The organism is Variovorax sp. P1_G12 (genome assembly GCF_056405555.1).
Genome location: NZ_JBFUBW010000022.1, coordinates 1 through 111,587, shown reverse-complemented (window position 1 = coordinate 111,587; position 111,587 = coordinate 1). Strand labels below are relative to the sequence as shown.

At 65.7% G+C, this 111,587-nt stretch carries 109 protein-coding genes and 2 pseudogenes (1 of these 111 running past the window's edge); 44 read left to right on the top strand and 67 right to left on the bottom strand.

Going from position 1 to position 111,587, the window contains the following annotated elements:
* From ppc to AC1D2O_RS23790, 12 genes are all read right to left on the bottom strand, one after another.
* On the bottom strand, positions 1-1,280 hold the beginning of the coding sequence (gene ppc / locus AC1D2O_RS23845; RefSeq protein WP_478091032.1) for a phosphoenolpyruvate carboxylase. Its footprint begins 1,513 nt before the window's first position; 1,280 of the gene's 2,793 nt are visible here — the first part of the coding sequence; its start codon is at positions 1,278-1,280; the stop codon falls past the left edge of the window.
* An 87-nt stretch (positions 1,281-1,367) separates the two neighbouring features.
* Entirely contained in the window at positions 1,368-2,948 is a 1,581-nt protein-coding gene (locus AC1D2O_RS23840) for a GMC family oxidoreductase (protein WP_478158009.1), read from the bottom strand.
* A gap of 64 nt (positions 2,949-3,012) precedes the next feature.
* Positions 3,013-4,008: a substrate-binding domain-containing protein gene (locus AC1D2O_RS23835; protein ID WP_478158008.1), complete on the bottom strand. Its 996-nt coding sequence runs from the start codon at positions 4,006-4,008 to the stop codon at positions 3,013-3,015.
* Positions 4,009-4,114: 106 nt separating this feature from the next.
* Entirely contained in the window at positions 4,115-5,149 is a 1,035-nt protein-coding gene (locus AC1D2O_RS23830) for an ABC transporter permease (protein ID WP_477650120.1), read from the bottom strand.
* A 28-nt stretch (positions 5,150-5,177) separates the two neighbouring features.
* The gene (locus AC1D2O_RS23825; RefSeq protein WP_478158007.1) at positions 5,178-6,749 is read right to left on the bottom strand and encodes a sugar ABC transporter ATP-binding protein; all 1,572 of its coding nucleotides are present in this window, start codon (positions 6,747-6,749) and stop codon (positions 5,178-5,180) included.
* Positions 6,746-7,069, bottom strand: a complete 324-nt coding sequence (locus tag AC1D2O_RS23820; protein ID WP_478158006.1) for a hypothetical protein — start codon at positions 7,067-7,069, stop codon at positions 6,746-6,748. Before AC1D2O_RS23820 ends, AC1D2O_RS23825 begins: the two co-directional genes overlap by 4 nt.
* A 1-nt stretch (position 7,070) precedes the next feature.
* The gene (locus AC1D2O_RS23815) at positions 7,071-8,570 is read right to left on the bottom strand and encodes an aldehyde dehydrogenase family protein (RefSeq protein WP_478158005.1); all 1,500 of its coding nucleotides are present in this window, start codon (positions 8,568-8,570) and stop codon (positions 7,071-7,073) included.
* 70 nt (positions 8,571-8,640) lie between these two features.
* Positions 8,641-9,633: a Bug family tripartite tricarboxylate transporter substrate binding protein gene (locus tag AC1D2O_RS23810; protein WP_477650116.1), complete on the bottom strand. Its 993-nt coding sequence runs from the start codon at positions 9,631-9,633 to the stop codon at positions 8,641-8,643.
* Positions 9,634-9,693: 60 nt separating this feature from the next.
* Positions 9,694-10,623 carry a dihydrodipicolinate synthase family protein gene (locus tag AC1D2O_RS23805; RefSeq protein ID WP_477650115.1) on the bottom strand — a complete coding sequence of 310 codons (930 nt, stop codon included), beginning with the start codon at positions 10,621-10,623 and terminating at the stop codon, positions 9,694-9,696.
* Positions 10,624-10,676: 53 nt separating this feature from the next.
* Positions 10,677-11,459: a 3-ketoacyl-ACP reductase gene (locus tag AC1D2O_RS23800; RefSeq protein WP_478158004.1), complete on the bottom strand. Its 783-nt coding sequence runs from the start codon at positions 11,457-11,459 to the stop codon at positions 10,677-10,679.
* An 11-nt stretch (positions 11,460-11,470) separates the two neighbouring features.
* Positions 11,471-12,247, bottom strand: coding sequence for an enoyl-CoA hydratase/isomerase family protein (locus AC1D2O_RS23795; RefSeq protein WP_478158003.1), 777 nt, complete (start codon positions 12,245-12,247; stop codon positions 11,471-11,473).
* Position 12,248: 1 nt separating this feature from the next.
* The gene (locus tag AC1D2O_RS23790; protein WP_478158002.1) at positions 12,249-13,817 is read right to left on the bottom strand and encodes an acyl CoA:acetate/3-ketoacid CoA transferase; all 1,569 of its coding nucleotides are present in this window, start codon (positions 13,815-13,817) and stop codon (positions 12,249-12,251) included.
* Between the two features lie 152 nt (positions 13,818-13,969).
* Between AC1D2O_RS23790 and AC1D2O_RS23785 the strand changes: the two genes are divergently transcribed.
* Positions 13,970-14,782, top strand: a complete 813-nt coding sequence (locus AC1D2O_RS23785; protein WP_477650396.1) for a GntR family transcriptional regulator — start codon at positions 13,970-13,972, stop codon at positions 14,780-14,782.
* Positions 14,783-14,921: 139 nt separating this feature from the next.
* The gene (locus AC1D2O_RS23780; RefSeq protein ID WP_477650395.1) at positions 14,922-15,563 is read left to right on the top strand and encodes a LysE family translocator; all 642 of its coding nucleotides are present in this window, start codon (positions 14,922-14,924) and stop codon (positions 15,561-15,563) included.
* 153 nt (positions 15,564-15,716) lie between these two features.
* On the opposite strand, the gene AC1D2O_RS23775 is transcribed toward AC1D2O_RS23780, so the two are convergent.
* Positions 15,717-17,054 carry an MFS transporter gene (locus AC1D2O_RS23775; protein ID WP_477650394.1) on the bottom strand — a complete coding sequence of 446 codons (1,338 nt, stop codon included), beginning with the start codon at positions 17,052-17,054 and terminating at the stop codon, positions 15,717-15,719.
* A 169-nt stretch (positions 17,055-17,223) separates the two neighbouring features.
* Positions 17,224-18,108, bottom strand: a complete 885-nt coding sequence (locus AC1D2O_RS23770; RefSeq protein WP_478093176.1) for a LysR family transcriptional regulator — start codon at positions 18,106-18,108, stop codon at positions 17,224-17,226.
* A 101-nt stretch (positions 18,109-18,209) separates the two neighbouring features.
* On the opposite strand from AC1D2O_RS23770, the gene AC1D2O_RS23765 reads away from it, so the two are divergent.
* From AC1D2O_RS23765 to AC1D2O_RS23735, 7 genes are all read left to right on the top strand, one after another.
* Positions 18,210-19,577 carry a dihydroorotase gene (locus tag AC1D2O_RS23765; RefSeq protein ID WP_478093173.1) on the top strand — a complete coding sequence of 456 codons (1,368 nt, stop codon included), beginning with the start codon at positions 18,210-18,212 and terminating at the stop codon, positions 19,575-19,577.
* 8 nt (positions 19,578-19,585) lie between these two features.
* Positions 19,586-20,857 (top strand): allantoate amidohydrolase, encoded by a 1,272-nt coding sequence (locus AC1D2O_RS23760; RefSeq protein ID WP_478158001.1) that lies wholly within the window; start codon positions 19,586-19,588, stop codon positions 20,855-20,857.
* Positions 20,854-22,224, top strand: a complete 1,371-nt coding sequence (locus tag AC1D2O_RS23755; protein ID WP_478158000.1) for a UbiD family decarboxylase — start codon at positions 20,854-20,856, stop codon at positions 22,222-22,224. The genes AC1D2O_RS23760 and AC1D2O_RS23755 overlap by 4 nt, the downstream gene beginning before the upstream one ends.
* Entirely contained in the window at positions 22,224-22,820 is a 597-nt protein-coding gene (locus AC1D2O_RS23750; protein ID WP_478158018.1) for a UbiX family flavin prenyltransferase, read from the top strand. The genes AC1D2O_RS23755 and AC1D2O_RS23750 overlap by 1 nt, the downstream gene beginning before the upstream one ends.
* A gap of 241 nt (positions 22,821-23,061) precedes the next feature.
* Positions 23,062-24,342 carry an amidohydrolase gene (locus tag AC1D2O_RS23745; protein ID WP_478093690.1) on the top strand — a complete coding sequence of 427 codons (1,281 nt, stop codon included), beginning with the start codon at positions 23,062-23,064 and terminating at the stop codon, positions 24,340-24,342.
* 229 nt (positions 24,343-24,571) lie between these two features.
* Entirely contained in the window at positions 24,572-25,852 is a 1,281-nt protein-coding gene (locus tag AC1D2O_RS23740) for a bifunctional O-acetylhomoserine aminocarboxypropyltransferase/cysteine synthase (protein WP_478093686.1), read from the top strand.
* Between the two features lie 86 nt (positions 25,853-25,938).
* Entirely contained in the window at positions 25,939-26,082 is a 144-nt protein-coding gene (locus AC1D2O_RS23735; RefSeq protein WP_478093684.1) for a hypothetical protein, read from the top strand.
* 19 nt (positions 26,083-26,101) lie between these two features.
* On the opposite strand, the gene AC1D2O_RS23730 is transcribed toward AC1D2O_RS23735, so the two are convergent.
* Positions 26,102-27,031 carry a LysR substrate-binding domain-containing protein gene (locus AC1D2O_RS23730; RefSeq protein ID WP_478157999.1) on the bottom strand — a complete coding sequence of 310 codons (930 nt, stop codon included), beginning with the start codon at positions 27,029-27,031 and terminating at the stop codon, positions 26,102-26,104.
* 113 nt (positions 27,032-27,144) lie between these two features.
* Here AC1D2O_RS23730 and AC1D2O_RS23725 point away from each other — a divergent pair, with 113 nt between their 5' ends.
* The 7 genes from AC1D2O_RS23725 to AC1D2O_RS23695 all read left to right on the top strand — a co-directional run bounded on the left by AC1D2O_RS23725 (position 27,145) and on the right by AC1D2O_RS23695 (position 35,197).
* Positions 27,145-28,233, top strand: coding sequence for a tartrate dehydrogenase (locus AC1D2O_RS23725; RefSeq protein WP_478089351.1), 1,089 nt, complete (start codon positions 27,145-27,147; stop codon positions 28,231-28,233).
* 148 nt (positions 28,234-28,381) lie between these two features.
* Entirely contained in the window at positions 28,382-29,749 is a 1,368-nt protein-coding gene (gene dctA / locus AC1D2O_RS23720; RefSeq protein WP_478089352.1) for a C4-dicarboxylate transporter DctA, read from the top strand.
* Positions 29,750-29,757: 8 nt separating this feature from the next.
* The gene (locus AC1D2O_RS23715; RefSeq protein ID WP_478089353.1) at positions 29,758-31,062 is read left to right on the top strand and encodes a glycerate kinase type-2 family protein; all 1,305 of its coding nucleotides are present in this window, start codon (positions 29,758-29,760) and stop codon (positions 31,060-31,062) included.
* 1 nt (position 31,063) lies between these two features.
* Entirely contained in the window at positions 31,064-32,479 is a 1,416-nt protein-coding gene (gene pyk, locus AC1D2O_RS23710; RefSeq protein WP_478089354.1) for a pyruvate kinase, read from the top strand.
* 120 nt (positions 32,480-32,599) lie between these two features.
* Positions 32,600-33,577 (top strand): Bug family tripartite tricarboxylate transporter substrate binding protein, encoded by a 978-nt coding sequence (locus AC1D2O_RS23705; RefSeq protein ID WP_478089355.1) that lies wholly within the window; start codon positions 32,600-32,602, stop codon positions 33,575-33,577.
* Between the two features lie 226 nt (positions 33,578-33,803).
* Positions 33,804-34,127 carry a cell envelope biogenesis protein TolA gene (locus AC1D2O_RS23700; RefSeq protein WP_478157998.1) on the top strand — a complete coding sequence of 108 codons (324 nt, stop codon included), beginning with the start codon at positions 33,804-33,806 and terminating at the stop codon, positions 34,125-34,127.
* Positions 34,128-34,432: 305 nt separating this feature from the next.
* Positions 34,433-35,197, top strand: coding sequence for a P-loop NTPase family protein (locus tag AC1D2O_RS23695; protein ID WP_478089357.1), 765 nt, complete (start codon positions 34,433-34,435; stop codon positions 35,195-35,197).
* A gap of 44 nt (positions 35,198-35,241) precedes the next feature.
* On the opposite strand, the gene AC1D2O_RS23690 is transcribed toward AC1D2O_RS23695, so the two are convergent.
* From AC1D2O_RS23690 to AC1D2O_RS23650, 9 genes are all read right to left on the bottom strand, one after another.
* A complete protein-coding gene (locus AC1D2O_RS23690; RefSeq protein ID WP_478089358.1) occupies positions 35,242-36,171 on the bottom strand; it encodes a polysaccharide deacetylase family protein in 930 nt (309 codons plus the stop codon).
* A 4-nt stretch (positions 36,172-36,175) separates the two neighbouring features.
* Positions 36,176-37,219: a bifunctional UDP-4-keto-pentose/UDP-xylose synthase gene (locus tag AC1D2O_RS23685; RefSeq protein WP_478089359.1), complete on the bottom strand. Its 1,044-nt coding sequence runs from the start codon at positions 37,217-37,219 to the stop codon at positions 36,176-36,178.
* A gap of 27 nt (positions 37,220-37,246) precedes the next feature.
* Positions 37,247-38,191, bottom strand: a complete 945-nt coding sequence (locus AC1D2O_RS23680; RefSeq protein ID WP_478089360.1) for a formyltransferase — start codon at positions 38,189-38,191, stop codon at positions 37,247-37,249.
* Positions 38,188-39,180 (bottom strand): glycosyltransferase, encoded by a 993-nt coding sequence (locus AC1D2O_RS23675; RefSeq protein WP_478089361.1) that lies wholly within the window; start codon positions 39,178-39,180, stop codon positions 38,188-38,190. The genes AC1D2O_RS23680 and AC1D2O_RS23675 overlap by 4 nt, the downstream gene beginning before the upstream one ends.
* The gene (locus AC1D2O_RS23670) at positions 39,177-40,325 is read right to left on the bottom strand and encodes a DegT/DnrJ/EryC1/StrS family aminotransferase (RefSeq protein WP_478089362.1); all 1,149 of its coding nucleotides are present in this window, start codon (positions 40,323-40,325) and stop codon (positions 39,177-39,179) included. Before AC1D2O_RS23670 ends, AC1D2O_RS23675 begins: the two co-directional genes overlap by 4 nt.
* Positions 40,322-40,711: a DMT family transporter gene (locus AC1D2O_RS23665; protein ID WP_478089363.1), complete on the bottom strand. Its 390-nt coding sequence runs from the start codon at positions 40,709-40,711 to the stop codon at positions 40,322-40,324. The genes AC1D2O_RS23670 and AC1D2O_RS23665 overlap by 4 nt, the downstream gene beginning before the upstream one ends.
* A complete protein-coding gene (locus tag AC1D2O_RS23660) occupies positions 40,708-42,339 on the bottom strand; it encodes a phospholipid carrier-dependent glycosyltransferase (RefSeq protein ID WP_478157997.1) in 1,632 nt (543 codons plus the stop codon). The genes AC1D2O_RS23665 and AC1D2O_RS23660 overlap by 4 nt, the downstream gene beginning before the upstream one ends.
* Positions 42,340-42,511: 172 nt before the next feature.
* Positions 42,512-44,269 carry a phosphoethanolamine transferase gene (locus AC1D2O_RS23655; RefSeq protein WP_477650462.1) on the bottom strand — a complete coding sequence of 586 codons (1,758 nt, stop codon included), beginning with the start codon at positions 44,267-44,269 and terminating at the stop codon, positions 42,512-42,514.
* A gap of 151 nt (positions 44,270-44,420) precedes the next feature.
* On the bottom strand, positions 44,421-45,293 hold the full coding sequence (locus AC1D2O_RS23650) for a hypothetical protein (RefSeq protein ID WP_478157996.1): 873 nt from the start codon (positions 45,291-45,293) through the stop codon (positions 44,421-44,423).
* A gap of 249 nt (positions 45,294-45,542) precedes the next feature.
* On the opposite strand from AC1D2O_RS23650, the gene AC1D2O_RS23645 reads away from it, so the two are divergent.
* On the top strand, positions 45,543-46,103 hold the full coding sequence (locus tag AC1D2O_RS23645) for a cupin domain-containing protein (RefSeq protein WP_478157995.1): 561 nt from the start codon (positions 45,543-45,545) through the stop codon (positions 46,101-46,103).
* Here the strand turns inward: AC1D2O_RS23645 and AC1D2O_RS23640 are convergent.
* Positions 46,088-46,765, bottom strand: coding sequence for a hypothetical protein (locus AC1D2O_RS23640; protein ID WP_478157994.1), 678 nt, complete (start codon positions 46,763-46,765; stop codon positions 46,088-46,090). The two genes, AC1D2O_RS23645 and AC1D2O_RS23640, sit on opposite strands and share 16 nt — an antisense overlap.
* Positions 46,766-47,954: 1,189 nt before the next feature.
* Positions 47,955-48,299: a hypothetical protein gene (locus tag AC1D2O_RS23635; protein ID WP_478093481.1), complete on the bottom strand. Its 345-nt coding sequence runs from the start codon at positions 48,297-48,299 to the stop codon at positions 47,955-47,957.
* A 220-nt stretch (positions 48,300-48,519) separates the two neighbouring features.
* Between AC1D2O_RS23635 and AC1D2O_RS23630 the strand changes: the two genes are divergently transcribed.
* Entirely contained in the window at positions 48,520-49,443 is a 924-nt protein-coding gene (locus tag AC1D2O_RS23630; protein ID WP_478157993.1) for a DUF6502 family protein, read from the top strand.
* A complete protein-coding gene (locus AC1D2O_RS23625) occupies positions 49,443-50,789 on the top strand; it encodes a DUF5666 domain-containing protein (RefSeq protein ID WP_478093477.1) in 1,347 nt (448 codons plus the stop codon). Before AC1D2O_RS23630 ends, AC1D2O_RS23625 begins: the two co-directional genes overlap by 1 nt.
* A 15-nt stretch (positions 50,790-50,804) precedes the next feature.
* Here the strand turns inward: AC1D2O_RS23625 and AC1D2O_RS23620 are convergent, their stop codons facing one another.
* Entirely contained in the window at positions 50,805-51,089 is a 285-nt protein-coding gene (locus AC1D2O_RS23620) for a hypothetical protein (protein WP_478093476.1), read from the bottom strand.
* Between the two features lie 126 nt (positions 51,090-51,215).
* Between AC1D2O_RS23620 and AC1D2O_RS23615 the strand changes: the two genes are divergently transcribed.
* Positions 51,216-51,377, top strand: a complete 162-nt coding sequence (locus AC1D2O_RS23615; RefSeq protein ID WP_478157992.1) for a hypothetical protein — start codon at positions 51,216-51,218, stop codon at positions 51,375-51,377.
* A gap of 167 nt (positions 51,378-51,544) precedes the next feature.
* Positions 51,545-51,799: a DUF3606 domain-containing protein gene (locus AC1D2O_RS23610; protein WP_478157991.1), complete on the top strand. Its 255-nt coding sequence runs from the start codon at positions 51,545-51,547 to the stop codon at positions 51,797-51,799.
* A 72-nt stretch (positions 51,800-51,871) separates the two neighbouring features.
* Here AC1D2O_RS23610 and AC1D2O_RS23605 read toward each other — a convergent pair whose 3' ends face one another.
* The 4 genes from AC1D2O_RS23605 to AC1D2O_RS23590 form a co-directional block, all read right to left on the bottom strand.
* Positions 51,872-52,612, bottom strand: coding sequence for a hypothetical protein (locus AC1D2O_RS23605; RefSeq protein ID WP_478157990.1), 741 nt, complete (start codon positions 52,610-52,612; stop codon positions 51,872-51,874).
* Positions 52,613-52,694: 82 nt separating this feature from the next.
* On the bottom strand, positions 52,695-53,366 hold the full coding sequence (locus tag AC1D2O_RS23600; protein WP_478094941.1) for an alpha/beta hydrolase family protein: 672 nt from the start codon (positions 53,364-53,366) through the stop codon (positions 52,695-52,697).
* Between the two features lie 140 nt (positions 53,367-53,506).
* Positions 53,507-55,270, bottom strand: coding sequence for an AsmA family protein (locus AC1D2O_RS23595; protein WP_478157989.1), 1,764 nt, complete (start codon positions 55,268-55,270; stop codon positions 53,507-53,509).
* Between the two features lie 55 nt (positions 55,271-55,325).
* On the bottom strand, positions 55,326-56,252 hold the full coding sequence (locus tag AC1D2O_RS23590; protein ID WP_478092034.1) for a LysR family transcriptional regulator: 927 nt from the start codon (positions 56,250-56,252) through the stop codon (positions 55,326-55,328).
* 225 nt (positions 56,253-56,477) lie between these two features.
* On the opposite strand from AC1D2O_RS23590, the gene AC1D2O_RS23585 reads away from it, so the two are divergent.
* The 3 genes from AC1D2O_RS23585 (at position 56,478) to AC1D2O_RS23575 (ending at position 59,543) form a co-directional block, all read left to right on the top strand.
* The gene (locus tag AC1D2O_RS23585; protein ID WP_478092032.1) at positions 56,478-57,419 is read left to right on the top strand and encodes a YeiH family protein; all 942 of its coding nucleotides are present in this window, start codon (positions 56,478-56,480) and stop codon (positions 57,417-57,419) included.
* 60 nt (positions 57,420-57,479) lie between these two features.
* Entirely contained in the window at positions 57,480-59,036 is a 1,557-nt protein-coding gene (locus tag AC1D2O_RS23580) for an acetolactate synthase large subunit (RefSeq protein ID WP_478092029.1), read from the top strand.
* 216 nt (positions 59,037-59,252) lie between these two features.
* Positions 59,253-59,543: a hypothetical protein gene (locus AC1D2O_RS23575; protein ID WP_478092027.1), complete on the top strand. Its 291-nt coding sequence runs from the start codon at positions 59,253-59,255 to the stop codon at positions 59,541-59,543.
* Between the two features lie 40 nt (positions 59,544-59,583).
* On the opposite strand, the gene AC1D2O_RS23570 is transcribed toward AC1D2O_RS23575, so the two are convergent.
* Entirely contained in the window at positions 59,584-60,600 is a 1,017-nt protein-coding gene (locus tag AC1D2O_RS23570; RefSeq protein ID WP_478157988.1) for an AraC family transcriptional regulator, read from the bottom strand.
* Between the two features lie 375 nt (positions 60,601-60,975).
* Here AC1D2O_RS23570 and AC1D2O_RS23565 point away from each other — a divergent pair, with 375 nt between their 5' ends.
* Genes AC1D2O_RS23565 through AC1D2O_RS23555 form a run of 3 tightly spaced genes read left to right on the top strand, consistent with a single transcriptional unit; the run spans position 60,976 to position 63,835 of the window.
* Positions 60,976-61,956: a quinone oxidoreductase family protein gene (locus AC1D2O_RS23565; RefSeq protein WP_478157987.1), complete on the top strand. Its 981-nt coding sequence runs from the start codon at positions 60,976-60,978 to the stop codon at positions 61,954-61,956.
* A gap of 10 nt (positions 61,957-61,966) precedes the next feature.
* Complete coding sequence (locus AC1D2O_RS23560) at positions 61,967-62,809, top strand: TauD/TfdA dioxygenase family protein (protein WP_478094688.1); 843 nt, start codon at positions 61,967-61,969, stop codon at positions 62,807-62,809.
* Between the two features lie 33 nt (positions 62,810-62,842).
* A complete protein-coding gene (locus AC1D2O_RS23555; protein WP_478157986.1) occupies positions 62,843-63,835 on the top strand; it encodes a Bug family tripartite tricarboxylate transporter substrate binding protein in 993 nt (330 codons plus the stop codon).
* 20 nt (positions 63,836-63,855) lie between these two features.
* Here the strand turns inward: AC1D2O_RS23555 and AC1D2O_RS23550 are convergent, their stop codons facing one another.
* Complete coding sequence (locus tag AC1D2O_RS23550) at positions 63,856-64,758, bottom strand: LysR substrate-binding domain-containing protein (protein WP_478086053.1); 903 nt, start codon at positions 64,756-64,758, stop codon at positions 63,856-63,858.
* Between the two features lie 146 nt (positions 64,759-64,904).
* Here AC1D2O_RS23550 and AC1D2O_RS23545 point away from each other — a divergent pair, with 146 nt between their 5' ends.
* Together AC1D2O_RS23545 and AC1D2O_RS23540 are read left to right on the top strand one after the other, a co-directional pair.
* On the top strand, positions 64,905-65,897 hold the full coding sequence (locus AC1D2O_RS23545; protein ID WP_478086052.1) for a Bug family tripartite tricarboxylate transporter substrate binding protein: 993 nt from the start codon (positions 64,905-64,907) through the stop codon (positions 65,895-65,897).
* A gap of 12 nt (positions 65,898-65,909) precedes the next feature.
* Positions 65,910-67,010, top strand: a complete 1,101-nt coding sequence (locus AC1D2O_RS23540) for a M14 family metallopeptidase (RefSeq protein WP_478086050.1) — start codon at positions 65,910-65,912, stop codon at positions 67,008-67,010.
* Positions 67,011-67,025: 15 nt separating this feature from the next.
* On the opposite strand, the gene AC1D2O_RS23535 is transcribed toward AC1D2O_RS23540, so the two are convergent.
* From AC1D2O_RS23535 to AC1D2O_RS23525, 3 genes are all read right to left on the bottom strand, one after another.
* The gene (locus tag AC1D2O_RS23535) at positions 67,026-68,084 is read right to left on the bottom strand and encodes a beta-keto acid cleavage family enzyme (protein ID WP_478086048.1); all 1,059 of its coding nucleotides are present in this window, start codon (positions 68,082-68,084) and stop codon (positions 67,026-67,028) included.
* Positions 68,085-68,260: 176 nt separating this feature from the next.
* Entirely contained in the window at positions 68,261-68,821 is a 561-nt protein-coding gene (locus AC1D2O_RS23530; RefSeq protein WP_478086047.1) for an RBBP9/YdeN family alpha/beta hydrolase, read from the bottom strand.
* 9 nt (positions 68,822-68,830) lie between these two features.
* Positions 68,831-69,406 carry a TauD/TfdA dioxygenase family protein gene (locus tag AC1D2O_RS23525; RefSeq protein ID WP_478157985.1) on the bottom strand — a complete coding sequence of 192 codons (576 nt, stop codon included), beginning with the start codon at positions 69,404-69,406 and terminating at the stop codon, positions 68,831-68,833.
* Positions 69,407-69,533: 127 nt separating this feature from the next.
* Between AC1D2O_RS23525 and AC1D2O_RS23520 the strand changes: the two are divergent.
* From AC1D2O_RS23520 to AC1D2O_RS23510, 3 genes and pseudogenes are all read left to right on the top strand, one after another.
* Positions 69,534-70,362, top strand: a pseudogene (locus AC1D2O_RS23520) (AraC family transcriptional regulator); the annotation flags it as partial.
* 46 nt (positions 70,363-70,408) lie between these two features.
* Positions 70,409-70,581, top strand: a pseudogene (locus tag AC1D2O_RS23515) (quinone oxidoreductase); the annotation flags it as partial.
* Between the two features lie 115 nt (positions 70,582-70,696).
* Positions 70,697-70,843 carry a hypothetical protein gene (locus tag AC1D2O_RS23510; protein ID WP_478086046.1) on the top strand — a complete coding sequence of 49 codons (147 nt, stop codon included), beginning with the start codon at positions 70,697-70,699 and terminating at the stop codon, positions 70,841-70,843.
* Positions 70,844-70,924: 81 nt separating this feature from the next.
* Here AC1D2O_RS23510 and AC1D2O_RS23505 read toward each other — a convergent pair whose 3' ends face one another.
* The 4 genes from AC1D2O_RS23505 to AC1D2O_RS23490 are packed head-to-tail and all read right to left on the bottom strand — an operon-like array spanning position 70,925 to position 75,370.
* Complete coding sequence (locus tag AC1D2O_RS23505; protein WP_478157984.1) at positions 70,925-73,333, bottom strand: xanthine dehydrogenase family protein molybdopterin-binding subunit; 2,409 nt, start codon at positions 73,331-73,333, stop codon at positions 70,925-70,927.
* 15 nt (positions 73,334-73,348) lie between these two features.
* Positions 73,349-73,840 carry a (2Fe-2S)-binding protein gene (locus AC1D2O_RS23500; RefSeq protein WP_478086043.1) on the bottom strand — a complete coding sequence of 164 codons (492 nt, stop codon included), beginning with the start codon at positions 73,838-73,840 and terminating at the stop codon, positions 73,349-73,351.
* Between the two features lie 28 nt (positions 73,841-73,868).
* The gene (locus AC1D2O_RS23495; protein WP_478086042.1) at positions 73,869-74,723 is read right to left on the bottom strand and encodes an FAD binding domain-containing protein; all 855 of its coding nucleotides are present in this window, start codon (positions 74,721-74,723) and stop codon (positions 73,869-73,871) included.
* Positions 74,724-74,743: 20 nt separating this feature from the next.
* Positions 74,744-75,370 carry a CoxG family protein gene (locus tag AC1D2O_RS23490; protein ID WP_478086041.1) on the bottom strand — a complete coding sequence of 209 codons (627 nt, stop codon included), beginning with the start codon at positions 75,368-75,370 and terminating at the stop codon, positions 74,744-74,746.
* A 217-nt stretch (positions 75,371-75,587) separates the two neighbouring features.
* Here AC1D2O_RS23490 and AC1D2O_RS23485 point away from each other — a divergent pair, with 217 nt between their 5' ends.
* A complete protein-coding gene (locus AC1D2O_RS23485; protein WP_478086039.1) occupies positions 75,588-76,253 on the top strand; it encodes a TetR/AcrR family transcriptional regulator in 666 nt (221 codons plus the stop codon).
* A 9-nt stretch (positions 76,254-76,262) separates the two neighbouring features.
* On the opposite strand, the gene AC1D2O_RS23480 is transcribed toward AC1D2O_RS23485, so the two are convergent.
* The 6 genes from AC1D2O_RS23480 to AC1D2O_RS23455 all read right to left on the bottom strand — a co-directional run bounded on the left by AC1D2O_RS23480 (position 76,263) and on the right by AC1D2O_RS23455 (position 81,396).
* Complete coding sequence (locus AC1D2O_RS23480) at positions 76,263-76,727, bottom strand: VOC family protein (protein WP_478086038.1); 465 nt, start codon at positions 76,725-76,727, stop codon at positions 76,263-76,265.
* Between the two features lie 6 nt (positions 76,728-76,733).
* Positions 76,734-77,453, bottom strand: a complete 720-nt coding sequence (locus tag AC1D2O_RS23475; protein WP_478086037.1) for an ABC transporter ATP-binding protein — start codon at positions 77,451-77,453, stop codon at positions 76,734-76,736.
* A complete protein-coding gene (locus AC1D2O_RS23470) occupies positions 77,453-78,205 on the bottom strand; it encodes an ABC transporter ATP-binding protein (protein ID WP_478086035.1) in 753 nt (250 codons plus the stop codon). Before AC1D2O_RS23470 ends, AC1D2O_RS23475 begins: the two co-directional genes overlap by 1 nt.
* Entirely contained in the window at positions 78,202-79,176 is a 975-nt protein-coding gene (locus AC1D2O_RS23465) for a branched-chain amino acid ABC transporter permease (protein ID WP_478086033.1), read from the bottom strand. Before AC1D2O_RS23465 ends, AC1D2O_RS23470 begins: the two co-directional genes overlap by 4 nt.
* 3 nt (positions 79,177-79,179) lie before the next feature.
* On the bottom strand, positions 79,180-80,061 hold the full coding sequence (locus AC1D2O_RS23460; protein WP_478086031.1) for a branched-chain amino acid ABC transporter permease: 882 nt from the start codon (positions 80,059-80,061) through the stop codon (positions 79,180-79,182).
* A 90-nt stretch (positions 80,062-80,151) separates the two neighbouring features.
* Positions 80,152-81,396 carry an ABC transporter substrate-binding protein gene (locus AC1D2O_RS23455; RefSeq protein WP_478157983.1) on the bottom strand — a complete coding sequence of 415 codons (1,245 nt, stop codon included), beginning with the start codon at positions 81,394-81,396 and terminating at the stop codon, positions 80,152-80,154.
* Between the two features lie 318 nt (positions 81,397-81,714).
* On the opposite strand from AC1D2O_RS23455, the gene AC1D2O_RS23450 reads away from it, so the two are divergent.
* The gene (locus AC1D2O_RS23450; RefSeq protein WP_478157982.1) at positions 81,715-82,221 is read left to right on the top strand and encodes a CinA family protein; all 507 of its coding nucleotides are present in this window, start codon (positions 81,715-81,717) and stop codon (positions 82,219-82,221) included.
* Between the two features lie 74 nt (positions 82,222-82,295).
* Here the strand turns inward: AC1D2O_RS23450 and AC1D2O_RS23445 are convergent, their stop codons facing one another.
* From AC1D2O_RS23445 to AC1D2O_RS23430, 4 genes are all read right to left on the bottom strand, one after another.
* Entirely contained in the window at positions 82,296-82,886 is a 591-nt protein-coding gene (locus tag AC1D2O_RS23445) for an NADPH-dependent FMN reductase (protein WP_478157981.1), read from the bottom strand.
* A 104-nt stretch (positions 82,887-82,990) separates the two neighbouring features.
* Positions 82,991-83,509 (bottom strand): O-acetyl-ADP-ribose deacetylase, encoded by a 519-nt coding sequence (locus AC1D2O_RS23440; RefSeq protein ID WP_478086024.1) that lies wholly within the window; start codon positions 83,507-83,509, stop codon positions 82,991-82,993.
* 19 nt (positions 83,510-83,528) lie between these two features.
* Positions 83,529-84,326: a class I SAM-dependent methyltransferase gene (locus AC1D2O_RS23435; RefSeq protein WP_478157980.1), complete on the bottom strand. Its 798-nt coding sequence runs from the start codon at positions 84,324-84,326 to the stop codon at positions 83,529-83,531.
* Between the two features lie 564 nt (positions 84,327-84,890).
* On the bottom strand, positions 84,891-85,577 hold the full coding sequence (locus tag AC1D2O_RS23430; RefSeq protein WP_478157979.1) for an RraA family protein: 687 nt from the start codon (positions 85,575-85,577) through the stop codon (positions 84,891-84,893).
* Between the two features lie 99 nt (positions 85,578-85,676).
* Between AC1D2O_RS23430 and AC1D2O_RS23425 the strand changes: the two genes are divergently transcribed.
* The 3 genes from AC1D2O_RS23425 (at position 85,677) to AC1D2O_RS23415 (ending at position 87,644) form a co-directional block, all read left to right on the top strand.
* Positions 85,677-86,441, top strand: a complete 765-nt coding sequence (locus tag AC1D2O_RS23425) for a FadR/GntR family transcriptional regulator (RefSeq protein ID WP_478086020.1) — start codon at positions 85,677-85,679, stop codon at positions 86,439-86,441.
* Between the two features lie 61 nt (positions 86,442-86,502).
* A complete protein-coding gene (locus tag AC1D2O_RS23420) occupies positions 86,503-87,114 on the top strand; it encodes a LysE family translocator (RefSeq protein ID WP_478086018.1) in 612 nt (203 codons plus the stop codon).
* Between the two features lie 14 nt (positions 87,115-87,128).
* Entirely contained in the window at positions 87,129-87,644 is a 516-nt protein-coding gene (locus tag AC1D2O_RS23415) for a DUF1697 domain-containing protein (RefSeq protein ID WP_478086017.1), read from the top strand.
* Positions 87,645-87,710: 66 nt separating this feature from the next.
* On the opposite strand, the gene AC1D2O_RS23410 is transcribed toward AC1D2O_RS23415, so the two are convergent.
* The 4 genes from AC1D2O_RS23410 to AC1D2O_RS23395 all read right to left on the bottom strand — a co-directional run bounded on the left by AC1D2O_RS23410 (position 87,711) and on the right by AC1D2O_RS23395 (position 90,787).
* The gene (locus AC1D2O_RS23410; RefSeq protein ID WP_478157978.1) at positions 87,711-88,745 is read right to left on the bottom strand and encodes an L-idonate 5-dehydrogenase; all 1,035 of its coding nucleotides are present in this window, start codon (positions 88,743-88,745) and stop codon (positions 87,711-87,713) included.
* A gap of 22 nt (positions 88,746-88,767) precedes the next feature.
* Complete coding sequence (locus tag AC1D2O_RS23405; protein WP_478086014.1) at positions 88,768-89,259, bottom strand: cupin domain-containing protein; 492 nt, start codon at positions 89,257-89,259, stop codon at positions 88,768-88,770.
* Complete coding sequence (locus AC1D2O_RS23400; protein WP_478086013.1) at positions 89,256-89,777, bottom strand: hypothetical protein; 522 nt, start codon at positions 89,775-89,777, stop codon at positions 89,256-89,258. Before AC1D2O_RS23400 ends, AC1D2O_RS23405 begins: the two co-directional genes overlap by 4 nt.
* Before the next feature lie 80 nt (positions 89,778-89,857).
* On the bottom strand, positions 89,858-90,787 hold the full coding sequence (locus tag AC1D2O_RS23395) for a LysR family transcriptional regulator (protein WP_478086012.1): 930 nt from the start codon (positions 90,785-90,787) through the stop codon (positions 89,858-89,860).
* Positions 90,788-90,884: 97 nt separating this feature from the next.
* Here AC1D2O_RS23395 and AC1D2O_RS23390 point away from each other — a divergent pair, with 97 nt between their 5' ends.
* From AC1D2O_RS23390 to AC1D2O_RS23370, 5 genes are all read left to right on the top strand, one after another.
* Complete coding sequence (locus AC1D2O_RS23390; protein ID WP_478086010.1) at positions 90,885-92,438, top strand: AMP-binding protein; 1,554 nt, start codon at positions 90,885-90,887, stop codon at positions 92,436-92,438.
* A gap of 18 nt (positions 92,439-92,456) precedes the next feature.
* Entirely contained in the window at positions 92,457-93,620 is a 1,164-nt protein-coding gene (locus AC1D2O_RS23385) for an acyl-CoA dehydrogenase family protein (RefSeq protein WP_478157977.1), read from the top strand.
* A 55-nt stretch (positions 93,621-93,675) separates the two neighbouring features.
* Positions 93,676-94,662, top strand: a complete 987-nt coding sequence (locus AC1D2O_RS23380) for a Bug family tripartite tricarboxylate transporter substrate binding protein (RefSeq protein ID WP_478086006.1) — start codon at positions 93,676-93,678, stop codon at positions 94,660-94,662.
* Positions 94,659-95,774 carry a CaiB/BaiF CoA transferase family protein gene (locus tag AC1D2O_RS23375; protein WP_478086004.1) on the top strand — a complete coding sequence of 372 codons (1,116 nt, stop codon included), beginning with the start codon at positions 94,659-94,661 and terminating at the stop codon, positions 95,772-95,774. The genes AC1D2O_RS23380 and AC1D2O_RS23375 overlap by 4 nt, the downstream gene beginning before the upstream one ends.
* A gap of 189 nt (positions 95,775-95,963) precedes the next feature.
* On the top strand, positions 95,964-96,545 hold the full coding sequence (locus AC1D2O_RS23370; RefSeq protein ID WP_478086002.1) for a hemerythrin domain-containing protein: 582 nt from the start codon (positions 95,964-95,966) through the stop codon (positions 96,543-96,545).
* 136 nt (positions 96,546-96,681) lie between these two features.
* Here AC1D2O_RS23370 and AC1D2O_RS23365 read toward each other — a convergent pair whose 3' ends face one another.
* Positions 96,682-97,584: a LysR family transcriptional regulator gene (locus tag AC1D2O_RS23365; RefSeq protein WP_478086000.1), complete on the bottom strand. Its 903-nt coding sequence runs from the start codon at positions 97,582-97,584 to the stop codon at positions 96,682-96,684.
* 97 nt (positions 97,585-97,681) lie between these two features.
* Between AC1D2O_RS23365 and AC1D2O_RS23360 the strand changes: the two genes are divergently transcribed.
* On the top strand, positions 97,682-98,569 hold the full coding sequence (locus AC1D2O_RS23360; protein ID WP_478085999.1) for a TauD/TfdA dioxygenase family protein: 888 nt from the start codon (positions 97,682-97,684) through the stop codon (positions 98,567-98,569).
* Positions 98,570-98,633: 64 nt separating this feature from the next.
* Here the strand turns inward: AC1D2O_RS23360 and hppD are convergent, their stop codons facing one another.
* The 8 genes from hppD to AC1D2O_RS23320 all read right to left on the bottom strand — a co-directional run bounded on the left by hppD (position 98,634) and on the right by AC1D2O_RS23320 (position 105,932).
* Complete coding sequence (gene hppD / locus AC1D2O_RS23355) at positions 98,634-99,743, bottom strand: 4-hydroxyphenylpyruvate dioxygenase (protein ID WP_478085997.1); 1,110 nt, start codon at positions 99,741-99,743, stop codon at positions 98,634-98,636.
* 22 nt (positions 99,744-99,765) lie between these two features.
* Positions 99,766-99,978 carry a hypothetical protein gene (locus AC1D2O_RS23350; protein WP_478085996.1) on the bottom strand — a complete coding sequence of 71 codons (213 nt, stop codon included), beginning with the start codon at positions 99,976-99,978 and terminating at the stop codon, positions 99,766-99,768.
* Complete coding sequence (locus AC1D2O_RS23345; RefSeq protein WP_478085995.1) at positions 99,975-101,105, bottom strand: site-specific integrase; 1,131 nt, start codon at positions 101,103-101,105, stop codon at positions 99,975-99,977. The genes AC1D2O_RS23350 and AC1D2O_RS23345 overlap by 4 nt, the downstream gene beginning before the upstream one ends.
* 84 nt (positions 101,106-101,189) lie before the next feature.
* Positions 101,190-101,576 carry a response regulator transcription factor gene (locus AC1D2O_RS23340; RefSeq protein WP_478157976.1) on the bottom strand — a complete coding sequence of 129 codons (387 nt, stop codon included), beginning with the start codon at positions 101,574-101,576 and terminating at the stop codon, positions 101,190-101,192.
* A 210-nt stretch (positions 101,577-101,786) separates the two neighbouring features.
* Positions 101,787-102,371, bottom strand: a complete 585-nt coding sequence (locus AC1D2O_RS23335) for a hypothetical protein (protein WP_478092080.1) — start codon at positions 102,369-102,371, stop codon at positions 101,787-101,789.
* Positions 102,372-102,383: 12 nt separating this feature from the next.
* Positions 102,384-103,229: a DUF2092 domain-containing protein gene (locus tag AC1D2O_RS23330; RefSeq protein WP_478092082.1), complete on the bottom strand. Its 846-nt coding sequence runs from the start codon at positions 103,227-103,229 to the stop codon at positions 102,384-102,386.
* Between the two features lie 49 nt (positions 103,230-103,278).
* The gene (locus AC1D2O_RS23325; protein WP_478092083.1) at positions 103,279-103,983 is read right to left on the bottom strand and encodes a response regulator transcription factor; all 705 of its coding nucleotides are present in this window, start codon (positions 103,981-103,983) and stop codon (positions 103,279-103,281) included.
* On the bottom strand, positions 103,980-105,932 hold the full coding sequence (locus AC1D2O_RS23320; RefSeq protein ID WP_478092085.1) for a sensor histidine kinase: 1,953 nt from the start codon (positions 105,930-105,932) through the stop codon (positions 103,980-103,982). The genes AC1D2O_RS23325 and AC1D2O_RS23320 overlap by 4 nt, the downstream gene beginning before the upstream one ends.
* A gap of 288 nt (positions 105,933-106,220) precedes the next feature.
* On the opposite strand from AC1D2O_RS23320, the gene AC1D2O_RS23315 reads away from it, so the two are divergent.
* Positions 106,221-107,285 (top strand): AraC family transcriptional regulator, encoded by a 1,065-nt coding sequence (locus AC1D2O_RS23315; protein ID WP_478157975.1) that lies wholly within the window; start codon positions 106,221-106,223, stop codon positions 107,283-107,285.
* Positions 107,286-107,353: 68 nt separating this feature from the next.
* On the opposite strand, the gene AC1D2O_RS23310 is transcribed toward AC1D2O_RS23315, so the two are convergent.
* The 4 genes from AC1D2O_RS23310 to AC1D2O_RS23295 all read right to left on the bottom strand — a co-directional run.
* Positions 107,354-109,168 (bottom strand): tetratricopeptide repeat protein, encoded by a 1,815-nt coding sequence (locus tag AC1D2O_RS23310; RefSeq protein WP_478157974.1) that lies wholly within the window; start codon positions 109,166-109,168, stop codon positions 107,354-107,356.
* A gap of 197 nt (positions 109,169-109,365) precedes the next feature.
* Positions 109,366-110,256 (bottom strand): phenylalanine 4-monooxygenase, encoded by an 891-nt coding sequence (phhA, locus tag AC1D2O_RS23305; RefSeq protein ID WP_478088739.1) that lies wholly within the window; start codon positions 110,254-110,256, stop codon positions 109,366-109,368.
* A 325-nt stretch (positions 110,257-110,581) separates the two neighbouring features.
* Positions 110,582-111,271 (bottom strand): two-component system response regulator KdpE, encoded by a 690-nt coding sequence (kdpE, locus tag AC1D2O_RS23300; protein WP_478088737.1) that lies wholly within the window; start codon positions 111,269-111,271, stop codon positions 110,582-110,584.
* 4 nt (positions 111,272-111,275) lie between these two features.
* On the bottom strand, positions 111,276-111,587 hold a 312-nt coding region (locus AC1D2O_RS23295; protein WP_478157973.1), incomplete at its 5' end, for an ATP-binding protein.

The following is a 111,587-nucleotide window of genomic DNA, read 5'->3' as shown; positions in this document are numbered from 1 at the left end:
TCGGTCACCACAGCCTCGTGCTTGTCGGAGCTCTGCCGCAAATCAACGGTCGCGAGGTGGAAACCGAACACCTCCACCGCCCGGATCAATGGCCGGAGGCGATGGTAAACGAGTGCACTGCCATGCCTTTCCCGCAGCGATTTCTCGATCGTTCGCAATTCAGCCAGAAACGCTTCGGCATTCGGATATGGATTCTGCGGCTCAACAGCATGACGGGCCGCTACGCCGCCCGTCAGTTCGCGTAGCGAGGACGCTAGGCGCGCATACATGCCAGTTAGCGCCCGGCGGTAGGGCTCATCGAGGCGATGCTCGCTCGAGTCGGGCGACCCATCAGACAGCGCCTGCATCTCGGGCGACACATCGACCAAGGCGGCCGACAACGACAACTCTCCACCCAGGTAGTGCAGCTCGGTAAGGTAGTGACGAAGGGCCAGCTCGCACTGGCGGCGCAGCGCGTACTCCAGGGTTTCGGCAGTGACGTTCGGGTTTCCGTCGCGGTCGCCACCGATCCATTGGCCCATGCGGAAGAAGGAAGCGATGTCCTCGCGACCCAGGGCCCTCTCCAGGTCCGCATAGACGCGGGGAATCTCACGCAGGAAAGTCGCCTCGTAGTAAGCGAGCGCGTTCTCGATCTCATCGGCTACCGTGAGCTTTGCAAAGCGCAGCAGACGCGTCTGCCAAAGCTGGGTGACGTGGGCACGGATCCGCAGTTCATTCTCAGCGAGCTCGCGCGGGGTAAGCGCGTCCTTCTGGCCTGCGAACATCCTTTGTCGCGCGCGAATCTCATCGCGCGTGGTCAGCAGAGCTGCAATGCGGCGCTCGGCATCGAGGATGCTCTTGCGTTGCACTTCGGTCGGATGGGCAGTGAGTACGGGCGAGAGGTAGCTGTACGCAAGCGAGGCGGTCACTTCTTCCGAGCTGACGCCAGCGTTGCGAATACGCGCCAGCGCGAGATCGAGGCTTCCTTCTATCGCGACGTCTGCACGCTCAGCCGCCGCGCGGCGACGGATCTGGTAACGATCCTCCGCGAGATTGGCGAGGTGGCTGAAGTAGGTGAAGGCTCGGATTACGAGAACCGTCTCTGCGGCCGAAAGGTCTTCAAGCAAATCCTTCAGCGCTCGATCGGCGGAATGGTCGGCGTCTCGGCGGAAGGTGACGGAGAGTGTGCGGATCCTCTCGACAAGGTCAAAGGTTTCCCCACCCTCCTGATCGCGGATGACATCACCGAGGATGCGACCCAGCAAACGAATGTCTTCGACCAAAACCCGTGTGGTACTCAAGGGAATTATCCTATTCAGGCCGAGGCTCGTTCCGAGCCTCGGGTTTCTGTGTGAAGTGCGCGAAGAGGCGCATCGGCGCTATGCGAACTACCGGCTCGTCTTTATGAGGTCAGCGGCCTTTTCCGCGATCATCATCGTCGGGCCGTTCGTGTTGCCGCTGATAAGCACCGGCATGATCGAAGAGTCCACCACGCGCAGTCGATCGATACCTCTGACTCGTAGCTGCGGGTCGACGACAGCCGAATCGTCTGTACCCATCTTGCAGGTGCCAACTGGGTGGTAGTCGCAGCACGCATACTGACGGACATAGCTCGCGATCTGGTCGTCAGTCTTGGCATCAGGCCCCGGCAGCCGTTCCACCTTCGCATACTGCGCGATCTCACGGTGTGCCAGAACCTCTCTGATGGTCCTGATGGCCACTATCGACTGGCGACGATCATGAGGATCACTGTGGTAGTTTGGATCGATGAGCGGTTCCGCTCGTGGATCAGCTGAGCTCAATGTGACCGAGCCAACGCTCCGCGGCCTGAGAAAGGTTGAGTTGATCGTGAATCCATGCCCTTCGAGCTGGGTCTGGCCGCCCCTGACCACCATCGCCGGCGCGATGTGAATCTGAAGGTCCGGCCGGGTCGCGCCCTCACTCTTGAAGAAGCCGCCACCTTCGACGATTACCGACGCTGCGGGCCCACTTCGGGATAGCAGCCAGCGCATGCCATGGAGGATCGCTTTCGGATAGCGGTCCTGACCGTCGTAGCTGATCGGGTCCTTCAAGCTCACGACGACATTGGTGTTCAAATGATCTTGCAGGTTCTTTCCCACGCCCACGAGGTCATGCACTGGCTTGATGCCCAATGCCGAGAGTTCCTCTGAGGGCCCGATCCCAGACAGAAGGAGCATTCGAGGGCTATTGATTGCACCACTGGAGACGATCACCTCGACGTCGGCGCGCAATGTCTCGACGGACCTGCCTCGCGCAATCTCCACGCCCACTGCCCGGCCGTTCTCGGTGACGACCCGCAGCACTCTTGCGCCGGTCAGGACCTTGAGATTCGGTCGATTGCGGGCGCTGCCCAGGTAGGACACTGCGGAAGAACGCCGACGCCCGTTGCGACAGGTCACCTGGTACAGCCCCGAGCCATACATCGTCTCGCCGTTGAAGTCGGCGTTAGGTGGCAGGCCGTAGGCCTGAATCGCCTGAATGAACGCCCTGCTGAGGACGTGGGGCGAGACCTGGTCGGATACCCATAGCGGCCCGCCCTGGCCATGAAACCTGTCGTTCAGACGCGCGTTGTCTTCCGACTTCCGAAAGTAGGGAAGCACCTCCTCGTACGACCATCCCTCGTTTCCAAGAGACGCCCAGTTGTCGTAGTCCTCCTTCTGACCTCGGATGTAGATCATCGCGTTGATCGAACTGGATCCGCCCAGCGTCTTTCCCTGCGGATACCAGATTCGTCGGTTGTCGAGATACCTCTGCGGCGTCGTGTGAAATCGCCAGTTCACGCGCGGGCCGAACAGTTTCCCAAGTCCCCCCGGAATGTGGATCATGGGATTCAGATCGCGGCTGCCAGCTTCGAGCAGCAGCACTCTGACCCGCGGGTCATCGCTGAGCCGATTGGCGAGCACGCACCCCGCCGAACCGGCCCCCACAATGATGTAGTCGTAGCTCATGATCGAGTCCATTGAGGTAGGGGAGGGGTTTCTCGCCCCTCACGCTGACTGCTGCTCCCGCGCATCAGTTCGCCGTGCAACCGTACTTCTTGCACATCTCGTTGGCGTTGGACGGATTGATCTCGTCCGTTCCGAGCGTGACCTTCTTGGTCGGATTTTCCTTCTTGGCCAGGATGCGATGCGCCCAGGCCACCGCCTCGGCGCCGCCGGTGGGATAGACGAAGCTCGCTCCCTGACGTCCCTGCATGACGCTGACAATCGAGCCTGTCGGGTCCGGCAGACCGTCGATGCCGACGAACAGCATCTTCTTCAGATCGAGCCCCGCATTCTTGGCTGCGATATAGGCGCCTGCCGCGGAGTCGTCGTTGTGGCCGTAGACCACATCGATGCTGCGGTTTGCCTGGAAGGCGGCTGCTGCGGCAGGAAGGGCCTTCTCCTTCTGCCATTCACTGGTCGGGCTGGCCACGATCTTGGCAGCCGGATTCTTCTTGATGCCTTCGGCGAAGCCGGAAGAGCGATCCTGCGCCGGTGGCGAACCCGAGAGGCCCGTGATCTCGAGAATGTTGCAGGGCTTGCGGTTCTGATCGGCACACCACTTGGCGACGTACTCACCCGCCTTCACGCCAATGAGTTTGTTGTCGCCGCCGATGAACATCGTGTAGCCATCGCCGAGGAGGGCGCGATCCAGAACGATCACGGGGACGCCGGCATCGTAGACCTTCTTCACGACCGCGGTCAGCGGAGCTGCTTCGTTGGGCGAAATGATCAGCAGGTCGACCCTCTGCTGAAGAAGGTTCTCTACATCCGCCACCTGCTTGGCGTTGTCATTCTGTCCGTTGGTGATCACGACCTTGAGATCGGGATGCTTCTTGGCCTCTGCCTGGATCTGCTCGTTCATGGCGACACGCCAAGGATGATCAAAGCCCAACTGCGAGAAGCCGATGACGTACTGCTTGTCGGCGGCGACGGCTTGGGAGAAGCCGGTTAGGACAGCGATGCCGGCAAGAATGAAGGGCGCGGCGCGGCGGATTCCATGGGTGTTCATGCTGTTTGTCTCCAAGTGAGGGTGTCGAAAAGAGCCTATGAATTGCATCTCGCGATGCACGGGTGGGGAAACACTTCCTTCGTGAGGCCGGAGCGCCTCGATGTTCGTGATGTGAGGCGTCTCAGGCGCGACGCTGAAGTCGCTGCAGCGCGACGGCCACGACGATCAGGGCTCCCTTGATGAGGAGCTGGACATCGGACCCGACGTTGTTCAGGTTGAGAATGTTGTCGATCATTCCCAGCATCCATGCGCCGGCGATCGTGCCGGCGATCGTGCCGATGCCACCCATGAGGCTCGTACCTCCGATGACGACGGCGGCGATCGCATTTAGCTCATACCCAACCCCGTCGTTGGGGGCGCCTTGGTTCAACTGCAATGCGTGCAGGTAGGAAGCGAGCGCCGTGCAGACGCCTGCGATCACGAAGACGATGATCTTGGTCAGCTTGACCCGAACTCCCGACAGGCGGGCCGCGATCGGATTGCCCCCGATGGCGTAGATGTGTCGGCCAAAGGGCGTGTACTTCAGGCACAGCGATGCAACGAGAGCAACGGCGAACATGATCACGGCAGGCGCGGGAAGAATGCCCCCGATGCGTTCGGTCACCAGGAACGTCGTCTCCGACACCTTGCCGCCCATCGAGCTAGGAAGGAGCGGAATCGCTTTGCCGCCGAAAGAGAGTCGAGCCAAGCCTCGTGCGACGCTCATCATGGCCAACGTTGCGACGAACGACGGGATTGACATGAGCGTGGTCACGGCGCCGTTCACGCCGCCGAGCAATGCGCCCGCTGCGATCACTATCACGAATGCAAGCGGCGCCGGCAGCTGGACGATCATCAACAGGTAGGCGGTCAATGTCGCCGTGAACGCCAGCATCGCGCCCACTGAGAGGTCGATCTCTGCGATGAGGATGACCAGTGTCATGCCCACCGCCATGATGCCAGTCACCGAAACATAGCGCAGGATGTTCATCTGGTTGAAGAGATCCAGGAACAGGTTCTCGCCGGATTGCGTTGGAGAGAAGATGGCCCCGGCAATGAACACAATGACCAGTCCCAGATACCCCTGGAACTTCAAAATGGTCTTGAGGAAGGACTTGCCAGCCAGGTGCTTCGAGGGTGCTGGAATCGAGCCCAGCTGGATGGATTCGGTGCTCATGATGAATGTCTCCTTACTGTCGTTGCCGTCAATGCCCGAGTGCGGCGGCGTTCATTTCGCTTGTGCGGAAGCGAGTTGCAAGATCAAGTATTCGGTCCTGTGTGGCTTCGCTGCGCGTCAGTTCGCCGGACACTCTTCCTTCGCAGAGGACGACGATGCGGTCACTCATGGCGAGCAGTTCTTGCATGTCGCTCGACGCCATCAGCACCGCCGTGCCCCGCGAAGCAAGCTCATTGATCAATGCGTAGATCTCAGCCTTGGCGCCGACGTCAATGCCTTGGGTGGGCTCGTCGAGCAAGTAGAGGCCAGGCGCATTGAGAAGGTATTTGGCCAGCACGACTTTCTGTTGATTTCCCCCTGAGAGGCTTCCTACCGGGGTGGAGAGGCTTGGCGTCTTGATGCGCAGCGCCCGCACTTCCGCCTCGAGTGCCGCGCGTTCGCGTGAGAGGTTTAGGAAGCCGCCGCGTGTGAATCTTTTCAACGCAACCAGGCTGGCGTTTTCGCCGACTGGCCGAACCAGCGACAGGCTCTGCCCTTTTCTGTCTTCCGTCACAAAACCGATGCCGGCCTGAATTGCGTCTCGTGGAGACTTGAACGCGAGTCGTTTGCCGCCAACCCAGATTTCGCCGCTGATGCGCGACGCTACGGCAACACCGTAGATGCCTTCGAGCAACTCGGTGCGCCCCGCACCCATTAGACCGGCCAAGCCGACGATCTCGCCGGCTTTCACTTCCAGGGAAACACCTTCAACTCGGCATCGACCCGGCGATGGCAAGATCCCAAAGTTGCGCAACTTGAGCACTTCGGCACCGAGTCCCTTCCCAAGCCCTGGAGGGAACAGCTGCGTGAGCTCTCGTCCCACCATTTTTGCAATCAGCTTGTCGCGCGTCATCTCTTGAATCGGCGCGCTGGTGACGAAGGTCCCGTCTCGTAGCACAGTGACACGATCGCAAAGGTCGAACACCTCCTCCATGCGGTGCGAGATGTACACGACTGCCACGCCGTCAGATCTGAGCTGGCGAACGACGGCGAATAGCTGTTTGACCTCATCGGAGCTAAGCGCCGTAGTCGGTTCATCCATGACCAGGACCCGGGTGCTGTTGCTGATCGCCTTGGCGATCTCAAGCATCTGGCGTGCCGCCACCGACAGTTCGCACAGCTTGCTGCGCGCGGAGATGTTCATGCCGAGCTGCCGTGTCCAACGCTCGGTCTCTGCGTCCATGTGGCCGCGCCGAAGCAATCCGAATTGCTTGAATCTCTCGCGACCGAGAAAGAAGTTCTCGGCAACGGTCATCTCCAGGACCTGGTTCAGTTCCTGGTGGATGATGGTGATGCCGAGTTCGGTCGCCTCCAGAGGGTTGCGCGGCTGCACGTCCTTTCCATCGATCAGGATCTGGCCCTCATCGGCCCGGTATACGCCCGTCAGGATCTTCATCAGCGTGCTCTTGCCCGCTCCGTTCTCTCCCATCAAGGCGTGGACTTCTCCGCCTCTCAGTTCGAATTGGACGTTGTCCAACGCTTTCACACCGGGGAAGAACTTGCAGATCCCCTTCATGCTCAGCACGGGATCACCCGCACGGTTTTTCTCGATTTCGCTCATTGCGCGTCCTCCAGGTTGGGAGTGGGAAATAGGCGCTGCAGCAGCCAGTACTTCTGAAGTGCCACCGAGACGCCGTCTTCAGCGTTGCCGAGGGTGACCCAGTCAGCTGCGGCTCCGACTTCGCTCAATTGCGCGATGGCCTCGGTCAATTCAATGGGGAGGCGATACTCAAACAGAATGTCGAAAACCGCCTTCGGAGCGCACGCGCGCCGCTGCACCGCCGGGGAACGCCACGAACAGGCCCTCGATGCCGAGTTCGCCCAGGATCCAAATCTGGACGGTAGCCAGGGAGCGATCGCGCGTGCGCGCAGCTTGGACATCTCAGACCTCTTTGGAGACGAAGTAGGGCTGGCGCTTTCCGAGGTGGTACATCACGCTCTTGGTTTGCGTGAACTCTTCCAGGCCCAGCTTGCCCATCTCGCGCCCGAAGCCGCTTCCCTTGTAGCCGCCGAACGGGAGTTGCACCGCACCATCGATTTGGGTATTGACGTAGACAGTGCCGCTCTTCAGGCGGCGAGGCACCGTGATGGCGCGGTCGACGTCGCGCGTCCACACCGCGTTGGCCAAACCGTAGCTGCTCGCATTGGCGAGCCGGATCGCCTCTTCTTCGTCTGTGAAGCGCGTGATGACGAGAACGGGCCCAAAAATTTCCTGCTGGAACACGTTCATGTCCTCGTGCACCTGGTCCAGGATGGTCAGCTGCATGAACGCGCCATCGGGAAAGCCAACGACCTCCTGGGGCCCACCGCCGATCAGGAGTTGCGCACCAGCGCTCTGACCTTCTGCGACGTGCTTGAGGACATTCACCATGTGATCGCGATGAATCAAGGCGCCAATGTCGGTCTTTTCGTCACGGGGGTTTCCGACGCGCAGCGCTTTGGTTCTTGCAACCAGGGCCGTGACGAACTCGTCGGCGATCGAGTCCTGCACAAGGAGACGCGCGCCGGAGACGCAGCACTCGCCTTGATTGAAGAAGACGCCGAAAAGGGTGCCGTCGAGGGCATCCTCCAGGTCAGCGTCAGCGAAGACAATGTTTGCCGCCTTGCTGCCGAGCTCGACATGCACGCGCTTGGGCGCTGCGGCCGCCTGTTCGAGCACTTTCCTACCTACGGCAGTGCTCCCCGTGAAGCTGATCATGTCCACATCAGGATGCGCCACAAGGCTTTGTCCAACCACCGGGCCAGCGCCTGTCACAACGTTGATGACGCCAGCGGGCACGCCAGCCTCTTCAGCGAGACGAGTCAGGTACAGCGCGGTACCCGATGTGAACTCGCTGGGCTTCACGATCACCGAATTCCCTGCCGCCAACGCAAACGGGACCTTCTGGCAGTAGATCAATCCCGGGAAGTTCCACGGAACGATCAGCCCGACGACGCCGATGGCTTCCCGATGCACCACTGCCGAATGGCGCTCACCCAGGTTCGAGAACGAGTCACCGTGCATTTCGTAGGCCAGCGACGCTGCATACGCAGTGAGTTCGGCCATGCCGATGGCGTCTTCGCGCGCAAACCGAATCGTCTTTCCGGTTTCTTCGACTTCCAGCGCGGCGAGCGCTTCCTGATTGTCACGGATGAGGGAAGCCCAGCGCAACAGAATCTGTGCCCGCTCGGATCCGCGCATGCGAGGCCATTGCCCTTCGTCGAACGCGACTCGGGCCGCGTTGCTCGCCAAGTCAACGTCCGAAGACGTCCCATTTGCATAGACCGATACGACGTCGGCGGACATTGGAGAATTCCGGACGAACGTCTCGTTCGACGGACCCGTGGTACTGCGGCCGTAGATGTGGTGGCCGTAGGTGATGGGCGGGCGTGCGATGGTCATGGGCGTACTTGGTGGAGTGGGTATCAGGTGCTCTTTTTTCGCGTTCAGCGGTCGGACGTTGAGACAGGCCTCAATCGAGCGTGATCCCAAGTGAACGGACGATGGGATGCCACACTTGCTCTTCGCGGCGGGTCAACGTGCCCAATTCACCCGGGGTACTTGGCGTGGGTTCGATGCCGAGACCATCCAGGCGATCGGCGACTGCCTTCGACTTGAGAGACGCGTTGAGCGCGGCATTCAGCTTGGCAACAATAGGGTCCGGTGTGTTTGCCGGCACGACCAGGCCTTGCCATGCGTAGACTTCGAAGCCGGGGAAGCCCTTTTCAGCGACGGTAGGAACATCCGGCAATGGCGCGATGCGCTTGTCCGATGCAACAGCCAGTGGTCGCATCTTGCCCGCCTTGATGTACTGAGCTGCGGTGCTGTAATCGACGCAGATGACTTTCACCACGCCGGCAAGGAAGTCTGAAATTGCCGGTGCTGCGCCCTTGTAGGGAATATGCGTCGTGTCCAGCTTGCTTTCCTTCGTGAGGCGAACCATCGCGAGGTGCAGTGGCGAGCCGATGCTCGACGCCGCATACTGAACGGGCTCCTTGCTGGTGCGCAACATGTCAAGCAGCGCATCAAACGACTTTGCAGGGTGATCCGGAGGCACGGCAATCACGAGATGGAGCCGACCAATCTTCCCGACCGGCTTCATATCCTTCGATGGATTGAAGCCCATCTTCTGATACAGGATTGGATTGAAGATCAGCAATCCGTTGTCGGGATTCATGATCGTGTAGCCGTCGGCCGGGGCATTCGCCAGGGCGAATCCGCCGAGGTTTGCCGACGCACCGGGACGGTTGTCGATCACGACAGGCTGGCCCAACGAAGAGACCATGCCCTCCCCAACGATGCGCGCGATGGTGTCGCTGCCCCCGCCTGGCGGGTAACCGACGATCCAACGGACGGGCTTCGTCGGATAGGCCACTGGTTGAGCGGGTGCCAGGCTTGGCAAGGCGACTGCGCCGGTGGCCACCATTGCAATCAGGGTTCTACGGCGGATCTTTGGAAAGTTCATGGCTCTACTGGTTGTCTCGTTGTTGGGCGTCTCTGCGACGAGGATGTGAGGCTCGCGGATTCAGGCCGCCAGCAGGCCGGCGAGAACGAGGGCGCGGCGGATGCGTTCCTTCTCTGCGGAATTCAATGGCATGAGCGGCGGCCGCACCGTCGCGCTCGGCAGCTTGCCAAGCATTACCAGGGCTTCCTTCATGCGGTTGTGCATGTCGACCCACGGGGTGCAATAGAACACGGAGGCCAATGGGTAGATGCACTCGTTCACGGCACGCGCACGCTTCAGATCGTTCTGCTCGAAGGCTTCCAGCAGGTCTGCCTGCAAACCAGCGATCACGCTGCCGGCTCCAGAGAGCAGCCCTTTGCAGCCAAGGGCGAGCGAGGAGAACAGCCACGCGCTATGCGTCGACAGCACATTGACCGGACGGGTGCGACCTTGCAGCGTGCGGATGTGGTGCTCGTGAAGCTGAGGGTCGGCACACCAGTCTTTGATGGCGACAATGGAAGGGATTTCGTCGCACAGCTTCGTTAGGAGGTCCAAACGGTAGCCCTGCCCCGGACCCAGTGGATACTGGAAGAGGACGATCGGAAGGGACGACGCCTCCGCGATGTGCTTGAAGTGCCCGAGGACCATTTCATCCCTTTGTCCAGCAGTCAGCAAGGCCGGAGGAAAGACCAAAAGGGCCGACGCTCCTTCGCGCTCCGACATCTTCGCAATGCGCTTGGCCTCGAGCGTGCTTTCGGTGTGGACGCCAGCGACCAGGGGCGTAGTTGACCCGACGGCTTCGGCAGCCAAGGCCATGACACGGGTTTGTTCCTCGAAGGTGCACGACGTCACCTCCGAAGCATGGCCATTGACCGTGATCGCCGTCACACCCTTTGTGTCCGCCAGATCGCGAAGGTGAGAGCAAAAGGACGATTCGTCGATGCTGAAGTCGGGATGGAACGGAAGGAGCGCGGCGGGAATCGAGCCGACAGGCTTGAAGATGACGGGCATTGTTGGTCCTTTGGTGAGTGGAGTGGACGGGTTGGAAGGCGATTCGGACTCGATCAAAGTCGAGGCAGTTGGAGGCCGCCGTCAATCTGGAAGGCCTGTCCGGTGGTGAAGGGCATGGCTTGCGTGGCCAGAGTCTCCACCGCGCGGCCAATGTCCATCGGCTGACCCCAGTGCTGAATGGGTGTGAGGCCCTGTCCGATCCGCTCTCCGTACATCTCTCGCACCGGCGCGGTCATGTCCGTCGCGATCAGACCAGGCTGAATTTCATGGCAGCAGATGCCATGCGGCGCCAACCGGACTGCAAACAGCTTGTTCATCATCGACAGGCCACTCTTTGCGATGCAGTACTCACCCTTTTCTACGGACGCCATGACAGCATTCGATGAGGAAATCGTCACGATGGAGCGACCCTGTCGTTGGTCGGATTCCTCGAGCATTTGGGCGGCGACAGCCTGCGTTAGAAAGAACGTTCCGCGCAGGTTGACTCGCAGCAGCCGGTCGAAGTCGTCGGGCTGGATGAGCATGAGGTCTTCCCGTCGACGCACCTGGATGCCGGCGTTGTTGACCAGGCAATCGATGCTTCCGAAGGCGCCCCAGGCAGTACCGACGATGTCTTGATGCGTCTTTGCTTCGGCGATGTCACCGACCGCCGTCACGACGTTGCAGCCGCCACGACGCAGCTCGGCGCAGGTTTCTTCCAGCGCCTCGTCGTCGACGAGGTCGTTGAGGCAAAGGTCGAAGTTGGCGTCGGCCAGGCAGTAGGCAATAGCCCTACCGATGCCACGGCGCGCGCCGGTGACGATTGCCGCCTTGCGGGTTTTGTTTCGGGTTTCCATGTTGTCTCTGCTCAGGTGTTGGAAGACGTGCGCTTGGAGAAGAACTTCTCCTGAGCGGCCTTTTGGTCGGCGGATCCCCAAAGGCGCGCAACTGCCCGCGCTTCCGCCTCCATGCCGGCGCCGACGCTGCTTTGCAGACCGTCGTCGATCACTTGCTTGATGGCGCGAAGCGAGTCCGGCGAACGCGACGCGATGGTTTCCGCCAGCTTCATGGTTTCCTGCAGCAGGTCGGCCGGTGCATGGATCGCGTTCACGAGACCGAGATCGAAACTGCGTTGAGCAGCGACGCGAAGCCCGGACATTGCGATCTGCTTGGCATGCGAAGCGCCGATGAGGCGCGGGAGCCGCTGGGTGCCTCCGAAACCTGGCAGGTTGGCCAGCGTCACCTCGGGCAAGCCGAGCTGTGCGGTCGCGCTGGCGGTTCGGATGTCACAGGCCAGCGCCAACTCGAGTCCGCCACCCAGCGCGAAGCCGTTGATCGCCGCAATCGTGGGCTTGTCGAGGCGCTCCAACCTCGTGAACAGGTCCTGACCCCATCTCATGTGGGCATAGGCGTCTTCGGGCGTAAACCCGATCTGTTCGCTGATGTCGGCTCCCGCGCTGAACGCGCGGTCGCCGGACCCCGTGATCACGACGCATCCCACTTCTTTGTCTCGCGCCGCAGCGCTCAAGGCTTCGTCGAGTTCTTGTAGAAGGGGCTTGCTCAGCGCGTTGTGCCGCTCAACCCGGTTCAGGGTCAGCAGGAGAACGCGACTTTGCGTCGCGTGTTCCTTCAGTACGAGAGGCATGTCAGATCTCCTTCGCAGTTTGGGTAGCCAGGCGCAATCCCATTTGGCGATCCACGAACAGACGCGGGTCCATCGATTTCAGGTTTGCAGAGACGCGCGGCCGGAAGCCCATCTGCTGAATGACGTCTCGTTCCAGATCGAGTCCAGGTGCGACTTCGGTCAAGATGAGACCTTCGTCGTCAAGAGCAAAGACCGCACGCTCGGTGACGTAGGTCACCGGAACCTTCCAGCGGCTTGCGTATTCGCCGCTGAAGGAGATCTGTTCCAGTTCGGGCACGAACTTGGCCGACTTTGCTTCGTGCAGGACCTGTGCGCCCGCTTCCGAGAACGCCAGGTTCTGGCGGCCCGCCTTGAGCGTCCCGACAAACACCACGCGCTTCGCACCTTGGGAGATGTTGACGAACCCCCCAATGCCGGCGATGCGGCCGCCGAACTTGCTCACGTTGACGTTGCCTTTCGCGTCCACCTGCGCGAACGATAGGATGGCGACGTCCAGACCGCCGCCGTCATACCAGTCGAACTGATAGCCGGCGTCGATCATGGCCATCTGATTGCGTGCCAGCCCGAAGTCCGCACCGGATGCCGGAACGCCGCCGATGTGGCCCTGTTCGAGCGTGAAGGCGACCTGATCGCCGAGGCCCTCCTCGGCGAGGATGGTGGCAACGCCGTCCGGCATTCCGAATCCGAGGTTCGCCACATCGTTGCGCCGCAGTTCGAAGCTCGCGCGGCGCGCAATGACCTTGCGCTCGTTGAATGGAAGCGTGGGCAGGTCATCGATTGCCACCCTCAGGGCGCCCGTGAGGCTGGGATCGCGTTCGGTCTGAAAGGAAAGCCGTTGCTGCGGCTCAACGACTACCGCATCGACCATCACGCCAGGCACCTTGACGATGCGAGGATCCAGCGTGCCACTTGGCACCATGCGTTTGACCTGCGCGATGACGATTCCGCCAGAGTTCTTTGCGGCTTGCGCCGAAGACAGTGTCTCGGCGTAGAGCCCTTCATCTTCCATCGTGATGTTTCCGAACTCGTCGGCGCTGCTGCCACGAATGATCGCGACGTCGATGCGGAAGGAAGGATAGAAGAGGTACTCGCGGTCCTTGATGGTGATCAGCTCGACCAGGTCGTCCGCTGCTTTCGCATTCAAGCGGCCGCCATCGATGCGTGGGTCCACGAAGGTTCCAAGTCCCACATGGGTGAACACGCCGGGGGCGTGGCCCGCGATCGCACGCAACAAGTGGGAGAGGACGCCCTGCGGCAAGCAGTAGGCCTCAATTTGCTCGTCGGTCGCGAGCTGCTGCATGCCCGGGCACCAGTTCCAGTGGCCTCCGATCGAGCGCTTGACCAGGCCGGGGTGGGCCAGCCGGTCGATGCCTCCGCCTTGGGCGTCGCCCATCCCGCTGGGGTGAACAACCGTAAGGCCCGTTGGCAAGCCTTCGGAGAGGTAGCGCTGCTCCAGCGCTTGGAGGACGCGTCCCGGTTCGTTTACGCCGCCGCCGGAGCCGTCAACTAGAACGGTGGCCCCGGTGCGGATCAACGCCACGGCGGCCTCGGCCGTCACTATCTTGGTCACGATCTTGTCCCGTAGTTCGAATTCAATGACTCTATGTTATGACATAGAGACATGCATCAGGATTTCCCTGCTTTCCCTCGTATAGGATGTGTGATAGAGGCGTCGGCTGGGTCGAACTGGTTTAGACTGATGTCATAACATTGACGATTCCTATGCTGCAGCCAGCCCTTGATGCCCCTTCCGACGCCTTGGATCAGACCGGGCCGCTACCCCTCTATCACCAGCTTCGCCAAGCACTGGAAAAGTCTTGGCACGGTGTGTACGGCCCTGACGATGACTTGCCCACGGAGCAGGAAATCATGGATCGCTTCAAGGTCAGTCGAATCACGGTTCGACGAGCCCTCGACGAAATGATGGCCGACGGTGCTATCTACAGGCCGCGGGCGAGGGGCCGCCTTCGTTGGGCGCCGGCGAAGGTCAGGCAGCAACTCAGCCGGCTTCGCGGCTTCTTCAGTTACGACGCGCTGGCGGCAGGACTCCACCCGAGCACGAGGGTGTTGGAGTTTGCGCAGGGAACATGGCCCGAGGCGAACCGATTGTTGGCTTTGGACAGCCAAGCTGCCTGCTACCGCGTTGCCCGCCTGCACGAGAGTGATGGCAAGCCCTTGAGCTATCAGGTTTCGTTCATTCCTCGTGATGCAGGGCCTGATCCCACGCTGGGCGATCTTTCCGGCTCATTGCTACGGGTGATTGAAGCGAAGACGGGGCGTCGGGCGGATCACGCAGAGCAGCGCCTGGTTGCGCGCGAGGCGACCGCGCAAGAGGTGGCGCTTCTGAACTTGCCACCCCGAAGTCATGTCTTTCAGCTCGAATGGATCGTCTATGACAAGCTCGGCGAGCCGTTGGAGTACTTCATCGCGTCGCTGGATATTTCGCGCTACGAGTTTCTTTCGACGATAGAAGCGACCCTCGAAGGAGCGGAGGCGGCGCAAAAGAGCGCTCGCCATTCCCCTTGGGCAGCATGATTCTCGATCGCGCCTTGTCTCGGGCTGGGCCGACCAGCTCGTCCTCGATCGTGCGCCAAAGCCTAGCGCACCACTGATGTGCCGACGTTAGCCATGCCGTCATTTCCCTCACAATGTCTGCCACCCGTTAGGAGTAATCATGTCCCTGGAAACCTGGTTGCTGTACATCGTCGCTGTCTTCGTGCTGACCGTAACGCCTGGCCCGAGTGTCCTGATGTGCGTTGCCAATGGAGTTAATCACGGGGTCCGACGCACTTTCTTTTCAGCGCTTGGCAGCGTCACCGCCGTCGTCGGCATCATGGCTTGCTCGGCTATCGGGGTCGGCGCAGTTCTCGCCGCGTCCGAAACGCTCTTCTACGCCATCAAGTGGTTCGGTGTAGGCTACCTGCTGTACATCGGCGTCGCGACGTTGCGCTCCACGACCTCCAGTTTCGAGCTTCCTTCCGGCACTGCCGGTCGCTCAAGCCGCAAGGTGCTCTACGCCAAGGGCTTTCTGGTGGGAGCAAGCAATCCGAAGGCATTGCTGTTCTTCACTGCGTTCTTTCCGCAGTTCATCAATCCAGCTTCACCTCAGCTGTACCAATTCGCCATACTTGGCGGCACCTTCGTCTGCTTCGAGTTGTTCTGGCTCATGTCCTACGCCACCTTCGCTTCACGTCTTTCGCCGTGGTTGCGAGTCAAAGGGCGGGCAAAGGCCTTCAACCGACTATCGGGGCTCACGTTCTTGGGCGCGGGCGCTCTACTGGCCACCGTCAAGCGTGCGGCGGCTAACCACGCGTAGGCCCCTGCCTAGGGTCGGCGGGAGGCCGGGAGTCGGCCAGGACCAGACGGTTGCATCGTGAAATCGGCACCACGCCATCCCCGAGCATTTGCGCGCGAGGTGTGGTGCAGCAGGACGTCGCGTATCACGCAGTGCCCGCCGCCCCACGGTCGCCTAGCCGTGCGCGTTCGCCGCAGGCGGCAAGTTGGCAATGGCAATCAGTGAGATCACCGCCGCGGCCATCACGTACAGGGCCGGTGCGAAGGCGACGCCCGTCGTGTACGTGATCCAAGTCAGGATGGCCGGCGCGAACCCGCCCAGGAGTGTGACTGCCGTGTTGTAGGAGAGGGACATGCCTGAGGCACGAACCGCCGTTGGGAAGATTTCCGAAAGAGCCGCCGGCGCCACGCCGACGAACAGCGAGACCAGTGTGCAGAACATGCACTGCACGATGATCAAGCTCAGGGTGGTGTGGGCATGCTGCAGCCACATCATCAGCGGATAGACGCAGACCAGAAGCGAGGCGGCGCCGATGCGCAGCATGGCGCGACGCCCGATCCGATCGGACAACGTGCCCGAGATCAGGCAGCCCCCGATCAGGAAGAAGTTGCCGATGAACGAAGCGAGGAACGCCTCGGAACTGCTGAAGCCCATCGTCTTCTGCTGGTAGATCGGCATGTAGATGATCAGCGAATAGGGGCCGGCTGCCCACAGCACGGACAGACCCACGCCCGTCAGCAGCTGTCTCGGGCATTCGCGCAACAGTTGCCTCAAGGGCGTCTTCTTGACGGCACCGGCGCGTTTCGCGCGGGCGGCCTCTTGCTTGAAATGCGGGGTTTCGTCGAGTGTCGCGCGCATCCAAAGACCCACCGGCGCGATCGCCAGACCGACGATGAAGGGAATGCGCCATGCCCACTCGCTGACCTGGTCCTCGGTGAACACGGTGGTCACGATGGTGGCCACCAGTGCGCCGAGCACGTTGCAGATGCCCATGCTGGCCTGCAGCCAGGAGGCGTACTGGCCCTTCTTCTCGGGCGGCGCGTGCTCAACCAGGAAGGCGGTCGCGCTACCGATCTCGCCGCCGGCGGAAAAGCCCTGCAGCAGGCGGCCGCAGACAATCAGCAGCGGCGCCCCGATGCCGATCGCGGCGTAGGGCGGGGCGATCGCGATCAGCAGCGTGCCCAGGGCCATCAGCATGATCGTCATGGTCAGTGCCGCCTTGCGGCCGGCGCGGTCGCCATAGGAGCCGATCAGCACGGCCCCCAGGGGACGCGCGACGTAGCCCAAGCCGAAGGCCATGAACGAGCCGATCAGCTGCACCGTCGGGTCGTCGTTCTTGAAGAAGTTCTGGCCGATGTAGACGGCGAACAAGGCATAGACGGTGAAGTCATACCACTCCAGGGCGTTGCCGGTCGCCGCGGCGATGACTGCCCGCTTGCGGCTGCCCTCGCTTGATGCAACGGGGCCGGGACCGATGGCATCGGCTCCCGATTGAACTGCCAGCTCTTTCATCCAGGTGTCTCCTCGTGGCTTGTTGGGACCGCTGCGAACCACCGCATTCGATCGATCACGGGATGCTAGGGATGAAGTTCAATAATGTCGCATTCCTTTTTATCGAGAGCCCATAGCATCATGTTAAGCGTGTGTGATCCAGGCCTCCTGGCCAGCGCGGCGGGATCCGCTACAGATCCAGCGATCCGAGCACTTCGATGAATTCCCTTGCGATGCGGGACAAGGGCTGCAGTTGGAGATGGAAGACATTCACCGGCGCGTAGGCCGCGGGCGTGATCGGAACCGCCTCGATGTTGGCCCATATCGGGCCCTTGAGAGTCAGCTCGTCGACCAGTGCCACGCCGACCCCGGCCTGCACCATGGCGCAGGCGACGTGGGCCTGGAGGACCTCGACCCGCGTGGCGGGTTGGTGCGCTTCGCTGCCAAAAATCTGGCGCACCAGCTGGCCGAAGGGGATGTCACTGCTGTAGCCGACGAACGGCTCTTTGGCCAGAGCGCGAACGCGCACGGTCTTGTGGCGCGCCAGGTCATGACCACGCGGGAGTGCGGCCATGATTCGGTTCTTGTAGAGGGGGCGCACCTCCAGGCTCGGGGGAGCCACCGGCATGTAGGTCACGCCGAACTCCACCTGTTGGGTCAGCAGCCCCTGCAACATGCCGCTCGGTATGAGCGTGTGGAGCTCGATCCGTACTTCCGGGTAGCGCGCGCAGAAGATTGCCACGGCTCGCGGCATCACCGACTGACCAATATTGGGGCTGCAGGCGATGCGCAGTTGTCCGATGCGGTTGCGTGCCAGATTGTCCGCAACGTCGCTGACCCGCTGCACGCCCTGGTAAACGCTGGCAATCTCCTCGAACAGCCGGCGCGCCTCCGGTGTCGGATACAGGCGTCCCTTGATCCGCTCGAACAGCTGCAAGTCCAGGCGCTGCTCCATGTGGGAAATCAGCCGGCTGACGGCCGGTTGCGAGACAAACAGCAGGTTGGAAGCGCCGCTGATCGAGCCGCTCACCATGACGGCGCGGAACACCTCGATCTGGCGCAGATTCAGCTTCATATCATTAACTTCATGTTATCCGCGGCCGACATTTAAGCATATGACTTTCTAGGAGGCGATTCCTAGACTTGACCGCATTCACGACGAAAGCGGAGCAACGGATGGGCAGTTTCGAACTGGTGGTTCACGGCGACATAGTCGATGCCGACGGGGTGGTCGAAGGCGGCTGGATTGGCGTGCAGGACGGCCGCGTGGCCGCGCGCGGAACCGGGAAACCGCCGGCCGGCGGCGAGATGGTCGATGCGGGCGGGCTATGGATCCTGCCGGGCGTGGTGGACGGGCAGGTGCATGCGGGCAGCCAGGCCGGCCAGGAAGGCCTGGGTCGGGCCTCGCGCGCCGCTGCCGCCGGCGGCGTGACCGTCATGGTGGACATGCCCTACGACGATCCCGAGCCTGTGGCGTCGCGACCGCAACTGGACGCCAAGATCGCCGAAGTGGAGCGCGACTGCCACGTCGACGTCGCCCTGTTCGGCACGCTCAACGACAGGCACGGCCTGCAGGCGGCGGCCGGGTTGATCGAGGGCGGCGTCTGCGCCTTCAAATTCTCGACCTTCGAAGCCACGCCCGGGCGCTTCCCGCGGGTGGACGAAGACGATCTCTACGAAGCCTTCCGGCTGATCGCACCTTCGGGCCTGGTCTGCGGCGTGCACAACCAGATGCAGGAACTCACGCGCAAGAACATCAAGCGCCTGAAGGAAGACAGCGACACCGGTTGGGACGCGTTCATGCGCGCCCACACACCGCTGATCGAGAACCTGGCGACCGCGCTGATCTACGAGATCGGTGCCGAAACCGGCGCCAGGGCGCACGCGGTCCACGTCTCGACGTCTCGCGGGTTTGAGCTGTGCGGGATGTACCAGCGCGCCGGTCACCAGGCCACGATCGAGACCTGCATCCAGTACCTGATGCTCAACCACGAGGAGCACAGCCGCAAGTTCGGGGCCAAGACCAAGCACTACCCGCCCATCCGTCCCAAGGCGGAGGTGGATCTGCTGTGGACGCACATCGCGCGCGATGGCTGCACCTTCGTCTCGTCCGACCACGTGAGCTGGGGACTGGAGCGAAAGGGCGACCCCGACATCTTTCGCAACGCGTCAGGGGGGCCGGGCCTGGAGACGCTGCTGCCGGCCTTCTGGACTGGCTGCGAAGAGCATGGCATCGCGCCCTCGATGGTGACGCGCCAGCTCTGCCGCAATCCGGCACGTCATTTCCTGCTCGACGACCGCAAGGGATCGCTCGATGTGGGCGCCGATGCCGACTTCGTGGTGCTTCGGCCGGAGCGTTACCGTTTTGACCCCTCCAGCAGTCTCTCGGCCGTGCAATGGAGCTCCTTCGAGGGCCGCGAGTTCACGGTGAAGGTCAATTCGACCTGGAGCCGCGGGCAGCTCGTCTATGACGGCCAGAAGGTCGTCAATCGCGCCGGCGATGGCCGTTTCCTGAAACCGCGCGCAGTGCGCCAGATCCACTGACAATGTCCATGCCTTCTTCATCTTTCCCTCCGATCAACGCAGAGCGCTTGTGGCGCCGCGTCGAAGCCCTGTCGACGTTCACCTTGCCGGAGGTTCCCTGGACCCGTCGGGCCTTCTCCCCCCAGTTCACGGCGGCGCGCGAATGGCTGCGCGCGCAGTTCGCCGAGGCGGGCCTGCAGGTCAGCCAGGATGAAGGCGGCAACCTCGTCGGCCGACTGGGCGCAGTGGATGGACGCAAGCCCATCATCACCGGCTCGCACTGCGACACCGTGCCGATGGGCGGCCGCTTCGACGGCATCATCGGCGTATTGGCCGGGCTCGAGGTCGCGCACACTTTGCGCGAGCAGGGCATCGTGTTGAATCACCCCTTCGAGGTCATCGACTTCCTCTCGGAGGAGCCGAGCGACTATGGCGTTTCGTGCATTGGCAGCCGGGCCTTCTCGGGCGCGCTGGATCCGGGCATGCTGCAGGCGCGCAACCCCGAGGGCGAGACGCTGGCCGAAGGCATGCGCCGCATCGGTGCGCGACCGGAGGCGCTCGACCGGGCGCTTCGTCCCGCCGACAGCACTGCCGCGTTTGTCGAACTGCACATCGAGCAGGGTCCGGTCCTGGAGCAGCGCAAGCTGCCGATCGGCGTTGTGACCGACATCGTGGGTATCCGGCGGGTGGCGATCACCGTACGCGGTCAGGCGGACCACGCCGGAACCACCCCGATGGACATTCGTCGCGACGCGCTCGTTGGCGCCGCGCGCCTGATCGACGCGGCCAATCAAAAGGCCAAAAGCCTCACGGGACAACCGCACTATGTGGTGGCGACGATCGGACGCCTGTCACTGACGCCGAATGCGTCCAACGCCGTGGCGGGCCAGGTCGAGATGACGATGGAGGTGCGCAGCGGCAGCTCCGCGGTGCTGGAGACGTTTCCGGAGGAGTTGTGGGCAAAGGTGTCGCCGGCCCTCGCCGAGTTGCGCGTCAGCGCGACCTTCCAGGACGTGAGTCGCTCCAAGCCGACGGCGTGTGCGGAGCTCGTGATGGCCGCCATCGAGCGGTCCTGCGCGGCGCTCGACTACGCCCACATGCGCATGCCCAGCGGCGCAGGGCACGACGCGGTCTATGTCGCACCCACGGGCCCGGTGGGGATGATCTTCATTCCCTGTCTGGATGGGCGCAGTCATTGTCCGGAGGAATGGATCGAGCCGGCGCAACTGCTGGACGGCACCCGCGTGCTCTATCAAACGGTGCTTGAACTGGACCGGCAGCTGCAGGGGGCGGGCGCATGAATGCCACTTCTTCCATGTCTCGGCAGTCCTGGCGTGCCTTCCTGTCTCGATTGGAGGCGCAAGGCGAACTGCTGCACGTGCGCGACGACGTCGATCCGTACTTCGAGATTTCCGCATGGCTGGATCAACTCGCCACCGGGCGGGCCGTGCAGTTCGACGCTGTGAAAGGTCACGCGTTGCGAGTCGTCGGCAACCTCCTGAACTCGCGCGAGCGCTTCGCGGCGGGTCTCGGGTTGTCCGCTCAGGCGCTGCAGCGGTGCATCATCGACGCGATCGCGAACGGGATCCCGCCCGTTCGGGTGGCCTCGGGCCCCTGTCAGGAGGTGAAGGTGGACGCGCCCGATCTGGTGCGCGAGCTTCCCGCACCGCATTTCTTTCCCCAGGAAACCGGCGCCTACATCACCGCGGGCGTCATCATCGCCCGCGACAGGGTCACGGAGCGCGGCAATGCCTCCTATGCACGCCTGAAGCTGCTGGGTGGCGACCGGGCCATGGTCGGTATCGCACCCAATCATCACCTGGCCGTGATGGCGCGTGCCGCCCACGCGCGCGGCGAGAAGCTCGAGATCGCCGTGACGATTGGCAATCATCCGGCCGTGCTGATCGCCGCCGCGCTGTATCTGCGCCTGGGTGACGACGAACTCGACGCCGCGGGTGCAATGCTCGGCGAGGCGCTGCAGATGGTGCGTTGCCAGACCCTCGCGCTGGACGTGCCGGCGCATTGCGAGATCGTGCTGGAGGGCTGCCTCGATCTCGATGAGCAGCACGAGGAGCAGTTCGTCTCCGAGTTCCATGGCATGTACGAACCCTATGGCAGCGGCCCGGTCGCCCGCTTCGACTGCCTCACCCGTCGCAGCGATGCATTGTTCCAGGTCATCCAGCCGGGCTACTACCCGGAGCACACGCTGATCGGCGGTGTCGCGATTGCCGCCGGGCTGGCGCAGACGTTGCGCGCGGCCGCGATCCCGGTGCGCGAGGTCGCAGTCGGCCACGGCGGGTGCGGCCGCCTGGACGCGGTCGTGAGCCTGCATGCGCATCGGCCGGGCGAGCCGCGCAAGGCCATGTTTTCGATCTGGGGCAGCGTGAACCTGATCAAGAACATCACGGTGGTGGACGAGGACGTCGACCCTTGGGACGCAGGTCAGGTGGCCTGGGCCGTCGCCACGCGCATGCGCGCCGACCGTGACCTGCTGGTCGTGCCCGGCGCACGCACCGATCGGTCCGAGCCCATCAAACACGAGGGCGTGATCGCAAAGATGGGCATGGACGCCACGCGACGAGCGGCCGACCGCCCGGACTGGACCCGTGCCTTGCCGCCGCCCGACGTGATGCAACGCGTCGCCTCGCGCCTGGAGACGCTCGGATGATGGCGTCCGCACCAGGGCGCCGGCGCCGGATCGTGATCGGTATCAGCGGCGCCTCTGGCGTCGTGTTCGGCATCCGCCTGCTCGAGATTCTGCGTGATTGCGGCGTCGAAACGCACTTGGTGATGAGCCGCTCTGCGCAACTCACGCTCGCGTATGAAACCGAGCTCAAGACCGCGGACGTCAGGGCACTGGCCGATGTCTGGCATGCCAACAGCGATGTCGGAGCGGCCATCTCCAGTGGCTCCTTTCGCGTTGACGGCATGATCGTGGCCCCATGCTCCGTCAAGACGCTGTCGGAGATCGCCACGGGATGTACCAGCACCTTGCTCGCGCGCGCGGCCGACGTCACGCTCAAGGAGCGCCGGCGCCTGGTCCTCATGGTGCGCGAGACGCCCCTGCACATCGGGCACATCCGCAGCATGGCCGCCGTCACCGAGGCCGGCGGGATCATCTGCCCGCCGGTGCCGGCGTTCTATACCCGTCCGCAGTCACTCGACGACGTCGTGAATCACACGGTCGGACGTGTGCTTGACCTGTTTGACATCGAGTTCGGTGGAATGCCTCGCTGGGGCGAGACTGGCGCCACGCCGCCTTGAGCCGTTCCACCAGGCAGCGCGTTCTTCGCGCGATCTGGAACGGCGCGGCTGCGGATCGCTTCGCCTGTCGGTCGCCAAGAGACGGACAGGCCGACGTGAGAGCTGTTCGCGTGTGGTCTCGGCAAGAGGCCGTGCCTGACACGGGAAGACATGCGTTTCGACAGCGCTTTTCAATTCATTCAACAAGAGGAAGACGATGCAAGAGACAAACTTTGGCTACCAGGTTCGACGCGTGGCGCTGATGGCCGCGTTGCTGACATCCGGGTGGGCGGCTGCGCAGGGGTCGGCGACCTCGATCGACCGCTCGTTGGCGGACGTGTACCCGCAATTGGAGAGCTTGTACAAGGACCTGCATGCCCATCCGGAACTGGGCTTCGCCGAAGTCCGAACGGCGGCTCGGCTGGCGGCGGAAATGCGCGCACTCGGCTTCGAGGTCACGGAAAAGGTCGGCAAGACCGGCGTGGTGGCGCTGCTGCGAAACGGCACCGGGCCGACAGTGATGGTGCGCACCGACATGGATGGCTTGCCCATGGAAGAGCAGACCGGCCTGTCCTATGCCAGCCGGACCAAGGCCGAATGGAATGGCCGCGAGACGTTCGTCGCCCACAGTTGCGGCCACGACGTGCACATGGCGACCTGGGTGGGCGTGGCGCGCACCCTGGCCGGACAGAAGGATCGCTGGCAGGGGACGCTGATGTTCGTGGCGCAGCCCGCGGAGGAATCGAGTACCGGCGCGCGGGCCATGCTGGCCGACGGCCTGTTCACCCGGTTCCCGAAGCCCGACATCGCGCTGGCGCTGCACACCGACCCGCGTCCCACGGGCACCGTGAGCTATGCCGTTGGTCCGATGACATCGGCGTCCGACGCGGTCGAAATCGTCTTCAAGGGTCGAGGTGGCCACGGGTCGGCGCCTCACAAGGCACTGGACCCGGTGCTGATCGCTGCCCGCTTCGTCGTCGACGTGCAGTCGCTGGTGAGCAGGGAGAAGGATCCCATGGAGTTCGGCGTGGTGACCATCGGTTCCGTGCAAGCCGGCAGTGCGGCCAACATCATCCCCGATCGGGCGGTGCTGCGGGGGACCATCCGTTCCTACGACGCGGCCGTGCGTGCCCAGCTGGTGGAGGGCGTACGTCGCGTCGCCTTGGCCGCCGCGGCCGCTGCCGGCGCCCCTGAACCCGAGATCTCGCTGACCCCGACCGGACCCGCTACCGTGAACGACGCGGCGCTGGCCGCACGGGTGGAGACCGCGCTGCAGGCGGGCTTGGGAGGGCAGAACGTCATGCGAACGCGCCCGCTGACCACCAGCGAGGATTTCGCGGAGTATGGCGTTCAAGGAGTACCGTCGATGATGTTCCTCATCGGGGTCACCGATCCCAAGGTCGTCGCCGATTCTTTGCGCCCAGGAGGAAAGCCGCTGGTTTTCAACCATTCGCCACAGTTCGCACCGCTGCCTGAGCCGTCGATCAAGACCGGCGTGAAGGCGATGAGCTTGGCAGTCCTCAGCGTGCTGGGTCGAAGCTGAGAACCGCGAATCGGCCGTGACCATGAGAACGACCTGCGCATTGACGCGCGCGGGCGCGCGCTGATGCCACAGGACGTCCTGGGCATCTGCCCCAGGAATGATGCGCCCCAGCATGTGGGTTTTGTTGCGCAAGTATGCCGGGCTGGACCGGTCCGAGGGTCGGCCAGCGCGGCTGGACCTTGCCCCTAATATCGGCGGCTTCCGACACGACAACGAAAGAAGAAAGCCAATGAAACTCGAGACCCTGGCCATCCATGCCGGCTACAGCCCCGACCCGACCACCAAGGCGGTCGCGGTCCCGATCTACCAGACCAGTTCCTACGCATTCGACGACACGCAGCACGGCGCGGACCTGTTCGACCTGAAGGTGGCGGGCAACATCTACACCCGCATCATGAATCCCACCAACGCCGTGCTCGAGCAGCGCGTGGCCGCGCTGGAGGGCGGGGTCGGCGGGCTGGCCGTGGCGTCGGGCATGGCGGCCATCACCTATGCGATCCAGACGGTGGCCGAGGCCGGCGACAACATCGTCTCCGTCGCCAAGCTCTATGGCGGCACCTACAACCTGCTGGCGCACACGCTGCCGCGCTTCGGCATCCAGACGCGCTTCGCCGCGCACGACGACATCGCCGCGCTGGAGGCGCTGATCGACGACAGGACCAAGGCGGTCTTCTGCGAGTCGATCGGGAACCCGGCGGGCAACATCGTCGATCTCCAGGCCCTGGCCGACGCGGCGCACCGCCACGGCGTTCCGCTGATCGTGGACAACACCGTCGCCACGCCCATCCTGTGCCGGCCGTTCGAGCACGGCGCGGACATCGTGGTGCACTCGCTGACCAAGTACATCGGCGGTCACGGCACGAGCATCGGCGGCATCGTCATCGACTCGGGGAAGTTTCCCTGGGCGCAGCACAAGGAGCGCTTTGCGCTGCTCAACACGCCCGACCCTTCCTACCATGGCGTCACCTACACCGAAGCCTTCGGGCCGGCGGCGTTCATCGGGCGCTGCCGCGTGGTGCCCCTGCGCAACACGGGCGCGGCGCTGTCGCCGTTCAACGCCTTCCTGATCCTCCAGGGCCTGGAGACGCTGGCGCTGCGCATGGAGCGCCATACGGAGAACGCGTTGAAGGTCGCCCGCTACCTGAGCACGCACCCTCAGGTGGCCTGGGTCAAGTACGCAGGCCTGCCCGACCATCCGGAACACGCGCTGGCGGTGCGCTACACCGACGGCCGGCCGGCGTCGATCCTCTCCTTCGGCATCCAGGGCGGACAGGAGGCGGGCGCGCGCTTCATCGATGCGCTCCAGCTGGTGGTGCGACTGGTGAACATCGGCGACGCCAAGTCGCTGGCATGCCACCCGGCCTCGACCACGCATCGCCAGCTCAACGATGAAGAGCTCGAGAAGGCCGGCGTGCCGCGCGACATGGTTCGCCTGTCGATCGGCATCGAGCACAGCGACGACATCCTCGCCGACCTCTCGCAGGCGCTGGAAGCGGCTGCTCGGGCGTAGGCCCGCGAGCCCGCGCGTGGCCCGCGCTTGCGCTCGCGACCCCATCTGCTACCCTGCCTCGACATCAACGACAGCGTGGAGCACGTATGGTCAGGATCGCAATCGCGACGCTGCTGTGCCTGGTGGCCGGCTGCGGGGGCACCGCGCCGCCGCGCCAGCCCTCGGTCTGTTCGACGCAGCCCGGCAGCTTCGCCTGTCAGGTCGAGCGCTACTCGAACGCGGGCATGTGAGGGCGGGGGGCCGCCCGCGCTACGATTTCGCCGAGGCCGCTTGCTGCGTGAACGATAGCGCCAGGAAATCCACGAAGGCCCGCACCCGCGCCGCGAGCTGGTGCCGCTGCGGATACACCGCGTAGATGTCGGCGTCCGGCGTGAAGTACTGCGGCAACACGTGCACAAGGCGGCCGTTGCCCAGGTAGCGTTCGATGTCCCACTCGGCCCGCATCAGGATGCCGTGGCCATCCAGGGCCCAGTTCACCGCGATCTCGCCGTCGTTGGTGCTCAGGTTTCCCCGCGTCTTCACCGCTTCGGTACTCGCATTCCGGCCCCTCCCGCTGGCAAGGCGCCACACGCCGTAAGCCTCTTCGCCTTGACGGATCCCGATGCAGTTGTGTCTGGCCAGGTCGCTGGGGACCTTCGGGATTCCGTGCTTGGCCAGGTACGCCGGCGCCGCGCACAGCAGGCGACGGTTGGCCGCGATGTTCCTGGCGATCACGCGACTGTCCGGTGGCGCGCCGAAGCGCACGCAGACGTCGAACAGATCCTCGGTCGGCGAGGGCGGGTTGACCGAGAGTTGCAGCTGAACCTCGACTTCGGGGTATTTGCGAACGAACCTCGAGATCAGCGGCGCCACGTGACTGCGCCCGAAACCCAGCGTCGCATTCACCCGCAGCAGGCCTTTGGGCATCGCCTTCGAAACCCCGAGAAGCTCCTCCATCCCGTCGATCTCGCCAAGGATCCGGCGGGCATGTTCCAGGTACAGCTCGCCTTCGGGCGTCAGGCTCATGCGGCGCGTCGACCGGTTGACCAGCAAGACCCCGACCCTCGACTCCATCAGGGCCAGGTGCTTGCTCACGGCAGGCGTGGTGACGCCGAGCTCGCGGGCGGCCGCGCTGAGGCTTCCGGCGCTCGCCAGCGTTGAAAAGAAGCCCAGATCGGCCGGCAGGATCGCGTGGGTCATGGTGGCTCCACTGTTGAACTCAAGTTAACAATGGATTCACTTTAGCGCCGAGCCAGCAGGCCGTCGAGTTTCTACATTCACCCCACCTACCCACCACCCCACGGAGACACCCCATGAAGACGTACAAGATCGCAACCATCCCTGGCGACGGCATCGGCAAGGAGGTCGTGCCCGCCGGCCAGCAGGTGCTGGAAGCCCTGGCTTCGGCCAGCAGCAGCTTCAAGTTCCAGTTCGAGAACTTCGATTGGGGCGGCGACTACTTCCGCGAGCACGGCGTGATGATGCCGGACGACGGCCTCAACGCCCTGCGCGACAAGGACGCGATCCTGTTCGGCTCGGCCGGCGACCCGCACATTCCCGACCACATCACCCTCTGGGGCCTGCGCCTGAAGATCTGCCAGGGCTTCGACCAGTACGCCAACGTCCGCCCCACGCGCATCCTGCCGGGCATCGACGGCCCCCTCAAGCGCTGCGGCCCGGACGACCTGAACTGGGTCATCGTGCGCGAGAACTCCGAAGGCGAATACTCCGGTGTCGGGGGCCGCGTGCACCAGGGCCACCCGATCGAAGCGGCCACGGACGTTTCCATCATGACCCGCGCCGGCGTGGAGCGCATCATGCGCTTCGCCTTCAAGCTGGCCCAGTCGCGTCCGCGCAAGCTGCTGACCGTCATCACGAAGAGCAACGCCCAGCGCCACGCGATGGTGATGTGGGACGAGATCGCGCTGCAGATCTCCAAGGAGTTCCCGGACGTGACCTGGGACAAGGAACTGGTCGACGCATCGACGGCGCGCATGATCAACCGCCCGGCTTCGCTGGACACCATCGTCGCGACCAACCTGCATGCCGACATCCTGAGCGACCTGGCCGCCGCACTGGCGGGCAGCCTCGGCATCGCCCCCACCGGCAACATCGATCCCGAGCACCGCTACCCGTCGATGTTCGAGCCGATCCACGGCTCGGCCTTCGACATCATGGGCAAGGGCCTGGCCAATCCGGTCGGCACCTTCTGGTCGGTCGCCATGCTGCTGGAGCACCTGGGCGAGACCGAAGCCGCCAGGCGCGTCATGCAGGCGGTCGAGGCCGTGACGGCCGACCGCTCGCTCCACACCCGCGACCTGGGCGGCAGCGCCACCACGGCACAGGTCACCCAGGCCGTGTGCGACCAGGTCACCGGCGCGGCCCAGCGCAAGGCGGCCTGAGCGTCGCTCCCCCGGCCGGCACGCAGCGGCCGGGCACTCTTCTTTCTGATCCGAGGGGCCGCGCGGCACGCGCCGCCCCTCATCCCGAAGCAGCCGCCAAGCGCTGCAGGGGTGAACTCGTGCCCGCACATCCACCAGGAGACAAACCATGCGCCGCTTCTTCGGAAAGCTGTACGTCCAAGTGCTCATCGGCGTGTTCGCCGGCGCTGCGCTCGGCTTCTTCGTTCCCCACATCGGGAGCGACTTCAAACCCATGGGCGACATCTTCATCAAGCTGATCAAGATGGTGTTCGCACCGATCATCTTCGCCACCGTGGTGCTTGGCATCGCCCGGATGGAGAACATGAAAGAGCTCGGCCGCGTCGGTGTCCGGGCCCTGATCTATTTCGAGATCCTGTCGACCTTCGCCCTGGCGCTCGGCCTGGTGGTCGTCAACGTGGTCGGCCCGGGTCGCGGCATGAACATCGATCCGACCCAGCTCGACACCCAGGCGATCGCCAGCTACACGGCCGCCGGCGCCAAGCCGGAGGGCTTCGTCGACTTCATCCTGCAACTGGTGCCGACCAGCATCGTGGATGCGCTGGCCCGCAACGACATCCTGCAGATCCTGGTCTTCGCGACCCTGTTCGGTGTCGCGCTCTCGCACATCGGGCCGCGCGCCCGGCCGGTGGTGGACTTCCTCGATTCCTTCACCCATGGCGTGTTCGCGGTGGTCGGAATGATCATGCGGCTGGCCCCGCTGGCCGCCTTCGGCGCCATGGCCTTCACGGTCGGCAAGTACGGCCTGGGCTCCGTCGTCTCGCTCGGCAAGCTGATGGGCACGATGTACATCACCTGCTTCCTGTTCGTGGTCGTCGTGCTCGGGATCATCTCGCGGATGTCCGGATTCAGCCTCTGGAAGTTCCTGAAGTACATCAAGGACGAGCTCTTCACGGTGCTCGGCACCAGTTCCTCGGAATCGGTGGTCCCGCAACTGATGCGCAAGCTGGAGCATGCCGGCGTCTCCAAGCCCGTCGTCGGCCTGGTCGTTCCCGCTGGCCTGACCTTCAATCCCGACGGCCAGTGCATCTACTACACGATGGCCGCGATCTTCATCGCCCAGGCCACCAACACACCCCTGACGATGACCGATCAGCTCGTGGTGCTGGGCGTGCTGCTGCTGACGTCCAAAGGCTCCGCCGGCGTCACGGGCTCGGGCTTCATCACGCTGGCCGCGACGCTGGCCTCGATGGGCAAGATCCCGGTCGCGGGCATGGTGCTGCTGCTCGGTGTCGACCGCTTCATGTCGGAAGCGCGGGCCATCACCAACACCATCGGGAACGCCGTGGGCACCATCGCCATCGCCCGCTGGGTGGGGGCCGTCGACCGCGACCGTCTCGCGCAGGTGCTGGATGGCAAGAGCGATCCGGAGAACCTCGACGAGCTGTACGAAGGTGATGACGACGAGCCGAACAACGTCCAGCCGATCCGCGTCGAACTCGGCGGCGGCGTGCGGATCGCGGCCCGAGCCGGATGACAGCCGCCATGAATCCCGCAGACCCCCGCAGCGTGCTGCGCGCCATGTTCGGCGCCGCGATCGCCGCCGCGCAGCCCGCGCTGTGCGTGCCGCGCCACCTGCCGGCGCCGCCCAAGGGCCGCCTGGTGGTGATCGGCGCCGGCAAGGCCTCCGCCGCGATGGCACGCGCCGTCGAGGAGCACTGGCGCGGACCGCTGACCGGCCTGGTCGTGACCCGCTACGGCTACGCCGTGCCCTGCGAGCGCATTGAGATCGTCGAGGCGGCCCATCCGGTACCTGACCCGTCCGGGGAAGCCGCGGCGAAACGCATGCTCGACATCGTCGGCGGCCTGGCCGGCGACGACCTCGTGCTGTGCCTGATCTCCGGTGGCGGCTCCTCGCTGCTGCCGCTGGCACTGCCCGGCCTCACGCTGGAAGACAAGCAGGCGCTCAATCGCGCGCTGCTGGCCAGCGGAGCCAGCATCAGCGAGATGAACTGCGTGCGCCGCCACCTGTCGGCGATCAAGGGCGGTCGCCTGGCCGCGGCATGTCATCCGGCACGCGTGCTGAACCTTGTCTTGTCCGATGTGCCTGGCGACGATCCGGTCGAGATCGCCTCCGGGCCGACCGTGCCGGACCCCACGACCTGCGCCGACGCGCTGGAGATCCTCCGCCGCCGTGGGATCGACGCGCCTGCAGTGGCGCTCTCGATTCTGGAGAGCGGCGCAGGGGAAACGTTGAAGCCGGACGACCCGCGCCTGCCGCCCATCGAGACCCGATTCGTCGCGACGCCGCAAATGGCGCTCGAGGCCGCCGCGGCGGTCGCCCGGGACGCCGGCTTCACCCCTTGCATCCTCGGCGATGCGATCGAAGGCGAGGCGCGCGAGGTCGCGAAGACGATGGCTGGCATCGCACTGCAGGTGGCCCGCCGCGGCCAGCCGATCGCGGCACCCTGCGTCCTGCTGTCGGGCGGAGAGACCACGGTCACGCTGCGCGGACGCGGCAGGGGCGGACGGAACGTCGAGTTCCTGCTGTCCCTGGGTATCGCGCTCGACGGAGCGCCCGGCATCCACGCGCTGGCCGGCGACACGGACGGCGTCGACGGCCAGGAGGAGATTGCCGGCGCCGTGCTCGCGCCCGACAGCCTGGCAAGAGCCCGGTCGCAGGGCATGAGGCCGCGCGAGCGCCTCGACGACAACGACGGCCACGGCTTCTTCGAGGCGCTCGGCGACTCGGTGCTGACCGGACCGACGCTGACCAATGTGAACGATTTTCGCGCGATCGTGATCGCTGCCGACCACGGCCGCGGCGAGTGCGCACACAGGAGAAACTGAGATGCGAAGAAACAGGCACGCGAAGATCGTCGCGACCCTGGGCCCGGCGAGCGACGAGCGCGAGACCATCCAGGCGCTGTTCGATGCCGGCGCGGATGTGTTCCGGTTGAACTTCAGCCATGGCACGCATGGGGACCACAAGCGCCGGCTGGACCTGATCCGCGAGATCGAACGCCACAGCGGCCGCCCGATCGGCGTGCTGCTGGACCTGCAGGGCCCCAAGTTGCGCATCGGCACCTTTCCCGATGGACCGGTCGATCTGGTCGAAGGCAAGGCCTTCAGGCTTGACCTGGACACCAAGACGCCGGGCAGCGACAAACGCGTGGCACTGCCGCACCCCGAGATCTTCGCGGCGCTCGAAACGGGCACCGACCTGCTGCTGGACGACGGTCGCCTGCGGCTTCGGGTCGAGAAGTTCGGCCAGGCTTTCGCCGAGACGAAAGTGATCAACGGCGGCAAGCTGTCCGATCGCAAGGGCGTGAACGTCCCCGGCGTGGTTCTGCCGCTCTCCGCCCTGACCGAGAAGGATCGCGCGGACCTGGCCTACGGGCTCACGCTCGGTGTCGACTGGGTGGCCCTGTCGTTCGTCCAGCGTCCCGAGGACGTCATCGAAGTCAGGCGCATCGTCGATGGCCGGGCCGGCATCGTCGCAAAGCTCGAGAAGCCGGCGGCGATCGCCTCGCTCGACGCCATCGTGGTCGAAACGGATGCGGTGATGGTCGCCCGGGGCGACCTCGGCGTCGAGATGCCCGCCGAGCAGGTGCCCTCGATCCAGAAGCGGATCATCCGTGCCTGCAGGCGGGCCGGCAAACCCGTCATCGTCGCCACCCAGATGCTCGAGTCGATGGTCAGCGCGCCGGTGCCCACCCGGGCCGAGGCCTCGGACGTTGCGACCGCCATCTACGAAGGGGCCGACGCCGTCATGCTGTCCGCGGAATCGGCCAGTGGCCGCTATCCGGTCGAGGCGGTGAAGATGATGAGCAGCATCATTGCCCACACCGAGAGCGATCCGAACTACCGCACCGCGATCGATTCCTCGCGCCCCGAACCACTGCCTCGCGCGGCCGACGCCATCGGCTCGGCGATGCGCGACATCACCGGCCTGCTCAACGCCGCAGCCACCGTCGCTTACACCAGCTCTGGCTATTCGGCGCTCCGCATGGCGCGCGAGCGGCCGCGGGCGCCCATCATCGGCATGACGCCTCGCCTCGCCACGGCGCGTCGCCTGGCGCTCGTGTGGGGCGTGCATGCCGTGCTCTGCCACGAAGTGGTGGACGTTCCCGAGATGAGCGAGCTCGCCTGCCGCACGGCGCGCAAGGAAGGCTTCGGCGCCTCGGGACACACCCTCGTGATCTCCGCGGGCATGCCCTTCGGCACTTCCGGAACCACCAACCTGCTGCGCATCGCGCAGATCTGAGCGAGGCCTCCCCATGGTTCGTCCGGACTATTGAATTCAGGTTAACGACGGATTCACTTTCAGCCCGGATCGAACACCTGTGGATCCCTACAGTCGCATCACACCCATAAGGAGACAAGCATGAGAACTTCGACACTTCGCCCCCGTGCCGCCGTCACGGCGATCGCCTTCGGCTTCGCGGCGTCGCTCGCCGCCGCGCAGGCCTATCCCGCCAAGCCGATCACCTTGGTCGTGCCGTTCCCGCCGGGTGGAAGTTCGGACGCGCTGGCACGCGCGATCACCACGCCGCTGTCGCAAAGCATCGGGCAACCGGTGATCGTGGAGAGCAAGCCGGGCGCCGGTGCGACGGTCGGTGCCGACTACGTCGCCAAGGCCAAGCCGGACGGCTACACGCTCCTGATGGGGGCGGTGCACCACACGATTGCCACCAGCGTCTACAAGAAGCTGCCTTACGACTTCGAGAAGAGCTTTGCGCCGATCACCACCGTGGCCCTGGTGCCGAACGTGCTGGTGGTCAACGCCAAGTCCCCGGCGACCGATGTCAAGGGCCTGGTCGCGCAGGCGAAGGCAGCGCCGGGCAAGCTGTCCTATGGCTCGAACGGCAACGGCACGGTGCAGCACCTGATCGGCACGCAGTTCTCCGGCATTGCCGGCGTCGAACTGCTGCACGTCCCTTACAAGGGCAGCGCTCCGCTGACCACCGACCTGCTCGGCGGTCAGGTCGACATGTCCTTCGACACGCTGACGCCGCTGGTGCAGCACATCAAGGGCGGAAAGCTGCGTGCATTGGCGGTGACGACGGCCAAGCGGTCGAGCACGCTGCCCGATGTGCCGACGCTGGCAGAGGCCGGCATGAAGGACTTCAATCAGGGGACCTGGTTCGGCATCCTGGCGCCGGCGGGAACGCCCAGGGAAGTGGTCGACAAGCTCAACGCCGAGATGGTGAAGATCATCCAGTCGCCGGAGTTCAGGAAGCGCATGGAAGAGATCGGGGCCGAGCCCGTGGGCGACACCCCCGCTCAGATGGCCGCGCAGATCAAGGACGACACGATCAAGTACGCAAAGCTGGTCAAGGATGCCAAGGTCGCCATGGATTGAGCGTTGGAAAGGCCGGAAACTGAGCCTCCACACGTTGGTTTACAGCCTCAAGCGGCGAAAAAGGGCGTTGGAAGTTGCTTGCCGCCCGGCCGACATTAGGCAGAATGGCGGCCGGAAGGCCACAGGCCCTGTACCGACGCGCGTCGGCTCGATCTGCGTCAACGGGTCGCGCCACTGCGCGTTTAAATGGCTGGTCCTCTCCATTAACCTCCATCAAGGAACCGCAATGAGCAAGTTAGTCGCAATCATGATCGCCAGTCTCTTCGCCACGGGTGCCTATGCCCAGAACCCGGCAAATACGACGTCCCAGGAGCAGGTGATCACCAACAGCAAGCAGCAGGACAAGGCGCAGGCCAAGGTCGATGCGCGGCCGCAGGGCAAGGTGAAGAAGCCTACCGGCGACACGGCGAATTCGGAAGAACTCAATCCGGTTGGCACCGGCAAGGCGGCAGCAGCCGGCGAGGCGCGCGTCGATACCCGCGATGCTCGCCATCCGAACCGGAAGCCGGCCAAGCAGGGCGGCACGCCTGACATGGCGGGAGCCAAGTAAGCAGAGGCAGTTCGAAAGAACTTGTCGGAGCCGCGCGTGATCGGTGCGGGGGCGCGAGACGACCTCGCGCAACGCATCGTTCGCGCGTGTCTTGGGTTTTCTCGGCCGGACGGCCCACCGCAGATGAGTTGCCGTTCGCAAGTTTTTCTGTGGAACAGGTGGCAGGCGACGCAGCAAAATGACGTGCTGCACCGCACTGTCCCGACGCACACACGACGTGCCACCACCAATGAGAAATGAGCATTGTGCGCTGCACCAAAACACGACAGTGAAGGCTTTTCCCCCCGCGGGCGGTGCATGCCTGCGTGAATAATCCACTCAGCATCTCGCCGTCGACAACTGCAATCCCCGGTGCGCCGGATCGCCATCGCCTGGTCATCGTGGAGGGCATCATGGGCTCGGGCAAGTCGACCACGATGCGCTTCATCGCCAAGAGCCTGCAGGACGCGAACCGGGAGGCACTGCCCATCCACGAAAGGGCGGATCCTCACCCGGTACGGGCGACAGACGAGCTGGAACACTGGTTCCAGCCGTGGCTCGACACCACACCAGCGAAGTTGGCTGCCCGAAGTGTCGCCAGGTGGGCCTCGCTGGTGGAAGCGTCGCGGGCCGACGGCATCGTCCGCGTGATGGACGGCCAATTGTTCCACGGCGACCTCACGAATCTGTTCCTGATGGAATCCGACCCGGCGATCCTCGCCGACCATGCGCGAGCCGTGGCCACGACCATTGCGCCGCTGAATCCTCTTGTCGTGTACTTTCGCCAGGAAGACGTCGAGCGAGCCATCCGGACGGTCTGCGAGGAGCGAGGCGCGGACTGGGTGGCCTACCAGGTCAACTGGAAGCTCGCGGCGCCCTACAGCGCACGCCGCGGGTTGGCAGGCCTCGCAGGGTTGGTTGCCCTGTACCGGGACTACCGGCGCCTGACCGATACGCTGTTCGAACTCCTCCCGCTGGACAAGCTGGCCATCGAAAACGCAAAGCAGGAGTGGCCCGTCTACCAGCGCCTCATCCTGCAAGCCCTGGGCTTGCCTGCGGGCATGAACGACCGAGCTTCCGTCCGGTTCTGATGCGGGAAAACCCTTTCACAGAATTCGTCGCAATACCGGGTGACTCACGCCGCCGGCGCATCGGCCGCGGGCCACGCGGGGCCTTGCACCGCGAGCACCCCGGAGCGTCCTGCGACCTCACCTTGCACCAGCAAGTGCCGCGGAAGCTCGGCCAGCTCGGTCGCGGCCGCGAGATCGCCGACGGCGACCAGGCTGTGCCCCTGCGCCTTCCAGCCCCGCAGCAGGCGCTCGAAGGCCGGCATGAGTTTCATGCCTTCGAGTTCGGCGTGCAGGGTGTAGACATGGTCCGTGTCGGGGTCGGTCGTGAGCGACAGCAGATGGGCATGGACGTTGTCCGCATCGAGGCCGTCGATGCCGATCAGTTCGTCGAGCGTGGGCAGGGTCGTCGGGAACTGCGGCGGTCCGATGGCGCGGCCGTCGTCTGCCACCGGTATGAAGGGCGACCAACCGCGCGCGTCCGACGCCACCTTGATGCCCAGCGCGGTCTCCGCCTGCGCGGCGGCGGCGTTGAACTGCCATCCCGCCGCGCCATGCATCCGCGGCGGTGCGCCGAAGACCTCCGTGTGGCGCTCCACCGCGAGTTGCATCTGGCGCCTGGCCCATTCGGCGTCGCGCAGCAGGAGCCGGTCCTGCCATTCGACATGGTCCCAGCAATGCACGCCGACCTCGAAGCCGGCGTCGCGGACTGACCGAAGCGTGGCGGCTTCACGTCGCCCGATGTCGGGACCCGGCAGCAGGACGCCGTACATCAGGGTACGCAAGCCGTAGTGCTCGACGACCGAGGTGCGCGCAACCTTGCTCAGAAAGCCGGGACGGAACACGCGCAGGATGGCCCGGCCGGTGTGGTCGGGCCCGAGGCTGAACAAGAAGGTGGCCCGGGCCCCGGCGAGCCGCAGGACCGTCAGCAGCCGGGGCACGCCTTCGCGGGTGCCGCGCAAGGTGTCGACGTCGACCTTGAGTGCGATGCAGGCCATCGCCTCAGATCGCGAGGTCGGCGGCTGCCTCGGCCTCGTCGCGATAGTAGGCAAACAGGCTGTCCAGCGCTTGCTGCATGTCGACCTTCGGCTTCCAGTCCAGGTCCTGCATGGTCGAGCGGATGTCCGGCACCCGATGCGTCACGTCCTGGTAGCCGCGTCCGTAGTAGTCGGCCGACGAGACGTCGACCAGCCGCACCGCCTCGGCCGCGTCGCGGTATTCGGGCAGGGTGCGCGCCAGCTGGACCATCATCTCGGCCAGCGCGCGGATGGAATGGTTGTTGGCAGGATTGCCGATGTTGTAGATCTTCGAGTCGGCCACGCCGTCCTTGTTGGCGATGATCTTGACCAGTGCGTCGATGCCGTCGTCCACATAGGTGAAGGCGCGCTGCTGGCTGCCGCCATCGACCAGGCGGATCGGCTCACCGCGCACGATGTGGCCGAGGAACTGGGTGATGACGCGGCTTGAGCCTTCCTTGGGCGTGTGCAGGCTGTCGAGCCCCGGGCCGATCCAGTTGAACGGACGGAAGAGCGTGTAGCGCAGGCCGTCCTGCTGGCCGTAGGCATGGATGACGCGGTCCATCAGTTGCTTGGCGGCGGCATAGATCCAGCGCGGCTTGTTGATCGGGCCGTAGACCATGTTCGATGCTTCGGGATCGAAGGCGGCATCCGTGCACATGCCGTAGACCTCGCTGGTGGATGGAAACACCACCCGCTTGTTGTACTTGAGACACTGCCGGACGATCGGCAGGTTGGCTTCGAAATCGAGTTCGAAGACACGCAGCGGTTCCTGGACATAGGTCGCCGGCGTCGCGATCGCGACCAGGGGCAGGACGACATCGCACTTCTTGACGTGGTATTCGATCCATTCCTTGTTGATCGTCATGTCGCCTTCGAAGAAATGGAAGCGCGGGTCGTGAAGCCAGGGCGCCACCCGCTCCGACTGCATGTCCATTCCATAGACATGCCAATCCGTGGTCTCGAGGATGTGACGGGTGAGGTGGTGGCCGATGAAGCCGTTGACGCCGAGGATGAGGACTTTGAGCATTGCAGGCAACTCGTGGTTGAAAGTGATTCAGATGTCAGTGGGCACGCAGCGCCCGCCGAAGCGTTGTTCGAAGCCGGCAGGATCGAGCGCGCCGGAATCGCCGTGCGCGGCCAGCACTTCGAGGGTGCTGCCATCGGCTGCCAGCAGCCAGAGCGCGCCGGCGTCGCTCAGCCATCGAAGGCCCGCACCGGGTGCGTGCTGTCGCTGTTCGACGAGCCGGGTGCGGTCGATCTGGACCCGCTGTCCGTTGATACGGCAGAAGGCGCCGGGGTAGGGTGGCGCGAGCGCACGCACGAGGTTGTGGATTTGCCGGGCGTTCGCAGTGGCGGGAATGAGGCCGTCTTCCGGCCTGCGACCACCGAAGTAGCGACCTTGCGAAAGGTCCTGGGGGATTTCCTCGGTCGTGCCGGCCAGCAGCCGCGGCAGGCTGCGCGCCAGCACGATCTCCGCGGCGACGGTGACCTTTGTGAAGACCTCGTGGGCGGTGTCGTCGATGAGGATCGGCACCGCGCACTGATCGACGATGGCGCCGTTGTCGGGCTTCTCGTTCATGCGATGCAGCGTGGCGCCGGTCCGGGTCGCGCCTTCGATGACGGCCCAGTTGACCGGCGCGCGGCCACGGTACTGAGGCAGCAGCGAGCCGTGCATGTTGAAGGCACCGCAGCGGGGCACCTGCAGCCACGAGGCCTTGAGCATGTGGCGGTAGTAGAAGGAGAACAGGAAGTCCGGCTTCGCTGCCGTCGCCTCGGCCAGCAGTTCGGGCAGGTGGGGATCGGCCGGCTTCGCGCAGCGCAGTCCGTGCCGCTTCGCGACCTCGGCCACGCTGCCGAACCAGATGTTCTCGCCGGCGGCATCGTCGTGGGTGACGACCAGCGGCACCTCGACACCGGCGTCGAGCAGCACGCGCAGGCAGCGTACGCCGACGTCGTGGTAGGCGAAGACGATCGCTCGTGCGGGCAGATCAGGCTTCATGGCCGCTTGCGCTCGAGCACCGCATTGATGACGTAGCGCGGCCGCGCGCGCACTTCCTGGTAGATGCGCCCGACGTATTCGCCCAGCAGCCCGATGCCGAACAGGGCCAGCCCCACCAGCAGGAAGAGCAGGGCGAAGAGCGTGAACACACCGCCCACTTCGGGGCCCATCACGAGCCGGCGCGTTGCCAGCACCACGAACAGCAGTGCGGAGAGCATCGACACCACAATGCCAAGCAGCGAGAAAGCCTGCAGCGGAACCAGCGAGAAGCCGGTCACCAGGTCGAAGTTGAGGCGCACCAGGCTGTAGAACGAGTACTTCGACTCGCCCGCATGCCGCTCCTCGTGACCGACCTCCACTTCGGCCGGGTTGCGGGAGAACTGCAGCGCCAGCGCCGGGATGAAGGTGTTCATCTCGTTGCACTGGTTGATGAGCTGCACGACGTTGCGGCTGTAGGCGCGCAGCATCGAGCCGTGGTCGGTCATCACGATGCCCGTAAGCCGGTGGCGCAGGCGATTCATGGCGCGCGACGCCCAGCGCCGCCAGGCCGAATCCTGGCGGTCGCGGCGGATCGAGCCGACGCAGTCGTGCCCCTGGTCCATCGCTTCCAGCAACAGCCGGATGTCTTCCGGTGGGTTCTGGAGGTCGGCGTCGAGCGTGACGATGCGCTCGCCCAGGCAGTGCTCGAAGCCCGCCAGGATCGCCCGGTGCTGGCCGAAATTGCCGTTGAAGAGAATCACCCGGGTCACGTCGGGACGGCGCTCGAACTGCGCCGCGAGCACTGCGGCCGAGCGGTCGCGACTGCCGTCGTTGATGAAGATCACCTCGTAGGACGAGCCGAGCGCGTCGAGCGCGGGATAGAGCCGGGCGAACAGGGCCGCGAGGCCCTGCTCCTCGTTGTAGACCGGAATCACGACGCTCAGCGAAGGGGCGTCGGCCGGGATCTCGATGTCGGGGTCGTGGTGAGGAACCGCCTGCAGCACAGTCATCGCCGAGCCCTCCGCAATTGAGCCACCACTGCGGCCACGCTGTCGCAGACGCGGTCGACGTCGGCGTCGGTCATGGCCGGAAAGAGCGGCAGCGTGACCGTGCGTGCGCCAATGTCCTCGGCGACCGGGAAGTCCCCGCGGGCGTAACCCATGGCCCGGAACATCGAGAACAGGTGCATCGCGGGGTAGTGCACGCCGACGCCGATGCCCTGGTTCTTCATGGCGTCGACGAAGTCCGCGCGCGCCGATGCAAGATCGTGCGGCAGCAGCGGCTGGAACATGTGCCAGTTGCCGTGCCCGTCCGCGTCCTCGGGTGGCAGATCGAATCCGAGCGTGCGGTCCCAGCGCTCGAAATAGCGCCGCGCGAGCTGTCGGCGACGGGCGTTGAAGTCGTCGATGCTGCGCAGTTGACCCAGGCCGATCGCTGCCGCGATGTCGGTCATGTTCGCCTTGGCGCCCCATGCCTCGACGTCCATGCCGCCGCCGGGCAGTCGGATGACGCCCTGCAGGCGCAGCAACTCGAAGCGCCGCGCCTCTTCGTCGTTGTTCATCACCAGGCAGCCGCCTTCGCCCGAGGTCAGGTTCTTGTTGGCGTGGAAGCTGAAGGAGACGAGGTCGCCGAAGCTGCCGATGGCGCGACCGTCCCATTGAGCGCCGAAGGATTGCGCGGCATCCTCGACGACCCGCAGGCCATGCGTTGCCGCGATCTCGTTGAGCCGCGTCCGGTCCACGGGCAGCCCAGCCAGATCGACCGGTATCAGCGCCCGCGTGCGCGGTGTGAGGGCCGTCTCGATCCGGTCGAGGTCGATGTTGCGCGTCGTCGCATCGGCATCGACGAACACCGGGGTGGCGCCGACCGCCAGCACGACGTTGGCGGTGGCGACCCAGCTCAGCGGCGTGGTGATGACCTGGTCGCCCGGACCGATGTCGCACAGGCGCAATGCCAGTTCGAGCGAGGCTGTGCCGGAATTGACCAGCCGCACGGGACGCCCGCCGCAACGCCTGGACAGTTCAGCCTCGAGCGCCTGGCACTTCGGCCCGGTGGTGAGCCATCCGGACCGGAGCACCTCGCCGACTTCCGCGATGGTTTGCTCATCGATCGAGGGGCGGGTGAAAGGGAGGAAGGCCGCTGTATTCGTGCTCATTGCGTGCTCCCGCTGCGCGCCACCAGGACCACGCCGATGATGATGACGGCAATGCCGAGCCAGCGCTGCGCGTCGACCTGCTCGCCGAACAGCCACCAGGCGAGCGCCGCGTTGACGACATAGCCGATCGACAGCATCGGATAGGCGATGCTCACGTCGACCCGGGAAAGCGCGACGATCCAGACCACCACGCTGACCGCGTAGCAGACGAGGCCGCCGAGGATGCCGGGATGTTGCGCGAGCCCGGCCGCGCTGCGCCAGAGAGCGGCGCTGCCGTCGCTCATGGAAATGGCGCCCACGCTGCGCGCCCCGGCCTTCAGGAACAACTGGGCGGCGGCATTCAGAAGGACGCCGGTCAGCACCCATGCGAAGTCGATGATTTTCATTTTCTCGACACCACCACTCGTCGTGAATCCTGATAGATGATACGCATCGGAAGGCCACGCTCATGCAGCTCGCCGTAGCTCGGAAAGTCCATGTAGGCCGCGGCCTCTGGAAGCGACTGCCAGCGCGCAACAAACTCGTCGAGCGATTCGATCGAGCGGTTCGGCTCCAGGGCCTGTCCCATGGCGAACTCGTCCTGGTAGTCCACCAGCGTGACCTCGCGGCGCAGGTAGAAAGGCAGCGTCTGGTCGTAGGCGCGGACCGCGAAGACGGGGGCACCCGACTGCAGTACCGGCTGCAATGCCGACACGAAAGGTGCCGCGCTCTTGAGTTGCCCGAAGGGCTCGTGCGCCGCCATCACGATCGTCATGCTCATGACATGGCCGAGCGCCAGCGTCGCGATGGCCAGCGTGGCACCGCGCCGCCGCAGCAACCACCACGCGAAGGCCGCGAACGACAGGAAGGTCACCGCACCCCAGAGCGCTCCGGTGCCCAGCTGCGCGAACACCTCGGCCGACGTGGAGTGCGAAGCGATCCTTGAGCTCTGCGTGGAGGCGACCAGGACGATCGCCCAGACCGCGACGGGGAACAACAGGTGGCGACGCAGCGCAAGGGGACTCGCCTGCTGGAGCCGAAGTCCGATGAGGAGCGCCAGCGCCGGGAACATCGGCAGGATGTAGGACGGCAGTTTCGATCCGCTGGCGCTGAAGAACAGCAGAACGAAGGCCGAATAGGCGATCAGCAGACCCTGCGGCGCGATGGCTGGTGTTGGACCGGAGGCTGCGCGCTTGGGCCACAGCCACGGCAGCGCACTGGTCCACGGGAACATCCCGGCCAGAAGCAATGGCAGGTAGTACCACCACGCGCCTTCGCGTTGATGAACATTGCTCAGGTAGCGCGCGAAGTGTTCATGAATGAAGAAGAACTGGGCAAAGGCCGGGTTGCGCAGGGAGACCAGCACGAACCACGGCGCCGCGAGCAAGAGGAAGATCAACAAACCGGACACCCAGTGCATCCGGCGCCACAGGCCGAAATCGCGGCGCCAGAGGCAGGTCAGCACGAGCGTGGCGCCGGGAATCAGGAGGCCCACCAATCCCTTGCTGAGCACCGCGCCGGCCATCGCTGCCCAGGCGACCCATATCCAGTTCCTGCGCTCGGAAGCCGTGCCGCAAGCCTGCTCGGCGATCAGGACCGCGCAGAGGGCGATGGTGAGGAACAGGGTCAGGCTTGCGTCGAGCGTCAGGAAGTGCGCGTTGCCGAAGACCCAGGTCATGGATGCCGCTATGGCCAGGCTGCGGATGCCGGTTTCCCTGCCCCACAGCCGCCACGCTGTTCCACCGACGGCCAGCACCGTGAGAAAGCCGGCCAGCGCGGGCCACAGGCGCGCTGCGAAGACATTCATGCCGAACAGGTGGAGGAAGAGGGCGCTGGCCCAGTATTGCAACGGAGGCTTCTCGAAATAGAGCAGCCCGTTCAATCGCGGAGTGACCCAGTCGCCGCTGCGCAGCATTTCCCAGGCGAGGCTCGCGTAGCGCCCCTCGTCCGGACTGATCAGCGAGCGCGTGGCCAGCGAAGCGAACCAGACGACTGCCAATACGACCAGCAGAAGCGCCAGCAAGCCGGAAGGCAACGGTCGTTCGGTGCTGGCACCTCGAAAGTCATGGTGTGCAGCGGCGGGCGCCGCACGGCGCTCCGCCAGGGGGCGAGCCTGGCGAGGCGTTGAAGGAGAAACCTGCGTCAGCATGTCTGGATGCTATGAGGCGCACCTGTCCGAAACCTGAACGACTCCGAGCGCATGCTGGTCATCCCGGTCGCCGCGGCTCACGGCAACTCGACAGCGGGTCGAGCCCCGCGTTGTATGAAGCAGTCTGCACGTCCATCAGTCCGAGCACCGTGTGATAGAGATTGTCATGGGTGAGTGGGGTATCGAGGCCGGCCTCCATGCATGATGGCGAGAGGCCGGCGCGGCGAAGTATGCCATTGCTGAACCACGTGACCATGGGCACCCGCTTCTGCACTTCAGGCGCGAAGCTGTACGGCACGCCGTGGAGGAAGAGTCCGTATTCGCCGAGCGATTCGCCATGGTCCCCGATGTAGAGAAGCGCCGGGTCGAATTGACCGGACTGCGTCTGAAGCCAGTCGATCACCCGGCCGAGAAACCGATCGGTGTAGGCAATGGAATTGTCGTAGCTGTTGAGCAATTCCGTGTGAGTGCAATCCCCGAGTACGTTGGTTTTGCATTCGGGCAAGAAGTGCTTGGTGTCGGGCGAGGATCGCTTGTAGTAGGCCGGGCCGTGACTGCCCATCTGGTGCATGACAAGGACGACGCCTGGCGCACGGCGGGCTGCGCTCAGACTGGCAATGCGCGCATCAAGACCATCGAGCATGACTTCATCCAGGCATTCGTCGCCAACGCACAACGCGTTGCGGGCGGCCGAGTCCAGGCGATCGATCGCAGTGGCGTGCGGAATCCGATCGCAGACGCCCTTGCAGGTGTCGGTCTGGTTGCCGAGCCAGTACACCGCCAGGCCGGCTGCCTGAAGCACGTCCAACAGGTTGCCGTGGTCATCCTGGCGGGCCTCGAAGGCCTGTTTGCCCAGGCCGGAGAACATGCACGGGACGGAGGCCAGCGTGCTGGTCCCGCATGAACGCACGTCGCGGTAGCTCAGTGCCTTTCGCGCTGCGAGCTCGGGTGTCGTGTCGCGAACGTACCCGTTGAGTCCGAAGTGATCCGGGCGTGCCGCCTTGCCGACCACGAGTACGAGCAGCGGCGGCTTGGCCTGCGTGGCATAGCCGGGGCCCAGCGCCACGACCCCCGTCGACGGGATGAACTGGCGCCGGTGCCCGAAGATCGGCCTCATCGCCACGGCGCTCGCCGAATAGAGCGTGGCCAACGGATTCAGCATGTAGCGCAGGTGCGGATTGTTGCGCATCAGCGGCGCCAGCTTCAGATTCATCGCCACTGCGCAGCCTGCGGCTCCCAGTGTCGCTGCGAGCAGCAGCGCTCCATTGCGCCAGAGGTTCGAAGCGAGCGAGATCCTCTGGACATCCACCTGCCACAGGAACCATGCGGGCAGAGCTGACACGATCAGCACACTCACGAGAAGCCGCCAATTCAGCAGTTCCCTGACTTCGTTGAGGTCGGATTGCAGCACGTTCGCGACCATCGTCGGCTCGATCACGACGCGGTAGGTCATCATGTAGTACTGGACGATGGCTGCCAGGACCACGATCCCGAGCCACAGCGGCTTCATCCAGCGTGACCAGGCGGTAAGAGACAGCATGGCGACCGTCCCGAAAGTCATCAGCAGCGCGACTGCGAAACTCGTGGGGACGTAGACACTGGGCGCCCCGCCTATGCGCGCCAGTTCACTCCACAGCGGCCAGTTGGCCGCCGCGCCGAGATAGATGCTCAACCAGATGACGATGCGGCGCGGGGAGCGAGGACGCGACGCCCACTGGTTTGCTACCTGTAGCAAGGCGGCGCGGCGTTTGCGGGACGATGCGGGTTCGGCACTCGTGACTTGCTCGACGGCGGAGGCACCAGGAGGGGAGTGCATGGGTGCACGATACGCGCGGTCGATGAAGCGTTTCTTAACGGCCAGATCAGAATCCGTTCAGATTGCCCACGACTCGTCTGACGTCCTCGACCCGCATTGATCCGGGTTTTGCGCGACGCATGTGCGCGTGGAGGCAGCTCAAACTGTGCCTTCAGGGACGCGCCGCGCTCCGGCGCTGCCGATCCGATTGCTTGAGCTGGAGGTACTCGGCTTCGCTGAGATCATTCAATTGGCGTGGGTACTTTTGCGTCCCTGAATACCACAGCGCCAGTCGTTTCTCGAAAGCGTCCGGCGCCTCCGAGTAGGCGTCCACGGCCAGGAAGTAGCGCATCGCATTGCGCTCGACCAGACCCAGCATGCCTCCAACCAGTTCGGGTTCGCCGGAGGGCTGTCTGCCGACGACTGTGAAGCCTACCTTGCCGCGCCCGAAGGTGGCCAGGTAGCTCTTGGCCGCCACGGCGGTCGCGGAACTCTGGTCGTAGGCGTAGCTGAAGTGGATGAACGACTTGCCGTTCTCCAGCGGAATGCCTTCGAGCGCAATGCGATAGTTGCTGGTGCCGAACGGTCCCTTGCCGGAGTTCAACTTTGCTTCAAAGTAGTCGGGCGTCGCACTGACGAGACGACCGCGAAAGCTCAACTCGAACGCCTTGTCGACGGGGATGTCATATTTGCGTACCACGCTCAGCGTCAGAGTCTTTTCGCCCGCGTCGAGGCGGCAGGCCCGATTGTTGAGGTGAAGCATCATCATGTCGCACCAATGCGCCGGTTTGTCCAAGGCTGTACTGACCTTGGCCAGCGGACGGTCCAGCACGCCGTACACCTCGCCTCTGAGGCCCCGCTCGGTTTCGGCGGAAGTCAGAACCATCGGCCGCCCGAACGGGCTGTTCGCCAAGCTTGGAGCGAGCTTTTCGTAGGACGCACGCAAGGCTGCGGCGCCCGACTGCGCGGCGGCCGAGGGCGCCCACGCGATGCAAGCGACTGCGAGGGCCGCCGTGAGGGTGGAGAAAAGACTTCGCATAGGCATGGCGGAAACCTCCTGAGTGACGGCGAGAGCCGGCCTCGCGCCATGAGTCGCGACCCTACACCCATACCGCCCTTGAGCTCACTGGCGCGTGGTGACGCAGCCCCGAAGACCACCTTGCTGATAACGCCGCCGCGGAGGCTCTCGGTGCAGCGTTGGCGGCCCAGGAGGCCTCCGTGAAAAATGGCATAGGTCGCCATCGGTAGCATGATGCTTCCTTCAGTCAGGTATCCCTTGCACACAGGAGACACCATGCACGCACGTCGAGTTGTCACGGGTCATAGCTCCGAATCGATTGCGGTCTTCGCGAGCGACGCTGTCGTCGAGCCTGAAGGTGTCGCTGGCCTCGGCTTCGAGTTCCTCAAACTCTGGGGCGCAGAGAGCCTTCCGTCATTTCCCGATGCAGGCAGCGCGCCGGCTTATCGCGATTTCTTTCCTCCTGCAGGTGGATTCCGATTCGGCATCTTCACCATTCCTCCAGAGCGAGAGACACCTCTGGCGCCGGGAGAGCGAAAGAATTTGTACGTTCAAATGGAGCAAAAGTTTCCCGGTCTGGCCGCACACATGGAGGCCAAAAACCCAGGGATGCACACCAGCGATTCCATCGACTTCGGCTACGTCATATCCGGCAGCATCTGGCTCGAACTGGACAACGGTGCGACGAAGGAGCTTCACGCTGGAGACACATACGTACAGAACGGCACGCGTCACGCGTGGCGCAATCGCAGTTCGGAGCCGTCCAGCATCCTCGTGGTGCTGGTCGGAACAAGCCGCGAGCCGTCAGGTCTTTCTGTGGCTCAGAGCCAGCAGTGACCCGGCCCGGCCCTTCGCACTGGCCGACCTGCAACGCCCACGGTCTCCAGGCGAAGTCTTGAGCATCCAGCGCGTTCGCTGCGAAGGACTGAGCCTCCTATCGTCTTCAACAGTTCACCTTGAAGAAGCTTGCCGCGCGTCCTGGCGCTTTTCGCAGCGGCGGGTGTCGGACTCACATCATCGGCCGCCGCCAGGACCACCGCCACCGCCGGGCCCACCGCCGCCGCCGGGGCCACCGCCGCCGCCGGGGCCACCGCCGCCRCCAGGRCCACCGCCGCCACCAGGACCACCGCCAGGGCCACCGCCGCCGCCGCCAGGACCACCGCCACCGCCGGAGCCACCGCCGCCGCCGCCAGGACCACCGCCACCGCCGGAGCCACCGCCGGAGCCACCGCCGCCACCGCCAGGGCCACCACCGCCAGAGCCACCACTACCACCGGAGCCGCCGGAGCCACCGCCCCCTGGACCACCCCCTCCAGATCCGCCGCCAGCGCCGCCCCCTGCGCCGCCGCCGGCTCCTCCGCCGCCCGCGCCACCTCCTGCGCCGCCACCGGCTCCTCCGCCGCCCGCGCCACCTCCTGCGCCGCCACCGGCTCCTCCGCCGCCAGCGCCACCTCCTGCGCCGCCACCGGTTCCGCTGCCAGCCCCACCTCCTGCACCACCCGCGGCAGTGCCAGCGCCGGGGCTGTTGCCGCCCGGATCCGCCGGGGCGTTTGTGATCGCGAAAGCGCCAGGCGAGTGGATCCCCTTGGTTGCGTTTTGATTCGACGATGCGCTCGAGATCGCCGCGCTGGAAGAACTCGGCGCTTGCGCCGCCGGTGCCGCAGCGCTCACGCAGATGGCTTCGCCGAACGGATTGTGCGGGTCGCAGCGAGTCGTGCTGCCTGCCGTGCGAGCCGTTCCGTTTTGGACCGAGGCGGTCGGGAGCGTCGCCGATGTCCGGCTGGCAATGTCTGGCTGTTCTGCTCGGATCGATCGCTGGACATCGGGAGCGACGGCCTTCGGTGCTGCTTCTGATTGACGGTCGATAGGGAATGCGCGCGACGCGGTGACGGTCGACGTCATGCTCCTTTCGCGCGGTCGGGCGCCGGAACGGTCCCGCCGCAGTGCTGCCACCGCTTGCCTTGGCGGCGCCTGAGAAGCTTGCGCATCCGAAGTCCGTGCCTCGTCGGCTTGCGGTGCGGCCACAGGCCGATGTGCTTCGGAGGCTTGTTCTTCGGGCGCCGCGACCTGTGTCCGGGCCGCCGCAGGCGTCGGGGCCTGCGTTTCGGACGGCTCCGCCAGCAGCGAGCGCGTTGGCTCGACATGATGCTCGACCATCGGAGCGACCGCGACCGGCGCGACCGCCGGTTGCGAATGCGTCGCGGGCGCCGGAAGCGACGCAGTCTGCGACTTGGACTGCCAATGGATCGGCGCCTCCTCACGGGAGGACTCCAGACTTCGCTCGGCAGTGCGGTTCCAGTACCAGAAAACGAACGCAGCACTCGACAGGAAGACGACCATCAACATCAGCACGACGGGAACATCGAGGCCGCCGGGCAAGGTCAACCGGCGAGCGAAATCGCGCTTCTTGGGGATTCGCGATACGACCAAGAGATCGCTCGTCCTCGTCCCTGCTGGCCATAGTGCGGGCGCCGGCATTGGCATCGCCATCGCCATCGGCACGGATTGCGCGACTCTCGCGACTCTAGGGGGCCTTCCCTCCGGCAAGGACCCTGCTGAAACGTGCGCAGCCGTGCGAATTCCGCTGAACTTGCCCGCGCATCCTCGGCAGTACTTCGCGCGGTCTCTGTTGGCGGTGTGGCAGGACTCGCAGAACTTCGTCATGGCGATGACAGGGAAGCCAGAAAGTCATGGAGCAGGGATGAGTGCGGTGATCACCACGAGTAGATTGATCACCACCGAGAAGGCCGCGAAGTCCATCACTGACGCCCGCTCCGGCATCCCCAGGGCATGCCAAGAAAACTCTTTGTCACGCAGGACACCTGTGTCTTCCTTGGCCGTATCGAAGGCTGGGAGCTTGTGCGAGCAACTCTTGCAGTAGCAGGCGGACCCGATGTCGATGGTGCTGCAGGCATCGCAGATCGCGGCAGAAGGGTTGCCGACTTGAAGCCTCGCCAGGTCGACAAGACTGCCAAGCGCGATGCCAGGCGACGTGCCCTGAGAATGGGAAACGCAAATGCCGGCGGTGCTCATGGCGACGCTCCAGGTGGAAGGGTTGCTCTTCGCGAGGCACCCGTCAACTGAATGGCCATTGCGCTCTCCAGGAAATGGTAAGAAGATGTAGGTAAAAAGTTCCCATCGGTTACCGTTGTGCGCTCGCCAAAGCGCCGGATTTGTAAGACAGAGGCTGATGTCTTTGTCCAGTTGGTAACGAGTCGTTCACTGCTGTCGCCCGAGGTCAGGATCGAACTGCATGGCCACCAGACACACGGGTTCGAAGAGCGCCAAGCATGGCCGGGACCCGCGTTCGTCCCGGCAGCCGATGGCCCAATCGAGAGAGGGCCAGCTCGCGTGGGTGCTCGATGCATGCGCCCGCGTCCTGCGTCCGCTGGTGAGGCTCGCTCTGGCCTTCGGCGTCAAGCACGCGCACCTGGAAAAACTGCTGCGCGATGTGCTGCTTGATGAGGCACGGCGTGCATGGATGGAGAAGGGCACTGACCCCAACATCAGCCAGTTGTCGGTGACGACCGGCTTGAACCGCAAGGCCGTGACCAGCAGAGTGCGCGAACCAACGGTTGCCTTGCCGCAAACCGAGATGTCGGCCGAGGCGAGAACCTTGACGTTGTGGCTGCAGATGTTCGCCGACGACCCAGCCCACCGCTCGCTGCCGATCGTGTCCGATGATCAGTCGACGCCCTCCTTCGAGGCTGTCGCGCATCGCGCCAGTCGGGGCAACGTGCATCACCGCGCCATTCTTGATGAACTGGTGCGCCTGAATATGGCGATCGAGCGCGATGGCGTGACGGAACTTGCCGTGACGGGCTTCGTGCCGGCGAACGATCTGAAGGGAATGTTCTCGTTCCTGGGCGACAACGCGCGAGACCACTTGCTGGCGGGCGTGTCGAACACCGTCGGCGGCAGACCGCCCTTGCTCGAGCGGTCGGTGTTCGCGGCCGGCATATCGATCGAGGATTGCGAGCGCATTCACCAGCTCGCACGCGAACGCTGGAACGGGCTTCACCATGAAATGTCACGCGAGATGAGGCGTGCCTACGAGATGGCGAACAAGGGAGACGCGGGGCGCGTCCGGGTCGGCATCTACACGTACTATGAGGATGCCAAGGAGGAGGCCGCGAAGCTGCCCGGCCCCTTGAAGCCCCTGGGGAGAAAAGAGTGATGAACATCCTGCTGCGCAACGGGTTCCTGTCGCTGATGTCGGCCCTCCTGCTCTCCTGCGGTGGAGGCGGAGGCGGAGGTGGCGGCGCGGCGCTCGTGGGTGCATCGGCGCCGGGGGCCATCGGTTCGGGGCTCGCCCCCGCAGGTGCGCCCGGCCCGGTCGGCGACAACGGCCCGAGCGGGGCAGGCAACGGCATTGGCGGCATTGCGTCCGACGACGGGAGTTCCACCACCGCATCGAGTGGGGATGAGGGCTCCGGGGTAGGGTCCGGTGGCACCGGCGTCAGCACTGCCGATGCGACCGGCGTCGGCTCGGTCGATGGCGCGGGCAGCATCTTCGTCAACGGCCTGCGCTACGACACGAGTTCGGCCGTCGGAAACGTCGAGGATGCTCCCGCCGGGCTGCAACTGGGCATGAGCGTGCGGGTCATCGGGCCAATGAACGCGGACTTCACCCAAGGCATCGCCCGTCGGGTCGAATCCGCTGCCGACATTCGCGGTGAGGTGACATCGGTCGATCCGGCGCAAGGCAGCTTCGTCATCCTGGGCACAACGGTGACGACCGACGAAGCCACCGTCTGGGCGGACGCCTCCGGCCTCGCCGCGATCCCGGCGGGGCGCACCTTGCAGGTCTGGGGCCTGCCGGCCGCGCCTGGAGTGCTGCGTGCGACGCGCGTGGAGCAGCGCGAGCGGTCCGCGCCGATTCTCACGGGCACGGTGCAGAACCTCGACGCGACGCGGCGGACTTTCTCGCTCGGCGGCCTCGCGATCGACTACAGCGCAGCGGTTCTGGGCGGGAGCCCGGACGGGCGACCGCTCGCAAACGGAACCATCGTGCGCGTTCGCGCGGACGCCGCGGCGCCGGGCGGTCTGGTCGCGACGCTCGTGCAATGGTGGTATCCGTTGCCGACGGCCAATGCCACCACGGCCCAGTTCGCGGGCATCGTCACGGACTTCGCAGGTCCGGGAGCGCTGCGTGTGCTCGGCTTCCCGGTCGATGCGAGTGCCGCGCAGATCACCGGCGGTCCGGTGGGCGCGATCGGGAACGGCGTGAAGGTCGATGTCGGCGGCGTCGTGTCCGGTGGCGTGCTGCGAGCGGCCAAGCTCAGGATCCGGCATGTTCCGGGCACTGGCGGCCCCGCGTCCTTCGATCTGATCGGCAATGTCGGCGCATTCAAATCGCCTTCAGACTTCCGCGTGAAGGGACAACCCGTGGATGCCGGCAACCCTGACGTCGTGTTCTTCAACGGCACGGCGGGGAAGCTGGGCAATGGCGTGAAGGTGAACATCCATGGCACGCGGGTCGTCAACGGCGTGCTGATGGCCAGTACGGTCACTTTCGAGTGATCCTGCAACCTCCGGTCACGTGTCATAGGGAATGTGATCTTCGCCCGCGAGGAGAGGACGTTTTTCATAGTCCTCAAGCCAAGCCTTGAGGCGACGATCCAGACCTTCTTCGGCGGCCGCCTGATTGGGAAAATGGCCGGCCAGCGCGATGCGGCACATGAACGCCGTGCCTCTGTAGACGTCGATGTGGTAACTGCGCATGCCGTCAAGACCGCCGTCGCTCTCGACCTGCATGTGCCATTCGGCTGAGGGGAACGGGGGAGGGTCGTCCGCGCCATTGATGTGGCCATCGTTCGTCATCTTGGTCCCCTGACGCGTCGGTGACTTTGTGTTCGCTGGACAGACGCGCGCTATCCCCGGTAAGGACAGCGTACTCCGAAGCAATACCCTGCGGAAGCGTGTCGCAATCTCGAAGGGGAGTCGGTCATGAATTCTGAACAGGCGAAGAGTGATGAGCGGGCCGATGCCGATGAACCCCCAACCTCTTGCGCTCTTGTCTTACAGAACGTCGCAACGGTCCGCAGTAGCGTTCACGCCTTCGATCTCGCCTTCGATCTCATCAGGAAGGAGGATCGCCGTGAGATCTGAGCACTCACCCCAGCGACGTTGCATTTCGCTGGGGTGTCGTTGCCGTGATCCTTGTGGCGGCCGGAACGCCGGTGCACAACCTCTTCGCCGAAGAAGAGCTGGGCGCCACCTGGTGCGCGTCAGAGCAATGCAGCCGTAACGCAGCAAGACGATGAGAGGTAAATCTGATGACCATACAGCAAGAATGGTTCGAATATCTCGAATGGGTCCAGTCTCCCCAAGCACTTGATCGGGAGGGGCTCGGCAACAAGCGTTCCCCAAAGAAGACCGGCCTGGATCGCGAACTGATTTCCCTCGCCGAGCCTCACGAAGTGCGCAGTTGGACCGAGTCGCTCGGCGTGACTGAGCAGCAACTCAGGGCGGCCGTCGCCGCGGTGGGCAACTCGGCGGAGAAGGTGCGTGAGTACCTTCGGAAGAAATGACCCGGGCGACAAGGCCCAGTGCGCAGCAAGTCGAGTAGCTCAAGCGCATTTTCCCCGCGCTCGGGCGGGCGGTCAGTCAGCACGGCGCCATTGGCCAGAATGCGGGCACAAGCTGGCCCGTGCGCCGTTCAGCCAGACCTGCTCTTCCTCCAACTGCAACGCGGTCGAAGGGTCGATGTCGAAGTCGATCCGAAGTGCCCGCCAGATGTGGGCATCCTCGATGGGAAGCTCCCAGGTCAGGAATACTTGGGTGCAATCGGGGTCGGGCGGGAAGTCGGCCACATCGAAGCCGTCGCTGCGACGCTTGATCACGGCATGAGGCTGGCCGGTATCGAACATCACGGCCGTCCCCCTGGTCAACGGGATTCGATGACCCGAAGAGGGGAAATGCAAGTCCAGGCCCTTGTCTTCGCTCAGGAAGAGGTTGCAAAAGGCCGCACCGCCATAGTGCGCGCCGTCATGGTGGTACTTCGCGCCGCGGCAGGCCATGAGGGCGACGTCGCAGGAGGCAAGCACCTCGTGCAGGCCGAGCGTCCGCGTCCAGTCGGCCATCGCCTGCACGCAGTACCGGTAGTCCGGCCAGCGCATGCGCGCGCGCGCCAGAGGCAATGGCTCGACGTCTCCGGGTTCCAGGCCCAAGCGCAACGATATCTCCCTTTGCCAGTCCGCCATCAGCCTTGCAGGGGGCGCAGGCACGTCGACCGTGCCTGACAGCACAACCTCGCTCACGCTTCGGCTGCGGATGGCATCGCCACTCCAGAAATAGGAAGCAAGGAGGTCCCGCGCTCGATGCGGGGGAGGGGGGTGGCTCATCCGGATCAGTGTAGTGGGGCGACGTCCCCCCGCTTGGCGAGGGGCCTCGGGGGTTGCACCACTGCGAACGAAAGGCCTGCGCTCAGCGCAGCATCCAGCCGGCTGAGCCGTCGAGGATCTGCGTCATCACCTCGCGGTCGTTGCGGCCCGAGCGGACCAGCACGTGGAAGGAATGGTCGGCTTCGTCGATCCGCATCAGGGTCGCCAGCGGCCCGAGTTCGGCCACGAGCTTCTCGATCCGGCCGAACTCCGCCAGCTTGTCGCGCGTGCCCTGGACGAACAGCATGGGCGTGCGGACATCGACGAGATGCCGCGCGCGGTCGCTCGAAGGCGCGCCCGCTGCATGCAGCGGAAAACCCAGGAACACCAGGCCCGCCACTCCCGGCAAGGGCTCCAGGGCCTGCGCCTGGGAGGTCATGCGGCCGCCGAACGACTTGCCGCCCGCGAAGAGCGCAAGCGCGGGGAAGAGGCCGGCGGCATGCGCCACGGCCGCGCGCACCGTGGCCTGGGCGATCGCCGGCGAATCGGTGCGCTTCGAGCCGCGCTCCATGTAGGGGAACTGGTAGCGCAGCGTGGCGATGTGGCGCTGCGCCAGGCCGTCGGCCACCTCGGCCATGAACGCGTGCGCCATGCCGGCACCGGCGCCATGGGCGAACACGTAGCAGGCGCGCGGCGCCGGCGGCGACTGCACCAGGCCGGAGACGCTCTCGCCGTCGTCGAGAGGGATGGTGGTGGGGCGTGCTTCGGTGTTCATGTGGCGTCCTCTCGAGGCCGGCGCACGGCAGCGCCGAAGCGGGAAATTGTGGCGCATGCCGGCGGATCGGCGGTGTCGGGAGGTCGCGTCGAAGTTCTTCGACCGCATCATCCGGGAAGGCAACGCGGGAGGCCGCCCCCTCAGCCGCCGAAAAGCTTGCGGCGAATCGGCCCTCGCGTGTCGCCCTTGGCCGGCGCGCCGCCAGGGCCGGCCTGCGGGCGCCCCGGCGACGCGGCCCGGTCGCAGGCCGACGGCTCGCCGGCTGCGGCGCGCAGCGCCGGCGCCAGCAGCGAGATCCCGCCGGTCGCGGCGGCCACGCCCACGTTGGCGGCCTGGTGCACGGCACCGCGCGGATTGATGCTCAGCTCGGGTGCGTCGAGCGGGCCCTGGAGCAGCATCAGCTCGACCAGGCTGCTCGCTTTCAGGTCGAGGCCCCGCTTGACCTGGGGCCGGAACGCCAGCGAGWGGGTCTGCCGGGCGAGATTGATCTCGCCGCTGGCCGAGACCGCGATCTGCTGCGTTTCCACCGCGATCGAGCGGTCGATCGCCGCCACGCCGTCGCGCAGAGGCAGCTGTGCGACGGCGCACTGCACGACCAGGTCGTCGCGCGGCACGTTGCTCGGGATCAGCGCATCGATCAGGCGCGAGAGGAGGTCGCGGTCCAGCGCTGCGCCCCGGCCCACCAGCCCGACGTCGCGGGCGCTCAGCAGGGCGCTGCCGCTCGATGACGCGGCCAGCGCCGCGGGCGTGCGGCCGGACATCGCGAGCTTGGCTTCGAGGTCGGCATGGCCGCCCTTGAAGCGCCGACTGCCTGGGTGCGCCGCGTCCAGTGCCTCGACCGACATCGACCTGGCGCTCAGTTGCAGGTCGATGTGCGGTGCGGCATCGGGGTGCAGCGCGACCCGGAGCTGTCCCCGGGCCTGGCCGCCGGCGATGGCAAAGCTGAACGGCTCGACCTGCAGCCGTCCGGGACTGAAATTGACATGGGCCTGGAAGGCCGAGATGGCCGGCAGCCGCGGGAGGCTCAGCGCGGCCGCCGACAGTGCTGCCTCGAGCCGCAATGGCGCGTCGCCGAGCTTGAGAGTCGCGTTGCCGGTCAGGCGTTGTCCGGCCACCGACAGCGCCATCGGATCGGCGCGCCACTGCGCCGGCGCATGCACCACCGTCGCGTGCCATTCGAGCGGCACCGGGATCATCTGTGCCGCCGGGCCGAACGGCGCCAGCGCCGGCGCCGCATCCACCCGGACCGACACCCTGGCGTCGAAGGCTCCGGCGTGTTCGCCGGTGCCGATGCTGCCCTGGACCGCGAGGGAAGCACCCTCGGTGCTGGCGCGCAAGTCGAGCGGCCACTCGGCGGTGCCGGCCCACAGCGCCTCGATCGGTCCGACCTCGCCCTTCACCTTCCAGTGTTGAGGCCCGAACGCCAGCTCGGCGGTGAACTGGCTCCGGTGGTCCGTCGTGGCCAGCGCCAGCGATTCGATGCGCAGGGTCTGCCCGGTCGGGAGGCCGATGTCGGCGCCCTGGGCGTCGACGCTCAGGATGTGCAGGGTGCCGGCGAGCAGGTCGCGCAGCGAGACTTCGAAGGCGACATCCCTGGCCCGCAATGTGTCGACGTGCGTGCTTCCCCGGGGGCTGGCGAGCACCACGTCCGTGGCCTCGATGGCGAAGGTCGGCACGAGGCGCAGGTTCAGGTCGCCCTCGATGCGGAAGTCGCGCCCGGTCGCGGTGCTCACGCGCTCCGCGAGCATGGACGCCAGCCGCGCGGGCGGATAGGCCTGCCGGAAGGCGACCCAGGCCGCCGCGGCGAGCAGGCCGAGCACGCACAGCGCGATCAATGCGATCAGCGCGCGGCGCCCCGTGCGGCGTCCGCCGTTCTTGTCGTCCCGAGGGGTTCTGGTCTCCATCCGCGCATTCTCATGCTTGCGCCCCGACCCGGTTCAACGGTTCGGTGCGGGTCGCTCAGCGCGCGCCGTGTCGCTCCGCGGCGCTGCAGTGCGCCAGGAAATCCGTGGTCGCGCGGCCCAACCGCTTTTCACGGTGCAGCACGATGGAAAGCTGGCGGCTTGCCCTGGGCAGGCGTGTGCGCAGTTCAACCAGGTGCCCGTCCGCCACGCTTTGCTCCACCGCGTAGCGGGAAAGGCAGCCGAGGCCATCGCTCGCCGCCACCACGCGCTTGATCGCTTCGGTGCTTCCGAGTTCGAAGCCGACGCGGACCTGTCCCAGGTTTTTCAGCAACCACTCGTCCGAGATCTGGCGTGTGCCGGAACCGTGTTCCCGGAGCACCCAGGTGGCGGCGGACAACTGGCGGGTCGTTGCGCAGCGATTCGCCAGTGGGTGGCCCGGTGCAGCGAGGATCACCATTTCGTCATCCAGCCAGGGCCGCACGACCAGATCGGAATGCGTCTGCGACCCTTCGACGAAGCCGATGTCGACATCCAGGGCGGCGACCGCGTCGATCACTTCGCTGGTATTGCCTATGCGCAGATGGATCTGGCTCTTGGGGTGCAGTTGGGTCCACTGCGACACCAGGCTCGGCAACAGGTATTCGCCGATCGTGAAGCTGGCGGCAACGCGCAGAGGCGCAGCGTGCTCGTCCGTGAACAGGGCCTGCACCTCGGCCGCCTGCTCGACCAGGGCTTGGGCCTTGGGCAACAGCGCGCGCCCGTTCTCGTTGAGCAGCAGACGTCGGCCGATGCGGTCGAACAGCTCGACGCCGAGCGCGCCCTCGAGTTCGGCCAGCGAGGTGCTCGCCGCAGATTGCGAGCGGGCGATCCGGTCGGCCGCCGCGCGTGTGCTGCCGCTGCGCGCCGTGGCCAGAAAGACTTCGAGCTGACGCAGGTTGAGGCGCAGGCGCTGGAATGATTGCTGATTTGATTTATCGATCATTCTGAACACTATTATCCGCTTTTTTCTTTAACAGCCTTTGCCTACCATCCAGCTCATGAAGGGGCCACGACCCTCCCACGTGCAATCCACACGCTGTTCGAAAGAGATTCTCCAGTGTTCAGTTTCCTGTCGCCAACCTCCGCCGCCGACACGGGCCACCCCGCCTGGTTGCCGCAGCAACTGCGGCAACTTCTCCCCGGCGCCGCCTTGTCCAGTGTGATCGCGATGGCCGCCACGCTGGTGTCCACTTTGCATGGCGGGCCCCAATTCCTGTATGCGCTGTTCTTTGGCGTGGCTTTTCATTACCTCAGCCATGACGCCAAGACCCGGCCCGGCATCGAATTCTGTTCGCGCACCGTGCTGCGACTGGGCGTCGGCCTCCTCGGGGCGCGGATTACCGCGAGTCAGATTGCCGGCCTGGGGTGGAGCACCGCGGCCATCGTCATCGTCGCCGTCGTGACCACGCTGCTGTGTGGGGTGCTGCTGGGACGTCGCCTGGGCATGAGTCGCGCGCAAGCCGTCTTGTCCGGCGGTTCGGTCGCCATCTGCGGCGCGTCGGCCGCTCTGGCGATCTCGGCGGTGTTGCCGCGCGACAAGGAGAGCGAGCGCTTCACCCTGATGGTGGTGGTGACCGTGACCGTGCTGTCGACCCTGGCGATGGTGATCTATCCGCTGGTTGCCCAGCTGCTGCATCTGCCGCCCGAGCTGGCCGGGCTTTTTCTGGGCGGAACGATCCACGACGTCGCGCAGGTCGTCGGCGCCGGCTACATGCTGAACCAGGAAACCGGCGACTACGCCACCATCGTCAAGCTGTTCCGTGTGTCCATGCTGGCCGTCGTCGTGGTGGTGGTGTCCGGCCTGTTCAAGCGACAGCGTGCGGCGAGCGACAGCGCTTCCGCCGGCGCCAGGCAGGCCCTGGTGCCGTGGTTTCTGTGGGTCTTCGTGGCCCTGGTCATCCTCAACTCCCTGGGCGGCGTGCCGGCGGCGGTGCAGACCGGCCTCAACGACGTCTCCCGCACGTGCCTGGTCGTCGCCATTGCGGCGCTGGGCGTGAAGACTTCATTCAGGCAACTGGCCCGCGCCGGCTGGCGGCCCTTCGCGCTGCTGCTGGTCGAGACGCTGTGGATGGCCGGCTTTGTACTGGCCGCCATCGCGATGCGAAACTGAAGGCCTCGCATCCCTGTCGAATTCGAACATCGACCTTCCTTCTACAACGAGAGTCTTCCTATGAACGGCGCGGAGAAGCTGGTCCACACGCTCATCGACCACAAGGTCGACGTGTGCTTCACGAACCCTGGCACCTCGGAGATGCACTTTGTCGCCGCGCTCGACAAGATCGAGGGCATGCGCTGCGTGCTGGGCCTGCACGAGACCGTGGTCACGGGGGCCGCCGATGGCTACTACCGGATCGCGGATCGTCCGGCCGCCACCTTGCTCCATCTGGGTCCCGGGCTGGGCAACGGACTGGCCAATCTCCACAATGCCAAGAAGGCGCGATCCGGCATCGTCAACATCGTCGGTGACCATGCCGTCGACCACCTGAAGCTGGATGCGCCGCTCACGTCAGACATCCACGCCATCGCGGGCTCGATGTCCCAGTGGGTGCGCACGAGCCCCACCGTCGATGACATCGCCGCCGACGGCGCCGAGGCGGTTCGCCAGGCGAATTCCCGTCCTGCGCGCATCGCGACGCTGATCCTGCCGGCCAACGTGGCATGGTCCGAAGTCCCCAATGACCAGGGGACGCCCAAGGAAGCGCCGGCACAGCCGACCGCGCAGCACCCGCGAGATTTCGACCGGATCGTCAAGGCCCTGCGTGACGACCCTCAGTCCACCCTGCTGCTTCTGGGCGATCGCGCGCTGCGCACGACGTGCACGAACCTGGCAGGTCAGATCTCCGCGGCCACGCGCTGCGAAGTGCGTGCGGAGTTCTATACCGCGCGGCTGGAGCGCGGTGCCGGACGCGTCCTCGTGCCCCGCCTGCCGTACGCCGTCGATCCTGGCCTGGCAGCGCTCGCGAAGTTCAAGCGAATCGTCCTTGTCGGAGCCAAGGCGCCGGTTGCATTCTTCGCGTATCCGAACAAGCCTGGGCGGCTGTCCGCGCCGGGGTGTGAGTTCCTGACGCTATCGACGCCCGACGACTTGCCGGAGGAGGCGCTCTCGGCCCTGTGCGAAGCGCTGGGTGCGAATCGTCGCGCACCGGCCCACGTGGTCGAGCAGGACGCGCAGGCGCCCTTCGCCGGGGCGTTGAGTCCCGAAGGGATCGGCCGGACGTTGGCCGCCACGCTGCCTGCGCACGCGATCGTCGTCGAAGAGGCGATGACCACCGGGCGCGGTTTCGATGCGCTGACCGCGCAGGCCGCCCCTCATGACTGGCTGACCAGTTGCGGCGGTGCGATCGGCTTTGCCTTGCCCGCCGCAGTCGGGGCGGCGATGGCTGCTCCGGAACGTCGGGTGCTCGCTCTCGAAGGCGACGGCAGCGGGATGTACACGCTCCAGTCGCTGTGGACCATGGCGCGGGAGAACCTGGACATCACGGTGGTGATCTTCGTGAACCGCGCCTACAGCATCCTGCGGGGCGAGCTTGCGGCGGTCGGCGCCGGAACTCCGGGCGTTCGGGCGCAGGACATGCTGTCGCTCGAAAGGCCTGCGCTGGACTGGTCGAGCCTGGCCAAGGGCATGGGTGTGAACGCCACCCGGGTCGGCGACCTCGAATCGCTGGGAAAGGCGCTGGTGCGCTCCTACGAAACGCCGGGTCCGACGCTCATCGAAGCCATTCTCTGAGCGCCAGCGCAAAACCGGTCCATGGCAACCCAGCCCATCATCAATCTGTCGAATGGGTAACCTCTGTGAACAGCTTTGCTCGTCCGACGTGTAGTCGAACGGGAACTTCCCGTCGCTGTTTGAAACTCACGAATGCTTCATTGCGATGACGCCCTCGACGGCAGCCCGGCTACATTGACCACTCCATTGCCGCTTCTCGACCTGTACTGAAATCTTATGTTGACCCGCATGTTTGTCTGCGCGTGCCTCACGCTGCTTTCGTCTTTCTCCCTTGCTGAAGTCGGCACCTCCGCCGATATGGCCGAACGCTACCTTGACGTTCAACGCTGCATCGAGCGGGACATGGGCAAGCTGTGGCAAGAAAAATATGGCATCGAGCTGACGATCAACCGATGGGGCGCCGTCGAGGCGATCGGCGCTTCGATCGACGCTGCCCCTCAGGTTGTTCGCATGACGGATCTGCGTTGCCGCCGCGAACGGGATCTGGCAGGCCAACCCCGACCATGACGCCTTGGCACCCTCACGGATGAGCGGCAGCAGACCTTCCCTAGGAGAGCGGCCGGGGAAGGTGCTGCTGCCGCCAGCTGCTCGGGCTTTGGTCGAAATGCTTGATGAACCAGCGCGTGAAAGAGCTGTTTTCCGCAAAGCCGGCCAGTGAGGCGGCCTCGCTGACAGAGAGCTGCGGGTTCTTCAGGGCGCGGATGGCAGCCTGGCTGCGAACGGCGTCCAGGGTGTCCTGAAAGCTGGTGCTGTGGTTCTCCAGCTGGCGCTGGAGGGAGCGTGACGTGCAGCCCAGCGCGCTGGCCACCTGGGCGATGCTGTGGCGGCCGTGCGGCAACAAGGACTGGATGGCGCTTCGCACCTGCTGCTCGATGGACTTCGGGGATTGGCTGGGGGCGTGCATGTCCATCAGGAACCGGGCATGCCGCTCCATGCCGCTGTCGTGCTCCGGGTCGAGAAGCTGCAGGTCCTGGTTGGACACCACGATGCCGTCGAAGTCCGAGGCAAACACGATCTCGTTGCCGAGCACTCGACGGTGATGGGCCGTGCTGGTGGGAGGCGCGTGCGAGAAATGCACGCCGATCGGGTTCCAGTCCTTGCCCAGTTGGTGGCGGCACAGGCTCAGCAAGGCCGTGATGCCCAGTTCCATGGGGTGGCGCCCCGGCGTCTCCCGTTCGGTGTCCAGCTGCAGCTGGATGATGGACAGCCGCCCCTGTGTCACGGTTTCCGTGGTGATGGTGGTGCTGATCAGGTGGTGGTAGTCCTTGAGCGTTTGCAGCAGGGTGGCCAGGCTGGCCTGGTGCTGCAGCAGCAGGCTGATCTGCCCGAAGTCCGACAACCGCCAGCACGATCCCATGAGCAATCCGAGCGATGCGTTGCCGGCTTGCGCGGAAGAGGCTTCCAGCGGTTGGGCGAAGGCTGTCTCGGGCACCAGCAGGTCGGGTGAGTTCAGGCAGCTGTGGTCCAGGCCCGCCTGCCGGAGCATGCGCATCGGATCGATGCCGAGTTCCTGCGCGACTTTCGAGTACTTGTTCAGGCTGATGCTTCGGATGCGGGGCGTCATGGTGGCAGGTCCAGGCCCCTTGGCCGCTTGCGGCAGGGGCGTTTCAAAGCGCAGCGGTGGTCCTGAACCCATCCGGGAATGGTAGGGGATTCAGTGCACAGACGCGAATCAATGCCCCGAACGCGTGGTCAATGGCGTGGGTGCCGCAGGCTTTGATGGAGATGGCGAATCCTGTTGGGTTCGGCAGGCTGGGGGCGCGTGCCGCAGTCTGCGTGCAGACCCTCACAGGGTTTTCCCCTTGCGGCGCGACTGGGCAAGAACCTGTCGTGATCGGCAAAGCGGGTTTGCTGCGTGTGATTCGAGAATTTGTCCAACCGGCAGGCAGAGCGTGAATGCATCGCAAGACCTGCTGCGGTGGACTTCAAGGAGACAGCAGTGGCACAAGTGATCAGATTCGAGCAGACAGGGGGCCCGGAGGTCCTGCGCATGCGCGACGTCGACGTCGGCGACCCCGGGCCGGGCCAGGTGCTCCTGCAGCAAAAAGCGGCAGGCCTGAACTATGCAGACACGTATTTCCGTACCGGCATCTATCCGGTGCCGCTGCCCAGCGGCATCGGGGTGGAGGGCGCGGGCGTCGTGGCCGCGATCGGCGAGGGCGTGGACCACGTGGTCGTCGGTGACCGCGTAACCTACACCGGCTTTGTCAACACGCTGGGTGCCTACAGCACCGAGCGGCTGATTTCAGCCAACGCCCTGATCAAGCTGCCGGACGCCATCGACTTCGAGACGGCCGCATGCATCACCATGCGGGGGCTGACCTCGGCCTATCTGATGCGTCGCATCCATGCCTTCAGCGGCAACGAGACGATCCTGCTGCATGCGGCGGCCGGCGGCGTCGGGCTGATCGTCACCCAGTGGGCCAAGCTGCTCGGGCTCACCGTGATCGGCACGGTATCGAGCGAAGCCAAGGCCGAAGTGGCACGCGCCCATGGCTGTGACCACGTCATCAACTACAGCCATGAGAACGTGGCCCAGCGCGTGCGCGCGCTGACCGATGGCGTGGGCGTGAGCGTGGTGTTCGACAGCGTCGGCAAGGACACCTTCGAGGCGTCCCTCGACTCCCTCAAGCGTCGCGGCCTGATGGTCTGCGTCGGCACCGCCTCCGGCACGATCCCGCCGTTCGACCCCCAGATCCTGGCGCGCAAGGGCTCGCTGTTCCTCACGCGTCCGGCGCTGGCGGACTACATCGCCGACCCCGTGGAAAAGCAAGCGCTGCTGGCGGAGCTTTTCGACCATGTGGCGGCCGGGCGCCTTCGCATCGACATCCAGAAGCGCTACGCGCTGGCGGAGGCCGCCGAGGCGCACCGCGATCTCGAATCCCGCAAGACCGTGGGCGCATCGGTCTTCACCCTCTGAGGAGCAGGCAATGAAAGTCGAACAACTGACGTGCACCATCGGTGCGGAAGTATCGGGCGTGCACCTGGGCGAAGCGTCGCGCGACCTCGGCCTGGCCAACGAGATCAAGGCCTTGCTGCTGCAACACAAGGTGCTTTTCTTTCGCGACCAGGACATCACGCGGGCCGAGCATGTGGCCTTTGCCCGCCATTTCGGGGAACTGGAAGACCATCCCGTGGCCGGCAGCGACCCGGACCATCCCGGGCTGGTCCAGATCTACCGCAGCGACAAGCGCGAGAACTACGAGAACAGCTTTCACACCGATGGCCAGTGGCGCGACGCGCCGCCCATGGGGTGCGTGCTGCGCTGCATCGAATGCCCGCCGGTCGGGGGAGACACCATCTGGGTCAACATGGTGGAGGCCTACAACAACCTGCCCGACGACATCAAGAAGAAGATCGACGGCCTGAAGGTGAAGTGCAGCATCGAGCACTCTTTCGGCGCCGCCATGCCGGAAGCCAAGCGCCGGGCGCTCGGGATGGAGCATCCCATGGTGGAGCATCCGGTGGTGCGCACCCACCCGGAAACAGGGGAGAAGATCCTGTACGTCTGTGGTTTCGCCACCCATTTCGCGAACTACCACACGCCGGACAACGTGCGCTACGGCCAGGACAAGACGCCGGGCGCGAGCCTGCTGCTCAATTACCTGACCAGCCAGGCGGCCATTCCCGAGTACCAGGTTCGTTTCCGCTGGAAGCCCAACAGTGTGGCCATGTGGGACAACCGCTGCACGCAGCACTACGCGGTCCAGGACTACTGGCCGGCGCCCCGAAAAATGGAGCGCACGGCCATCATCGGCGACAAGCCTTTCTAAGCGCGCACAGCACAGCAATCGAAGGAGACAGACATGAACAAGCAGGGCAACTTCTGGTGGCGTGGATTCGCCCTGGCGGCTGGTATCGGGATCGTGGCTTGGACGCCCGTCGCGCAGGCGCAGGAGGCATGGCCCAGCAAGCCGATCCGTCTGGTGGTGGGTGGGCCTGCCGGCGGCAGTGCCGACGCGCTGGCCCGGCTGCTGGCCGAAGGGCTGCAGCAGGCATTGAGCAAGCCGGTCATCGTGGAATCCAAGCCCGGCGCCGCCGGCGCGCTGGCGATCAACGACCTGTTGTCCACCGGCAAGGATGGCCACACTTTCCTGGTCATCCAGGGCGGCGTGGTGAGCGAAACCCCGCTGGCCTACAAGGTCAGCTACAAGCCATTCTCGGACCTGAAGCCGCTGGCCCAGCTCAGCCGCACAGGACTGGTGCTGGTCGCCAACAAGGATCTGCCTGTTTCCAATTTGCAGCAACTGGTGGAATACGGCAAATCGCAAAAGGACGGACTGATCTTCGCTTCCTATGCGACGGGAATGAAGGGCCACACCTCGGGCATGTTGCTCGGGCAACTCGCGCATGTGCAGATGAAGCATGTCGGATACAAAGGCTCGCCCCAGGCGCTGACCGATCTCATGGGCGGCCATGTGCCCCTGATGTTCGATGGGGTGACCACCTCCTTGCCGCTGATCAAGGCCGGCAAGATCAAGGCGCTTGCGGTGAACTACCCGACACGGATTGCCGAGCTGCCGGATGTGCCCACTTTCAAGGAGTTCGGCTACCCGCAGCTCGCGCAGGCAGGCTGGTTCGCTGTCTGGTCCCGCCCGGATGCGCCGCCGGCCATCCAGCAGAAAATCCGCGAGGTGACGCTGGCCTATTTCAAGCAGGAATCGGTGCAGAACCGTATCAAGGCCATGGGCATGGAACCGGGCGCAGCCGTCACGTCGGACGAGATGATGAGCGACTTGAAGCAGGCCTACCAGGAGCAGGCCAAGCTGCTGAAGTCGATCGACTACCAGCCGGAGTAGATTCGGTGGGCCCTGCGTATTCAGCGAGCGCGCTTCAGCCCGCGCGGTGGCGGAACCGATTGCAGGCACTCCACGAGACACTGGGCCGCAGGCGTCAGGCGACCCTGGCGCAGCGTCACGATGCTCACCTCGACCGGGGGCAGGCGCTCGCGCAGATGAAGGGCCTGCAGGCCGCGCGGCAGGAGCTCCTGCTCGATCACGGCGCTGGAGAACAGTCCGAGCAGATCCATCTTCCCAAGCAGGTGCACGGCAATGGCGAAGGATTCGCAGGCCAGCATGCGCGGCGGTACCTCCAGCCCCTGTGAAATGAACAGGCGGGAGAAGAAGTCCCGGTTCAGAGAGGGGACCACCCAATCCTGCTCCTGCAACTCGCGCAGCGACCGCGCTGCGGCCATCGGGTGGTCGCCTCTCGCACCGACGACGAGCTGCATGAGGAAGAGAGGCTGCTGGATGAAATCGTCGGGCAGGCTGCCTTCGAGCGTGTTTGCAACGACGAAGTCGAGCGTGCCGTTCTTGAGCTTTTGCAGCGCGACCGGCGGCGCATCCTCGGTGATGCCGACCTGGGCTTGCGGCATGCGGCGACCGAAAGCCTTCAGCGCATCAGGCAGGAGCGTGAGCCCGATGGTCGATGTGAGGGCCGCCGTCACGCGGCCGTGGCCTCCGGCCTTCATGTAGGCCAGCTCGTCGCGGGCACGGCGCAGCTCCTCGAGGATCAGGTGCGCGCGCGCCTGGAAGGCCAGGCCCGCCTCGGTGAGCTCGACACCCGCGACACTGCGCCGGAGCAGCGGCACATCGAGCTCGGCCTCGAGTTCGCGCATGGTGCGCGTCACTGCGGGCTGGGAAATGAAAAGCGCGCGCGCAGCGGCGCGAATGCTCCGATGCTCGGCGACCGCCACAAAGGCGCGCAGTTGCTGCAGTTTCATTCGAGGCCCGGCTAATGACAACAAATGCTGATGTTAGTGGCGAAAATGTTGTCTTTTCCTGATAGGCCTCTGTTCTTACCATCCGTCGACTCCTGCTGTTGCGCAATGCAAGCAGGCGCGAGCCCCCCCTGTCCCGGAGAACAGCAATGAACCTCAAGAGCACTCTGACCGCCTGCGTCGCAGGCCTCCTCATGACATTGGGCGCCCACGCGGCCGATGCCTTTCCGTCCAAGCCGGTGAGCCTGATGGTTCCGTACCCGGCGGGCGGGTCGTCCGACGTCATTGCGCGGGTCGTCAACAGCGCATTGGCCAGGCAGCTGGGGCAACCCGTGATCGTCGAGAACCTGGGCGGCGCCGGGGGCGCCATCGGTGCGCAGAAGGTTCTTCACGCGCCGACCGATGGCTACCTCGTGTTCCAGGGCACGCCGAACGAGACCATCCTCGTGCCGTTGACCAACGCGTCCGTCAAGTACGCCAGCGAGGATTTCCGCATCGTGCAGATGATCGGTGTGGCGCCGATGGTGGCCGTCACCCGCAAGGACCTGCCCGCGAACTCGATGGACGAGTTGATCGCTCTGGCGCGCAAGTCGGCCAAGGACGCGCCGCTGACTTTCGGCAGCACCGGCTACGGCTCGCTCTACCACGTGCTCGGGGAGCGCCTCTCGGTGCTCACCGGCGCGAAGATGACGCACGTGCCCTACAAGGGCGGCGCGCCGCTGATGCAGGACCTGGCCTCCGGCCAGGTGGACTTCATGCTCGCGCCGATCCAGCAGCAGATCATCGCGATGGCGGATGGCGGACGCATGAAGATCATCGGCACGCTCGCGCCGGCCGGCAAGGTGGAAGCGCCCCTGCTCGCGAAATTCGCGAGCGTCAACGACGGCACGCAGCTCAAGGACTTCAGCTTCACGCTCTGGCACGCCTACTTCGTGAAGAAGGGCACGCCGGACGAGGTGGTGCAACGGCTCAACAAGGCGCTCGGCGTCGTGCTGGCCGATCCGGCGGTGCGCAGCCAGCTCGAAGCCCAGGGCCTGGTGGTGGCGTCGCCGATGACGGTGTCCGAAGCCGTGAAGGCCTACGAGTCCGAAGTGGCGCGCTATCGCCAGATCGCCCATTCGATCAAGCTCGAACCGCAATGAATGCGCGCGCCAATGACTTCGTCGCCCACGATCGTTGATCACTTTTTTTCCGCGAACTACGCGCAGGCGCGCCAGCGCTTCCTCGCCGCCGCGCATTCGCGGTCGGACGGTGTCGAGAGTTTCCTCATCGAGGCCTCGGGTTCGTCCGGCGAGGCCCTGAGCACGGACGTGGCGTGGGTCCGTCCGGACGGCGCGCGTGCCTTGCTGGTGCTCACCTCGGCCACCCACGGCATCGAAGGCTTTTGCGGCTCGGCCTGCCAGCTCGCGCTGTTGGCCGACGACGACCTGCTCGCGCGCGCCGCCCAGGCCGGTGTCGCGCTGCTGTTGATCCACGCCGTCAACCCGTACGGCTTCTCCTGGCTCAGCCGCACCAACGAGGACAACGTCGACCTCAACCGCAACGCGCAGTCTTTCGATGCGCCGCTGCCGATCGACGCGGACTACGCCCGCCTGCATCCGCTGCTGGTGCCGGCGGTGTGGCCTCCGACGCCGGAGAACCGCGAGGCGATCGCGGCCTATGTCTCGCAGCATGGGCACGGTCGGTTTCGCGCGGCGGTGTCGAGGGGGCAATACGCGTTCCCGGAAGGACTTTTCTTCGGCGGTGCTGCGCGCAGCGCATCACTGGGCACGCTCAGCCGTGTCCTGCGGAAGCACGGCGGCATGTTCGAGGAGATCGGCTGGATCGACTTCCACACCGGCCTCGGCCCATGGGGCCATGGCGAGAAGATCTTCGCGGGCCGCCGCGATCCCCAGGAGGTGGAGCGTGCCGTGCGCTGGTGGGGCCTCGATGTGGCGGTGCCCTTCGCGGGCACGTCCGCCTCTGCCGACATCACGGGCCAAGTCGCGTCGCTGATCTATGCCGCGTGCCCCGACGCGCGGACGACATCGATGGCGTTGGAGTTCGGCACCGTGCCGTTCGACGCGATGGTGGATGCGCTGCGGGGCGAAGCCTGGCTGCGCCGCCATCCCGACGCGCCGCCCGCCGCCGCCGCACGCATTCGCGAATCCATGCGCGGAGCCTTCTTCAGTGACGACCCGGCCTGGCAGGGCATGGTGCTTGGCCAGAGCCGGGTCGCGACCCTGCAGGCGCTCCGAGGCCTGGAGGGCCGCTGACTCGATCTGGCGCGATCAGGCCGCCTTGCGCAGGAAGCCCTGGTTGCCGCCGTTGCGATTCGGCGCGAAGCCGTTGGCCTGCAGGGACTCCTCCGCCGTGTCGTAGAAGACGCCGATCCTCGAGATCTCGCGGGCCTGCCGGGCCGTGGCGATCTCGCGGCCGAACTCGCGGGAGATGCGCACCAGCTGCTCGATCTGCGACACCGTGCTCATCTTGGCCGTTCGCGACTGGTTCCACAGGACGTCCTCGGTGCCGCAGCGCACATGCAGGCCCATGGCAATGCCCATCATGTTGATCGGCAGCACGTTGCGCACGGAGCTTTCGACCGTCAGCACGGCACCGTCGGGCACGGCGCGCAGCGTGTTGGCCAGGTTGTAGATGTTGGGCGCATCCATGCCGCCACTGATGGCGACCCAGTTCATGACCAGCGGGCCCTTGTAGACGCCGCGGCGCATCAGGCGCTCCACCGACTCGAAGCTGTTGATGTTGTAGCACTGGAAGGCACTTTGAATGCCGGCCGCGGAGAGCCGGCGGATGTGCTCCTCCACCCAGCCGGGCTGGGAGGGCACCGTCATCTCCTTGTAGGCATTGAAGATGGCGGGGATCTCCCGGGAGGTGCCTTTGAAATCAGCCAGCTCCGCATGCTCGGTCACGTTCATCTGCGAGGTGTTCACCGTCACCGTGACCTGATCGGGCTTGGGGTCGAGTTCGGCCAGCATGTGGCGGGTGTCGTCGCTCAGCCACTTGGCAGCGGCGCCTTCCGATTCCGGCGCAAAGCTGATCGAGCCGCCCACCTGGATGACCATCTCCGGGACGGCCTTGCGCACGCCGGCGATCAGCTCGTTGAACTTGGACAGGCGCTTGGAGCCCTTGCCGTCCAGTTCGCGCACATGCAGGTGCAGCACCGTGGCGCCGGCGTTGTAGCAATCCACCGCCTTCTGGATCTGCGCTTCCATGGTGACGGGGATGTCTTCGGGAAAGTCGGAGGGCAGCCAGCCCGGCGCATAGGGGGCGGCCGTGATGATCAGTGGCTGCTGGTTTTCGGGGAACAGGTGGCCGTCGAGAAAGTTCATTGCATGTCTCCAGTGGAACAGTGGACTTCGACGGACAGGTGGACCTGCGCCCTGGGGCGATGCTGGCACCGTCGAGTTCCGAGGGAGCTGTCACTGTAGGACAGGCAGGCAGGAGGCCGTTTGCCGGATCACGCTGCTCATTTGGCATTTCGCGCCAGTCCGGACGACCCGTGGGCTCACGCGAGTTCGCGAATGAACGCCTCGGCCTGCGGCCACTCGCCATGGCCCGAGGCCGGGTTCAGATGCCCGACCGGGCCGAGTTCGACGAAGCGGCTGCCCCACGCCTGCGCGAAGTCACGGGCGCGATCGAGACGGGTCAGGGGATCGTTGCTGCCCGCCGCAACGATGCTCGGAAACGGCAGCTTGGCGCGAGGGATCGGCAGCCAGCCATTGAGTTCGAGTGCCTCGGTCGTCGGGTAGCCCGCCGGCATGGGGGTCTCGAGGTCGGCGGGCGCCGCCAGCAGTGCGCCGCGGATCTCGCGCGTGGCGCGCAGGGCGGCCCAATGGGCCACCATGATCGCGCCCGCGCTGTGCGCCACGATGATCACCGGTCCCTCGATGGCGGCCAGGGCGCGGTCGATCGCGTCGACGCGCGCGGCGCAACTCAGCTTGTCGTGCTCGAGCGGAGCAACGCTGTGCACGCGAGGCAGCTTCGCCGCCAGCAGGGTCTGCCAGTGGTCCGGTACATGCTCGCGCAGGCCGGGGACGATGAGAACGGTTGACGATGCAGAGTTCATGTTGATCTTTCAGTAGGGCAGGTCGCCGATGATTGCCGTGCGCTCGCTCTTTCGGTGGCACGGCGGGTAGTCCATCACTGCGTAGCGCTGGGTCGAACGGTTGTCCCAGAACGCGATGCTGTTCTTCTTCCAGCGGAAACGCACCTGGTATTCGAGGATGCAGGCCTGACTGACCAGGTAGTTGAGCAGATGACTGGCGCCGGGCGACTTGTCCAGCCCGAAGCGCACATTGGCCGGGGTATTGAAATTGGTGAAGTGCGTCGTGAAGCTCCCATTGACAAACAACACCTTCTCGCCGGTTTCGGGATGGCTGCCCACCACGGGATGGTCCTCCAGCTCGCCGAAGCGACGGGCGAAGGCCACGTGCTGGGCGCGCGTGATGTCCTGGTCGCGGAAGAACAGCACGCGATGCTTCAGGATCAGCGCCCGGATCTCTRCCATCAACGAGTCGTCCTCGGCAGCCGCGCCGAGGTTGACGTTGCCGAGCTCGGCGCCGATCGAACAAGTGAGGGGCTCGACCTGGATCGAGTTGCCCAGAGAGGTCGCGCGAACCACGGCGGGTGCCGCTGTGAGGGCTTGAGTCATGAAGCTTGTCTCCTGTTGTCGAATAGGCCGCTTGATGCTTCAGAGTGTGGTTGCGCCGGCAATCCCCCGCTTGTCAATACATGACAGGCACTTATCCTTCGGTGCCACTTTTCTACCCGGTTTTCCGATGTCGACACCGGTCCGCGCTGCGAGCCTTACCAACTACAGCGAGGTCGCGCGTGCCGGCGGCGTGGACCCCGGAACGCATGCTCTCCGACGCGGGTCTGAGCCCGAATGTCCTGCGCGAGCCGGACCTCATGATTCCGGTCGAGCGCGTCGGGCAATTGCTCCAGGCGTCTGCCGTCCTGTCGGGCAACGAGAGTTTCGGCCTGTGCATGGCGGAGTCACGGCTGCTGTCCAACCTTGGCGCGGTGGGAATGCTGATCCGCGACCAGGCCACGTTGCGCGACTCGCTCGACGTGCTGATGCGCTACCAGGTGCTGCGCAATGGCTCATTGTCGTTGATGGTCGAGGAGTTCGCTGGAGAGGTCGTTCTCCGCGAGGAGGTCCAGGCGGGCAACGCGCAGTAGCCCACGCGCCAGAGAATCGAACTGGCGCTCGGCGTGATGCTGCGGTTGATGCGTCAGTTTCTTGGGGCCGGCTGGCAGCCACGACGCGTGTGCCTCGATCACCCGGCGCCGTGCGACCTCACTGTGCATCGGCGGTTGTTCGGCCGGGCTGTCGAGTTCGACGCCGAATTCAACTGCATCGTTTGCGCGAAGGCCGATCTCGATGCCCGCAACCCGTCCGCCGATCCGGCGATGGCGCGCTACGCGCAGCAGTTGCTGGACGCGTCGGCCAGGCCGCAGAGGGCAACGATGCTCGAGGACGTGCGGCGCACGATCCTGCTGCTGCTGCCCAGTGAGCGCTGCACGATCGAACAGGAGGCCGAGCACCTGGGCGTGGCGTGCCGCACGGTCCAGCGTGGGCTGGCGGAACAGGGGCAGAGCTTCTCAGGTTGACGGACTCCTCCGCCTTTTCACGGGCGTGGCGGTGCGGCCGGGGGTCGAGGCCGTTGGTGCCGGCGTGACCCAACTGGCGGTCGGCGACCGCGGACCTACACGGGCTTCACCAACACACTGGGCGCCTACAGCACCGAGCGGCTGATTGCCGCCACACTGCTGATCAAGCTGCCGGATGCCATCGACTGCGAAACTGCGGCGGCCATGACCATCTTCGTCATTTGAGTGATCCGCTCAGCAAGGTGAACTGCCATGGCTCCAAAGTCATCGAGACTGAGACTGCTCGCAATGCTTGCACTGTGCTGGCTTGCGGTGGCAAAGGTCGTCCATGCACCGAAATTCCGCGAAGCGCTGGCTGCGCAAGGCCTGGACTTGCCGTGCCTCGTTGGACCAGCTTCGGCACGTGCTGGCCGCGACCATGGCCCACAATCAGGCGATCATCGAGAAGCTCCAGCTGAAGAGCAGACCTGAGTGACCCTGCTACCTTGAAGCATTGTCATAGACGAGGTCGCCGCATGCACGCAGCGGCATTTGAGGCGAAGCAGTCGCGCACCGGTCAGACGACACCAAGGGCCTGGAGAATTTTTTCGGGCGTGATCGGCTGCGCAGTAACCCGGACATCGAAGGATGCGAGGGCGTCGTTGATCGCATTCATCACCGCCGCCGGGGCGCCCGCCGTGCCCGCCTCACCCGCGCCCTTGGCGCCGAGTTCTGATGTTCTCGTGGGCGTCTGGACGTGCGCGAGCACGATGTCCGGCATCTCGTTGGCCATGGGTACCAGGTAGTCCGCCATGCTGCCGTTGCGCAGCAGGCCGTGGTCGTCGTAGAGGCATTCCTCGAGCAGCGCACCGCCGATGCCTTGCACAATGGCGCCGCGCATCTGTTCGTCGACCAGCAACGGGTTCAGGATACGCCCGCAGTCTTCCACCGCCCAGTGCTTGAGCAACTTGACAAAGCCGGTCTCGACATCGACCTCGACATACGATGCCTGCACGCCGTTGGTGAAGGCAAAGGGGTAGTCGCGCTGCGCGTAGTGCCGCGTGACCACCAGCGCCGGCAACTCGCCCGGCGGCAAGGTGTCTGGCCGAAAGTAGGCCACTCGCCCGAGTTCGGACAGGGCGACCGATGTTTCCGGATGGTCGGTGTCGACAACATAGCCGTTCCGGACCTCCAGCGTGGCGACATCCTGTTGGAGCACGACGGCCGCGAGCTGGCGCAGATTCTCGCGCAGCGCATGGCCTGCCTGCAAGACCGCTTCACCACCGATGCCGGCGCCACGCGAGGCCCAGGTGCCGCCGCCGTAGGGCGTGACTTCGGTGTCCCCGGTGATCACCCGCACCTGCTCCATCGGCACACCCACGGCGTCCGCCGCGATCTGGGCAAAGATGGTTTCTGTGCCTTGCCCCTGTTCGCCTACGCTCACGAGGCAGGTCACCAAGCCGCTGGCCTCAAGTCGGAGCGTCGCACCGTCCTGTGCTGAAATGCGGGCGCCGCCGATGCCGTAGAACGCGGCGCCAGGGTTGGTCAGTTCCACCAGCACCGCCAAGCCGATGCCGCGATAGATGCCCTGTTCACGCAACGCCGCCTGCTCGGCGCGCAAGGCCTTGTAGTCCATCAGCTGGGCCAGCTTCTCGAGGCAGGCTTCATGGGACAGCTGCTCCAACTTGATGCCAGAAGCACCGTTGCACGGATAGCCATCGTCGGGCATCACGTTGCGGCGCCGCATGTCGAGGCTGTCGATGCCCAGTTTGCGCGCGGCAAGCTCCACCAGGCCTTCGGTGATGGCGCAGGCAATCGGATGACCGACGCCGCGGTACTGGCTGGTCGGTGCCTTGTTCTGGAACACGACGTTCAGCACGGCCCGGTAATGCTTGTGCCTGTATGGCCCACCGGTGATGGTGAGCACCTGGTTGCCTTCGATCGCGCTGGTGCGCGGATAGACCGAATAGGGGCCGATGCCAGTCAGGTCGTCTACATCGAAACCGACGATTTCCCCGTCGGCCTTCACGGCCAATCGCGCGCGCACCACATGCTCGCGCGCATGAACGTCCGTGACAAACGACTCCAGCCGGTCGGCCACGAACTTTACCGGCCGCTTCAGCAGGATGGACAGCGCCACCGTAGCGAAGTCGTCCGGATACGAATGGACCTTGATGCCGAACGATCCGCCGACATCCTTGCAGATTACACGCACCGAGCTCTCCGGCAAGTCGAAATGGCGGGCGTACAAATCCTGCATCATGTGCGGCGCCTGGTGCGACTGGTACACCGTGAGATGGCGATCGGCCGGATGGTAGTCGGCCAGGACGGAGCGGGTCTCCATTGTCACGCCGGTGTGGCGACCGAAGCGGTAGGTTTCCTCGACCACGACATCGGCCCCGGCGAAGGCTTCATCGACCGCGCCGGTGTCGATCTCTTTGTGGAAGCACAGGTTGTCGCCCAATATCGGATGAATGGGCGGCGTGTCTGGATCGGCTGCCGCTTCCATGCAGCCCACGACCGGCAGTTCCTGCCAGTCGACGATGATGGTCTGCAGGGCGTCTTCGGCCTGGTGGCGGGTCTCGGCGACGATGGCCAGCACTGGCTCGCCCTGCCAGCAGACGCGTTCGACGGCCAGCGGGTATTGCGGCGCCGACTTCATGCCGACCATGTGCGCGAGCGTCGCTGTCCATGGCGTGCAGACGGTAGCGATCTCGCGCCCGTCCACCACAGCGATGATGCCGGGCATGCTGCGCGCCTGGGTCGCGTCGATGGCGCCGATGCCCGCATGAGCCAGTGGGCTGCGCAAATACACCACATGCGCCAGCCGTGGCAGGGAGATATCGTCGACGTAGGTGCCACGACCTTCCAGGTGGCGCCTCGCATTGGGCCGGACGACGGAAGCGCCGATGTAGCCGCGAGGCAGCGCTGTATCCGGGGCGGCGCGATCGGACGTTTCGACGGGAGCGGTCGGTGCGATGTGCATGTTGCGGGCGGAGCCTTATTCGGAAATGGCCATCTGGCGGCGCAGTGCGAGCACGTCGCAAATCGCGTCGACGATGGCCTGGTAGCCGGTGCAACGGCAATAGTTGCCGGACATGTACTCACGCACCTGCTCGCGAGTGGCGTCCGGTTGCTCAGACAGCAGCGCCGACGCAGTGAGCAGCATGCCCGAAGTGCAAAAGCCGCACTGCAGGGCGTTGCGGGCGTGAAAGGCCTGCTGCAGATCCGTCAGGTCGTGGCGGTCGCTGGCGCCGTCGATGGTTTCCACGTCGCGGCCATCGGCCTGCACCGCCAGCACCAGGCAGCCACGCACGATCTCGCCATCCAGCCGGACGGTGCAGGCGCCGCAGACACCATGTTCACAGCCGACACGCGCGCCCTTGATGCCGAGGTTTTCGCGCAGGAAGTCGATCAGGTGGGTGCGCGGCTCCACGAGGCGGCTTTGCGGGACACCATTGACCCAGATGTTGACGGGAATCGGTTCAGGCATGGCCACTCCAAGAAGATCGTTGAGACGCTCACGCGCACAGTCTGGCGACACCGCGGCGCAGCAACACGCCTGCGAGATGCAGCTTGGTCTTGGCGTCGTTGTACAGATCGGCCGCAGGCAGCAGTTCACCGGCCAGCGCGCCGACTGCGGCGTTCACTTGCGCCGTGCCGGCGGGAGTGCCTTCGAGAACGGTTTCGGCCGCGCGTGCGCGCACCGGGACGTTGCCGGTGCCGAGGTAGACCAGGCGGGTGTGCCGCAGCACACCCTGCTCGAGTCGAGCCGTCGCGGCGAGCCCGACGATCGCGTAGTCGCCATGACGGCGCGCCAGCTCATCGAAGGCGAAGCGGAAGTGGGGCGGCGTCAACGGGAATTCGCAGGCGACGATGACCTCGTCGGGCGCCAGGGCCGTCTTGTACAGCGCCTGGAAGAAATCGATCGCGTCGACACGTCGCTGCCCGCGCCGGCTTTGAAGCACCAGTACCGCATCCAGTGCCACCGCACAGGCAGGCCATTCCGCGGCTGGATCGGCAAACGCGAGCGATCCGCCCAACGTGCCGCGATTGCGGATGGCCCGGTGAGCGACATGCGGGGCGGTTGCCGACAGCATCGGTGCATGAATGGCGAGCAGCGGAGAATCCTCGATCTCGCTGTGCGTCGTCATGGCTCCGATGCGCACACAGCGGGCCTGCAGCGAGATGCCGCGCAGGCCAGGCACGTCCTGCAGATCGATCAACACCTGGGGCTCGGACAGGCGCATGTTCAGCGTCGCGAGCAAGGTCTGGCCACCGGCGATCAGGCGGCCTCTGTCGCCGTGGATGCCCAGCAAATTGAAGACGCCCTCCAGGGAAGACGGCTTGAGGTAGTCGAACGGAGGCGCTTTCATCGGGATTTCCTGGCGAGGCCTCAGGCCGCCCAGCGACTGACCAGCAATGCGAATGCCGCACCGAAGCTGAACCAGAAGGCGCGAACCAGCTCGGGGGTGAAGCTGCCGCCGAAGGGCGCTCCCTGCGGAAGCGGCGCCTGTGGCCGGCCGGCGCCTGCGGTGGATGTTGGCTGTGCCCCATGGCTCACCGGTGGCGCACCAGCATCGGGACCCGTCAGCGCCGCATTGAAGGCCGTGAAAAACTCGTCGGCCATCTTCTTGGCCGATGAGTCGATCAACCGCCCGCCGATCTGGCCCAGTTTGCCGCCGACCGAAGCTTCGACGGTGTAGCTGAGCAGCGTGCCCCCGGCATCGTCGGCAAGCAGCACCTGCGAGTGCCCCTTGGCAAAACCTGCGGCACCGCCGGCGCCCTCGAAACTCAGCTTGCAACGGGTCGGCGCCTGGACGTCGGACATGAAGATCTTGCCGTTGAAGCGTGCGCGCACCGGGCCGATCTTCAGTAGCACGCGGGCATGTCTTTCGGTGTCGGACACCTCGATGATCTCCTCGCAACCCGGAACACAGCGCGACAGGATGGTCGGGTCGTTCAGTGCATCCCAGACCTTCTGCCGCGGCGCACCGATGTGCTGTTGCCCGTTCAATTCCATCATCCATCCTTTAGGTAGAGCCGAGTGTTCTCGATCGTGTTCGGCCGAGCGGACTGCACGCCTGATGCATCGTCGGAACTCCCTGATCCGAAGCGATTTATTATTTACCGAATGGTAAATAAAATCAAGGACATCGGGCCGAAGGAGCCCGAGAGAAAAGGAGGTCCGGTTAAGATGGAATAACGCCCACCCCCTATCGCTTCAGCGCGCGCTCTTCATGTCAGAAACTCCAGGGAAATCCAGAAAGTCCAGCCTGGCTGCGCCCCAGAAGCTGCGTCAACGGCTCAGCGTGGAAGCCCGCGAGGAGCAGATCGTGCAAGGCGCGATCAAGTTTTTTTCCGAGCGCGGACTCGATGGCCAGACGCGTGATCTGGCCATGGAAATAGGCATCACTCACCCCCTCCTGTACCACTACTTCCCGACCAAGCAATCGCTGATCGAGCGGGTCTACAAGGAGGTCTATCTGGGGCGCTGGAAACCTGAGTGGGAAGACTGGCTGGACGACCGAAGCGCCGACCTCGAGTCGAGGCTGATTCGTTTCTACATCGATTACGCCGAGACGGTGCTGACGCCTGAATGGGTCCGCATCCTGATTTTTTCTGGCATGAGTGACGGCTACATTCCCGATCACTACATGGTGCTGATCAACGAAAAGCTGATCCCGCGCATCGTGCGTGAGACTCGGCATCATCTCGGTGTTTCCTCGCGCAAGAAGAACAGCGACCGTGAAAAAGAACTGATCTGGGGTCTGCACGGCGGCATTTTCTACCTCGGTATCCGTCGCCACATTTACAAGCAGGCGCTGCTTGATTCGCCGGAGCAGATCCTGAAGGACCGCGTGACTGCGTATCTCGCCGGGGCGCGCGCGCTGTTCGGCGAGTAGCCGACCCCGTCAGGAAGCCCCTGCTGCCGCAGCGAGGTCCGCTTCGCTGGTGTAGTTGAGCTCGATCGTGACGCCGCTCGGGTCTTCCAGAAAGAGCAGATGAAGATCCAGACCGGGCACACGCCTTTCTCGGAAGGCCAGTCCCCTGTCCTTCAGCAACGCGTACATCGCCGCGATGCCCGACGCGCGAAAGGCGATGTGATCCAGCAATCCGGTGCCCTCGTGAGCCCTGCCGTGCTTGGCGCCGAGGAAGTCATCCAAACCGCCGGCCTGTTCGATCCCGGTGCCGATCACATGCACCACGCTGTACCCCGTCGTTCGCTGCGCCGCATCGGCGCGATAAAGCCATGCGCCGGGAAACGGAAAGTCAGGCCGGGGTCCGGGGACCAGCCCGAGTACCGCGCCGTAGAAGTCGATGACGGCGGCAACGTCGGCGGTCCGCACGGAGTAGTGTTCGAGTCGTTCGATGGACATGACACCCTAGACAGAGCAGTATTTTTCCTGCATCGCGGCATCGGCCAGGAAGTCTTGCGCACGGGCCTCATGCGCAATCTCGCCCTGGTCCATGATGTAGACGCGGTCGGCAATCGACAGCGCATGTTCCACGCTTTGCTCGACGAGCAGAAGGGTCACGCCCTTTTTCTTCAGAGCGCCAAAGTAGTCGAACATCTCGTCGACCAGTTTCGGCATGATGCCTTCGCTGGGCTCGTCCAGCATGACCATCTTGGGATGCGCCGCCATGGCGCGCGCGATGGCCAGCATCTGCTGTTCACCGCCCGACAGGGTCACTGCGTCCTGGTGCAGGCGTTCCTTGAGCCGGGGAAAGGTTTCGGCAGCTTCCTCGATCACATCCTGGGAGCGCCTACGGCCCTCCGGCGAGGCGATCACGCCCAGCTGGATGTTTTCCATCACGGTCAATCCGGGCACGATGCGGCGCTCTTCGAACACAAATGCCAGGCCATGGGAAAACCGTTGATGGGCGGGGTGTTGCTGCAAGTCGACCTGGTCGAAGGTCACTTGGCCTTCGGTACGGTCCAGCAGGCCCATGACGCTCTTCATCGTGGTGGTCTTCCCGGCGCCATTGCGGCCGATCAGGGCCACGACTTCACCGGGCATCACCTGAAAGCTGACGCCTTGCAGGATGTGGCTGCGGCCATACCAGGCGTTCAGTTTCTCGACATGAAGGAGCGGTGCCGCCATCAATGATTCCCCTTGCCCAGGTACACGCGCTTGACCTCGTCGTTGCTGCGAATTTCGTCGGGACTGCCCTGTACGAGGAGCTTGCCCTGGTGCAGCACGATGATGCTGTCGCTGATTCCCATGATCAGCTTCATCTTGTGCTCCACGATGCCGATGGTGCAGTCTTTCAACAGCTTCAGGATCAGGCGCATGATGGCGGTGGTTTCTTCCGGGCTCATGCCGGCAGTGGGTTCGTCCAGCAGCAGCAGTTGCGGGTCGCAGGCCAGCGCCACCGCGATCTCCAGGCTGCGCTGCTCGCCGTGCGCCAGGTTCTCGGCACGCTCGCGTCGACGGTCCTGCAGTTCGACCAGTTCCAGCAAGGCCTCGGCCTTGTCGGCCCATTCGGCATGCGCGCTGCGTGGCGCCCACAGGTTGTAGGTGCTGTGCATCGTCTGCACCGCCAGTCGGACATTCTCCAGCACCGTCAGGGCGGGGAAGAGGTTGGTGATCTGGAAGGACTTGGAGATTCCGATGCGCGCGAACTCATGCTGTTTGCGGCCGGCGAGGTCGATGCCGCCGAACAGGATCTTGCCAGAGGTCGGCTCGAACGAGCCGGTGACCATGTTGAAGAAGGTCGATTTGCCGGCCCCGTTGGGGCCGATGATGGCGGTGAGCTTGCCGCGCGGGAAGTCGACGCTGACGTCCTGATTGGCCGTGAAGCCGCCGAAGATCTTGGTCAGGCCGCGTGTGCTCAGAAGTGGCGCATCGCTCATTTTCGGTACCACGCGAGAAAGGTGCCCCAGATTCCCTTGGGGAAGAAAAGCACGAGAACGATGAAGATGACCCCGACGATGAGTTGCCAGCGTTCAGTCACGCCGGTGACGATGTGCTCGATCCCCAGAAACATGCCGGCACCGACGAAGGGGCCGAAGAAGGTGCCCATGCCGCCCAGCAGCGTGAGCATCATGACCTGGCCCGATGCGTGGTAGGACATGCTGTCGATGGACACGGTCGAGAGGTTGATCGCACTGAGCGCGCCCGCCAGTCCGCAGATCATTCCGGACACCACCAGCGACAACAGCCGCACGCGATCGACATTCACGCCGCAGGCTCGCGCCCGGTTTTCGTTTTCGCGCAGGGCTTCCAGGATCGCGCCGAAGGGCGAGCGCAGGATGCGGGCAATCAGCCAGATCGCCGGCGCAACGAAGGCCAGCATGAAGTAGTACTTGACCAGCGGGTGGAGCAGGTCGATCTTCAGGCCGCCCAGCATGACCTGGTTGACGTTGACACCTCGCAGGCCGTTGTCGCCGCCGGTGATCGAGGTCGCGTGGAAGAACAGAAAGTAGAAGCACTGCGCCAGTGCCAGCGTCACCATGGCGAAATAGATGCCTCGGGTGCGCATGGCGAGAAGGCCCATCAGCAATGCGATGAAGCCGGCGAGCAGGATCCCGAACACCATCGCCAGTGGCCAGGCGACGCTGTAGGCAGAAATGAGGATGCCGCAGCCATAGGCGCCACCGCCGAAGAACGCCGCATGGCCGAACGAGAGTTTGCCGGTGTAGCCGAAGGTCAGGTTGTAGCCAGCCGCGAACAGGCCGAACAACAGGATGTTGATGGCCAGTGAGTACAGCGGGAACACCAGGGGGAACAGCGCCATGACGGCGATGACCGCCGTCGCCGGATAACGCGCCGCCAGTGCGATCGCGGTTTTTCCAGCGGCTGGGGGGAGAGCGGTATTTGTCATGGCTCAGTTCATCAAACCCCGCCGACCGAACAAGCCGTTGGGCTTGACGATCAGCATCAGCGCCATCAGGGCGAACATCGAGAATTCTGCAAACTCGGGCTGGAACAGGGTGGTGAAACTGACGACGACGCCCACGAGCAAACCGGCCACGACGGCGCCGCCCAGCGAGCCCATGCCGCCAACCACCGTGATCACGAAGGCCTCGATCAGCACCGGGACGCCCATCTCGGGCGAAGCACCGCGCAGGGGCGCCGCCAGCAGTCCGGCCAGACCGGCAAGCGCCGTCCCGACACCGAAGATCGCCAGCCAGACGCTGGCGATGTTGATGCCCAGCACGCGCAGCACCAGCGGGTCGCGGGCGCCGGCGCGAACGATCAGGCCGTAGCGGGTCTTCTCGAGGAACAGCCACAGCGCCAGCAGCACCACGGCGGTCACGGCAATGAGGAAAAGGCGGTAGATCGGGAACATGCCGACGCCGATGTCCACGGCGCCTTGCAGGATCTCGGGCGCATCGAACTGTTCGCCCTGCACACCGAAGGCCATGCGAACCAGGTCCATGATCACGTAGGCCAGGCCGAATGTCAGCAGCAGGGGGTAGTCGATGCCCCGGCCGTACAGCGGACGCACCAGAAAGCGCTCCACCACCATGCCGACGGCGCCGGTGATCAGCGGGACCAGCACCATGCACAGCCAGAAATTGCCAGTACGGGCGAACACGAAGACGCCGACATACGCACCCACCATGAAGAATGCGCCATGTGCGAAGTTGACGACGGTGAGCAGGCCGAACACCAGTGACAGGCCGACGCCCACCAGCACGTAGATCGAGCCGAGCGCCAGGCCTGTGACCAACTGCTGGGCGATCAGGTTGAAAGTGATGTCCATGTCCGGATTCAAAAGTTGGATGCCCGAAGCGAGTGCCGGGCGAGGGCGCCGGAGGCAGCCCGCGAGCGCCTTGATCTCAGGCGAAAGGCATCAGGCCCTGTGGCCCAGGTCGGCGCAGCTGCGAAGCATGCCTTCTTCGAAGTTCTCGGTCGCCAGGATCTTGAAGATATCCTGGTCGTTCGCGGCGGCCGACGGGGCCTTGGATTCGACAATCAACACCGACTGCACGGCCTGGTGGTCGCAGGCGCGGAAATAGACGTTGCCCTTGTAGACATCGCCTTTCATGGCGGCGAGGGCGTCGACCACTTTCTCGGTGTCTGTCGTGCCCGCCGCCTTGGCGGCCGCCAGCACATTGCGCACACCGGCATAGCCGAGGCCCGCATAGTCCGTAGGGTAGACCCCCCCGTGCAAGGCCTTGAACGCGTCGTCGAAGCGCTTGGCCGAGGGCAACGAAGACTCCATGCCCCAGTAGTAGCCGGTGCCGCCAATGATGCCTTCATAGGACTTGTGGCCGTCGACCATGCGGCCGTTGTGCATCAGCAGCGGCGCAATGATCTTCAGTTGCTTCTTCAACCCGAAATCGTTGGCCTGCTTGAAGGCGATCTGCTGGTCGCGACCGAAATTGCAGACGATCAGCACGTCGGGCTTGAGCCCCGTGATGCGCGGAAAATAGCTGGAGAAGTCGGTCTGGCCCAGCGGATGGCGAATGTCGGCGAGCACGTCCATGCCCAGTGCCTTGCCTGCTGTCTGGAAGCCGCGAACCATCTCCTGGCCATACGCGTAGTCGGCCGTGAGGAACACCACGCGCTTGCCAAGCTTCGGAATCGCATAGCGCGCGACGGCGCCGGCCGTCATGTGCGGATTCAGGCATTCGTGGAAGGTGTAGCGGCTCCAGTCGCTGGCCTCGTTGATGGTGTCGGACTGACTGATCGAATTGAAGATGACCTTGCGCTGCTTGGTCACGTTGTTCACGGAAAGCTGTACCGCTGACGACACCGAGCCGACGATGAAGTGGGCCTTGTCCTTGTCAAGCAGCTCGATCGTGCGGGTGGCGGCTTCCTGGGGATTGAGCTTGTCGTCGCGCACCAGAAGCTCGGCTTTCCTGCCGTTCATGCCTCCGGCGTCGTTGAATTCTTTGATCGCCAATTCAGCGCCGCGCACGACAGCCTTCGCTTCCGCCGCGAACGCGCCGGTCAGCGGCACTGGAAACCCCACACGGATCGACTCGGCCTGCGCGTGCGCCAGGCGGGACAGGGACATGCCGCCGGCGGCAAGTGAGCCGCCCACCGCGAGGGTCTTGAGGATGTCGCGGCGGGACTGAAAGCTGTGATTCATTTTCGGGCTCTTTCGTGGGGCAAGGACTGTCTCGGCGGCTGGCGATTCCCTGTTGGTTTCTTCGAGTTCACATCCGAAGAATGACGGGGTGTTCACTTCTCGTTCGATAAATCTTATCAAGTAATTGACCAACTGGTAAATTACTTGATAGGGGTTGTCCCTGACCCTCTTCCAAGCGCTGCAGGACGCTGCGCGGCAGAGCCTGGCAGCGCTCGGCGACATGACGGTCCGGGCCGCCAGTCCCGAGACGGGCGTGGAGGTTGGGCGGCCGCTCGCGCTATAAGCGGGTATTGCAACGCCCCACCCCTGGAGTCCCGAATGTCCGATCTGCCATCGCTCGCCACCCTTGCCGCCCGCGTCGGCGCCGACTTGCGCGAGCGCGGCCAGACGGTGGCGGTCACCGAGTCATCGGCCGGCGGCCTCGTGTCGGCCGCGCTGCTGGCCATCCCGGGCGCGTCGGCCTTCTTCCTCGGCGGCGCCGTCGTCTACACGCGGCGCGCGGGCAGGGCGCTGCTGGGCCTGAGCGCCGCCGATGTCGTCGGCATGCGCTCGGAGACCGAGCCCTACGCGGCCCTCGTCGCCAACAGGATCCGCGGCCAGCTTCGCGCCACCTGGGGGCTCGGCGAGAGCGGTGCGGCCGGGCCGTCGGGCAGTCCGTATGGGGATGCGCCCGGCCACGTGTGTGTCGCAGTCGCCGGCGACGTGACGCGGGCGAAGACCATCGAGACCGGCGAAGGCGACCGGGTCCTGAACATGGACCTGTTCGCGCGGCAGTTGCTGGCGTTGTTCGATGAAGTCTTGCAGGCGCCTGACGCGCCAAGATGAGGAGCCGAGGCGCCGTCGCTGGCGCAGCGCGGGGCAATCCCGACCTCCTCCTGCACCGTCGACGCTCCCAGCAGTCAGTACGGCGGCGGCTTGCGCGCGCGCTGTGCGCGCGCCGCCTCGGTCCACCAGGCCAGGTCGTCGGCGAAGCGAACGAAGGAGCGTTCGAGCGCTTCGCCGGCGTTGCCGGTGGGCCGCCCGTCGGCATCCAGCGTCTGCGAGATGGGGCCGACGGCGAGCGTGCTTGAAACGACGACCATGCCCATCTCGGACAGGATCGAATGCCAAATGGTGCCCGAGCGGACACCCGAGAACCGGCCGGCCGAATAGCTGGCGATGGCGGCCGGGCGCCAGAACCACTCCTCGAGGAAGTGGTCCGTCAGATTCTTCAAGCCTGGTTGCGGACCCCAGTTGTATTCCCCGGTCACGAAGACGAAGGCATCCGCGTCGCGTATCTTCCCGGCCAGGGCTTCCATGGCCGCGGGGGCGGTGCCCAACGGGTACTCCTTGTACATGCGGTCGAGCATGGGCAGGTCGACCGCCTTGGCGTCCACCAGTTCCGCATCGTCACCTCGCGCCTTGAGGCCGGCGACCACGTAGTCCGCCAGACGCACGCCCATCCGGTCGGACCGGTAGGAGCCATAGAACACCAGGACCTTGTCACCCATCGTCGCTCCGTTTCAAACCGGGAGGTATCCGGCCATCGAATGGGAGACTACAGCATCGACGCCAGCGACATCGGGGCTGGCGCCAGCCAAGGTCCTCGACCGGGTCAGGCCGACCCCTCGGCGAGCACCGCCTGATAGACGGCCAGGTCGTCGGCCGAGAAGCAGCAGAAGATGACCTCTTCGATGGTCGAGCCTTGTTCCAGGCCGGCTCGAACGGCAGCCACGGCAACTTGCGCTGCGAGCTCGATCGGGTAGCCGTACACCCCGGTGCTGATGCTCGGGAACGCGACTGTTCGCGCGCCCTGTTCGCCCGCGAGCGACAGTGACTTCCGATAGCAGGACGACAACAGTTCGGCTTCGCCGTGGGCACCGCCATGCCACACGGGACCGACGGTGTGGATGACGAACTTGGCGGGCAGGCGATAGCCTCGGGTGAGCTTGGCGTCGCCGGTCTGGCAGCCTTCCAGCAGTCGGCATTCCAGCAGCAACTCGGGCCCCGCCGCGCGATGGATGGCTCCATCCACCCCGCCGCCGCCGAGGAGGGAATTGTTCGCCGCGTTGACGATGGCGTCGACCGTCAGCTGGGTGATGTCCGCTCGAAGCGCGCGCAACGCTGCCGGCATGCGGGTCGTTCCATTCGTCTCAGCGTGCCTGGGCGCGCGTCAGCAGGTAGTCCTGATGCACGATGTTGTCGGCGTAGTGGAGGGAGACCATGGCATCGAACTCGGCCCGGAGCGCAGCGAGCTTCCCGGGATCGGCCGCGAGGCTTTCGACCAGCTTCTGGATCGGCCCGACCTCCATGAACAAGCGGTAGTGCTCGATGCTGAGCGCAGGGAAAGCCATCGTGCCGCGCTYGAAAAAGGGGGCGTCGAAGCGTTTGCCCAGGCGCTCCACGACCGTCGCGGGATGGCCCCACTGCGGAGGCGGCGCCGCCCCGGGTGGCGGCGGCGGCGAATTGCGCCCCACGAGGGCGAACAGGCGGCCAATGAGGTGCTCCGGTGGCCAGGTGGCGAACGCGATCCGGCCGGTGCTCTTGAGCACGCGATGCATCTCCGCGATCACGACGTCGGGGCGCGGCGCGAACATGTGTCCGAACTGGCTCAACACGACGTCGAACGACGCGTCGGGGTAGGGCAGTTGCTCGGCGTCGCCCTCGGTCCATACGATGTCTTCTTGCTGGGCGATGCGGGCGTTCTCGCGGGCTTGCTCGAGGAGTTCGGGCGTCAGGTCCAGCGCCTGCACCTGCGCGCCGGCCCGCGCGGCCGTGATGGCCACGACGCCGGTCCCGGTGCCGACGTCGAGGACGGCCTCGTCCGGAGCGATGTGCGCAAACTTCACGAGGTGACCCGCCACCGGGGTGGTGAACATGGCCGTCGGGGCGAAAGAGGCCCACATCTCCCGCTGTCGCTGCTTCAGCTCTGCAAACGGATCCTGGCTCATACCGTTTTCCTTGTTCGCGAATCGCGGACAGCACGAACTGTAGTCGTCGCAGTGTCAAAGGCAAGCCCGTTCGCCCGCAACGCGGCCGGACCTGGGCCCCTGCGCCGCGCTCATGCGCGCGACAGCTGCATCAACGCCTCGCCGCGCCGCCAGGCGGGCACACGCACACGCACACGCACTCGCACACGCGTCATCGTCCCGCAGGGCCTGATGGACGGCTCGGCTGCTCCTCTCCCTCCTCGGAGGGAGGACCCCACCATTGGCGTATTGCGTGATGCCTTCGTTTGTCCAAAGCTCTCCCCCCACTAGGGGCTGGAGGTGGAGAAGGATCGTCAACGCGGGGGGGGGGGGAGGCGGGGTGCCCGCGTCCGAAGCTGTCGTCGGGCAGCCCGGCGTTCTTCATCCAGCTGCGGTGGATGAAGGCGTCCTTGTCGTCGCCGGCGAACCAGGCGGCGGAGCGGAGTGTGTGTGTCATGCGGTGGAATCCATCGGGAAGCGGCGCGCGGCCTGGCGCGGGGCGCGCGGGCGCGCCGCCCCAGCGAGCCACGGCGTGCCGCGCCGCCCTTACATCACGCCGAAGTGGTTGAAGGCCTCGACCGTGCTCATGCCGTTCTGGATCGCGGTGCGCACCGCGCTCTCGGTGCTGACCTTCTCCAGCGCACGGCTGAGGGCTTCGACCTCCGCCTCGCGCGGCACGATCAGCACGCCGTCCTGGTCGCCGAAGACCACATCGCCCGGACGCACCCGCACGCCCTGGATCTCCACCGGAACCCGGTAGTCGACCACCTTGCCGCGCGGGCCCTGGTCCTGCGAGTAGCCGCCCAGCGAGAAGACCGGCATGCCCAGTTCCAGCACTTCGCTGGTGTCGCGCGAGTAGCCGTCGAGCACCGCGCCCGCCGCCTTCAGGTGCAGGGCGCGGGTGGTCATCAGTCCACCCCACAGCGCGAACTGCGGCGCGCAGCCGGTGGCGACATAGACCTCATGGGGCTTCAGGTCGTCCAGCGCATGGAACAGCAGGCCGAACGGCTGCTGGCTCAGCGCCGTCTTGCCTTCGGGCTCGGCGCGCGAAAAGCAATTGGTTTCCAGCACCGGCATCGCGCGGCCCGCGATCACCATCGACCGCGCGACCGGCCGGATGGCCGGCGGCAGGAACTGCCGCGTCAGGCCCATGGTGTCGAGGATGTCCCCCACCACCGCGGGAAACAGGCGGGTCTTCATCAGCGTGAACAGCTCGTCGTCGTCTTTCCACATGGCTTGCCTCTTTCTGATCGATCGGCCGATTGAACCGGCACGAGCGGCAGACGACAACCTTTATACCTATATGATAGGTTGGCACCATCGGCGATTCACATGCATCCACATCCTTTTGTCCTGGGCAAGCTCGACCGCACCTCATTGACCGAGCAGGCCGTGCAGAGCCTGCTTCGGCACATCGAGCAGGAGCAGCTCGGGCCTGGCGCGGCCCTGCCCGGCGAGGCCCGGCTGGCCGAGGTGCTCGGCGTCAGCCGGCCCGTGGTGCGCGAGGCCTTGCGCACGCTCAAGGGCATGGGCGTGGTGGAGATCGCCAACGGCAAAAGCCCCGTGATTCGCCGCGACCTGGACGCTTCCGCGCTGAATGTCTATTTTTCGCGGGCGCTGCAGGTGCTCGAGAATTCCACCGAGGATCTGATGGAGGTGCGGGCCAGCCTGGAAAGCCGGGCGGCGACTCTCGCGGCGCGGCGCCGGACGCCCGAACACATGGAGCGCATGTCTGCGCTGGTGGTGCAGATGCAGGCCCGGCTGCGCGACCCGGCCGCCTATGCGGCGCTCGACACCGAACTCCACATCGAGATCGCCCGCGCCAGCGGCAACCTTCTGCTCTGGCAGATGATCGGCTCGATCCGCAGTTCGCTCGAATCGCAGTCGCGCCAGGGCATGGAGCAGCGCAAGACCGAGGCGAGCCTGCAACGGGTCCAGGACAGCCATGCGGAGATGGTCGCCATGATCTGCGATGGCGACGACTGCGGCGCGGAGGCGTCGATGCGCGCGCACATGAACGCCGCGCTCCGCGTGCTGGCCGGGCCGAAGCGCGAGCGCAGCGCCGGCCGCCGGGCGCCCCGTCCCCGCCGGGATTGACCTTGGCTCGATGATTCGGCCCTCTTGACCCGGGAGGGCGCGCCCGTCAGCATCGAGCGCCATGGACCGCAACACCTGGCTCATCTACCTCCTGGCCGCCATCGGCCTGTCGCTGTCGCCCGGACCCAACGGGCTGCTGGCGCTCACGCACGGGGCCCTGCACGGTCGGCGCAAGGCGCTCTACACCATCTTCGGCGGAGCCTTCGGCTTCGTCGCCGTCGTGGCCCTCTCGATGTTCGGCATCGGCGCGCTGCTCCAGGCGTCGCTGGTGTGGCTGACCGTCATGAAGTGGCTGGGCGGTGCGTACCTCGTCTGGCTCGGCGTCCAGGTCTGGCGCTCGCCCCCGATCGGCCTCGAGCTTCAAGCTTCGGCGCAGGCCCGGCCGGGCTGGTCGCTGTTCCAGCAAGGCGCGCTCTCCGCCCTGACCAATCCCAAGGGGCTGCTGTTCTTCGCCGCCTTCCTGCCTCAGTTCATCGATCCCACCCGCAGCCTGTTCATCCAGTTCGTCATCATGGCCGGGACCTTCGCGGCGATCGAAATCGCGACCGAGGCGGTCATCGCCAGCATGGCGCATCGCATCAGTCCGTGGCTGCGCCGCGTCGGGCGGCGCTTCAACCAGGCCTGCGGCGGGGTGTTCGTGGCGATCGGTGTCGCGCTGCCCCTGCGTGGCTGAACGGTGGATGACCGATGCCCCGCTATGTTGCATTCCTCCGCGGTGTGAGCCCCATGAACGCCAAGATGCCGGCGCTGAAGCGCTGCTTCGAAAGCGCCGGCTTCACCGACATCAAGACCGTGCTGTCCAGCGGCAATGTCGCGTTCAACGCGCGTGCCGCGTCGCAGGCGGCACTTGAACGCAAGGCCGAAGCGGCGATGGCGCAGCAGCTCGGCCGGACCTTTCTTTCCATCGTGCGCTCCGCCGATGATCTTCGTGGGCTGTTCGACGCGGACCCGTTCGCCGCACTTCAGCTGTCGACGAACGCCAAGCGCGTCGTCACGTTCTTGCGCCAGCCTCCCGAGGCCAAGCTCTCGCTTCCGCTCGAGGTCGACGGCGCGTGCGTGCTCGCCATCCAGGGCCGGGAAGTCTTCACCGCGTACGTTCCGAACCCGCGCGGCCCGGTGTTCATGACGTTGATCGAGAAGACCTTCGGCACCGGCGTGACGACCCGCACCTGGGACACGGTCAGGAAATGTGCCGCAGCCTGAACGCCGGCCCTTCGTCGGGGCGTGGGTGTTCGGGATCACGCCATGCGCGGAACCGCGCGGCCGCGCTCAGTCGAAGTTCAGCAGCACTTTCATGGCCTGCGAGCGATCGGCCGCCAGCGCGAAGGCGCGGGCCGAGTCGCGGTACGACAACGTGGCCGAAATCAGCGGCTTCACGTCCACCAGCCCCTTGTTGAGCAGTTCCACCGCGACCGCGAATTCCTCGTGGAAGCGGAACGCGCCTCGCAGGTCGAATTCCTTGGCCACGAGGGTGTTGATCGGCAGCGTCATGTCGCCGCCCAGCCCGAGCTGCACGATGATGCCGCGCGGGCGCAGCGCATCGAAGGCGCCGACCAGCGCACGGACATTGCCGCTGGCCTCGAACAGCACGTCGAAGCTGCCCTTGTCGGCCGTGAAGCGCGCCAGGCCGTCGGGCGCTTCCGCCACGTTGACGATCTCGTCGGCGCCGACCTTGAGCGCCTTGCCCAGCGTGTGCGCTCCGACGTCGGTGGCGACGATGTGGCCGGCGCCTGCGCGCCGCGCGGCGATGATCGCCAGTGCACCGATCGGCCCGCAGCCGGTGACCAGCACGCGCTTGCCGAGCAGGGAGCCGGCACGTCGCACCGCGTGCAGCGCCACCGCCAGCGGCTCGGCCATCGAGCCTTCGCCATCGCTGACCGAATCGGCCAGCCGGTGGGCCTGGTGGGTCTCGACCACGATCTGCTGGCGGAACGCGCCCTGCACGTGCGGCGTGCGCATGGCGCTGCCGTAGTAGCGCATGTCGAGGCAATGGTTCTGCAGGCCCTGCTGGCAGTAGCGGCAAACGCCGCACGGCCGGCTCGGGCTGATGGCGATGCGTTCGCCGGGACTGAAGCTCGTGACGCCGGCGCCCACCGCCTCGATCATGCCGGCGACCTCATGGCCGAGCACCATCGGCTCCTTGATGCGGATGGCGCCGAAGCCGCCATGCTGGTAGTAGTGCAGATCCGAGCCGCAGATGCCGCCGCAGCGAACCCGGACCTGCAATTGATCGGAGCCGAGTTCGGCGGTTTCGAATTCTTCGACGCGCAGGTCGCCGGGGGCGTGGATGACGAGGGCTTCCATATCCGGACTCTCACGTCGTCAGTCACCGGGCGCCGGGCGGCGCGGCCGGGACCAGTCCATAGCGGCTCATGACGGCAACCAGCGCCGCCTTGTCCGGTGGTCCTCCGGTGTTGACCACCGCGCCGACATCGCGAAAGTACTGGGCGCCGATATCCGGTGACTGCACGACCAGTGCCCGGGCTTGCGTTCCAAAGGGATTCGAAAACTGATGCACGCTGCCCTTGGGACTGAACATCGTCGCGCCGGCTGCGAGGTCGCGCGTTTCGGCATCGACGGAGTATCGCAACGTTCCCTCCAGGACATAGATGCATTCGTCGTTCTGCGTATGACTGTGCGGCGGCGGCACGTTCGAGCCGGGCGGCACTGTGAGCTCGAACATGCCGACGCGGCCGGCCTGCGACCCGTCCACGAGATAGCGAATGGTCAGCTGGCCGACTTGGATGGTCGAGGGGTCTGTCATGTCAATCCTTCGTGGTGTGGAAAAAACGGAATGCGGGATCTTGCCGGGATTCACGATCGGAACTTGCGGTCGAGGGCTTCGGCAATCGCAGCGCCGATGCAGGCCAGCGGCGCCGCCCAGATCACCGCCAGGGTGCCGACAGCGAACTGTGCCTTCGCCAGTCGTTCCGGTGTCATGTCCCCCGGAGCCGCCCCGAAGAGCTGGTACTGGCGGTACAAGTCGTAGTTCAGGTACAGCCAGGCGGCGACGGCCAGCAACAGCAGCATGAATTTCCACCCGCTGTGCCACGGCGCGATGGTCTTCTGCACCACCTTCGTCGTTTGCAGGAAGAGCCCCAGAATGAAACCGGCGCCGGCTCCGAACAGCTCGACCGTGTGGTAGGCGGGCAGCGTGCCCAGGTACCTGGAGACCGTGGGCCATGACAACAGGGCGCCGACAAGCGCGCCAAGTCCCTGGATGATCTTCTCTCTCATGGCCCGGGCCACACCGCAACGCAAGCCTGCATTCTCATGGCTGCTCCTCAGGAACACGACTTGCACGAACCCCGCACCCGGGTGCAGCGGCGTTTCCATCCAGGCCTGGAAATCGCACCATTCGAATGTAGGAGCTTTGCGAGCGTCGGGCAATGCGCGGGCGAGGCCGCGCCATCCGCTCACGCGGGGGCGGGTCGATTCCCCTGCTCGGCGCTTGCATTGGCGCGCAGCAAGGCCGTCAGCCTTTCGGCCAGCGGCGACTGCCAGGCGCCGGCGCGCACGATGACCCCCATGTCCCGCGCGATCTCCAGCTCCGGCGCCGGCAGGACCTCCAGCCCGTGTCGGCGGGCCTCGGTCAGGCCGGCGACGCTGCAGAGCGTGAGCAGGGGGGAGTTCCGCGCCAGCGGCCACATCGACACCCGGCCGAACTCCGCCTCCACGCGCACGTCCGGCCCTTCCAGGCCCCGTTTGCGGTACTCGGCGGTGATCCACTGGCGCACGCGCACGTGGGTGCCCGGCAGGATCCATTGCTCCCGGGCGAGATCGTGCAGCGAGAGCGTCCCGCGCCCCTGCAGCGGATGGTTGCGATCGCTCACCACATGGAATCGATCGGCGTAGAGCGACTGGAAGCTCAGGCCCTGCGTCGTCGCGGTCTCGCTCGCCGGGGCAAGAATCAGATCCAGGGTGCCGGCCAGCAGCATCTCGATCAGTTCGCTGATCAGCCGCTCGCGCAGCTGCAGCCTGGCGGCCGGGCGCTCCTGGATGAGCTGCCAGAAGGCCGTGACCACCAGTTCCTCGGAGACCGAAGGGCTGAACCCGACGCGCAGCTGGCCCAGCTGGCCGGTGCGCATCTGCTGCATCTCGCGCATCGCGTCGCCGTACTCGAGCCAGATCTTGCGGCCACGGTGCAGGAACGAGCGGCCGGCTTCGGTGAGCAGAACCCCCTTGGCGTGCCGGGTGAAGAGCTGCAGGCCGGCGTCCGTTTCGATGCGGTGCACGGCCTTGGTCAAGGCGGGCTGGCTGATTCCCAGCGCCTGTGAAGCCCGGCCGATGCTCGCGTGCTCGGCGACCGCCAGAAGGTATTCAAAGTCCTGGATCTGCAAAGGCATTCCTGTTGGTTATGTCTTGTGCCAGTTTGGTTGATTGTTGGCATGCGTGCAAGTGGAGAAACTGGCCCAAGACCTTCCGCACACCGAGAGACAAACCATGGATCTGAACCTGCATATCCGACGCGGCGCCCGCTACTGGGGCCAACGGCCCGCCGTCATCCACAACGGCCGCATCGTGACCTATGCGGCGCTGCACGAGCGCTCCTGTCGCCTGGCCAACGCGCTGCTGGCGCTCGGGCTCCAGAAGGGCGATCGCGTGGCCATCCATGCGCGCAACTGCGCGCAACTCGTGGAGATCGAGTGCGCGCTGTACCAGGCGGGCCTGACCAAGGCCGCGCTCAATCCGCGCTACACCGCCACCGAGGTGTCGGAAGTCATGGCCGACTGCACGCCGGCCGTGCTGATCGCCGGGGAAGGCTTCACCGGCCACACCCCGTCCACGCCCGGCTTCGAGTCGGTGCGCGCGATGATTTCGCTGGCTGGCGAACGTCCCGGCTACCTGGATTACGAGGCGCTGCTGGCCCGTGCGTCCCCGGTCGCACCGGTGGTCGACATCGATCCGGACGATATCGCCGTGCTCCATTTCTCGTCCGGCTCCACCGGCAGGATCAAGGCCGCGATGCAGAGCTTCGGCAATCGCCGGGCCAGCCTTCGCAAGTTCCTCATCGGCAGCGACGTGCGGATAGGGCGGGGCGACCGGCTCGCGCTGCTCGGCCCGATGACGCACGCCACCGGCATGCTGATCCAACCGGTCCTGCACGGCGGCGGCACGCTGGTGGTGTTCGACAAGTACGAGGTCGAGCCCTTCCTGGCGGCGGTGCAGGAACTGCGCATCACGCACGTGTTCATGGTCCCGGCGATGATCAACATGGCGCTGGCGCATCCGGCGATCGGGCGCTACGACCTGTCCAGCCTGCGCTCCATCGCCTATGGCGCAGCGCCGATGGCACCCACGCGAATCCGGGAAGCCTGGGCCTGCTTCGGTCCGATCCTCTCGCAAGGCTACGGTGGCAGCGAGACCACGTCCGGCGTGGCACGCCTGTCCATCGAAGACCACGCGCACGCGATCGCCCACCGTCCCGAGCGCCTGGCATCCTGCGGGCGACCCCACGTCGAGGCCGATGTGCGGGTGGTGAACGAGCGCGGCGAAGAGGTCTCCGGCGACGAGATCGGCGAAGTGGTGGTGCGCGGCGAAGACGTCTTCAAGGGCTACTGGGGCGCGCCGGAGCTCACGGCCGAGGTGCTGGTCGACGGCTGGTTCCACACCAGCGACCTGGCGCGGGTGGACGAGGAGGGCTTCATCTACTTGGTGGACCGCAAGAAGGACATGATCATTTCGGGCGGATTCAACGTCTACCCGACCGAAGTGGAAGCCGCGCTCTACCAGCACCCCGCGGTCTTCGAGGCCTGCGTGGTGGGCGTGCCCGATGCGCAATGGGGCGAGAGCGTGAAGGCGGTCATCTGCCTGAGGGGGGACGCCACGGCCACGGCCGCCGAGCTGATGGCCTTCTGCCGCGAGCGCCTGGCCGACTACAAGTCCCCGCGCACGATCGAATTCGCGGCCGAGCTGCCGAAGAACCCGAGCGGAAAAATCGCGCGCAAGCTGGTGCGCGAGCCCTATTGGACCGACGTGGAACGCCGCGTCAACTGAACCGAGGAACAGAGACAGATGGAACACCTTGCCAGCCCCCAGCTCGCCGAGATTCGCGAGCGTCTTGCCCGCTTCATCCAGGACGAGGTCCTCCCGATCGAGAAAGAGCTCGACCTCGGCCCCGAGGACCCGTGGCCGCGCGAGGTCCTGCATCGCATCTGGCGCCGCTCGAGCGAAGCGGGCCTGCTGCCGATCTGCCTGCCGCCCGAGATGGGCGGCGCCGGCCTGAGCGTCCTGGACCAGTGCCTGCTGAAGCTGGACATCGCCAGGTCCGGTGCGTTGCTGGGCGCCCATGTGCTGGGCGACCTGAGCGGTCCGCCGCGCGTGGGCAACATGCTGAAGTACGCCACGCCCGATCAGATGGAGCGCTTCTTCCTGCCGGTCATTCGCGGCGAGAAGGGCACCTGCTTCGCGATGACCGAACCCCACTCCGGATCCGACGCCAACAGCATCACCACCCGCGCGGTGCTCGATGGCGACGAGCTTGTCATCAACGGCCACAAGCACTACATCAGCGGTTCGCCTTTCGCCGACTTCGCGATCGTCCAGTGCGTGACCGATCCCGACAGCACACCCAAGGGGGTGACGGCGGTTCTGGTCGAGCTGGATTCGCCCGGCGTGCGCCTGGAGCAGGCCTATCTTCCGATGTCCGGCCAGCACATCGACGCCGACATCATCTTCGAGAACGTGCGGGTGCCGGTGCGCAACGTGTTCGGCGGCTACGGCAACGGCTTCAAGCTCGGCATGGCGCGCATCAACGTGAACCGCCTGCTGCACTGCCCGACGATGCTGGGCATGGCGCGCCACGTCTACGAGCTGTCTCTGGGATACGCCCGCACCCGCCAGCAGTTCGGTGGCCCGATCGCGCGCTTCCAGGCGATCCAGCACATGCTCGCCGACATGGCCGCGGCCTTGTGGGCGTGCGAAAGCATGATCCTGAACACCGCGCTGCTGGCCGATCGCGGCGCCGACATCCGCATGGAGGCCGCGGCCTGCAAGCTGTTCGTGTCCGAACGTTGCTTCGAGGTGGCCGACAAGGCGGTGCAGATCCACGGCAACGTCGGCGTGACGAAGAACCATCCGGTGGAGCACGTGTTCCGCAAGCTGCGCATGTTCCGCATCGTCACGGGCACCTCCGAGATTCAGCGCAACACGATCGCCCGCGTCATTCTGGAAGCGTGAGTGAAAGAGGCGCACCAAGCGCCCGCGCAACCTTCAATTCACAAGGAGACAAGACATGAACAAGAGACGCTTCCTGCAGGCGGCCGGCGGCGCAGCGGCGGCACTGTTCGCATCGCACGCCAGCTGGGCCGCGGACGCCTATCCGGACCGGCCCATCCGGATGCTGGTGCCGTTCCAGCCGGGCAGCACACCGGACATCTGGGCGCGGGCGCTCGGCAGCGCCCTGACGGCGCGGCTGGGCCAGCCGATGGTGGTCGAGAACATGCCCGGCGCCGGCGGCTCCATCGGCGCATCGGCCCTGAAGCGCGCCACCCCTGACGGCTATACCCTGGGCCTGTTCGCCAACACGCAAGCCATCACCGTGCATACGTTCCGCACGCCGCCCTACGACCTGGCGGCGGATTTCGTGGCCATTTCGATGCTGGGCGGCGGGGCTTCGCTGCTCACGGTTCCCGCGTCTTCGCCCATACGCACGGCCCAGGACTTGATCGCCGCGCTGAAGGCGAAGCCGGGCGGGATGGCTTACGGCTCCGGCGGCAATGGCAGCATCGCCCACCTGGCGGTCGAGCAACTGCTCAGGGATACCGGCACGACGGCCTTGCACGTCCCCTACAAGGGCGCGCCGGACATCGTCTCGTCCCAGCTGTCGGGCCAGACCCAATTCGGCATGCCCATCCTGGGGACGGCATTGACGTTCGTCAACAACGGCAAGCTGCGTGCGCTGGCCGTCACCAGCGACAAGCGGTCGCCTTCGCTGCCCGAGGTGCCGACGCTGGCAGAGGCGCTGCCTCCCGGCTTCTCGTTGAACAGCTGGTCGGGGGTTTTCGCGCCCGCCAGGACGCCGGCGCCGATCGTCGATCGCCTGTCCAGGGAGATCGGCGCCATCTTGCGCTCGGGTGCGATGGATGAGCTGGTGAAGACCATGGGCTCCGAGCTCCGCCCTGATGGCTCGCCGGCGGAGTTCCAGAAATTCGTGATCGCCGAGGACAAGCGCTTCGGTGATCTGATCAGGACCATTGGCTTGAAGGTGGACGGACGATGAAACCGGAATGGTCGTGCCTGAAGGATGTGACGATCCTCGATGTCAGCCAGTTGCTGCCCGGGCCTCACGCGGCGTCGCTGCTCGCGCAGCTGGGCGCGGACGTGATCAAGATCGAGAACCCGGACACCGGCGATACCTCGCGCCTGCTCGGGCCGGCGGTGTTCGCCCAGTTCAATCGCGGCAAGCGATCGGTCGCCCTGGACCTGAAGTCGCCCGAAGGAAAGGCGGACTTCCTGGACCTGGTCAAGCGCGCCGATGCGGTGATCGAAGGCTTCCGCCCGGGCGTGATGCAGCGGCTGGGTCTGGGCTACGACGCCCTGGCGGAGGTCAACCCGTCCATCGTGCTGTGCTCGATCTCGGGCTTCGGCCAGACCGGTCCGCTGGCGGCCGATGCGGGCCATGACCTGAACTACCTGGCCCTGTCGGGCTACTGGGCGGTGCCGGTGCAGGTGCACGACAAGGTGTCGCGGCCACGCGCGCGCATCTCGGACTTTGCCGCCTCGGGCTATGCCGCACTGTCGCTGAGCGTGGCGATCATGAGCGCCCGTCAGAACGGCCGGGGGCAGCACCTGGACGTGTCGATTCTGGATGCCGTGACGTCGTGGACGGCGCAGGGCGCCTGGGCCGCGCGCGGCATTCCCGCGGACCGGCTGATCGACTCGCCGACGGTGATGCCGGAGAACGACCTGTTCGAAACCCTGGATTGCCGCCACCTGGCGATGGGCATCCTGGAGAACAAGTTCTGGGTCAACCTGTGCGAGGTGCTGGGCGACGAATTTCCCGCCTTGCGCGATCCGCGTTTCGCGACGCGGCCGCAAAGGCAGAAGCACAAGCAGGAGGTCAACAGCCTCATGGTGCAGGTGTTCGCGGGCAAGACGCTGGCCGAATGGGGCGATCGCTTCGCCGGCACCGACGTTCCCTTCTCCCCGGTGCTGGGCGCCGCGGAGCTGTTCGAGGATGCGCAACTGATCGCCCGCGACATGGTGCGGCAGCACCCCGAGGAAGGCCGGATCTCGGTGCGCTTTCCGGTGAAGTTCTCTGCCGGCCTGCCGGACGCGCCGGAGGGGGTGCCCGCGCTTGGCGAGCACACGGAGTCGGTCCTGAAGGCTTGACGAGGGTGCAGTGCCCCACGCTGCCTCGCTTCGTGGGGTCGCTGCCCCCCGAGGGGGCGCAAGCCGCCTTGGGCGGCCCGTCCGCGCCTTTGCGCCTTGTCCGCAATTCGAGCGCATGTATTGATCTGCCGCAAGGTCGGGGCGGCGCGGAGGTGAGAGGCTACGGCCATCCCCTCCGGAGTGCCCGCAATGACACACACCACAATCAGAATCATCCGCGATGAGCATTCGGCGCTTTCCGCCATGCTGCGCTCCATCGTCCTGCTGCTGGCCCAGCACCGCCGACAGGGCACGCTGCCGGATTTCGGCGCCTTGCGCGCGATGCTCTTCTATGTCGACGAGTTTCCCGAGAAGCGGCACCACCGCAAGGAGTCCGAGCTGCTGTTCCCGAAGATGCGCGCGCGGACGCCGATCTCGCGCGAACTGCTCGACCGGCTGGACGACGACCATGCGCGCGGCGAGCGAAAGATCCGGGAAGTCGAACATGCCTTGCTCGGCTTCGAGATGATGGGCGAGGCCCGTCGTCAAGCCTTCGAGCAGGCGGTCGAGCGCTATGTCGACTTCTACCTGGCCCACATGGCGATGGAAGAGCGCGAAATCCTTCCCTTGGCAGAGAAAGTGCTGACGGACGAAGACTGGAGCGAGCTCGACCGGGCCTTCAGCGCCAATCGCGATCCGCTCACCGGTTGCGAGCCGGAGCCGGACTACGGCGCGCTCTTCACCCGGATCGTGAATGCGGTTCCCGCACCGATCGGCCTGGGCGCGGGTTGAGGGGCGGCCAACGAGCGGGAGCAGAGGGCTGTCCTTGCACCTTTACGGACGGCCGGTAGAGGGCGGGTTCGGATTCGCCCCGGCCCGATCCCGGAGTAGACGGTCTCGCCAGTCTTGAGCTCGGTGACGGTCCGCACTAGCCGCTGGCGCGGTTCGAGTGCGGCGGCACCAGCAGGTCACACATCTCCACGAAGCGCAGAGCCGATGGCGACAGCGCGTGCCCCCGCACTGTAATGATGGCGATCGTTCGCCTCATGGCTGGGCGCATGATGCGGATGGCCTTCAGGGTGCCATGCGAAGGCACCGCCACGGCGGGCAGAATGCCGACGCCCAGCCCGGCCTCCACCATCGCCACCGTCGTGCTCACGTGGGTGAACTCGTAGTTCAGTTCGCACGCAAGGCCTTCCGCCGACAGGGCTTCGAGAAGCTGCCTGCGGAACTCCGATTCTCCGAGCGTCAGCAGCGGCGAGCGCGCGAGTTCGCGCAGCGAGATCCCTTTCTTTTGCGCCGCCGGGTGATCGGCGGACACGAGCGCCATGTAGTCGTCGTCGAACAGGGGCCGACTGTGCAGGGTGCCCGGCTTCAAGGGCTGGGGGCCGATGCCGAAATCGACTTCGCCCCGGCGCACCGCCTCCAGCAGGTCCGGCTGGGCCAACTCCCGCACACGCACGGAAATGCCGGGATGGCGCTGCGCGAATTTCGTCAGCAACCCGGGCAGGCGCGTGCCCGCCACCGTGGGAACGCATGCGAAGGTCAACTGGCCCCGCTGCATGTCGGCGACCAACTGGAGGCCCGCGAGTGCATCGTCCAATTCGGCCATCGCCTTGCGGGCACTGATCATCAACTGCTCCCCCTCGCGCGTGAGTTCGACCCTGCGCGTGGTGCGATGAAACAGCGCAACGCCCAGGCGTTCTTCCAGTTGGCGGATCTGCATGCTCACCGCCGGCAGCGACAAGTGCATCTGTTCAGCCGCCTTGCGGAAACTGGCGTGCTCGGCAACGGCAAGAAATGTCGAAAGGAGCTTGAAGTTGATCTTCATCGAAAATTGAACAATCGCTCAGATTATTTGATTTGTGTTGATGGATCGTACAGGCCTACGATCCGGCCTCTGATAGTTCTTTCCGAGTGGAGCCTCTGTGGAAGTCAAGCGAATCGCCGGCGCGCTCGGCGCTGAAGTGCTCGGCCTGGACCTGCGCCGCCCTCTGAGCCAGGGCATGGCCGCCGAGTTGCGCGCGGCGTTCCTCGCGCACAAGGTCGTCTTCCTGCGCGGACAACCGCTCAGTCCCGAGGAATTCCTGCGCTTCGCCTGCGCCTTCGGCAAGCCGGTCGAATATCCGTTCGTCAAGGGGATCGAAGGCCATCCCGAGATCATCGAAGTCAAGAAGCTGGCGCACGAGCGCGTCAACTTCGGGGGCGTTTGGCACACGGACACGGCCTATCTGGACGAACCGCCCATGGGCACGATGCTGTTGTCCAGGGAGGTGCCCCCTTATGGAGGCGACACGATGTTCGCAAACCAGGTGCTGGCCTATGAGGCCCTCTCAGACACGATGAAGCGCCTGCTGAATGGCCTGGTGGGCATCGCCAGTTCGGCCAAGGCGGATGTCTCGAAGACGCGCGAAGACCGCATCCGCAGCGACGGCAACGAAAGGGTGGCCCGGGAGTTCGTCTCCAGGCATCCCGTCGTGCGCACCCATCCCGAGACGGGAGAGCAGGCGCTGTATGTGAATGTCGCGCACACCGACGGCATCGAAGGACTCACGGAGGCCGAGAGCGCGCCGCTGCTGCGCTTTCTCTTCGAGCACCAGGTCAAGCCGGAGTTCACCTGTCGATGGTCCTGGCAGACGGACTGCATCGCCTTCTGGGACAACCGCGCGGTCCAACACAACCCGGTGAACGACTATCACGGCTTTCGCCGTGTATTGCACCGGATCACCCTCGCCGGCGGGCGGCCGTTCCAGGATTTGTCGCGACAGCAGACGATGCCGCGCGGCGTTCAAGAGCCAAGCGAGGCGGCGCATTGATGCACTTGCGTCGAGGCGACGGGCCCGGAGATTCGAAGCTCCTCCGGCCAAGGCGGTCGATGGTCTAGGTGGCAGTTGGAGCCGGGGGCTCCGGGCGGTCCGATTTCAGCACGCCGCGGCGCACCTGGTCGCGTTCGATCGACTGGAACAGCGCCTTGAAGTTGCCCTCGCCGAACCCGTCGTCGCCCTTGCGCTGGATGAACTCGAAGAACACCGGCCCGAAGACGGTCTCGGAGAAGATCTGCAGCAGCAGGCGCGGGCTGCCGCCCCCGGTGCTGCCGTCCAGCAGGATGCCGCGCGCCTGCAGTTCGGGGATCGGCTGGCCGTGGCCGGGGAGCCGCTGCTCGAGCATCTCGTAGTAGATGTCGTTGGGCGCGGTCATCAGGGGCACGCCGGCCAGGCCGAGCTGGTCGATGGTCGAGATCAGGTCCTCGCTCAGGAGCGCGATGTGCTGGATGCCCTCGCCATTGAACTTCATCAGGAACTCCTCGATCTGGCCCGAGCCGCCCTTGGAGGATTCCTCGTTCAGCGGAATGCGGATCTTGCCGTCGGGCGCGGTCAGCGCCTTCGAGGTGAGGCCGGTGTATTCGCCCTGGATGTCGAAGTAGCGGATCTCGCGGAAGTTGAAGAGCTTCTCGTAGTAGCCGGCCCAGAAGGCCATGCGGCCGCGGTAGACGTTGTGCGTCAGGTGGTCGACGATCTTCAGGCCGTGGCCGGCCGGATGCCGGTCGACGCCGGCGATGAATTCGAAGTCGATGTCGTAGATCGACTTGCCGTCCTCGAAACGGTCGATCAGGTACAGCGGCGCACCGCCGATGCCCTTGATCGCGGGCAGCCGCAGCTCCATCGGGCCGGTGGCGATCTCCACCGGCTGGGCCCCGAGCGCGAGGGCGCGCGCGTAGGCCTGGTGCGAGTCCCTGACGCGGAAGGCCAGCCCGCAGGCCGAGGGGCCGTGCTCGGCCGCGAAGTAGGCCGCCGGGCTGTTCGGCTCGCGGTTGACGATGAAGTTGATGTCGCCCTGGCGGTACAGCACCACGTCCTTCGAGCGATGGTGCGCCACCAGGCTGAAGCCGAGCTTCTCGAAGAAGGGCTCGAGCAGGTTCGGCGTGGGCGAGGCGAACTCGACGAACTCGAAGCCCATCAGTCCCATCGGGTTCTCGAACAGATCGGTCATGTGCGTGCTCCGAAGATGCGGCCTATTCGGCCGTGATGTTGGCCTTCCTGACCAGCCGGGCGTAGCGCTCCTGCTCGGTCTTGAAGAACTGGGCCGAGGCCTCGGGGCTCATCGGGTTGATGATGTTCTCCTGCTTGGCCATGGCCTCCCTGGTCTCGGGCATGTTGAAGGCCGCCACCACCGCAGTGTGCAACCGTTTGACCTCGGCCGGTGGCAGTTTCGCCGGGCCGATCACCGCGAACCAGCCCGCGACGTCGACGCCGACTCCACCGCCGGCTGCACCTTGCCGCGGATCGCCCGCGCGGTGAAAGTCGTCTTCATGCCGAGCTGTTCCGAGACCTCGGCATCGCTCATTCCGCCCTGTATGAGCCGCGCGGCATAGGCGTTGCGCACGAACTGCGGGCCATGGAAGGCCGCTTCGTGGCCCAGCACATCGAGCGTGCGCTTCACGCAGCTCGTGACCACGCGCTCGGCCAGGTCCGGTGCCACGGGGCTGCAGGCAGCGCCCAGGCCGCCGCCGATCAGTTCGGCCGACTGCACCATGTCGGCCTGGCCGAGGAAGAGGCGATTGGAGACCCGGGCGTGCTCGTCGCGCTCGCGCCGCGTCCGCACCACCCGCAGCGTGCTGCGGGCCTCGAGCCACTGCTGCAGCGCCTGCCCCAGATGCGGGGGGCCGACCAGCGTGCGCGCCTCGACCTGCCGGTGGCCCGGCGAGCGGATGACCACGCTGCCGTCCGCCTGGATCGTGATGTTGCGCGGGATCAGCTTGCAGACTTCGGACAGCTTCAGCCCGCACTCGGCCACCACCAGGCGCAGCGCCAGGTTGCGCGCCGGCGTCCAGCCGCTGGGGAGCTGGCGCGACTCTTCCTCGAAGAGCTCGGCGGCCATCCGTTCGTAGGCCGCCAGGAAGGTCGGGCCGGGCGGCAGCGGGGGATCGGTCTCGAAACGGGTCTCGGGCTGTCGCCGCTTGCGGTCGAGCACCACCGATGCCGGGTTCGAAGCGAGGACGCCGGTGGCGTGCAGGTGCGTGAAGACGCGGTGGATCTCCGCCAGGTAGGTGCGCATGGTGCGCACGCTGGCGGGCGCATCGTCGCGTCCGCGCAGGGTGTCGAGAAAGGACTCGACATGGGCCTGCCGGACCTCGTCGAGCCGCAGCGACCGGGCGGCGAGCCAGCGGCAGAACTTGCCCCAGAACGATTGATAGAGCTCGTTGCTGTGCGCGGTGTAGCGCGGCGCATCGGCGCCGGCGCTGTCGGAGGCCTTCTTCCAGCTCAGGGTCGAGCGCCACTGCCGATGGGCTTCGACGGGATTCTGAAGCCAGGGCAGGCGAGCTTCGGAGGAGGCGGCGATGGTGTGCGGCATGTTGCTTGAGATGCAGCATAGACCAGAGGGGCAGGGCCTGGAAGAAGAGTCCTGCGGATCTTCCTCGACATCGGGGCGCCGCAATCAGGACACGGGGTTGGACTGCACGGCCACATCGATGGCATCCAGCAGGTCCTTGCCGCGAAACGGCTTCGACAGATAGCCCGACGCGCCGCGGCGCATCGCGTCGATACGCACCTGCGGCGCGTCATGCGCCGTGACCACGATGACTGGAGGCCCATGTCCGCGCGTGCGCAATTCCGTCAGCAATTCCAGGCCGGACATCGCGGGCAGCTTGAAGTCGCTGACGATGCAGGCGGCCTTTGCGATCGATCCCTCGGCCAGGAGCGCCTCCGCCGACGCATACGCCACTGTCTTCCATCCGGCCGCGTTCAGCAGGCGCTGGATCGCCTGGCGCATGCTGTCGTCGTCCTCCACCACAAGTACCACGCCGGTCGGGATCAGTGTCATCGGGGTGTCCGTGAAGCGGCCGATCGGAATCGCGCGTTCCGCCGAAAAGCCGCTTCGATCATTGCGCGCTGGCGTTCGCAAGGAAACCCGGTCGAGGGGCAATTCGATTGCCCGAAAGGGAAGGCGCGCAGCGTGCTCAGAACCTGAAGCCGTCGCCGAAGTGGAGCCCGCCCATCGCCACCTTGGTGGAACTCACGCTTCGGCTGTCGCTCACGGCGCGCCCACGACGGTGTAGTAGACGCCGTTGGCGCCGTAGAAAGGCCGGAACCAGCTGTCGCCCACATGGTAGTAGTCGACGCCGAAGCGGTTCACCACGACCGCGCCTTCGGGCACCCTCGCGTAGCTCACGCCCATGGGATAGACGGCGCGGTTCGCGTTGGCGACCGCGGCGCCGGCCGCCACCCCGACGACTGCCCCCGCGGCCACCGCGCCCGCGCAGTCGTAGCAGCCGGCGTGGTAGTAGGGGACCGCCACCGGCGCGTGGTACGGCGCATAACCCGCGGCGCCGTAGGCGGGCGGGCGGTAAGTGCTGAAGCCGCCGGCGGTGGTGTGCACCGCACCGTAGCCGGCGACGCCGGTGGTGGTGCCGCCGTACATGTTGGTGTGGCTGGTGGCGCCGTCCCAGCTGTGCGTGGTGCTGCCGCCGTAGGCATTGGTGTGGGTGGCGCCACCCCACCCGCCCTCGGAATGGCCGCCGAAGCGGTTGGCGCTGGCCCAGGCGGCGGCCGGTGCGTGGAAGCCCGCCGTGATCAGCAAGATCGCCAGCAGCGGCAGGAGGGCCTTGGGTGATGTCATCGTTCGAGCTCCTTATGGCGCCTTGGCGGCCGGCTTGGCCGCCTTCTTCGCTGCCGCTGCCGCGGGCGGCTTCGGCGCGGCAAATGCGATCTTCTTCGCGTTGGCCGCGTTCATCGCCGCGAAGGCCTCGGCCGCGATGACCGGGTCGAGCTTCCAGTTGGACAGCTCCACCTGGTGGCGCAGTTGCAGCGGGTCGCCACGGAAGACGGCGCGCATCTTGCGCGGCAGCTTGTCGTCGGCGCCGATCCAGATCTGCATGAACAGGCTGTCGCTGGCGATCGCGATCATCTCGGTCGTGGTGCCGCCGACCACCTTGGACTGGCCGATGTAGAAGGCCTTCGCGAGGCCTTCGGTGAGGGTGCCGAAGGGGTCGGCGCCGACGATATCGGCGAACGGGAAATAGATCGCCGCGCTCTCGAAGGCCTGCTTCAGCATGGCGTCGATGGTGGGTGGCGCGGGCGCCACGGCGACCAGGTTCTCGGCCGGCGCGAAAGCGGTCAGCGTCTTGCCGTCGTAGTAGTACTCGGCGGGCGGGCCGTCACCCAGGGTGATGACGCGCAGCCGGTCGGGGCGTTGCAGCAGCACTTCGGAGGTGGTCGCATAGGCCAGCGAGGGCCCGACGCTGCTCGGGCTCTCGTAGGTGGCGACGGCGGTGAAGGCCATCGACTTCGCCGCCGTCAGGCTGGCGCTCATCGCGCGCAGCAGATCCATCGCCTTGGCGTCGAGCTGGGGTGCGGGTCGGGCGGGCGACTTGGCGGCGGTCTTGGCAGGCGCAACGGTCTGTGCGTTCGTGCCGGCGGCCAGTGACAGGGCCGCCGCCAGCATGAAGGCCGCTGCGATGAATCGAGACCGGATCATGAGCTGTCTCCTCGAGAAAACCTGCGATGCGCACCCCTGAGCGCGGTCATCATCCGTCCGGCGCCATGGAGGGGGAATCGGGTGCGAGGGCAAAGCGATTGCCCGAAAGGGAAGCCCCGAGCGAGGCAACCGGCGCGCAGGACGGCTGCTGCCGAAGCCGTTCGGCAAGGCGGCCGAGCTCGGCCGCCGAATCCGCGCCCAGCTTCAGCATCAGATGGGCGCGCTCGGCCTTGATGGTGCGTTCGCTGGTGTGGAGCTCGTCGGCGATCTGCTTGTTGAGTTTGCCGGCGACGACGCGATCGAACACCTCGCGCTCGCGTGCCGTCAGGGTGGCGAACAGGGCCTCGAGCCGCCTCGACGCGTCGCGAACCGAGCGCTGCGAGGCGTCGTGCGCGAGTGCCCGGTCGAGCGCCCCGAGCAGCGTGTCGCGCTGCACCGGCTTCTGCAGGAAATCCACCGCGCCGGCCTTCATCGCCCGCACGCTGGACGGCACGTCGCCACGGCCGGTGAGGAACACCACCGGCAGCATGCAGCCGTGCTGCCGCAGCACTTCCTGCAACTCCAGCCCCGATGGCCCGGGCAGGCTCACGTCGAGCAGCAGGCAGCCTGGATGGTCGGGCAGCGGGTGCAGCAGGAACTCGCCGGTCGAGGCGTAGCCGCGCGCTTCGAGCCCGGCCGCATCGAGCAGCCGCAGCAGCGCGGCGCGCAGTTCGTCGTCGTCGTCGACGACGTGGATGAGGGGCTTTTCGCTCATTGGAGTACCTCCGTGCTCGGCGCCGGGGGGTGTGCTTGCCTGGAGCGACCCGGCGCGGCGTTTCCGGGCGGCGCGGCGCTCGTCTCGACCCACCGCGGCAGTTCGAGGTGAAACACCGTGGCTTCGCCCGGCGTGCTCACGGCCCAGATGCGTCCCCCATGGGCCTCGACGATCGAGCGCGTGATCGACAGGCCGAGGCCCATGCCGCGGCGCTTGGTGCTGAAAAATGAATCGAAGAGCTTCGGCAGATGCTCCGGCACGATGCCATGGCCGCGGTCGCTCACCGTGATCTGCACCAGGGCCTCGCGCTCGGTGATCGAGACAACGATCCTGCGTCGGCTCTCGGGGAGGTCGCCGACCGCATCCATCGCGTTCAGGACCAGGTTGATGAGCACCTGCTGGATCTGGATCGGGTCGCCGACGACCCGGACCGGCGTCGCGCAGGGGCGTATCGCCAGCGTCATGGCCCGGCGCCGCGCTTCCGCGTCGAGCAATTCGCAGCCGTCGCCGACGGCTGCATTGAGTTCGAAGGGCTGCCTTGCGATGGCTTGTTTCGCCAGCAGGGTTCGCAGCCTGGCGATCACATCGCTGGCGCGCAGGTCATCGCGCCGGATGTCGGCCAGGATGTGGCCGAGATCGTCGGGCCCGTGACGCCCCGAGATGAGCAGCAGCTCGGCCGCTTCGGCATTGGCCAGGATCGCTGCGAGCGGCTGGTTGATCTCGTGGGCGATCGACGCGGCGAGCTCGCCCGCGATCGCCAGCCGCGACGCATGTGCGAGTTCGCTTCCCCGTTGCACCAGTGCCATCTCGGCCCGGCGGCGACGCCGGTGCTCGAGCACGAGCGCGGCGATCAGGCCCGCCTGCAGCAGGATCACGGTGCTGACGATGAGACCGGCTGTCCGGTAGGCTTCCCAGAAGGTGGGTTGCCTGAACGCCACCAGCGCGTCGGCCGGGATGTCGGCGTCGGCGACGCCCCAGCGCCGGGTCTGGCGCAAGTCGATGTTGAGGACGTTCGGCATCCGCTTGGGAAGTTCCAGCGACGAGGGCGTCTCGCCGCGCAGGAGGCGGTCGACGACCTGTCCCGCCTGTTGGCCTATCGATTCGAAGTGCGGCACGCGACCGCCGACCGCGCCCGTGCCGACGAAGGAGCTGAAGGTTCCATACACCGGCACCGGCGCTGCCTGCGCGATGAGCTGGACCGAGTCGTGCGGCGTGAACCACAGGCCGTCGCCGCTCTGATAGAAGCCAGGGGTGAACACCAGCGAGTCGGCGTCGAGCCCCCGGAGGCGCTTCACCAGGGCCTCGGTGGGCAGTCCGGCCAGAAACTCGGGCTTGATCCTGTCTTCGAAACGCGCCGCCTGGCCTCGAAGCAGCGCTTCCCATTGACGGTCGCGCAGCGTCGTGCCCGTCACGACGTAGATGCGCTGCGCGTTCGGATGCCAGCGCAGGGCCTGCTCGATCGTGCCGGCGATGTCGTAGTCGATCGGCACGCCCACCACGTCGGTGGGCAGGGGGCCCAGCGGCGCCGGAAAGCTCGTCGAGACCGCGGCATGGACCACCGGAACCCCCGGAAAGAGCCGTTCGCGATGGCGCAGCACGAAGTCCAGCGCATCCCTTGCGACGGCGACGACCACCGCGGGCGGATGGCCGGCGTACTTGTCGTGCAGGTAGGTCGCCATCGTTCGCTCGTAGGCCTCGCCGACGAATTCGGGGCGATCGAGGGTCTCGCTGAAGATCTGCACCGGCCGCTCGCCGGTACTGGCGATGGCGTTTCGCAGTCCGGTCTCGATGTCGACGTTGCCAGGCACCAGCCGGCCGTTGGTGTACAGGACCAGGACGTAGCGACCGGGGTCCGCGATCGCGTGGCCGCCCGTCAGGAGCAGGCACAGCGCGATGAGATTCAGCCGGGCCCATCGCCAGAAGAGCAGCCGAAGCGCAGACCTCTTCACGGCTGCGGGCGAACAGGGGATCACGGGCGATGGCCGGACGACCGGCTCCGGTTGCTTCAAAGGCGCCAGTGCGGCGCACCGTCCGGCGTGGAGGGGATGACCCTCGGAGCCATTGACCTGAAGTTCTTCGACATAGCGATTCCCTCTTGGTTTTGTTTGGCCGGTTCGGCGAGCCGATCGACGCGGGAAGTCGTCTGCGGGGTCGAACAGTAGCGAAATTCCCGGCGTCGGTCTTGACATATTGGGCCACGCGTTCGACCATGCGCCTCCACACCGAGGACTCCCGGGATGTCGAGACCAGCGCTTCGATCGCGACCTGTCCGCCTCTGGAGCCTGGGCGCCGAGGATCCGGGTACCGTGCGTGTGGCGGCCATGGCGGGCATTCCCGCGGTGATGCGCGGCAAGGGGTTCGATCCGGCGCCGGTCCTCGCCGAGGTCGGGCTCGCTCCCGGCACCTTCGACGATCCCGACCTTCACATGTCCTACCGCACGGCCGGCCTGCTGCTGCAACGCTGCGCAGAGCTCACCGGCTGCCAGCATTTCGGGCTGCTTGCCGGCCAGCATGCGACGGCCTCGTCGCTGGGACTGCTGGGCGCGCTGATCCAGAGCTCGCCCACCGTGCAGTCGGCCCTCGACAGCCTGATCGCCCATGTGCATCTGCAGACGCGCGGCGGCGTGCCGACGCATGCCGTGGAGGGCGAGAACGCCAGCTTCGGCTACGCGATCTATCTGCGGAACATGCCCGGCACGGCACAGGCCTACGATCTTGTCGCGGCCTTCGAGTTCAACATCCTGAAAGCCGTGTGTGGCCCGCGCTGGGGCCCCGTCGAGGTGTCGTTCGCCCATGGCGCGCCGAAGGATGTGCGGCCCTACCGGCGCCTGTTCGGATGCCGGCTGCGCTTCGATGCGGACCGGACCGAACTCAGCTTCAACAGGCACTGGCTTGCCCAGCCGCCGATGGCGTCCGACGTCGAGCGCCACCGGCAGTTGCAGCGCGAGATCCTGGCGCAGGAAAGCCTCGCGCCCGACGCGCTGGTCGACCACATCAGCGCCGCGCTTCGCCAGATGGTGCTGAACGGGCGCGCGACCGAAGGCCTGCTGTGCGACCTGCTCTCGGTGCCGAGGCGCACGCTGCACCGGATGCTGGCGGCGCAGGGCACGGGCTTCAGGAAACTGCTGGAGGACGTGCGCTACGAAGTCGCGCGCCAGCTGCTGATCGACACCGACATGTCGACCGCCGAACTGGCGGCGTCGCTCGACTATGCCGACGCCAGCGCCTTCAATCGCGCGTTCCGCCGCTGGACGGACTCGCCGCCTGCCGCCTGGCGCGCGAGGGCCAGATCCGTCGACTGATCTATAGCACGGTATATCATCAGAAAGGGGCCGGTATCACTCGCCATCGCGCTTTTTGTGCCCGCCCCTCAGAGCCGCGCCAGATCGGGTCCGTCCTTGGGCCCGAACCACGCCCGCCGGTAGGCCTCGCGGGCCGTGCGCTCCGCCTTGGCATCGCCCTTCCTGCGCTCGACCTCGGCCAGCCCTGCCAGTGCCCATCCGTTGTTGCGCACGCGCGCCAGGGAATCCCTGAATGCCTGCTCCGCTTCGTCGAGCTTGCCCTGGCGCAGCCTGACCGAGCCCAGCGATTGCCGGACCGGGTAGTACCAGTAGGGTGGCTCGGTGTAGGTGAGTGCGTCTTCGATGGCGATGGCTTCCGTGTACGCCTTGGCCGCACCGTCCAGATCGCCTGTCGCGTCGGCCAGCCGCCCGGTGGCGACCAGTCCCGCGGTGCGCACGATCTCCTTGGCCGGCAGCCCCCAGGGCTCGAAGGGCTTGAAGTCCGCGCTGCGTTCGATGGCGGCGATGGCGGCGATCTCCTGCTGCGCGCCTGCCTTGTCCTTGCGCGCCGCGAAGGCGACGGCGCGCGCGTAGTGGTACATGGTCGAGACCAGCACCACCTCGTCGGACGGCGCCGGAAGCTTGAGGATCGTGTCCGGGTCGCTGAATTGCGCACGTGTGGTGTAGTGCGCCGCCTTGATCGGCTGCAGGATCGGGAACAGCTTCACCAGCTCGCCCGGCACCGAGGCGTCGAGCTTCGAGGCCGCATCGATCGCCGTCTTCGCATCGCCGCCCATCTGCGCGGAGACCATCACGAAGTGGATGTTGTGCGGGTAGTAGGCGGCCTTGTAGAGCGGATCCGACGAGGAGGTCTTGAAGTAGTTCTCGTCGGCCTGGATCGCGCTGAGATTGGCCTCCAGCGATTCGCGGTACATGCCCACGCGGTAGTAGATGTGCGCGGGCATGTGCACCAGGTGGCCGGCGCCGGGTACCTGTGCGGCCAGCCGCTTCGCGTAGGGCAGCGCGCGCTCCGGCTGGGTGGACGCCTCCACCGCGTGGATGTACAGGTGGATGGCGCCGGGGTGCGCAGGATTGCGTTTGAGCACCGTCTCGAGGGCGCCGAGGATGTCTGCGCCGCGTCCCTTCGGCTGGGCGCCGCCGGCCTGCCAATAGTCCCAGGGCTGGGTGTCCATGGCCGCCTCGGCATACAGGGCCTGGATCATGTCGTCGGTCGGGAACTTCGCCGCGACGGCCTTCATGGCGTCCGCATAGGCGCCGTCCAATCTGCTGCGGTCGGGCTGGGCATCGGCGGCGTAGCGTTTCTCGAGGGCGCCGATCAGCATCCGCTCCTTCTCGCTCGCCTTGCCCTTGAGCGCCACCGCCTGGGCGAGCGCGGCCAGCGCCGGCGCGTTGGCCTCCGGCATCATCGGTACGTTGATGTTCGGGCCCAGCACCAGCGCCTCGCCCCAGAAGCACATGGCGCAACGGGGATCGAGTCGTTGCGCGGCCTGGAACGCGCGTTGCGCCTCGGCGTGATTGAAGGCGAAGGACAGGCGCAAGCCCTGGTTGAAATAGGCCTGGACCTTGGGGTCATGCGTGCCGATCGGGAACGCGAGGGTGCCGAGGTTCCGATAGAGCGGCACCGTGCCGCCGGCAGCCTGCATCGGCACCGGCTGGAAAGGTGCCGTCTCGCTCTTGACGCGGATCAGCGCCTTGAGCATCGCCGGCGGCCCGGTGACCACCGGCCCGCAGGCGCGGCCCGGCTGCGACAGCAGGGGATCGAAGGCGGGTGCCGGACCCCCGGCACCGACCCCGTCGGCCACCAGCAGGCCGGACGATGCGAGGGCGATGGCGGCCGTCGGCAACGCCTGGCGGCCGAGCATGGAGCGGTGGCGCGTTGGCATGGCGTTTCCCTCTCGGAGTCGAGGCGGGACCTGCTGCGCACGGGCAACTGGCCCGTCAATGGATGGGCCGGATAGAGGACAAAAATTCTGGCACCCCCCGAGGGGCCGCGCAATAGACCATTGGGCAAGGCGCCCTCATCCCATTGGACATGGCTCGGCCCTGCGGCAGCAAAGATGCCCGTCAGCCGCTCATCCCGTCACCCGGAGCGTTTGGCGGCGTGGTAGCGGCCGGTCCCGCGAGCAATGACCGTGTCGCCAGGCAGCACGTCGCCAGGTTCGTGCTCGGGCATGTTCGCCACGCGCTGGTAGTGGGGAGCGAAGTCGATGTGTGCCAACTCCAGCAACTTGTCGAGACTGTCCAGGACGAAGTAGGTTTCCTGGAAATCGTCGATGCGATAGCGCGTTCGCATCACGCGTTCCAGGTCGAAGCGCACCCGGTTGGGCGAACTGTCCTCGACGGAGAACACGGTCTCCGTGGCGGACGAGGCGATGCCCGCGCCGTAGATCCGCAGTCCTTCGGGCTGTCGCACCAGGCCGAATTCGACCGTGTACCAGTACACGCGCGCAAGTTGCTCCAGCACGCCGAGTTTCTTGGCGCGCAGCCCGCCTACTCCGTACGCCTGGATGTAGTCGGCGATGGCGGGGTTCATCAGCATGGGGACATGGCCGAACACGTCGTGGAAGACGTCCGGCTCTTCCAGGTAGTCCAGCTGGTCCGGCTGGCGGATGAACCGGCCCGACGGGAAGCGCCGATGGGCCAGGTGCTCGAAGAACACGTCGTCCGGGATGAGCCCTGGCACCGCGACCACCTGCCAGCCGGTGCGCTTCATCAGCGCGACCGAGAGGTCCTCGAAGTTCGGGATCCGGTCGGCGCCGATCGGCAGGTCTTTCATGCCCTGGAGAAACTCGTCGCAGGCGCGCCCGGGGAGGAGCGCGCTCTGGCGCTCGAAGAGCGTCTTCCACACACCGTGCTCCTGCGCGGTGTAGGAAGACCAGCCCTGGTCGATGGTCCAGTCCGGGCGTTCCGGGCGATGCGCCTCGCCAGCGGCAAGGCCATGCCGAGCGGTTTCGTTGAGCTGTCTCAGCATCTTCGGAACTCCTCGGCGGCCTGCCGGTGGTGCGGCCATGGATGGGCTCGTTCGCTCATGCGTGCTCCTTTGCGCTTGCCAGCCGATGCGGCGCTCTTCGCGGTTCGTCCCGCCATGCACCCATGGTAGTGAAATTTCAATTCCCTATGGCGCAACATGAACCGGCGGAGAGGGTGCCTGGCGGGACGAACTTCTTGCTAGGCCGGGGGAGAGGGTGTGGGCGATGGATGAGGCGGAACGTTCGGGGTGTGCGGATGTGGTAGGCAATTTCCATCTGATATACCGCACTTGAGGTTCCGGCGACACCTCCACTCCCCTCCAGATCTCAGGCCACCAGGCGATACCCCACCGCAATTTCTGTGATCAGATGCTGCGGCTGAGCCGGATCGACCTCGAGCTTCTGCCGCAAGTGCCCCATGTAGATGCGCAGATAGTGGCTCTGCTCGCCGTGGGTCGGGCCCCACACTTCACGCAGCAGCTGGCGCTGCGTGAGCACCCGGCCCGCATTCGCCACCAGCACCGACAGCAGCCGGTACTCGGTCGGCGTCAGATGCACCTCCGCGCCCGCGCGCCGCACCAGGCGGGCGCCGCGATCGACCTCGACCTCTCCGAAACGGAACAGCGCCTCGGGCTCGTCGCCGCCCGCGGCTCGCGGCCGGCGCAGGTTGGCGCGCACGCGGGCCAGCAGTTCGCCGGTGCCGAAGGGTTTGGTCAGGTAGTCGTCGGCGCCGGCGTCCAGCGCGGCGATCTTGTCGGCTTCGTCGGTGCGCGCCGAGAGCACGATGATCGGCACGCCCGACCAGCCGCGCACGTCGCGGATCAGGGACACGCCGTCGCCATCGGGCAGACCGAGGTCGAGTACCAGCAAGTCGGGCTGGCGCGTGCCTGCGGCGGCCAGGCCTTCGCGCAGCGTGCCGGCCTCGTGCACCTGCCAGCCCTCCGCTTCGAGCGCCCCGCGAACGAAACGGCGGATCTGAGGCTCGTCCTCGATCACGATGGCAACAGGAGTGGACATGGATTCAGTCTGAAATGGCGATGGGTTCGATCGACGCGGGCGGTTCGCGCCGAGGCAGCGTGACCGTGAATTCTGCCCCGCCGTCCGATGCGTTGGCCGCCGCGATCTCGCCGCCGTGCGCGCTCACCACCGCCTTGCAGATCGCCAGCCCGAGCCCGACGCCCGGCGTGGCGGACTCGGCCTGGCCGCGGGTGAACTTGTCGAACAGCTGCTGCTCGTGGCCCCGCATGGCGTTCGGCAGGCCGGGGCCGTGGTCGCGCACCGTGAGCACCAGGCTCCTCGGCGTGACGCTCGCGCCGACCACGATGACCACGAT

Excerpts from the sequence above, each read along its gene's own strand:
- dctA (WP_478089352.1), top strand. The coding sequence starts at position 28,382 with ATGCGCCGCTTCTTCGGAAAGCTGTACGTCCAAGTGCTCATCGGCGTG.
- AC1D2O_RS23495 (WP_478086042.1), bottom strand. The coding sequence starts at position 74,723 with ATGAAAGCGCCTCCGTTCGACTACCTCAAGCCGTCTTCCCTGGAGGGC.
- AC1D2O_RS23700 (WP_478157998.1), top strand. The coding sequence starts at position 33,804 with ATGAGCAAGTTAGTCGCAATCATGATCGCCAGTCTCTTCGCCACGGGT.
- AC1D2O_RS23750 (WP_478158018.1), top strand. The coding sequence starts at position 22,224 with ATGGCGTCCGCACCAGGGCGCCGGCGCCGGATCGTGATCGGTATCAGC.
- AC1D2O_RS23825 (WP_478158007.1), bottom strand. The coding sequence starts at position 6,749 with ATGAGCGAAATCGAGAAAAACCGTGCGGGTGATCCCGTGCTGAGCATG.
- phhA (WP_478088739.1), bottom strand. The coding sequence starts at position 110,256 with ATGCTGAGACAGCTCAACGAAACCGCTCGGCATGGCCTTGCCGCTGGC.
- AC1D2O_RS23840 (WP_478158009.1), bottom strand. The coding sequence starts at position 2,948 with ATGAGCTACGACTACATCATTGTGGGGGCCGGTTCGGCGGGGTGCGTG.
- AC1D2O_RS23510 (WP_478086046.1), top strand. The coding sequence starts at position 70,697 with ATGCACCGAAATTCCGCGAAGCGCTGGCTGCGCAAGGCCTGGACTTGC.
- AC1D2O_RS23730 (WP_478157999.1), bottom strand. The coding sequence starts at position 27,031 with ATGACCCACGCGATCCTGCCGGCCGATCTGGGCTTCTTTTCAACGCTG.
- AC1D2O_RS23490 (WP_478086041.1), bottom strand. The coding sequence starts at position 75,370 with ATGGAATTGAACGGGCAACAGCACATCGGTGCGCCGCGGCAGAAGGTC.
- AC1D2O_RS23365 (WP_478086000.1), bottom strand. The coding sequence starts at position 97,584 with ATGAAGATCAACTTCAAGCTCCTTTCGACATTTCTTGCCGTTGCCGAG.
- AC1D2O_RS23500 (WP_478086043.1), bottom strand. The coding sequence starts at position 73,840 with ATGCCTGAACCGATTCCCGTCAACATCTGGGTCAATGGTGTCCCGCAA.
- AC1D2O_RS23805 (WP_477650115.1), bottom strand. The coding sequence starts at position 10,623 with ATGCCCGTCATCTTCAAGCCTGTCGGCTCGATTCCCGCCGCGCTCCTT.
- AC1D2O_RS23645 (WP_478157995.1), top strand. The coding sequence starts at position 45,543 with ATGCACGCACGTCGAGTTGTCACGGGTCATAGCTCCGAATCGATTGCG.
- AC1D2O_RS23410 (WP_478157978.1), bottom strand. The coding sequence starts at position 88,745 with ATGGAAGCCCTCGTCATCCACGCCCCCGGCGACCTGCGCGTCGAAGAA.
- AC1D2O_RS23585 (WP_478092032.1), top strand. The coding sequence starts at position 56,478 with ATGGCCGCCACGCTGGTGTCCACTTTGCATGGCGGGCCCCAATTCCTG.
- AC1D2O_RS23455 (WP_478157983.1), bottom strand. The coding sequence starts at position 81,396 with ATGAATCACAGCTTTCAGTCCCGCCGCGACATCCTCAAGACCCTCGCG.
- AC1D2O_RS23530 (WP_478086047.1), bottom strand. The coding sequence starts at position 68,821 with ATGAACTCTGCATCGTCAACCGTTCTCATCGTCCCCGGCCTGCGCGAG.
- AC1D2O_RS23605 (WP_478157990.1), bottom strand. The coding sequence starts at position 52,612 with ATGAGCCACCCCCCTCCCCCGCATCGAGCGCGGGACCTCCTTGCTTCC.
- AC1D2O_RS23735 (WP_478093684.1), top strand. The coding sequence starts at position 25,939 with ATGGTCAGGATCGCAATCGCGACGCTGCTGTGCCTGGTGGCCGGCTGC.
- AC1D2O_RS23465 (WP_478086033.1), bottom strand. The coding sequence starts at position 79,176 with ATGACAAATACCGCTCTCCCCCCAGCCGCTGGAAAAACCGCGATCGCA.
- kdpE (WP_478088737.1), bottom strand. The coding sequence starts at position 111,271 with ATGTCCACTCCTGTTGCCATCGTGATCGAGGACGAGCCTCAGATCCGC.
- AC1D2O_RS23685 (WP_478089359.1), bottom strand. The coding sequence starts at position 37,219 with ATGCTCAAAGTCCTCATCCTCGGCGTCAACGGCTTCATCGGCCACCAC.
- AC1D2O_RS23775 (WP_477650394.1), bottom strand. The coding sequence starts at position 17,054 with ATGAAAGAGCTGGCAGTTCAATCGGGAGCCGATGCCATCGGTCCCGGC.
- AC1D2O_RS23480 (WP_478086038.1), bottom strand. The coding sequence starts at position 76,727 with ATGTCCATCGAACGACTCGAACACTACTCCGTGCGGACCGCCGACGTT.
- AC1D2O_RS23815 (WP_478158005.1), bottom strand. The coding sequence starts at position 8,570 with ATGACCATCGCACGCCCGCCCATCACCTACGGCCACCACATCTACGGC.
- AC1D2O_RS23810 (WP_477650116.1), bottom strand. The coding sequence starts at position 9,633 with ATGAACTTTCCAAAGATCCGCCGTAGAACCCTGATTGCAATGGTGGCC.
- AC1D2O_RS23755 (WP_478158000.1), top strand. The coding sequence starts at position 20,854 with ATGAATGCCACTTCTTCCATGTCTCGGCAGTCCTGGCGTGCCTTCCTG.
- AC1D2O_RS23505 (WP_478157984.1), bottom strand. The coding sequence starts at position 73,333 with ATGCACATCGCACCGACCGCTCCCGTCGAAACGTCCGATCGCGCCGCC.
- AC1D2O_RS23440 (WP_478086024.1), bottom strand. The coding sequence starts at position 83,509 with ATGCCGGCAGCGTTGCGCGCGCTTCGAGCGGACATCACCCAGCTGACG.
- AC1D2O_RS23460 (WP_478086031.1), bottom strand. The coding sequence starts at position 80,061 with ATGGACATCACTTTCAACCTGATCGCCCAGCAGTTGGTCACAGGCCTG.
- AC1D2O_RS23670 (WP_478089362.1), bottom strand. The coding sequence starts at position 40,325 with ATGAGCACGAATACAGCGGCCTTCCTCCCTTTCACCCGCCCCTCGATC.
- AC1D2O_RS23330 (WP_478092082.1), bottom strand. The coding sequence starts at position 103,229 with ATGATCCGGTCTCGATTCATCGCAGCGGCCTTCATGCTGGCGGCGGCC.
- AC1D2O_RS23795 (WP_478158003.1), bottom strand. The coding sequence starts at position 12,247 with ATGCCTCTCGTACTGAAGGAACACGCGACGCAAAGTCGCGTTCTCCTG.
- AC1D2O_RS23470 (WP_478086035.1), bottom strand. The coding sequence starts at position 78,205 with ATGAGCGATGCGCCACTTCTGAGCACACGCGGCCTGACCAAGATCTTC.
- AC1D2O_RS23655 (WP_477650462.1), bottom strand. The coding sequence starts at position 44,269 with ATGCACTCCCCTCCTGGTGCCTCCGCCGTCGAGCAAGTCACGAGTGCC.
- AC1D2O_RS23550 (WP_478086053.1), bottom strand. The coding sequence starts at position 64,758 with ATGAAACTGCAGCAACTGCGCGCCTTTGTGGCGGTCGCCGAGCATCGG.
- AC1D2O_RS23390 (WP_478086010.1), top strand. The coding sequence starts at position 90,885 with ATGGATCTGAACCTGCATATCCGACGCGGCGCCCGCTACTGGGGCCAA.
- AC1D2O_RS23335 (WP_478092080.1), bottom strand. The coding sequence starts at position 102,371 with ATGACATCACCCAAGGCCCTCCTGCCGCTGCTGGCGATCTTGCTGATC.
- AC1D2O_RS23475 (WP_478086037.1), bottom strand. The coding sequence starts at position 77,453 with ATGGCGGCACCGCTCCTTCATGTCGAGAAACTGAACGCCTGGTATGGC.
- AC1D2O_RS23760 (WP_478158001.1), top strand. The coding sequence starts at position 19,586 with ATGCCTTCTTCATCTTTCCCTCCGATCAACGCAGAGCGCTTGTGGCGC.
- AC1D2O_RS23785 (WP_477650396.1), top strand. The coding sequence starts at position 13,970 with ATGCTGCAGCCAGCCCTTGATGCCCCTTCCGACGCCTTGGATCAGACC.
- AC1D2O_RS23800 (WP_478158004.1), bottom strand. The coding sequence starts at position 11,459 with ATGGAAACCCGAAACAAAACCCGCAAGGCGGCAATCGTCACCGGCGCG.
- AC1D2O_RS23820 (WP_478158006.1), bottom strand. The coding sequence starts at position 7,069 with ATGTCCAAGCTGCGCGCACGCGCGATCGCTCCCTGGCTACCGTCCAGA.
- AC1D2O_RS23630 (WP_478157993.1), top strand. The coding sequence starts at position 48,520 with ATGGCCACCAGACACACGGGTTCGAAGAGCGCCAAGCATGGCCGGGAC.
- AC1D2O_RS23545 (WP_478086052.1), top strand. The coding sequence starts at position 64,905 with ATGAACCTCAAGAGCACTCTGACCGCCTGCGTCGCAGGCCTCCTCATG.
- AC1D2O_RS23575 (WP_478092027.1), top strand. The coding sequence starts at position 59,253 with ATGTTGACCCGCATGTTTGTCTGCGCGTGCCTCACGCTGCTTTCGTCT.
- AC1D2O_RS23625 (WP_478093477.1), top strand. The coding sequence starts at position 49,443 with ATGAACATCCTGCTGCGCAACGGGTTCCTGTCGCTGATGTCGGCCCTC.
- AC1D2O_RS23400 (WP_478086013.1), bottom strand. The coding sequence starts at position 89,777 with ATGGAAACGCCGCTGCACCCGGGTGCGGGGTTCGTGCAAGTCGTGTTC.
- AC1D2O_RS23450 (WP_478157982.1), top strand. The coding sequence starts at position 81,715 with ATGTCCGATCTGCCATCGCTCGCCACCCTTGCCGCCCGCGTCGGCGCC.
- AC1D2O_RS23830 (WP_477650120.1), bottom strand. The coding sequence starts at position 5,149 with ATGAGCACCGAATCCATCCAGCTGGGCTCGATTCCAGCACCCTCGAAG.
- AC1D2O_RS23650 (WP_478157996.1), bottom strand. The coding sequence starts at position 45,293 with ATGCCTATGCGAAGTCTTTTCTCCACCCTCACGGCGGCCCTCGCAGTC.
- AC1D2O_RS23745 (WP_478093690.1), top strand. The coding sequence starts at position 23,062 with ATGGCCGCGTTGCTGACATCCGGGTGGGCGGCTGCGCAGGGGTCGGCG.
- AC1D2O_RS23420 (WP_478086018.1), top strand. The coding sequence starts at position 86,503 with ATGGACCGCAACACCTGGCTCATCTACCTCCTGGCCGCCATCGGCCTG.
- AC1D2O_RS23570 (WP_478157988.1), bottom strand. The coding sequence starts at position 60,600 with ATGACGCCCCGCATCCGAAGCATCAGCCTGAACAAGTACTCGAAAGTC.
- AC1D2O_RS23395 (WP_478086012.1), bottom strand. The coding sequence starts at position 90,787 with ATGCCTTTGCAGATCCAGGACTTTGAATACCTTCTGGCGGTCGCCGAG.
- AC1D2O_RS23715 (WP_478089353.1), top strand. The coding sequence starts at position 29,758 with ATGAATCCCGCAGACCCCCGCAGCGTGCTGCGCGCCATGTTCGGCGCC.
- AC1D2O_RS23445 (WP_478157981.1), bottom strand. The coding sequence starts at position 82,886 with ATGGGTGACAAGGTCCTGGTGTTCTATGGCTCCTACCGGTCCGACCGG.
- AC1D2O_RS23690 (WP_478089358.1), bottom strand. The coding sequence starts at position 36,171 with ATGGCCTGCATCGCACTCAAGGTCGACGTCGACACCTTGCGCGGCACC.
- AC1D2O_RS23385 (WP_478157977.1), top strand. The coding sequence starts at position 92,457 with ATGGAACACCTTGCCAGCCCCCAGCTCGCCGAGATTCGCGAGCGTCTT.
- AC1D2O_RS23415 (WP_478086017.1), top strand. The coding sequence starts at position 87,129 with ATGCCCCGCTATGTTGCATTCCTCCGCGGTGTGAGCCCCATGAACGCC.
- AC1D2O_RS23615 (WP_478157992.1), top strand. The coding sequence starts at position 51,216 with ATGAATTCTGAACAGGCGAAGAGTGATGAGCGGGCCGATGCCGATGAA.
- hppD (WP_478085997.1), bottom strand. The coding sequence starts at position 99,743 with ATGACCGATCTGTTCGAGAACCCGATGGGACTGATGGGCTTCGAGTTC.
- AC1D2O_RS23635 (WP_478093481.1), bottom strand. The coding sequence starts at position 48,299 with ATGAGCACCGCCGGCATTTGCGTTTCCCATTCTCAGGGCACGTCGCCT.
- AC1D2O_RS23535 (WP_478086048.1), bottom strand. The coding sequence starts at position 68,084 with ATGAACTTTCTCGACGGCCACCTGTTCCCCGAAAACCAGCAGCCACTG.
- AC1D2O_RS23345 (WP_478085995.1), bottom strand. The coding sequence starts at position 101,105 with ATGCCGCACACCATCGCCGCCTCCTCCGAAGCTCGCCTGCCCTGGCTT.
- AC1D2O_RS23610 (WP_478157991.1), top strand. The coding sequence starts at position 51,545 with ATGACCATACAGCAAGAATGGTTCGAATATCTCGAATGGGTCCAGTCT.
- AC1D2O_RS23705 (WP_478089355.1), top strand. The coding sequence starts at position 32,600 with ATGAGAACTTCGACACTTCGCCCCCGTGCCGCCGTCACGGCGATCGCC.
- AC1D2O_RS23725 (WP_478089351.1), top strand. The coding sequence starts at position 27,145 with ATGAAGACGTACAAGATCGCAACCATCCCTGGCGACGGCATCGGCAAG.
- AC1D2O_RS23560 (WP_478094688.1), top strand. The coding sequence starts at position 61,967 with ATGAAAGTCGAACAACTGACGTGCACCATCGGTGCGGAAGTATCGGGC.
- AC1D2O_RS23485 (WP_478086039.1), top strand. The coding sequence starts at position 75,588 with ATGTCAGAAACTCCAGGGAAATCCAGAAAGTCCAGCCTGGCTGCGCCC.
- AC1D2O_RS23620 (WP_478093476.1), bottom strand. The coding sequence starts at position 51,089 with ATGACGAACGATGGCCACATCAATGGCGCGGACGACCCTCCCCCGTTC.
- AC1D2O_RS23665 (WP_478089363.1), bottom strand. The coding sequence starts at position 40,711 with ATGAAAATCATCGACTTCGCATGGGTGCTGACCGGCGTCCTTCTGAAT.
- AC1D2O_RS23740 (WP_478093686.1), top strand. The coding sequence starts at position 24,572 with ATGAAACTCGAGACCCTGGCCATCCATGCCGGCTACAGCCCCGACCCG.
- pyk (WP_478089354.1), top strand. The coding sequence starts at position 31,064 with ATGCGAAGAAACAGGCACGCGAAGATCGTCGCGACCCTGGGCCCGGCG.
- AC1D2O_RS23780 (WP_477650395.1), top strand. The coding sequence starts at position 14,922 with ATGTCCCTGGAAACCTGGTTGCTGTACATCGTCGCTGTCTTCGTGCTG.
- AC1D2O_RS23375 (WP_478086004.1), top strand. The coding sequence starts at position 94,659 with ATGAAACCGGAATGGTCGTGCCTGAAGGATGTGACGATCCTCGATGTC.
- AC1D2O_RS23310 (WP_478157974.1), bottom strand. The coding sequence starts at position 109,168 with ATGCCAACGCGCCACCGCTCCATGCTCGGCCGCCAGGCGTTGCCGACG.
- AC1D2O_RS23580 (WP_478092029.1), top strand. The coding sequence starts at position 57,480 with ATGAACGGCGCGGAGAAGCTGGTCCACACGCTCATCGACCACAAGGTC.
- AC1D2O_RS23600 (WP_478094941.1), bottom strand. The coding sequence starts at position 53,366 with ATGAACACCGAAGCACGCCCCACCACCATCCCTCTCGACGACGGCGAG.
- AC1D2O_RS23680 (WP_478089360.1), bottom strand. The coding sequence starts at position 38,191 with ATGAAGCCTGATCTGCCCGCACGAGCGATCGTCTTCGCCTACCACGAC.
- AC1D2O_RS23765 (WP_478093173.1), top strand. The coding sequence starts at position 18,210 with ATGGGCAGTTTCGAACTGGTGGTTCACGGCGACATAGTCGATGCCGAC.
- AC1D2O_RS23770 (WP_478093176.1), bottom strand. The coding sequence starts at position 18,108 with ATGAAGCTGAATCTGCGCCAGATCGAGGTGTTCCGCGCCGTCATGGTG.
- AC1D2O_RS23430 (WP_478157979.1), bottom strand. The coding sequence starts at position 85,577 with ATGTGGAAAGACGACGACGAGCTGTTCACGCTGATGAAGACCCGCCTG.
- AC1D2O_RS23380 (WP_478086006.1), top strand. The coding sequence starts at position 93,676 with ATGAACAAGAGACGCTTCCTGCAGGCGGCCGGCGGCGCAGCGGCGGCA.
- AC1D2O_RS23340 (WP_478157976.1), bottom strand. The coding sequence starts at position 101,576 with ATGACACTGATCCCGACCGGCGTGGTACTTGTGGTGGAGGACGACGAC.
- AC1D2O_RS23590 (WP_478092034.1), bottom strand. The coding sequence starts at position 56,252 with ATGATCGATAAATCAAATCAGCAATCATTCCAGCGCCTGCGCCTCAAC.
- AC1D2O_RS23540 (WP_478086050.1), top strand. The coding sequence starts at position 65,910 with ATGACTTCGTCGCCCACGATCGTTGATCACTTTTTTTCCGCGAACTAC.
- AC1D2O_RS23325 (WP_478092083.1), bottom strand. The coding sequence starts at position 103,983 with ATGAGCGAAAAGCCCCTCATCCACGTCGTCGACGACGACGACGAACTG.
- AC1D2O_RS23555 (WP_478157986.1), top strand. The coding sequence starts at position 62,843 with ATGAACAAGCAGGGCAACTTCTGGTGGCGTGGATTCGCCCTGGCGGCT.
- AC1D2O_RS23675 (WP_478089361.1), bottom strand. The coding sequence starts at position 39,180 with ATGACTGTGCTGCAGGCGGTTCCTCACCACGACCCCGACATCGAGATC.
- AC1D2O_RS23370 (WP_478086002.1), top strand. The coding sequence starts at position 95,964 with ATGACACACACCACAATCAGAATCATCCGCGATGAGCATTCGGCGCTT.
- AC1D2O_RS23425 (WP_478086020.1), top strand. The coding sequence starts at position 85,677 with ATGCATCCACATCCTTTTGTCCTGGGCAAGCTCGACCGCACCTCATTG.
- AC1D2O_RS23315 (WP_478157975.1), top strand. The coding sequence starts at position 106,221 with ATGTCGAGACCAGCGCTTCGATCGCGACCTGTCCGCCTCTGGAGCCTG.